Below are 115,343 nucleotides of genomic sequence, written 5' to 3'. Positions count from 1 at the left end.
CGGGTTGGTGACCGACACCTGCCCGACGAGCGCCTCGGGAGACTGCTTCAGTGCCAGTTCTTCGATCACGCGGTTGGCGACGGCTCGTGACGAGCCGAGTTCGACGTAAGTCTTCACCCGCTGGTTCGCGATGTTGTTGCCGAGGGAGACCATGCCGAGGTCCTCGGTGCCCGCCGCACGGACGATCGCGGTGGCGTCGGCGGTGTACACCTTGGGCTGGATGAGGGTCCATCCGAAGGCTGCGACCACGGCGCCCACGATGATGAGCGCCATGCCCAGCCAGTGCGCACGGAAGATGCGCAGGTAATCCCTCAACTCCATGTGCGTGTGTACCCCTCGTCTTGACAACGCAACAGTGCCTCTGAATCTAGCAGTCGGACGCTGCTCGGCCGCGCGCAGACGCGATGCCGGTGCTGAACGTGCGACAGGGCCCCCTCCGAGGAAGGGGCCCTGTCTTCGGCTCGCGCCGAACTCAGCAGCTGGTGGAGATGAGCTCCCAGTTGATCGCGTCGGAGTCCTTGACCACCGGCGGGTTACCGGTCGGGCTCGTGATGACCGCGGTGTGGGTGATTCCCGCGAGGCCGACCAGGTCCAGGACGCCGAGCACGCCGCTGATCGCGTCGAGTGCGATTCCCCAGCTGCGCTGACCGCCGGCGGCCAGGGGTCCGGCGATGGTCACCGTGCGCGAGCGGGTCGTGGAGAGGATGTTGCCACTCCAGGATCCCCTGGTCACGCCGCTGGTCGACCCGCCGAGGATGCCCTGCACCGCGAGGATCGGCCACAGCGCGACGGCCGCCACCGCCGCGAGGCCCGAAAGCCGTATCGTCTCGGTGACGGTGATGTTCCCGTCATAGGCGACGGTGCCCTGATTTTCTACGAAGAAGCCGCGGCCGATGTTGACGCCCGCCACGCTCAGCAGGCAGTCGGCGTAGATGCGGATCTGAGCGGTGCTCTGCGACGCGGTCGCCATGGGCATGGCCACGGCGGCGGCGATCGCCGGCACCGACCATGCGGCTCCCTTGACGACGGTGCGGCGGTCGATGTGTCGCGGTGCTCGCGCGTTCTCGTTCTCGTTCATGTTCATGCCCCTCGGCTGCGTTCCCAGTGGTGTCGCACTCAATGTGCTGTGCAGCGTCGCCGCCGCACCGGTCCGATACTCCGGGGACGCTCACGAACCGCTCAACGCAGATGTCGCGTTTTTCACCGAACCTGTCGCGAAACAGCCTTCAGCTGGTCGACACCCGGTTCCGGCGCGCACGATCGGGCAATGACAGGTCGCGGCTCGCGAACGCTCTTCTCAGCGCTGCCGGCGTCTTGAATCCGGCGTGCAGTGCAAGCTCTGCGACAGTCAGCGGATCGTAGGCCGGATCACCCAGCAGCTCGTTCGCCAACTCGATGCGCATGCCGCGCAGCTCATCGGCGGGCGAGCTGTTCTCCGCGGCGAAGAGCCGCTGCACATGCCGCGTCGAGATGTGCAGCTCACCGGCCAGCTCGGCCACGCCGAAGTCCGGGTCGGATCGCCTCAGCAGCATCAGCGAACGTGCGCGGTCGATGGAGCGAGAGTCGCGGGCGCCGCTGACGTTCTTCGGCACGGATTCGAGCAGCACGCCGAACGCCATCTCGACGACGACGCGCTCGACGAGATAGTCGGTGTACAGCGTGGGTGTCTCCTGCTGAGTGAGCAGGGAGGTGAGAAAGGCTTTCAGCCCTGCGGTCAGTGGCGTCGGTGACATGACATGGCCGGGCGTCTGCACGCCGTTCTCGACCTCCTGAAGGGAATCCCACGGCAGCCAGACGGACATACCCGTCCCCGGCGCGACGGTCTCAATGGTCGCGGCACGGTGCGGATGCAGGAATGACGCTTCCCCGACGGCGATCTCCACGACGTCCGCGCCCCGGCGCACTCTCAGCGGAGCATCCGCGAAGGCCAGCCCTGCGATCGCGTCACCCCCTTCCGGCTGCGCATTCCACATCCAATCGGCTCGGCCGTCGAAGGTGTGGCTGGTCACGAGGATGCTGCGGTGACGTCGCGCAGCCGTGGGCCTGCCCCCATCGCCGCCGATCAGGCGCAGCACAGCGCTGACATCGATCACGTTCCCCAAGACGGACCTCCCCAGATCCCCAGTGAGCGCGCGGCCCCGACCGTCAGCGCTTCGAAGACGATCATATCTTCGCCGAAGGCTTCTACGACTTCGGTCGGCGCGCATGCGGCATCCTTGCTGAGGCGATCCGGCGGGCGATGGGGCAGGATTGGGCTGTGACCTCCGACCCCGCCGCCCCCCGTCCGCTGTGGCGGCGCATCACCGGGAGCACCCTGTTCCACCTCGTCGCCGCGTTCGTGCTGGTCGGCCTGATCCTGTCTTTCGTCGCCAAGCCGTACTACGTGCCATCCGGCTCGATGGAGCAGACCCTGCATCCGGGCGATCGTGTGCTCGTGAATCGGCTGGCGTTCGTCGGTTCCGCACCCAGCACCGGAGACGTCATCGTGTTCGACGCCGACGAGACATGGGGACCCGATGGTTCGGCAGACGACGGACCCCTGAAGTCCGTCCTGCGCTGGGCCGGAGAGGTCACCGGCTTCGGCCCCTCGGGTCCGCACACTCTGATCAAAAGGGTGATCGCGGGTCCCGGCCAGACGGTGTCGTGCTGCACGGCAGACGGGCGGCTGATCGTCGACGGCGAACCGCTCGATGAGCCGTACGTCTTCGAGGACCTGCCGTTCACCGAGGGTGAACTCGACTGCACGACCACCCCGGCATCGTCACGGTGCCTGCCAGAGGTCACCGTGCCGGACGACTCCTACCTGGTGCTGGGAGACCACCGCTCGGCTTCCGCGGACGGTGCCGTGGCCTGCCGCTCTCAGGGTGCGGATGCGGATGGATGCTGGCGTTGGGCCCGGAGCGACCAGATCGTGGGCAAGGCCGCGGTGATTCTCTGGCCTGTCAGCCGCTGGAGCGGACTCTGACTCCATACGAACGCGAAGCGGCCCATCCTGATCGAGGACTATCCATCTCGAGCTGATCGGCCTACAATTCGGGTGGGGCTCCCCTGTGGGAGGGGAGGTCGCCGCTGCTGGGGCAGTGGCGAGTGATCTGTGAACGTGGTCGCAACCACGACACAGGTCTCGAACCAATCCTCTGGGGAGGGGTTGTGGTTGTATCCGAACCGTTGGGCGTGCCGCTGGGGAACGCTCGACTGAACCGTCATGGACGACTTCGTGCGTTGCCCGCGCCAACCGCGGCTCCGATCGAGCACGACTGGCACGCGTCCTACCGCCGACGACTCTTCTTCACGGATGTGGCGATCGTCGTCGCCGCCGTATTCGGCGCGCAGCTGCTTCGCTTCGGGCAGGACAGGGCGAGCCTGTTCATCCCGGGATTCAGCGGCGACAGCTTCACGCTCGGATACACCTTCGTCTCGGTGATCTTCGCGATCGCGTGGCTTCTGGCGCTGCACGGCTACGGCACACGCGACGCCAAGACGGTGGGAACGGGTACGCAGGAGTACCGTCGGATCGCCGATGCCAGCATCCGCGTATTCGGGGTCCTCACGATCGCCGCATTCCTCCTGCACATCGAAGTCGCACGGGCATACCTGCTGCTCGCGCTGCCCGCGGGGGTGGTCCTTCTCATCGCCGGCCGGTGGCTGTGGCGCGGCTGGCTCAGGGCGCAACGCGCTCAGGGCCGCTTCCTCACCCGCGTCGTGCTGGTGGGCGAGCACGGGAAATCTCAGCACATCGCCCGTGAGGTGCAGCGCGATCTCACCGTCGGCTACCAGATCGTCGGTGCGGTGACCGAGCGTGGTTCGGGCACGCTGCTTCCCGGCGTTCCCGTGCTCGGGGACCTCGACGCCCTGCTTCCGGCCATCGAGTCGGCCCGTGCCGACGCCGTCGTGTACAGCGGCTCCGATCTGATCTCTCCCCCTCGACTGAGGCAGTTCGGCTGGGAGCTGCAGTCGCGAAGCATCGACCTCATCGTCGCCGCGGCGCTCACCGACATCGCCGGGCCGCGCATCCACGCGCGGCCCGTCGCGGGTCTGTCGCTCATCCATGTGGACTATACCGAGTTCACCGGCATCCGGTACGCGACCAAGCGCGCCTTCGACATCTCAGCATCCGCGATCGCTCTCCTACTTCTCCTGCCGCTGATGGCACTGATCGCGGTGCTCGTGCGTACCGATGGCGGTCCCGCGCTCTTCGTCCAGGAACGCATCGGATTGGACGGACGGCGGTTCCGGCTGGTGAAGTTCCGGTCGATGGTGCCTGGCGCCGAGCACATGCTCGAAGGCCTGCTCGAGTTCTCCGACGGCAACGGGATGCTGTTCAAGATGCGTCGTGACCCGCGGGTCACACGCATCGGCGCTTTCCTGCGCCGCCACAGCCTGGACGAACTGCCTCAGCTGTGGAACGTGCTGCGAGGCGATATGTCGCTGGTGGGCCCGCGCCCGCCGTTGCTCAGCGAGGTCGAGAACTACGAGGACTGGGATCAGCGTCGCCTGCTGGTCAAGCCCGGAATAACCGGTCTCTGGCAGGTCAGCGGCCGCTCCGACCTCTCCTGGGAGGACAGCGTGCGACTCGACCTCTACTACGTCGAGAACTGGTCGCTCACCGGTGACCTGGTCATCCTCTGGCGCACCCTCCGCACTCTGGTCTGCGGCCGCGGCGCGTACTGACGTCCCGCCGCTCGGTCCTCGACGACGACTGCAGTTCCCGCGCCACCAAGCAACCCGCGCCCCACCAAGCAACCGGCGTGGTTTCGATGGTGGCGCGCCGGTTCGATGGTGGCACGCGCGCTTTCTTCGCTCAGCGCAGCCGACGACGGTCGAGCTGCAGGTCCGACGTGAGAGGCACGCCGAACGCGGCGAGCCGCGCGGCGAACGAATGGACCGTCGCGATGTGCTCGCTCTCCCAGCGCAGCATCCGTCTTCCGGTCGTGCCGTGCACCCAGTCTGCCCGGCGCTTTTCGCTCAGCACCGTCTCCTCGATGTGCTTGTCGCCGCGGAGCACGGGATCGACATACTTCCCCATTCCATCGAACTCACCGTAGGCGTCGATCTCGTCGAGTCCGAAGTCGATGAAGAACTCGTTCCCGCCCGGGCCCGTCACCGGGACTTGCAGCTGCACTTCGCGGAACCCCAGCCTCCTCAGCCGCAATCGGCTCACGCTCTCGCCGGGCAGCTGCGCCCGGCCGTCGGCGAAATCCACGACATCGCGCGCCCGGCGTACGCCCGGACGTCCACGCAGACGCTCAAGGCGATAGTGCAGATCTTCACGCCACACGCCGGCGGCGTCGGCATCCTGTCGGTGCCCCGTGACCGCCACCCGCCGAAGCGCCGCATCCGCGATCGATTGCGCAGCCTCCAGCCGCAGGGTACGCGCCACGTCGATCGCGGTGCGGTTCAAGCCGGTCAGACGAAACGGGCCGATCTCCACGACATCGGTGTCGTCGAGAGGAAGTTCGTGACGCAGAACATCCGGGACGCTCGCCGCATGCGACGGTGACGGGACGGTCACATGAACGCGAGTCGGAGCCAGCCGATACAGCGGAAACCCATGCACCACGGCGGCGGAGACGTGAGAGAGCACTGGCGCAGTCGCCGCGTCTCGGCAGACCGCGAGTACCCGCATCAGGTGGCGTCCCTCCGGCCAGAGGCGCCGCCAGTCCTCGGCCGTCGCATAGTGCCCGCGACGTATCCGCACCAGAACGCCTTCAGCCACGCGTTGACGGATGCGGCGCTCCGTCGCCCCTGCTGCAAGCAGATCGCCCGCCGAGCGCAGCATCCGTTCGGCGTCCGCCAGCGTGATCGCGCGCTTCGGCGGCTGTGGATTCGACCCCATCCGTCCACGTTGCCCCTACCGGAGCGCCCATGACGCGTTGTCCACAGTCTCGGATGGATCCCGCCGCGAATCCCTAAGCCTGTGGAAGGGAACGCGCGCCACCAAGCAACCCGCACCCCACCAAGCAACCGACGTCGGTTCGATGGTGGCGCGCCGGTTCGATGGTGGTACGACGGTCGCGACCCGCCCTCGATCCGGTGGCGGTCAGACGGGCGGCCGGACGCCGTGCAAGGACTCGTAGATGTCGGCGACGAACTCCTGGATGTCAGGGTGGCCGCTGACGGGCCCCCCGGCAAGAAGCCCGTCGGCACCCAGCAGCACGGCTGTGGGTGTGGGCCACTCGGCGATCGAGTCACGCACGTACCCTTGCGGATCATGCAGGGTCTGCGGCTCCACGCTGCTCGTCAGTGTGCTCTGCTCAGGCGTCGCACGCAGCAGGAGCCGCACGGAGACCTCCGGAAGCAGGGTCCGCCAATGCTCGGCACTCTCGATCACGGGCGTGCACGAACCGCACGTCTCCGAGACCGCGAGGATCAGGATCGGCGCACGCGCAGAGAGGGTGCGCAGGTTGACGGTGGTGCCGTCGCCGAGCTGAACCGGCACGGCCGGCGTGCGAGTGCGGATGTAGTCGTCGAGATCATCCGCGGCCGTCGGTGCGGGCACTGACGTGTCGTCCGGCGAGGATGCCGACGGAGCGGGCTGATGCACCAGCACGAACGTCACTGCGACGGCGGCGAGCGCGAGCAGCCAGCTCCAATTCGGCAGGGCGAGAGCGACAACACCGCCCAAGAGCGGGCTCACGCCGATCGTGGCCGCTGCCAGACCCGACAGCAGCACCAGCCATCCGTTGCGCAGCAGCGTGCGCACCGTGATGGGCTTGCGCTCGCCGAAGCATGCGCAGGAGGCATCGGGTGTTTGCTTCCTGGCGCGCCAGATCATCACGAGGTACACCGCGAAGAGCAGGGTTGCGGCGACGGCGGCGAGGACGCCGAGGACGCCGCCGAGCAGTGCAAGCGCCAGGGCGAGCGCGATCTCGGCGAACGGATGCAGCCGCATCAGCCAGCCACGCCTCAGCGCTGCCGGAACTCCCAGTTCGGTCCACCCCGCCTCGTCGTCGGGTGTGCGCAGCTTGGCCACTCCGCTGACGAGCAGGACGGCCGCGACGATCAGTGCGGGGGTGATGGTCAGTGCCATGGGCATCAGGTGTCCTCCTCGAGTGTGAGCAGCCCGGCCTGCACGAGGGCCGCGACGTTCTCGTCGGCTGCCGGGATGTCGCCGTCGCGCCGCTCGACGGCCCGCCAGACCTCGGCCGCATCGTCGGCCAGCACGAAGATCGGCCCGTCCGGCAGGACAGCGGCGTATATGCGGGACCCGTCGTCGACGGCGCCGACGTCCGCCGCCCGCACGAGGCGGCTCATCCCCTGCTCCTTCGCGGCAGCAGTTCCCCGACCGCGACGCGCGCCCGCGTCATCGCGGCGCGGAACACGTCGAGGCGAGTAGGAGCATGTCCGAGCTGGTGCGCGAGCCTGCTGCGGTTCACCCGCGGAGCCCGCATCATGATGTGCAGCGCCTCACGCCACGAGCGCGCGGCGCGCACCCTCCCCCACCATTCCTGGGTGCGGGTCCCTCCCTCGGAGACCGTCTTCCAGAGCAGATACTCAGCGCGCCGCCGGTGCCGCTGCAACTCCCCTGAGACGACGGCAGCGGCCACCACTGCGTCCAGACGGTCGATCAGCAGGTCCAGTCTGAGGCGCTCATCGACGGCCAGCGCGCGATGGAAACGATGCGCCTCTGCCCGGTCGTTCGTGCTGCCGCGTGCCGCGTTGAGCACGTACAGCGCCGCTTGTGCGGTGACGGAGGGCACGGCGATCTCGCGCCCTGCCGCGACCACGGTCGAGTGCTGATCCCACAGCAATTCGAAGGCGCTGTCGTCGGCGAGCCCGATGCCGGGGAACCGGCGGTGCAGGTCGATGTAGCCCCAGTCGCTGTTCCAGTACGTCTGGGCGTGGCCGAACGGCGAGCCGTCTTCGAAGGAGCTGTACACCTGCCAGTCGTGCGCCAGCAGTGCTTCGTGCAGAATGCCCACCGCTGCCGGATCCACGATGATGTCGACGTCGCTGCCGTTGCGTGTCTTGGGGCGGATCGATCGGTCGACGGTGGTGCCCTTGATGTGCAGCATCCGGATGCCGAGCCGGTCGGCGATCACCTGCACGCCCGCGCGGCACAGCTCGATCCGCACCGCCAGCGGGATCGGCGTCTCCTTGATGGCTCCCACGGCGTCAGCTTAGGGCTTTCGCGCTCTGTCTCCGGCGGGTGAGCACCTCTCCGTATGCCTCGCCGTGCGCTCGTGCGACGGCGTCGTCGTCCATCAGTCCCGGCGTACGCAGGGCTAGAGCCGACAGCCGTGAGCGCAGGTCAGGGTCGGCGTCCAGCCGCCGCAGTGCCTCGGCGAGCTGCGGGATGCTGCGTGGGGGCACCCGCAGGCCGTTCCGTCCGTCGTCGACCCATTCGGTCGGCCCGCCCTCGTCCGCGACCACCGTCGCCGCGCCACCCGCGAGATACTGCAGCACGTTCTGCCCGAGCGGCTCCGGCCGCGTGGAGTACTGCACGGCGATGTCCCACGTCGCGATGCGCGCGGCGGTGTCGTCGACGTGGCCGGGCAGGTGCACGCGCGCGGCGACGCCCAGTTCCGTCGCACGGCGTCGCAGTGCGCCTGCGAAGTCCTCATGCTCGAACGGAGCACCGCCGACGAGCTCGAGCTGCGCGTCACCATCGGGGAAGGCGAGCGCGAAGGCTTCGAGGAGCTCGCGCTGACCCTTCCAGGGGTCGATGCGGGCGAGCATCCCGATGCGAAGCGGACCGTCGACTCGCTTCGCTGCGACGCCGGTGCGGATGCCGGCGGCACTGGGGATGCTGACCGCGACCGCATCCTCGCGAACGAACGGGCGGGCGCTCTCGAGCGTGATGCGCGAGTTGGCCACGACACCATCGGCTCTGGGCAGGATGAGCCTGGTCATCAGCCGGTACCCGAAGGCGCCGAGGCTCTGAAGGTCGACCATGTCGCGGATGTGCACGACGAACGGGCGGGCCGACGCCCGCACGGCGAGGGCTCCGTATGCGGCTGCACGGGTGCTGTTCGCCACGACGAGGTCGCTGCGGAGCACAGCACGGTGCCACCGGGTGGCGGCGGCCTGCGCGGTCAGTCTCGCACCGAGGCCGAGGAGCCGCACGGGCGACGTTCCGCTCCCACCGGCCAGCTGGCGCACGCCGGCGAAGAGCCGGGGGACGTCTGCGGGCAGCAGTGCGAAGACGTCGTCCGGATCGGATGCGGGCAGCAGCACCTCCGCACGCCAGTCGGTGCGCGCTGAAAGCAGGCGCACGAGTGCCAGTTCCGCGCCGCCCCTGACCGTCGTGTGGTCGAGGTGCACGATGCGCGGCCGTGGGTCCCCAGTGAATACGCTTCCCATCCCCCATCGATCCCCAGAATCGTTCCCCGCGGAGCACTCCCCAGTGACTTCCGCGGCGGATATGGTTGCTGCAGACAGCATAACCCTGGGGAGGCCTTGTGCGCGTGCTGCGTATCTCGCACAGCGCCGCGATCGCCGCGTGGCGCGGCCGCGAACGCGCGCTGCGCGCCGCGGGCGATGACGTCACGCTGATCACGGCGCCGCGCTGGCACGCAGGCGGTGCCTGGGCGGAGCTCGACGCCGCTCCCGAGGAGCAGGTTCGACCGGCCCGCGCCTTCGGGCGGCATCCGGCCCTGTTCGTCTACGCACCTCGGCCACTGTGGAGGGCGCTCGGCGAGCGATGGGACGTCATCGACGTGCATGAGGAGCCGTTCGCGCTGAGCACTGCGCAGGTGCTGCTGATGCGCGCGCTGCGGCGCAACCCCGCACCCGTCGTGCTGTACACCGCGCAGAACCTCGACAAGCGCTACCCCGTGCCGTTCCGCTGGCTGGAGCGCTGGGCGCTGCGCAGCGCGGCGGGGATCTCTGCGTGCAACAGCGAGGCCGCGCGCATCGCGACCGAGAAGGGCTTCCCGGGGAAGGCGCGGGTGATCCCGCTCGGCGTCGATCCGATCTCCCATGCCGGCGCCGCGACCTCGCCGCCCGTAGAGGACGGATCCCGCGCGGATGCCGCCGTCGTGGGGCTGCTCGGACGGCTCGTTCCGGAGAAGGGCGTGCTCACGCTGCTCGACGCCCTGCGGGCGAGCCCGCACCTGCGTGCCCGGATCGCAGGTGCTGGCCCACTGGCCGCCGAGCTGCCGACCCTGATCGGATCGCGCGGGCTCACGGGGCGAGTCGACCTGCTCGGGGCGATCCCGCCCGACGACGTCGCCGGCTACTACCGGACGATCGATGTGCTCGCCGTGCCCTCGATCCCCACGAACCGATGGACAGAGCAGTTCGGCCGCGTGGCGGTCGAGGCCATGGCGGCCGGCATTCCTGTGGTCTCGAGCGATGCCGGGGCCCTCCCCGACGTGGTCGGGGGTGCGGGCATCGTCGTGCCCGCCGGCGACGCTCAGGCGCTCGCGGATGCGGTGCAGCAGGCCGCCGGACCCCGCCGAGCGGAGCTGGTGGCCGCCGGCCTGGCTCGGGCGCGGCAGTGTTCCTGGGAGGCGGTCGCCGACGCCTACCGCTCGCTCTACGCCTCGGTCGCGCGTGCGCCCGGATCGCCCCGCACAGGGATCGAGGTCATCGTCGTGGCGTACGGAGCGGTCGGGATGCTGCGACGCGCCCTGGCGCCGGTTGCAGACCTGCCCGTCACAGTCATAGACAACTCCTCCCTGCCCGAGATCGCAGCCCTGTGCGCGGAGCTCGGAGTGCGCTACCGCGACGCCGGCGCGAACCTCGGTTTCGGCGCCGCGGTGAACCTGGCGCTCAGCGACCGCCTGGTACCGGGCGGCGACGTGCTGCTGCTGAACCCCGACGCCGAGATCTCTCCTGCGGGCATCGATCACCTGCACAGTGCGCTGCGGGCCGAACCGGATCTCGCGAGCGTCGGCCCCGCCCAGGTCGACGACACCGGCCATGCGGCGCGGGTCTCCTGGCCGTTCCCGGCGCCGCACCGCAGCTGGCTGGAGGCGGTCGGTCTGGGACGGCTGACCGGCGGTCCGCAGTTCGTGATCGGGTCGGTGCTGCTGCTGCGTGCCGAGGCCCTTGAGCAGGTGGGCGGATTCGACGAGCGCTTCTTCCTGTACGCGGAGGAGACCGACTGGGCATACCGCGCGCACCTGCTGGGCTGGCGGCATCGGGCCGTTCCCGAGGTGCACGCCGTGCATCTGGCGGGCGGCACGAGCACCGATCCGCGCCGGCGCGAGGCGCATTTCCACGCGTCGCAGGAGCGTTACATGCGCAAGCACTTCGGTGCGGTGGGTTGGCAGAGCGCCCGGCTGGCGGCAGCGCTCGGCGCGACGGCGCGCTCCCTGATGCTGCCCGGCGAACGGGGCACGGCGGCCCGTCGCCGCGCTGCTCTCTACCGGCTGGGCCCGGTGCGAGTGGAGAAGCGCTTCCGAGGGGCCGGCTGATGCACATCGTGCAGATCGTGCCGACGATGGGGCGCGGGGGCGGTATCTCGGGGGTGGCCTGGCACCTGCACCGACAGTTCGTCGAGATGGGCCACACCGCCGAGACGCTCACCGAGGGCGATCTGGGGCGCCGCCATCCGGTGCCGCGCTCGCTGACGGCCCAGCGTCTCAGACGGCTGGTCACTGCGGTCTCCTTCAGCCTGCGGGGCGGGATGCGCGCGCGCCGCCATCTCGCGCAGCATCCGTCTGCCGTGTCGATCTGCCACAACGCCGCGCTAGCCGGCGACGTGTACGTGAACCATGGCGTCGTCTCAGAGACCATGCGGGCGCGCGGTCACATGCTGTGGCGGATGCTGCGCAACCCGCTGCACGTCTTCACGTATCTTCGTGACCGGTACCGCTATCGCGGCCGCACGCACCGCGCTGTGGTCGCGTTGTGTGACAGCGAAGTCGAAGTACTGCGCCGTACCTACGGCCGGGTGCGCCCGCCCGTGCACGTGATCGGGCACGGGGTGGACCTCGAGGAGCACCGTCCGCCCACTCCGGTGGAGCGGGAGGCCGCTCGCGCCAGGCTCGCCTTGGACGAGGAGCATCGGGTCGCGTTGTTCATCGGTCACGAGCTCGATCGCAAGGGAGTGGCGCTGCTGATCGACGCCCTCGTCGACGCCCCCACCGTGATGCTGCTGGTCGTCGGCGGCTATCGCTCCGCCGTCAATCGCATGACGGCGCGCGCAATCGACCGCGGCGTGGCAGAGCGGGTGCTGTTCGCGGGTCCGCAGGTCGACCTGGCGCCCTGGTTCGCAGCCGCCGACATGTTCGCCTTCCCCAGCGCCTATGAGTCGTACGGTCTCGTCATCACCGAGGCGTTGGCCTCCGGCATACCGGTGATCGCGACTCGGGTGGGGGTTGCGCCAGAGGTGATCGTCGACGGCCACAACGGCTACCTGGTCGATCCTGAGCCGCGCCAGATAGCCGATCGCCTCGAGTCGGTCGCCGCCACCGAGGTGGCGCAGTGGCGGCAGGCGTGCCGGGATTCGGTCATCCACCTCACCTGGCGCGCCACGGCTGAGCGATACCTGCAGCTGCTGGGGGAACTCGCGACGCAGCGCGGTGGGGCGCGATCATGAAGATCATGCACCTGGTCTGCTCCGACCGATTCGCAGGGGTCGAGCAGTTCGTGCTGCGTCTCGCCGTCGCACAGGCCGCCGGCGGTCATGTGGTGCACGTCGCCGGCGGAGCGGCGACACGGATGCCGGAGCAGCTCCGCGCCGCCGGAGCGACGTGGGAGCCTGCCGAGGGCGTGCGCGCCGGGGTCGCCGCCCTGCGCCGCCGTCGCCACCGACTCGACGTGATCAACTCGCACATGACCGATGCCGACGCGGCGGCCGCTCTCGTGCGCGGTCGCCGCGGTGCGGCGCTGGTCTCGACGCGCCATTTCGCTCTGCGTCGCGGCCGGGTCATCGGCATCCCCGTCGATCTGCTGCTGCGGCGCACGGTGGACGCCGAGATCGCAATCAGTTCGGCCGTGGCCGCCGCAACGGGCCTTCCCTCTACGGTCGTGCACTCCGGGGTACCGCACGCCGAGGCCGCGGCACATCCCGGGAAGATCGTGCTGATGGCGCAGCGCCTGCAGCCCGAGAAACGCACCGAAGTCGGCATCCGTGCTTTCGTGGCATCCGGCCTCGCGCACGACGGCTGGCGATTGGACATCGCCGGCGACGGGACCCAGCGCGATGCGCTGCAGCGACTGGTGGACGATCTCGGCGTCGGCTCCTCCGTACGGCTGCTCGGGTTCCGGGCAGATCTGCCGGCACTGCTCGACGGCGCATCGCTGTTCCTGGCGCCGTGCGATGTCGAAGGACTCGGACTCGCGGTGCTCGAGGCGATGGCGGCGGGCGTCGCTCCGGTCGCGGCGGCATCGGCGGGACATCTCGATGTGCTGGCAGGACTCGACGAACGCAGCGGCTTCCGTCCCGGCGACATCGAGGACGCGGCCGATGCGCTGCGGACGCTGGCGACCGATGGCGCACGACGTTCCCGCCTCGCCGCAGAGGCACGCGAGCGCGCGCGCGCCGAGTTCTCGCTCGCCGGGCAGGTCGCGCGCACCGAGAAGGTCTACGAGCGGGCGATCGAGCTGGCCACGGAACGCGGGTGGCGCGCATGAGCGACCTGGTTGTGCTCTCACTCGAGCCGTGGGATGGCGTGTGGCGCCGCAATCAGTACCTGGTGGCGGGGCTTCTGGCCGCCGACCCCGAACTCCGCGTGCTGTTCGTGGAGCCGCCCGACGACCCGCTGCACGACGTCCGCAACGGCAGGCGACCGGCGATGGGCAGCGGCCTGCGCCGCATCGACGAGCGGCTCTGGGGGCTGCGCCCGGTGAAGTGGCTGCCGCGGAGGGTGGATCGCACCGCGGACGACCGCCTGGCTCGCGTGACCGAGCGGGCGGCGCTGCGACTCGGCATGCGGCACCCGGTGCTGTGGATCAACGACCCCGCATCCGTTCACCTCGCACGGCGCTCGGGATGGCCGGTGCTCTACGACATGACCGACGACTGGCTGTCCGCCGACCGTCCTGAAGGCGAGCGGCAACGCATCGCCGAGGGCGAGGCGTGGCTGCTGCGGGAGGCGGCCGCGGTGGTCGCCTGCTCTCCCGAGCTGGTGCGTCGCAAGACGGAGCAGCGCCCCGGGATCACGCTGGTGCGCAACGGGGTCGACACTGCACGCTATCTGCGGCCGGCCCCTCGACCGGCGGATGCTCCCGCAGAGCCGTATGCGCTGTACCTGGGCACACTGCATCGCGATCGCATCGATGTCCAGTTGTGCGTGGCGACGGCGCAGGCGCTACGCGGCCGGGGCACGCTGGTGTTCGTCGGACCCGAGGCCTGGACAGCGCGGGATTCCGCGCGCGTGCGCCAGGCCGGCGCCGTGGTGCTGGGGCCGCGGGCGCGCGACGAGGTGCCCGGGTACCTGCAGCATGCAGACGTGCTCGTGGTGCCGCACGTCGTGACGTCGTTCACCGACAGCCTCGATCCGCTCAAGCTGTACGAGTATCAGGCGGTGGGGCGCCCCGTCGTGTCGACCCCGGTGGCCGGCTTCCGTGACGCTCAGGGCGTGCTGGTCGCGCCGAGCGCGGCGTTCGCGGATGCTGTCGCATCCCAGGTGCCCAGCACGACCTCGTTCCCGGAGGGCGCGGACGCCCACGCCGTGGACTGGTCGACGCGCGTGCAGGAGTTCCGCGCGGTCCTCCCGCGGCCCTGAGGCGCGCGCCCGCACCGAGGACGCGGTCGTCCGGTAGAACCGCCGGACGACCGCCGGTTCCGGCGTCGAGCGGGGCTCAGCCGTTCGGCGGGCAGTTGGTGCCGAACGTCTGCACGCAGGGAGCGGTGCTGTTGAACGAGAACGGGATGTCGAAGATCGTGCCGTTCTCGCTCGGGTCGTCGACGTTCTCCCAGTAGGCGTCGACCGTGCCGCTGCCCGACGTCTGCTCGCTGGTGCCGTTGTTGTCGAGGCCGATGCCGACGGTTTCCGTGCCGGAGGCATCGACGATGACCACGTTGTTGAACAGGTACCAGCCTTCGCTGCCGATGCCCGAGGTGATCTCCAAGCCGGAGAACGTCACACGAATCGCGTGCGTGTGGGTGTTGGTGACGTCGAAGCCAAGGACGTAACCCTTGTTCCAAGCGGCACAGTTGTTGCCCTGGCCGGGCGACTTACACGCGCCAGCGCTCTGAATGGTGACAGTTCCGGAACTGGCGAACGCCGGTATCGGAGCTGCCACCGCGATCGCGGGAACAGCCCACGCCATCGCCTTGGTAACGGTGCGGCGGCTGATGCCGTCGCTCGAGCTCTGCAAGTTCTCGCCCATGAGCGTATTCCCCAATTGTCTGCCTCGGCACGACTCCCCCATAGAGTCGAGAACACCGCAGGCACTCCAGGGCCAGAGTAGCGCATCGCCAGCGTATGCAACAGGTATCGGGAATATCGGTTCAGCGTGCGCGTGTGCGCGCCTCTGGGCTCGCGCGTTGCGCGGGCAGAGCGTACGCGACTCGAAGCGAGGGCAATCCCCTCAGATCACGGATGATCGCCCGTGTAGACGGCACGGGCCCGGTCGTTCGGGCGGAGGGCCGCGAGCAGGCCCGACGCGGTGCCGACGAGGTCGGTCGCCGCGCGTGTGAGGCCGCCGGCGACGCCGCGCAGGCGGGCACGGACGCCTTGCTTGGATCGCCAGCCGGTGACGCCGGAGACCGCTTCGGCGGCGATACGGGCGCCGTTCGAGAGCAGGTAGCGCGAGAGGTGGGGGTCGGTCCAACCCAGCGTGGTGCGCAGCAGCATGACATGATTGCGTGCCCCATAGAAGCGGTAGCGCAGATCGAACCGTCGGCCCTTGGCGTAGTCCCCGGCCACGTGCAGCACCACGGCATCCGGCGCGTACACGATGCGGTATCCGGCTCTACGCACGCGCAATGCGAGGTCGCTGTCCTCGCGCAGGCAGGTGCCGGGGTAGTAGTCGTGGATGCCGCCGATCTCGTGCAGCGCCCGCGTGCGCACCGACATGTTGGCGCCGAGCATATGGTCGACATCGACCGTGCGTCCGGGATCGGCCGCGAAGTTGCCGGTCAGCCTCCCATCGGGCAGGAAGCGCCCGATGCGATCCACTCCGTCGTGCTCCTCGCCCTCCCTGCCGTTGCGGGCACGTCCACCCACCGCGCCCACGTCGGAGGGCTCGTAGGCGGCGAGCAGCCGCTCGAGCCACTGGGGTTCGGCATACGCGTCGTCGTCGATGAACGCCACGACCTCCTCGGTCGCGTCCACCGCTCCTATCGCGCGCGAGGCCGCGAGCGTTCCCGCCCCGAGGTCGTTGCGCCGGTATTCCACGCCGGGGAAATCCGCCACCACGTCGGCTGTGAGCGTGTCGGGCGAAGCATCCACCACGACGATGCGCTTCGCAGGCACGGTCTGCGCCGCCAGATGCTGCAGGCATGCGCGCACGTGTTCCGGCCTGCGGAACGTTGCCACGACCACCACGGCGTCACGCACCTCGTGCTCCACTCCCCAGGCGATCCCCCCACGGAACCGACGTTGACTCGACTATAGCGACGCGGTGGCCGAGTGATTCGTCGGGGCGCTAGATTCGGGGCACCGGTCCCGCAACGAGAGACGCGTATGCCTCAGCTATCCATCAGCACGATCGTGACGAGCACGCCGATGGGGGCGCAGGCCTATCAGGCACAGGTGATCGCCCGCGCACCGGAGGCACTGCTCGACTCACCAGTGCCGTGGCGCGTGCGCACGCTGGAGGTGCGCTCGATGCGCTCGGCACTGCCGGGGAACCGCCGCCTGCCGCTCGGCCGCATCGCGCGCGCCTCGCCGACCGTTCGACGTGCCGTCGGCCGGATGCTGCACGCCGGCGACACGGTGTCGCACCGCATGGCGCTCGAGCTGCCCCCGTCACCGCACGCCGACGTCGTGACGTTGCACGACGTCGTGGCCTGGCGTTTCGCGGACGAGTCCGCTCCGGTGCCTTCTGCCATAGATGAGCTGCGTCGCTCCGCCGCGGTGGTCTGCGTTTCGGCGTTCACCGCCGCCGAAGCCGTCCACTTCCTCGGCATCAGTGATCCGCACGTGGTGCCCAACGGCGTCGACCCGCGCTATTTCGACGCGCCCCTTCCGACTGCGGTGCAGCGGCGTGCGTGGGGCGCAGACGGTCCGTACGTGCTGCACGCGGGTGGTGCGGCCGAACGGAAGAACCTCGCCGCCCTGGCAGAGGCCTGGCCCGCGGTCCGGCGCGCCCGCCCCGACCTGACGCTGCTGCTCGCGGGCCCGCCGCATCCGCGTCGCTCCGCACTCTTCCACAACATGGCGGGTGTACGACTGCTGGGCCGCCTGCCCGACGGTGATATGCCTCAGCTCGTCGCCGGGGCGGCAGCCGTGGTGGTCCCCTCGCTGTACGAGGGCTTCGGCCTTCCCGTGCTCGAGGCGATGGCGGCGAACGTGCCTGTGGTCGCCGCGAACACCAGCAGCCTGCCCGAGGTCGCCGCCGGTCACGCGATCCTCGTCGAACCCGATGCCGCCTCGATCGCTCAGGGGCTCACCGACGCGACCTCCGGCGACCCCGCCCTCTCGTCTCTGGTGCGGGGAGGTCGCATGCACGCGGCGGAGTTCACCTGGGAACGCAGCGCCGCGGGGCACGCGGCTGTGTGGCGAGCGGTCGCGGACCAATTCTGAAGTCGTCCGCGCCGTTCACCCGCGCAGGCCCTTCCACACCCCTCGCGGAAACGGATGCTGGCCGAGATCCAGATCGGCTGCCGCGCGGATCGCGGCTTCGAGACCGTCACGGAGCCGGTCGACGACGACCGTATCGGCCGCCCACGCGTCATCGACGAGCTCTGCCAGCGAAGCGGCCTGCTCGAAGGGACGGAACCTGGTGCGCCCGGGCGTGACCGCAGCCTCGTAATCGCGGAACTTGAAGTCGCCGCCGCCCAGCGGCGGATCCAGGGTCGTCCAGACCGCCGGGATGCCGTAGGCGTCGGCTGTGACGAGCCCGTGCAGCGAGGTGGTGACCACCGCGCGTCCGGTGGCTATCTCACGCACGGCGGATGCCGCACGCCGGTGCACGTTGACCGTCCGCGCGAAATCTCCCGCCCGACGGGTGAGCGCCGCGAGCGCTTCGTGGGCGCGATGGTGGCCGTGTGGCACGACCACGATCCGCCCGTCCTCCGCTGGTCGCGCGATGTGGCGCGAGACCAGCAGCCCGGGGTCACCATATGCGGGCTCCTCCTCGACACCGATGCGTTCAGCGGTGAGGGGTCCGCGCACGGCGAGCACGGCAGCGTCGGCCAGCGGATGCGGCGCGTCGTTCATCAGCCCCGTCCCCCAGACCGCGCCCGAGTAGTCGCGCGGCAAGAACTCGAGCAGACTGCCGACGCCGACCAGGCGCGCCGCCCGGGGCTCGCGGTACAGGGGCACCAGTCCGTAGCGCGGCAGCAGCATGGGTGTCAGGTCATCGCCGAAGTTGGGGTGACCGTCCCACCAGAACGTGGGGACGACAGCGCCCGACGTGCGCGACCGAGTCTCCGTGAACGCAGTGGCGAAGCGTCGCAGCTGGCGTGCGCGGCGGCGCAGCGTGCCCTCGTACCTCAGAACGGCCACGTCACGCGCCGTTCCGAGGGCGACGGAGGATCGCGTCGAGCATCATCTCGTACAGCAGGGCGACGCGCGGCCAGCTGAACGCACGTACGCGCTCGGCTCCAGCGGTGGCCAGCCTGCTGCGCAATCCGGCATCGGCGATCAGCCTCCGGATGGTCGTGGCGAGCGCTTCGATGTCGAGCGGGTCGACCAGCAGGCCGTCTTCGCCGTCGCGCACGAACTCGGCCGCGCCCCCTCGAGTGGTCATCAGCAGCGGGGCGCCGCCGCGCCACGCCTCCAGAGCGACGATGCCGAACGACTCCGAACGACTGGGCACCACCACCGCGGTCGCCGCGGCGATGCGCTCGGCCACGCCTGAAGCATCCCGCTCGCCGAGCAGGCGCACGCGCGAGTTGAGACCGGCGGATTCGATCCGCTGCTGCAGGGCGTCTCGCTCAGGGCCGTCGCCGACGATCTCGAGTCTCACGTCGTCGATGCGCGAGACCGCATCGATGAGAAGGTCGAATCCCTTCATTCTTCCGAGCCTGCCCACGGCGACGAGCAGATCATCCTGCCGGGCGACATCCCCGATCGACGGCAGCGCCGCGACGCCGTTCGGGATGACCGTGCCCACACGCGCGCCGAATCTTGCTGTCAGATCGTCCAGCACGTAGCGGCTGGGGGCGGCGTGAGCGGCCGATGCCGTGAGCGCATCCCGCAACGTGGAACGCAAGAGCCTGGATCGAGCGAAAACGGCGTTGTCGTCTCCGAGGGTCTCGCCGTGCGACACGACCACGAGCGGAATGCCTGTCCGACGATGCAGCCGCAGCGCGTACACGCCGTTCGGGCCGAAGCACTGCACGACCAGCACGTCTGGTTGCAGCGCGCCAGCGGCGGCCTTCCATCTTCGTCGAGCCGCCGGAGCGGTGTACGCATACTTCAGCAGTGCACCGAGTCGGCGGGCGGGTAGGGGCGTGGGCAGATATCGCACTGGCACTTTTCCGGTATCGGTCGGCGCGGCACGCGCCCCGCGGTCGACGGTCCACACCTCGACCTGGTGACCTCGGACGTGCAGGGCGTCCGCGATCTGCGCGACGTGCTCCTCCACCCCGCCGACGTGCGGTGCGTACGACGACGAGATCAGCGCGATGCGGTGGCGCCGCCCCGCATCACTTCCCGCCATCAGGGATGCGGCCCACCACCGCCGTGTCCGGCGGGGAATCGTCGAACAGTTCGTCGAGAAGATCACTGTCTGCCGGTCGCGGTGCGGACGCCTGGCGTCGCCCGCGCGATCCGGCACGCGCAGTCGACGCGGAGTCCGCCGTCACCGGCACTCCCCTCGTCGAGGCGGTCTTCTTCTTACGCGGATGCGCCTCGGCCTGCGGCCGCTCATGGCGGTCGTCGGCTTCGGCCCCGGCGGCCTCGTAGGCGTACACGCCGCCATAGGTGCCGCCGGTGACCGGGACACGGTTGAGCACGACGCCGAGCACGTGTCCGTGGATCTTCTCGAGCACGTCGATCGCCTTGTCCACGACGTCGTACCCGGTGCGTCCTGCCGACACGACGACGAGTGCCCCGTCCGCGTGCCTGGTCAATACGGCGCCGTCGGTCACGGCGAGCAGAGGAGGGGCATCGACGATCACCATCGCGTGCTTGGCGAGATCCTTGAGCAGGGAGTGCATGCGCTCGGAGCCGAGCAGTTCGCTCGGGTTCGGCGGCAGCGTCCCGGCTGGGAGCACCAGGAGGTTGGGGATGCCGTTCACGCGTCGAAGCGCCTGCGTGATGTCGATCCGTCCCGCGAGCACGTCCGTCAACCCGATGTCGCCGTTGACCCCGGTCGTGTCGGCCACGGTCGGGCGGCGCAGATCCCCGTCGACGAGGATCACGTGCGCCCCGTTCGCGGCCAGTGTTCCAGCCAGGTTCGCCGCCACGGTGGATTTGCCTTCACCGGGCATCGCGCTCGTAACGATGATGGTGCGCGGCGGATGGTCGACGTTCATGAACTGCAGGTTGGTGCGCAGCATCCGCAGTGATTCCCGCACCGCGAAATCGGCGCGCTGCGCCTTCACGCCGGTGACCTCTTCGTCCAGCCGATACAGACGCTTGCCGCCCGACAGCGTCCCGACGTCCGGCAGGGTCCCCGCCACCGGAACGCTGAGCCGCTGCTCGACGTCGTCGGCGCTTCGTAGCCGACGATCGGCGATTGCGCGGACGAGTGCGAAGGCGACGCCACCGCCCAGACCGAGCAGCAGACCGACGATCATCGCCATCACGGTGTCGGGGAAGATGGGCGCGCCGGGCAACGACGCCGACTCCCCCAGCTGAATCGTCATGTCGGCGCTGCCGGGCTCGCCGCTGCCCTCAACACGATCGATCTCCGACGCGAGCGCGGTCACCCAGGCTGAGGCGAGATCACGTGCAGACGTCGGCGATTCGGAACTGGCCGTGATCTTCAGAATCGCCGTGCCCTCAGGGTTCTCGACCACGATTCGCTGCACCAGCGCTTCGGGCGACGCCGATAGTCCGAGTTCATCGGCGGCGTGCTGTGCGACGGAGCGCCAGGTCGCCATGTCGAGATAGGTGGGCACTTTGCTCTTGGCGAGGCTGTCCGCCTGCCCCGGTGAGAACAGCGACTCGTCAGTCTGGTCGCTGATGGTGATGTAACCGCTGGCGTCGGCTTCATACACTGGGGTCTGCAGCTTCGCCCAGCCGTAGCCCATGCCAACGCCCACCGCCATCATCAGAATGATCGCGAGCCAATACCGTCGGAACGCGCCGGCGTAATCACGAAGCCTCATCCCCAAGCCCCCTCGTTGTGCTTGATCATACGCTCAGCTCCTCCGGCCGCACCCCGGCTCTCGCCAGCCTCCGATCGAGCGTGCCGCGCGCCATCGCGCGGCGACTCCGCTTTCGCCGCGACACCCACAGATCGGTGTCCGGCTGCTGCTCCCTGGCATGGGCCTGCGCGCCGAGGCACAACCCGGCCAGGAAGAATGGCACCGACACCTGCGCCGCCACCCAGAACAGGTCGAACTGCGCCTGCACGATGCGCGAGAGCACCAGACCGAAGGCGAGCATGCCGAACTGGGGATTCACACGCCACAGCACGACGAGCATGACCGCCCACATCGCGACGAACCCGACCAGGCCGAAGATCCCGGCTGATGCCACGACCTCGACCTCTGCCTGTGGAGGCTGGAAATCGGCCGTCGGGTGCACGTACCAGTAGCGCAGCCCGTGCCCGAAGAGCGGCGAGTGCTTCCAGAGGGCGTACACCTCGCGAAGCCAGTCGACCCGCTGGTAAAAGGAGTTGAACTTGTTCTGCGAGTCGATCTGCTCGATCACGCTCTGCACCACCAGGATCGCCCCGGGAATCGCCAGTACGAGCACGAGCACGATGTGGTCGGCCGCCCCGCGACGGAGGGTGTGCACGAGCAGTGCGATCGCGAGGCCGATGGCTGCCTGCCGCGATTGGGTGAGCACGAGCCCGATCAGGAAGATCACGAACGCCGCCCTCGCCCATCGCGAGTCGATGCGCGCCCAAGGCGGGTTGACGTAGGCGACGAGGGCCCCGAACGCCAGCATGCCGCCCGCGAAGTTCTTGTGCATCGGCCAGGGCCAGGCCGGGTAGACGGCTTGGAAGGGCTCCCCCGCCACAGTCTGCGCAATCGCCGTGCCGAACGTGCCGATCGCGATCAGAGCAGTCGCCGCCAGGAACAGGGTGAACACCAGGCGGGCGCGCCCGGCTCGGCCTACCACCCAGCCGGCGACCAGCGCGCCGGAGACCAGCAGCCAGGCATGCACCCATTCGATCGTGTTCTGCAAGTAGGGATTCACGATGACCGTGAAGACCGTCGAGAACTGGTAGCCCAGATTGGCCCACAGCAGGGTTCTCATCGGCGGGCTGTAGTCGTGACGCCCCAGCAGCACCGCCGCCCCCAACGCGGCTGCGAGCGCCGCATCCGAGACGGTGAGATCGACGCTGCCGACCCCGAGCCGCTCGGTGACCAGTAGGGCAGGTGTCGCCATCAGGACGATCGCCAGCGGTTCGGCGGTGGTGAGCACGACTCCGATCGCCAGGCAAGCGATGACGGATGCCGTGACGGCGCCGTTCGGGACGCCGCGGTCGAGCAGCAGATACACCGCGAAGACGACGCCGCACGCGAAAAGACACCACCTCCAGACATCCGCCCAGAGGTCGCCGACCCGCGAGCGCTTCCCCTGCCGCCCCCGGATGCGCGAAGCATCCATCCCCATCGCCCCAGTATCCCCCGATGCGAGGCGCTTCTCGAAGGCCCGATTCGATCGTTTTCCGCCGCTCTTCGATCATCTGGCGACAAGCGAGCATGCGATTCGCGACTTCTCCGACACTCTCGGAGATGTCATCCGACATCCGCCGCTCCCCGAGTGGCGCCCCTCTTCTTCGCCAGGCGAAAGCCACGAACTCCCCAGGAGAACCATGACCATCGAGAAGACTGAAGTTTCGCGCCGCACGCTCGTCAAGGGCGCGGCCTGGTCGCTGCCCGTCATCGCCGTCGCGGCTGCGACCCCGTTGGCTGCTGCGTCGGCCGCTACCTCTGACCTGGTGCCGGTGCTGAGCGGTCCCGTCACGCTTAACCTCTCGCTCGGCCCAGTAACGCTCGCGTCCATCAACGTCGTGAACACGCTGACGATCACGAACAACGGAACCGTAGCGTCTCCTGCTGGTGCGACGGCTACCGTCACGTACAACTCGGCGCTGCTGACGCTCAACATTAGCGGCGTCGGAGTTGATGTCCTCCCCGGCGACGGCTCGGACACCCTGACGCTCCCCGCTATTGCACCGGGCGAATCCCTCGTGATCAACCTCGGGACGACGCTCGACAGCCTGCTTGACCTGTCGCTCCTTCAGAGCCTGCTGGGCGGGGACCCCGAACTTCTGGAGGTCGCACTGGCGGGAGACGGCGTCACCAGCAACAACAACACCTCGTCGGAGATCGGGATCTCGATTCTCTGATCCGCAATACAGCAAGGGCGCGTCTCCATTCTTGGGGGCGCGCCCTTTTTGCGAGTTGGAACTTGCGCGCAATCGAGCGGGCGATCGGGCCATCCATGCCGTACGCCGCTGCCTATTCACGAGGATCCACATCTCGTTCACCTGGCTGAGCGCATGGCTTGGGAGCGCCTACTTGAGCAACGGCACGACGCGATGCCGATTGCATAGGGAATGATAGAGGCAGTGCCGTTCGGGGAGGGGAAGCGATGCGTCTGTCAGTCATCGGCTGCGGCTATTTGGGTGCTGTGCACGCCGCAGCCATGGCGTCGATCGGTCACGACGTCATCGGCATCGATGTCGACCCACGCAGAATCGAGTCACTCACACGGGGTGAGGCTCCCTTCTTCGAACCGGGCTTACAAGACCTGCTCACCGAGGGGCTCCAGTACGGCCGGCTGAGGTTCAGCACGGACGTCGCTAATGCCGCTGGCGCCGCCGTCCATTTCATCGGCGTTGGCACTCCGCAGCAGCCAGGCGGCGACGCAGCCGATCTGACGTTTGTGAACGCCGCGGTCGACTCGCTCCTTCCTCATCTGTCGGAAGGCGACGTGGTGGCGGGCAAGTCCACCGTTCCTGTTGGTACAGCTGCTGAACTCGCGCCACGCGTCTCCGCGGCCGGTGCCACTCTCGTCTGGAACCCGGAGTTCCTCCGTGAGGGCTGGGCGGTGCAGGACACGATCGATCCCGATCGTCTCGTCGCGGGTGTGCCCTCCGGCCGAGACGGCGAGCGCGCCGCCGAGCTGCTGAAGGACGTGTACCGCCCCGCGGTCGACAAAGGTACGCCGTTCATCGTCACGGACTATGCCACCGCCGAGTTGGTGAAGGTTGCCGCGAATGCTTTCCTCGCCACCAAGATCTCGTTCATCAATGCGATGGCCGAGATCGCCGAGGTCACAGGTGCGGATGTCACTCAGCTCGCCGACGCGATCGGGCACGACGTCCGGATCGGCCGGCGCTTCCTGGGCGCCGGCATCGGTTTCGGCGGCGGTTGCCTGCCCAAAGACATCCGCGCTTTCGCTGCACGTGCCGAAGAGCTGGGCCGTGGTGAATCGGTGAACTTCCTCCGCGAAGTCGATGCGATCAACCTGCGACGTCGCGACCGGGCTGTCGAACTGGTGGTCGAGGGCCTTGGCGGCAGTGTCTACGGCAAGAAGGTCGCGGTGCTCGGTGCCGCCTTCAAGCCGCACAGCGACGACGTTCGCGACTCCCCCGCGCTTGACGTCGCCGTGCGACTCAACGGCTTGGGCGCGAACGTGGTCGTCACAGACCCGCAAGCAATCGAAAACGCGCGACGCCTCCATCCGCAGCTGACCTACGAAGCGGACCGCGACGAGACCATCCGCGACGCCGATGCTGTCGTGCTCGTCACCGAGTGGGACGAGTACCGCCGCGAGCTCACCCCCGACCACGCGTCGACGCTCACCGACGGCCGCGTTGTCGTCGACGGTCGGAACGGGTTGGAGGCGTCCGCGTGGCGTGCAGCTGGTTGGCAGTACTACGGGATGGGGCGCCCCTGATGCCCGGCCTGCTCGTCCACGAATGGATCGAGTCGTCAGGCGGTGCCGAGAACGTCCTCGAAGCAATGGCGCGAACGTTCCCGGATGCCGACATCCAGTGCTTGTGGGATGATGCTCCCGACCGCTTCGCCGACCGTTCGGTACGCGAGACCTGGCTTGCTCGCACACCGCTACGCAGGCACAAGGCGCTCGCGCTCCCTTTCACGGTCAGCGCTTGGCGACAGCTTCCTTCACCGCGGGACTACGACTGGATGCTGGTCAGTTCGCACCTCTTCGCTCATCACGCAACGCTCGCGGGTCGAGATATTCCGAAGTACGTGTACGCCCACACACCAGCCCGATACATCTGGAATCCTGAACTCGATGAGCGCGGCAACAGCGCCGCTGTTCGGGCAGTGTCACCGTTGTTCCGTCGCATTGATCGAAAGCGCGCGCAAGAGGCAACCGCGGTCGCAGCGAACAGCGCCTTCGTGCGGGACCGAATCGCGCAAGCCTGGGAGCGCGAGGCGACCGTCATCCACCCGCCTGTCGCCGTGGAACGGATCCTCTCGCACGATGACTGGCGAGCCGAGGTGCAGGAGGAGTCGGAGCGCCGGCTGCTCGAAGAGCTGCCGTTGAAATTCATCCTCGGAGCCTCGCGGTTCATCCCGTACAAGCGCCTCGACCTCGTCATCGCCGCGGGCGAGCGGGTCGGACTGCCTGTGGTGCTGGCCGGGCGGGGGCCGGAGGAACAGCGCCTGCGTGCGATCGCGGCCGACGCCGGCGTGCCGGTGACGATCCTGCTGTCGCCGTCCGACCAGCTGCTCTACGCCCTGATGCAGCAAGCGACGGTGTTCGTGTTCCCCGCCGTCGAGGATTTCGGAATCGCGCCCGTCGAGGCTCAGGCCGCTGGAACACCCGTGGTCACTGGGCCGATCGGCGGTCAGCTAGAGACGTTCGAGAACGGTATCAGCGGAGTCATCGCAGACTCGACGGCTGACGTCGATCTGGCTCGAGCCATCGAACGCGCAGCCTCTCTTCCGGCTCCGGACCGATCCAGCGCTCGACGGTTCAGCGAGGAGCAGTTCGCACGACGATTGCGCGACTTCATGTTCGCCTCACCCAAGGAGCAGCGATGAGCCGATCGGACGCCGCCGCAGTGCTTATGATCTTCGACCCGAAGCTCGAGCGCGGCGGCGGCCAGGTCGTGTTGGAACACCTTCTCCGTCATCTTGAGACGCAGCCCGCCGTTCACCTAGTGATGCCAGCAACCGGGCAGGGAAAGATCAGCATTCCCGACGGCGTGACCCGCCATACCGACCTTGACGCGTTCAGCCACGCGCTGTCGCCGGGTAACGCCGTCGTCATGGTCTCTAACGCAAACTCGGGAATGCCCGCAGTGTTGCGAGCTGCGCGCCGGCTGCGGTCACGCGGCGCGCGCGTTCACACGATCGCGATAGTGCACAACTATCCGTCAGACCCTCTTCGAGCGTTCGCCACGAAGCGACTGTTAGGTGAGTTCGATGAGGCCGTAGTCGTGGAGCCTGGACTAACCTCCTTGCGCGCTGATGCTCGAACTCCCAGCTGGTTGAGCCTCGAGGAACCGCTCACGCGCGCCGCTGACTATCCTGCCGGCGGGATCACGCGTACTGGGAAAGTGAAATCTTATGGGCGTCCGGATCACGAGAAGGGGCTCGATCTGCTCCCCGCGATCTTCGGGCCGTTGGAGCAGCTCGGGTATGAATGCCGGGTCGCGCTCGGGAGTGGGTTCAGTGAAGACGACCGATACGCGAGACGCCTGCGACGGGATCTCGCACCGTGGCTCGTCGATGGTCGTCGCGACTCATCCTGGATCGAACCGGGCGATATCTTCATTGTTCCGTCCAGGAGCGAGGCTGCCTGCCTCCTGGCACAGGAGGTGCTATCGCGTGGCGCATTCGGTGTGGCGAGCCGCGTCGGCCTGATGCCCTACCTCACGCCAGACAATCTCGGAATGCGCACATTTCCGTGTGAGGACACCGCAGGTGCAGTTCGGGCGGCCCGGGAAGCGCTGGAGATGGATGCAGATCGATTCTCACTCGAATGCCTTGAGGGTGTTCGACTGATCGAACACCGAGCGGGGCGCTGGTACGCCGACGTCGTGCGCATGCTGCTTGAACGCAGAGCGGCAGTCGTCGCGGCATGACTCGCCAGTTTCGGAGCCTGCATCTAGCCGACACCGACGGTTCGTCTCTGAACGGCGGCGGTGCCGAGATCATCTTCGACGCCACTGTGCGCGCTGCCCGGGACTTGGGTCACGATGTCACCGTGATGACCGCCGATCCGATCCGAACGCCGCTGTCGTACGTGTACTCCCGCCGGCACTATCGCAGCGTGCTCGCCATACTCGAGCGAAGCAGACCCGATCTCGTCCATCTGCAGAACTACTACCATTTCCTCTCGCCTAGTGTCCTCGCCGCGATTCGCGAGTACAAGCGAGCTCATCCCTCAACACGGGTCGTGTTCACAGCGCACGACTTCCATTTGATCTGTCCCAACAGCGGGTTTCAGCATTTCGTGCACTCTCGCCCCGTCTCCTACGACGTGAGCAGGCCGAGATTCCGCTGGTTTCACAAGTTCGATCGGCGATCGTGGGCGCACTCTACGCTGAAGCTCGCACAACATGTGTACGCATACCGAGTACGCCACCTGGAACGCGTGATCGACGCCATCATCTCGCCGAGCGAACTGATCGCCTCGGCCTTGCGCAATGCCGGTGTCACCATTCCCGTTCATGTACTCCGCAACCCCATCTCGGTGGGCCCGGACAAGGCCACAGGTCCACGGAGCGGTCTCGCGTTTCTTGGTCGTCTCACGCCGGCAAAGGGTCTGCTGACATTTGCGGAGATGCTCGAACGGGAAGGTGTCAGCTGCCGTATCGATGTGTACGGCGACGGTCCTCAGCGGAACGAGCTAGTTGATTTTGCAGGCCGGAGCAGCTATGTGGATCTTGCCCTGCACGGGCATGTGCGGCATGACGGCATTGCCGATGTCCTGGGCCGCCACACCGCGCTTGTCTACCCATCGACGTGGATCGAGAACGCTCCCCTCGCTGTCGTAGAAGCCGCCGCTTTAGGTCTGTCGCTGGTTGTGCCGCATCAGGGCGGAGCGAGGGAGATGGCTGAGCTCGCCGAGCAGCACCACTTCTATGACCCGGCGGTTCCGGCATCTGCTGCTCGTGCTGTGCGCGACGCGCTCGCGACTGCCGTTCCCAACCGACTTCGCGACCCGGGAGCGTTTCGTTTCGACACGTATGTCGAGGGGATACGAGCTGTCTACCGGTTAGGGGACGGTTCGACGGCTTTAGGGCAATGCTGACGGGATTGGCGTCGACTTGCGTGACAGTTCAGTCCCTGCCTTTCCGAGCCGCACGGAGGCCTGAGTGGACCTGCGCGTAAATCGACTCAAGCACTCTAGTCTGCTCGCGCACGTCGAACTGAGCCTCAACGCGAGCACGCCCGGCAGCACCCAGCCTCTCTCCTAGGGATCGGTCTTGCAATACGGTCACGAGGTGGTGGGTCAGCTCATCGATGTGCCCCTCGTCAGCCAGCAGGCCCGTGACGCCATCCTCGACCGCTTCTGCAACTCCGCCATGGCGGTAAGCGATCACGGGCAGACCCGCCGCGGCTGCTTCGAGGAAGACCATACCGAATCCTTCTGAGTCGCCGTTGGCCGCTTGGCGGGAGGGGCCCATGAATACTCGGGAGCGGCTCAGGATGTCTCGGATGTCCGCGGGGCTACGCCGCCCCAAAAACTCGATCGACGCACGATTCGATCGTGACCGCACCTCTAGCTCCTCACGCAACGGACCATCACCGACGATTGCCACGCGCACTTCTCGTCCGAGCGCATCAGCCGAGGTGTCGACCGCCGCTAGAAGATCCATGACGCCCTTCTTCGCGACCAACCTGCCCACGAAGACGACATCCCATACCTTCTGCTCCACCGCAGTCAGCGTTTCAACTGGAACTCCGATGTGATGGACGATAGTCCGTTCCGGATCAGCGCCCCAGAGGATCGCTTGTTCACGTATGAAGCCAGAGACCGCAATGACCAGCGCAGCGTCACGGAATACCTTGCGTAGGCGCCGACGATTACGCACCCCGCGGAGTCCCGAGCGGCGAGGCTGAGCGGTCACGTCCGCGCCGTGGACGGTGACGACGAGCGGAACTCCAAGTCTTTTGGCAACGCGGCGGACACGCGATGCATCCCCCCCGAAATGAGCATGCATCACATCTGGATCTACGGTGTGCACCAGCTTCGCCAAGCGAGGGCTCCAGTCGAAGATCTTGAGTAGCTCGCGGCGGGCAGAATCAGCCAGAGCGTCTCCGAATAAGACCCGATCTTCGGGGCGGGAGTTCACTGATTCGACTCGCTCCGCGCCGACTGCAACCCCTTCCCAGAGGCGGTACGAATCGAACTGGTTTCTGATGAACGTCTCCGATGGCGCCAGCCAGCCCCAGCGCCAGACGAGTACCCGCCCAACAACGCCATCTCCGGTTCTCGTCATCGAGGGGTCGCCCGCTCAAACGAGGACGGATTCGGGTGCCGACGCTGGAACGCCGCCACGACCTCGGTCTGGATCGCCTCAGGGTCACGTACCGCCCCATCGTTGAGACAGAATTGAGCGATCCGCTCTGATTCGATCGCGTGGATGACGTCATCGAGCGACGATGTGGCCAGCGAATAGTACCGACCGACCGCCTTCTTAGATCGCGCGAAGTAGTTGCCTGTCGCAAGATGCCACATCGTGGCGTAGTAAATCGGCGCCGTCTCATTTCGCGAGCGGAACACTGCTCTCCGCGCCTGCTCGATCGCAGTCGGTTCAGCCGCGTACGCTTCGGCCACGACAGACTTGATCAACGGAATCCCGACGTGAGTATCCGTCACTGGCGGGATGTTTCCGCAAGCTAGAAACAACGGGAGCCTGAAGAGCATGGCGCCGGACGACAGACGCACCGACCGACGGAACACAGTCCGCAGGTAGTCCTTGCGACTGAACTGTCGGTTGATCAGTCCGGATGCATGGAGCATGGCATGGGCGCGGTAGTCACCGTCCGCAAGAATCGTCGGCGCATTCACACCATAGGGGAGGCCGTGCCGGAAGAAGAACTCTGGCTCGAGAGGCCGACCGATGAAGAAGTCATCGTTGAAATAAACATATCGCTCGCTCAGGCCTTCGATCCGGTGAAGCTGCGACTCAATCGACCGTGAACTGTAAGTGTCGACGTCGTGCCCCTTCAACGCCCGGCCATCGACGATGTTCAGACGCGGATGATCGGTTGACAACCAGTCCGGCAATCTCGTGTCAGTGACGAAATGTATGCGCCGGACCCAGGGGCAGTACGCTTCCACCCTACGGAACCAGTACTTCAGTAGTCCCCAGTCCCGATACCGCGCATCGGACTCGTCGGAGCTCGACGCGCCCGTGCCTGCTCCGCTCGCCGCCGCCTTCCGGCGCCGCCACTCGGGATCCTGGTCGTTCACCCAGGTGACCACGAAATCAACAGGCTCAGACATCACCCTCCCCTGCCCTCCAGACTCTCCAGTAATGCACGATATTCAGCGCGTATCCTCTTCCAACTGAGGCGGTTGATGACGCGGGACGCTGCCTCGCGACGTCTATCGTCTGACGTAACCGCCACACGGAGTACCGCATCGGCAAGGTTCGCACTGTCCGCCTCGCTGTTGGCGGCCGTGTATCCGGCGATTGCCAACACCTCGGGGATACCGCCCCGGGAAGGCGCGACCGGCACAGATCCGCAACTCATCGCCTCTGCCAGCACCATCCCAAATGCTTCCTCGACGCGGCTCGGAGCAATCAATATCGGGTGCCGCCGCATCTCATCAAATACCTTACTCAGGGGCAGCGGTCCGACGAGGCTCACGGTCCCCGAGCCGTGACGTGAATTGAGTTCGCTCACTCGAGCCTCGAGGCATTCGTAGAACGAGGTGCGTTCTGACCTCAAGCCTGGCTCGGTTCCCCCCACGACCGTGAGAGTCGCTGGTACGCCGCGTTCGCGAAGCAGCGACACTACCTCGATCGCAATATCGGGTCCTTTGAGAGGCTGTAGACGCCCTACGAACAATAACTTCGGGCCCATTTGGGACAGCTCCTGTGGGACTTCCCCCTCTACCCCATTGAGGATCACCGAAGTCCGCGACTCTGGCACCCCACATTGCTGCACGGCCCGGTTCCGCGCATACTCGCTGCAGAACACATATCGGTCGGCAACCGCGGCGGGCGGAATCCGCAGCCCCGAAAAATAGCTCACGGGGTCGTTGTGCATGTGGAGGATGATTCGGCCTCGATATCCGAGTCGACGCGCAAACACCGCGTAGCGAGGGCGATTGTGGATGTAGAGAACTTCCGCGCCGCGGATCTCACGCATCAGAAGCAACACGTACCAGAACCCGCGTAGCCAGAGCGCACGTTCCCATCGTCCTTTGTGCCAGGAGGTGAATCGAGAGAGCGCTTCGGCAATGGCGGAGATGGCAATGCTGACAATTCGCAGCACTTTCGTCGATGCGGCGCCCTCGCCATTCACGAGCGCAAGCAACTTCGCTGTTGCCGGGTGGTGAGCTTGCACCTCGCGTACCCAAGTCGCCACTGCACCACCCGTGCCGTCGAGGCGCTCTTCCCTAGCCACGAGCACGATGAGAGGTGACAACCGCCGCACTCCTGCCGGATCAATCTCTCCCACGTGTCCACCTTCCGCGCTTGACGAGCTCCGCAATCTGTCGGGCCGCGGGCAATTTCAGGGCGGATGCGGTGACGGCTGTGACGAGAAGGATCAGTGTGCCCACACCCAGCAGAGTCCAAATGGGCATCCAAACGTTCGCGACCAGGTACATCATTATCGCGCCGAGGGCAGCCGCTGGCGTTACCGCGAGCGCCGGAAGCAAATGAGTGCGCACGATCGCGAGGTAGCCGGCGCCCAATAGATGCCTGAGAAGCACCTGATTCACTGCCAAGGTCATGATCCCGGACGCGACCAGTGCAACCGCCGCCCCAGTTACACCTCCAAAGTGGATTCCTGTCAACATCAACGCAATGGAGACAACGGTCTTCGCTGCGTTGACCGTGAGTCCTAGACGCTGTCGATTCTTTGCCATGAGGACGACGCCCATCGGGTTCGCGAGCGCTCGCAGGAAGCCGGAGAGGGCGAGAATCTGCACGAGCGAAACGGCCCACCCCCACTTCGCGCCGAACACGGTCGGCACGAAGACCGGAGCAGTGATCGCGAGCGCGAGCATCAGCGGGGCGTTGAGCGTCCCGGTCATCGAAATTAGTCTCAGGACCGCCGCTGAGAATCGCTCTGTGTCGTCCTGGAGCCGCGAGAGCGCCGGAAACATGACCCGAGTAATCACTGGATTGATCTTCCCCGGAACGTTCACCGAGGTGTTGTACGCGAGGTTGTAACCCCCCAACGCCGTTGGGCTGAGGCTGCGCCCGATGAGGATCGTCGCGGTGTTGCCGTCGATGAAACCGACTAGCGAGTTCAAAAACTGAAATATACCGAAATCGAGGAATCGTCTGGTTTCACGGAAGGCGAAGCGAGCGCGAAGTCGGAACACTTGTCGTCCCGCGTACAGGAACAGACCCGACCGTATCAGGAAGCCAAAGAGCATCCCGAATGAGACCCCAACGATGCCGCAGAGCGCTGATCCGCCGACAACGGCTAGAACGCTGGTAAGCCCCGCTGCGGTCTCAACGAGTGCGACCGATCGGAAGCTCAGATCTCGCTCAAGGCAAGCCCTAGACACGTGGGACTGTGCATTGACCGGCACAGCGAGCCCGAGAATCGCGATAGGGAGCGCTGCTGCCGGGTTGTTGAAGAAGTCACCAAGGGCTGGCGCGAGGAGGACGACTCCCAGACCGAGCATCAGGCCCACTGCCGCATTGAGCCAGTGAAGAGAGCTCAGCTCGCCCGCCGTCGCGCCCTGGCGCTGGATAATCGCATTGGAGATGCCAGCGATCATGAGCATCTCAACGAATCCCTGCACCATAACCAAGATGGCTACGATGGCGAACTCACTCTGGGGTAGGACGCGTGCCAGAACGATCAGCTGGATGAGCTGGGCAACGGCGAGGATTGCGGTCGAACCCGCCACCCAACCGCCACTGCGCAGAACTCGACTACGGAGGTCAGTCACCGACATCCTTCCCTGCACGCTGGGAGGATTGCGAACGCGCGCTCCAAGCGTCGGCATGAACTCCGCGGTCATCAAGGGCCACGAACAGGAGACAGAACCACACGAGCCACGTGGCCCACGCTGGCCCATCGAATGTCTCCACTCGAAGAGGTACCTCGGCGATTCCCAACCCGAGCATTGCCGTCACCGACCCGGCGAACGCGATTCTGGTAGAGGAGGCGTTCGCCGCGGCCCGCACCGCGGGGAGGACCAGAACGACGAGCGTCACGAGTCCGAGCAACCCCATCATCGCGACATAGTGAAGGAACAGATTGTGAGCGTGCGCCGCGGGCATATGCGTCACCTGATACAGCGGGCCCCCGAATCTGAAGGTCTCGAGGCCATGACCGGTTGCCCAGGATTCGGCGGCGAAACCTCGAGTGTTGATCCAGATCGCTCCCCTGCTGGTGAACGCGCCCCGATCGTCCGTTATCAGAGGCAGGAGTATTACCATCACGATTACGGCGCCCGCGGCCATCCAGATCGTCGCGGTCCTCGCCACCGCTTGCTTCTGGACCCGGAGCACGAGCATCACGAGAACCGAGATACCGGCCGCGATCAGAGACGTTCGGCTGGCGGCCAAGAACAGCGTCAATACCGACGCGACCATAACGGTCCACCGCATCGTGCGGGTTCGCAAGAGCAACGCGAAGGGAAGCAGAACCGCCAACGCGATCCCTAGGACGTTCATTTGTGAGAACGCCCCGGCGAGCACATCCTCGCCGAGGAAGCCCTTCTCGTCGTTCTGCTGCCATGCCGCAGGCCAGAACAGCGCAAGGACAAGACTTCCTACGCTTACAATCCCGGCCACGACCCCGAGAATCCTGAGGTCCGGCGACGCGAGCCCCATCGTCCACACAGTGATCGCGATGAGGATGAGGAGTAACGCCGCGTCATTGAACGAACCGCTGATCAGAACGTCCATGATCACCATGGCCGCGAGTGCGCCGATGACTAGGAGCAGACGTCCCGCCCGTTGATGGGCGCTCTGAGCCGCGTTCTGTAGGACGATGACGATGCAGACGCCGATAAGCACCACGGCCAACGGTGTGCGCATACCCTCCGCGAACGCTGTCAACACCACCGAGCTCGTCGAGTTGGCGAGGTCGTACTGCCGTCCGTTCTGCACCAAACTCACCATCGCCGGCATGGACGTGTACGCAAGGGCGGCCGCGATCAGAAAACTCAGCTGGCGGGTCCTGCGCTCGGCAGTGCGACCAGCTGGCCGGTGGGTTGTCCCCTCGCGCGCCCAGACCGAGGTGCGCGATGGTCCGGTGTTCATCCGTGTAACCCCCTCATGGATGTGTACGCATCTCGGACAACGCGCATTCGATCGGGCCTTGCCCCGCCCCGCTCGCTTTTGACGAGTCATCTCCACCTCTAGCGGTGGGAGTCGATCTGCGAGTCCAGACTAGTTCATGAAGAATGACGGTCTCCCTGCCATACCTGCCCGGCGAAGGCGCACGAGAGATAGCGGCCGATCTGAAGCTGCGTGCAGAGCGTGCGACAATGGTCGAATCGATGGAGGTCCCGATACTTCTGTCGAGCAGTCAACGGTCGGGCCGCGAGGGGCGGCGAGAGTGTGGCGTGCGTGTCGCGTTACCGTTGGCGAGTCATGGGGAGGCGACAACGGGATGGTGTCCGACGTCATCAGCGCAAGGCCGATGCTTGCATCTACAACTTCGAGAGTCGACAGGCAACGACGTCGGTACGCGCGGCGTCTGGCCATAACCGACACGCTCGTCGTGGTGCTCGCCGTCTTCGGAGCACACCTGCTGCGCTTCGGTTTCAGCAACGAGCCGCTCACGATCGGTGACCGCATACTCGATCTCGAGATCGGCTACTTCGTCACGTCGCTGTTGTTCGTCGTCGGCTGGCTGTTCGCGCTCCAGATCTTCGGCACGCGCGACGCGTCGGTACTCGAAGACGGATCCGCTGAGTCCCGCCGCATCCTCGACGCCACGATCCGCGTCTTCGGCGTTCTCGCCATCCTCGCCCTGCTCTTCCAGATTCAGTTCGGTCGCTTCTATCTGCTGATCGCCCTGCCGTCCGGCCTGTTGCTCCTTGTCGCCACGAGGTGGTTGTGGCGCCGCTGGCTGCGTCGCCAGCGTTCTGCAGGTCGCTTCCTGCAGCGCGCGATCGTCATCGGCGATCGCCACAAGGCCGAGCACATCGCAGACACCATCCAGCGCGAGCCGCAGTCCGGCATCCGCATCATCGGCGCGGTGACCACACACGGCAGCCAGGAGCCGATACTCGACGACGTGCCAGTGCTCGGCGACTTCGACGACGTACTCGACATCATCGACTCGCACAACATCGACTCTGTGATCCTCTCGACCTCCGACGCGATCACCCCCAAGCGCACACGCAAGTTCGGCTGGGCTCTGGACCAGAAGCGCATCGGCTTGATCGTGGCCCCCGCCCTCACAGACATCGCGGGCCCCCGCATCCACACCCGCCCGGTCGCCGGCCTGCCGCTCATCCACGTGGAGTACCCGCGGTTCGAGGGGCGACAGCGCATCGCGAAGCGCGCCTTCGACATCGTCGGCTCGCTCGGCCTCATCGTCCTGTTCTCGCCCGTCATGCTCGCCGTGGCCATCGCGGTGAAGGTCACGAGCAGAGGGCCGGTGTTCTACGCGCAAGAGCGCATCGGCCTGCACGGCAAGCCGTTCAAGATGTTCAAGTTCCGTTCCATGGTCGTGGGAGCGGACGACCAGCTGCAGTCGCTGCTCGATCAGCAGGGCACGTCCGACAAGCCGCTGTTCAAGGTCAACGATGACCCGCGCATCACCCCGGTCGGCCGTTTCATCCGTCGCTACTCCCTCGACGAGCTGCCGCAGTTCTTCAACGCTCTGATCGGCACCATGAGCCTGGTCGGGCCCAGACCACAGCGCGAAGCCGAGGTCGCCCTCTACGACGACGACGCGCACCGACGCCTGTTCATGAAACCCGGGATCACCGGCCTCTGGCAGGTCAGCGGCCGATCCGACCTGTCGTGGGACGACGCGATCCGACTCGACCTCTACTACGTCGAGAACTGGTCGATCACCAGCGACATCGTGGTCGTCGCCCGCACTGCGGCCGCGATCGTCAGGCCGTCCGGCGCACACTGATCGGCCTCCCTCTCCGACGGCGAGCGAGAAGATCGCGCGACTTCGCGTAATGATCCGCCCTGGCGAGACTCTCTGAAGCATGAGCATCATCGATGAGCGTGCGAGGCGTACGCAGCAGCCGCCGGTGCATTCGGCCCGTCGCGAGGCGCTCGATGCGAGCATTGAGCGCGAACTGCGTCGAGGAGAGGCGGCCAGAGCGAACGTGCGGCCACGCTACTGGGATGTCCTCAGCACCCTCGTCGAGCGCGAACTGCAGCAGCCGGAACCGACCACCGAGGAGGCGCTTTTCGCCGCCACCCCGATCTTCGGCATGCTTCGCGGTCCGAGATTCAGGCGGCGGCTGGAGTGGCTGATTCACGCGGGTCTCGTGCGTCGCGAACGCAAGTGGATCCGGCCCACGGTGGCGGGCGTCGCAGCGGTGCGACCCTTTTCGGCGCTTCCGAGGTCGCAGCGGCCCTCGCAAGATCTGCTGCGCGCTCTGAGGCGCGCTGAGATCGGCACGATCTGACGCCGCCCCCGTCACGTCGTCGTGCCAAGATAGTGCGATGACTGCACCGAGCGCGCCGCCGAAGACCGCGCCGTCTGCGGTCGGACGCATAGTCGGCATCGACCTCGCGCGTCTCGTCGCCATCGTCGGCATGATGGCCGCGCACCTGATCGCCCCCCTCGGCTCCGATTCCGGCGCTTCGTCCGTCGACCAGGCGCTCGGGAAGGTCATCGGTGCCACCGTCAGCAGCACATCCGCCACCACCTTCGCCGTGCTCGGCGGCGTCAGCCTGGTGCTGCTCACTCGCGGCATGCGTGATGCGTCGACCGGACGGATGCTGCTCAGCATCCTGCTCCGCGGCATCCTGATCGCGTTGATCGGCACCCTGCTGCTGCCTCTCGACGGCCCGATCAGCGTGGTGCTCACCTACTACGGCGCCGCCATGATCATCGCGGCGCCGGCGCTGCTGCTGCCCTCATGGGGCATCGCGATCGTGGTGACAGTGCTCTGGCTGTTCGGCGGCGCGTTCAACGCGCACGTGCGCGCCGCCCTCGCCGCGAGCCTTCAGGCGCCGGGTGCCGACGCGGGCGCCGAGATCGGCGGCGCGGTGCGCGACCTGCTCCTCACAGGCCACTATCCCGCCATCACGTGGGTGGCATACATGCTCACCGGCATTCTGATCGCGCGGATGCTCCTCGCCGCTCGAGCCGGCGGCGGCCTGCGCGCCCTCTGCTCTCGGCTGGCCATCGGCGGCCTCGCCGTCTACCTGCTGATCACGCTCGCGGGTCGGATCGTGCGCATGCGGCCCGCCTGGTTCTCACTGCCCGATCTGGGCGAGATGATGCTGAGCTCCGGCTTCGGCGCCCCGATCGGCACAGACCTGTGGATGCTGCTCATCCCCACCCCGCACAGCGGCAACCCGGCCGACATGCTGCGCACCGTCGCCGGAGCGTGCTTCGTGGTGGGACTATTGGTCGGCATCTTCGACGCCCGCTCACGATCGCGGGGGATCGCTCTTCAGACCGTCCGCGCCGCCGGCGCGGCTCCGCTCACGGTGTACACGGCCCATGTGGTCGCCACCGCCACGCTGTACAACCTCGCCATGGCCGGCACCGACGGCACAGGCACACCGTGGTACGCGCGAGGAACGGCCGTCTTCCTGGTTCAGCTCGCCGGTGTGCTGCTCATCGGCCTGGTGCTCGCCCTACTGCGCCGTCGCGGACCGCTCGAAGCGCTGCTGGGCTGGTTGAGCGGGTCGAGCCGCGCGCGAAGCACCTCTGCCGCGGTGTTACCGTGAATCGAGCGCGGGACACCCATCGGGCACGCCCCGCTCAGGGGAAAGGACGCAGATGGCGCGAAAGGCGTCGCGCAACCCGCTGATCAGGCAGCTGGGGGCGCTGTTGAGAGTCACCGGCGCGCAACCTCGCCGATGGGTGACGACGACCGTCGCGGCATCCGTGATCCTCGCCGGCCTCGACATGCTGGGGGTCGCGGCGACGATCCCGCTCATGCAGTTGATCTCGGCCGGAAGGCCGGAGGGCGATCTGCTGCTCTGGCTGGCGGAAGCCGCAGGCACGACCGCCGTCTCCACGCTCATCCCTCTGCTCGCCGGAATGGTCACACTGGCGTTCGTCGTCAAGAGCCTCGGATCGCTCGCCTTTCGCTGGTGGCTGCTGGGTCGTACGACACGCGTGACGGCGCTCGCGTCGGCAGAGCTGATGAACCGCTACGTGCTGGCGCCGTACTCCGCCCACCGAGTGCGCGCGCTCAGCACCGTGTATCGCAATATCAACGACGCGACCAACCAGGCGGCAAGCGTGCTGCTCGCTATTGTCACCCTGTGCACGGACGTCTTCGTGCTCGTCGCGATCATGGCGGTGCTCGCCGTGGCTGAGCCCTGGGTGACCCTGTTCGCGGTCGCGCTCTTCGGCATGGCGGTCTTCGGCGTGCAGAGACTTCTGCGCGCCCGGCAGCTGCGTCTCGGCGAGGCGGCGGCCGAAGCCGGCCTCGAGGCCTGGCAGTCGCTCATGCCCGCCCTCGACGGCTTCCGCGAGACGAGGCTCACGTCCAGCGCATCGAGCTTCGTCAAAAGGTTCCGTGCCGCTCGTCTGCGCGGAGCACGCGTCAACCGCGAAATGGCCTTCATCGCGGATGTGCCGCGCTACCTGCTCGAGATCGTCTTCATCGCGGCAATCGTCGGCGTTGCGATCATTCTCTCGAGTGCCGGCCTCACCGACCAGATCGTTCCCGTGCTGGGGCTCTTCGCGGCCGCGTCGCTGCGCGCGCTGCCCACGATGAACCGCGTCAGTGCCGGCCTGGCGACCATGCGCGCCGGCCAGGCAGGGTTGCGGATCATGACCGAGACCCTCGACGAGCTCGAAGCGGGGGGCAGGCACCTCGAGAAACGCACAAGCGAGACCGCCTACAGCGGCGACATCGAGCTGAATGATCTGACCTTCGCCTATCCCGATGCCGATCAGCCGGTGCTCAACCGGATCACCCTCACCATCGCCGAGAACACGACCACCGCCTTCACCGGCGGCAGCGGCGCCGGCAAGACAACGCTGGTCGACCTCGTGCTGGGGCTTCTCACTCCGACCGAGGGAAACGTGACCAGCGGCGGCCGCCCGATCGACGACGACCTGGCCGGCTGGTATGCCGGCATCGGTGTCGTGCCGCAAGAGGTGTTTCTGCTGAACGGCAGCATCGCCCAGAACATCGCGTTCGGCGAAGACCCGGCCGGCATCGACGCCGATCGTGTGTGGCTGGCGGCGCGGCAGGCGCAGCTCGCCGACCTGCTGGTCGAGATGCCCGACGGCATCCACACGATGGTCGGCGACCGCGGAGTGCGACTCTCGGGCGGGCAGCGTCAGCGCGTCGGGCTCGCGCGCGCCCTGTATCGCAGGCCGCGCCTGCTGGTCCTCGACGAGGCGACCAGCGCGCTGGACAACGCGACAGAGCATGAGGTCGCCCAGACGCTGCACTCGCTGCGCGGCCAGATGACCATCATCATCGTCGCCCACCGCCTCTCGACGGTGCGCTCGGTCGATCGGCTCGTGCACCTTCGCGAAGGACGCATCGCCGCCTCGGGTACTTTCGACGAGGTGCGCGCACATGACGCCGAGTTCGCCCGGCTGGTCGAACTCGGCCGACTCGACTGAGCGCGTCTTCCGCCGAGGCGCGCGCGCTGCTACCGTGAGTCGCGTCTGGGACGAGGGGACTTCGGCGATGGTGGCGCCCGCTGTTCGAGCATCCGATCGAGACGGGTACGTACCCGCACTCGACGGCATCCGCGCCATCGCCGTGCTCGCCGTGTACCTGCTTCACCTCGCCGGTGCGTACTTTCCAGGCGGAGCCGTCGGCGTCGACCTCTTCTTCGTGCTCTCCGCGTTCCTGATCACCGGCTTGCTGATGGCCGAGTTCGAACGCACCGGACGCGTGAGATTCGGCGATTTCTACCTGCGCCGCGCCTTCCGGCTGCTGCCTGCACTGCTCCTCTGGCTGGTGCTCGCCTCATTCACCGCCGTGATGGCAGGAGAGGGTGAGAAAGTAGCGTGGAGTGCGGCCGGCGCGCTGTTCTACTTCAACGATTTCCAGCAGGCGTGGACCGACCGGGTTGCTGCCGCGTTCAATCAGTCCTGGTCGCTCAGCGTCGAGGAGCAGTTCTACTTCGTCTGGCCTCCCCTGCTCGTACTGGTGCTCCTGCGCCGCTCCCTTCGTGTGCAGCGATGGTTCCTGCACGTGTCGGTCATCGTGGCGGTTGCGGTGGCGTTCACACCTCAGAACTACTTCCTGCCGACCGGCCATCTGCTTCCGCTGGTGATCGGATGCTGGGCCGCCGACCAGCACGCCCATGGCCGCACCTCATGGATCGCAGCGGTCACTCGTCAGCCTTGGATCGGCGCAGTCGCCCTCACCGTCTTCGCCGTGGCCACGCTGGTCGTCTACCGTCCGCTCGGCGACGTCATGTTCGTGACCGTCGCCTTCGCCACGGCCGCACTCATCCTCAACATCACCGGCGACAGGGCCAACCTGGTGAGCAGAGCACTGGGCAGCGCGGTACCACGCTGGGTCGGCGCGAGATCGTACGGAATCTACTTGTACGGCCTGACCCTCATGCACCTCGTGCCCCTGCTCATCGTGGGGATCGAGTTGAGGTTCGCCGCCCCCATCGACATCGCACTCACGATTCTCGTCGTGGCGCTGTCGTACCGATTCGTCGAGTCGCCTGTGCGACGCTGGGGTCGGCAGTGGCTGCGCGACCGGGTTCAGGCGAAGCCGTCGAGCGCTGTCCAGCTCGGATCCAGCTGATAAGCGTCACTTCCGTGTGCCATGCGCGCGTGAAAGCGGGGCATGACGATCCGCGCGTCGTCGTGCAGTGCGTCCGCGATGTACGCCCCCCAGTACGAGAACGTCGAGTTCGCCCCGATCAGCGAATGGGACCCGGCAAGGGCGAGAAGGTTTCGCAGGGGGTCCGGCGCCGCATAGTCGACCTGCTCTGCCCCGTCGCGCAGCATCCGGTCGAGACGCGTGCGGCACCACTCCGCGTCGTCCGACACGACGAGCACATCCCGCCGCTCGGGGAACAGCTTCAGCGCCGCCTGCACATACGGCACGATCTGGAAGCCGTGCTTCGCTTCGAACTGCGTCGCATAGAAGTCGCCGCGCCGCACGTTGACGACGAGCCTGGCGGGCGGCCCATGCGTCACCTGCCCGGCGAACACCTCTCGCACGAACGCGTGCAGCTGATCACGACCGAAGTCGACTCCGAAGCGCTGGTACAGCCATTCGGGGTCCCATTCGCGCCGGTCGGAGAATCGCACCTCTCGTGGCGCGAGCGTGAGTTCGCGCAATGCGGGGAAGCGTTGCAGCCATTGAGCCATCCCGTACGACTCCCGCACCATGACATCCGCGCCCTCTGCCTGGTGAAGGTGCGCATTGAGCCACAGATAGAGGAAGTTGCCGAGTCTCATCCCGGTCGGCGGCGTACACAGTACGACGCGGTCGCCGCGCCGCAGCCGGTCGAGTGCGTTCCCGAGCGCGTGGCTCCCGAAGTCGATCGTGCGATGTGCAGCTCGCTTCGCCTGACTCACGAGGGGGCTCTTCACGACTCGCCGCCCTCAGGCCGTTCGGCATCGTCGATCTGAAGCGGAGCTCCACCCGGCGGTTCGGGCACGCGAGACACGCGGTAGCGCCCGTCATCGCGACGGCGCAGCGGGGTCGTCAAAGCGGTGACGTACGGATGCCGTGTACGCCACACCCACCTGCGGTAGATCTTCGGCGGGCGCAACGAGTCACTGTGTCCCGACCAGCCGAACTTGCGCCGGATCACAGCCGGATCCCGCACCCAGGAGAAGTGCAGCACGGCGTCACGCGGATCGACGACGGCGTGGACCTCTGCGTCCGCCGGTCGCCAGGGATCGGTGTTCCGTCGTCGGAAGTCGACGCGAAACAGCTCTGCCTCTGCTTGTCGCGCGTGTCGCAACCGCGTCCCCGCCCGAACCGCCAAGGGGCCGGGGAATGACGCCGCGCGTGTCCACCATCGGCCTGTCACCTCAAGGTACCGCCCGGAACCGGCCCTCGTGTAGAGCCAGCGGGATGGGAAATCGAGTCCCCCGGCTCCCGACAGCGCCGCCCTGTCGAGCATGTCGAAGAAGACCGGCGGCGATGCTATCACCTCGTCTGTATCGAGTTGCAGCACCCAGTCCGCGCCTTCCGAAGCCTGATCCAGCGCGGTCTGCCGTTGAAAGGTCTCGTTGTCGAAGCCGCTGTGCCTGTGCCGCGCGAAGTCCCCCGGCGCCAGCACCAGCTTTCGGTTCCGATCCATCGCCGAGATGATCCGCAAGCATTGTGCAACCGGCAGCGGTGTTCCGGTCCACGACGTATGGGTGCGGTCGAATGACACCACGATGCGGTCGACATGGTCGTAGTACGCTCCGACGCTCTGAGCAAGATAGCTCGGATCGGCCAGCAGCACATAAGCAGTGAGACGTCGCCGCTGTCTGGTCGCATCTGCAGTCACAGCATCCACGCGCTCTCCCTTCATCCCTGCCTCCGACGCAGCAGCCGCCTGACTCGGCTCAGCGCTGCGACCGGCGCGGCTCCCAACAGGGCCGCGAACGCCTTGGAGCGCTCGATCGGCGGGGCCGCGACGAGAGCCCGCCAATTCTCCTCCACGACGCCCGCCGGTGAGTACTGCGCTGCGGCCGCCGGCAGCGCAGCACGGATCTTCTCTGCGAGATCGGCTCTCTCGCGCAGCGCTCGAAGGGCGCGCAGGTAGCCTTCGCTCCCGTCGTCGTCGGCGACGACCATCGTCTCACCGTCAGTTCCGTTCTCAAGGTAACCGACGAAGGGCCCGCAGACCGGAATCACTCCTCCTGCCCACGCGGCCACGAGCTTCGTGGGTGGCTTGCTGCGGTCGTCGACTCCAGGCGCGTGTGTACAGAGCACTGCATCGAGGTTTGTGAAGTCCGTCCAGCGGCCGTTCGCCTCCGTGTCGATTCGGAGAGTGAGGCCGAGGTCGCCGAGACGCTCTTCGAAGTCATCGTCCACCCACGCGGGGATGTTGTACGAGTACGCCTTGATCGCCACGTTCTCAAGGCGCGTGCCGCGCGCGGCATCCCGTGGGCATAGACCGCGCTGCGGCAGAAGCGGCAGCACCCGCTGTCTCGGCAGCCGGATGCTGGCCCGCGTGGGCATCGCTTCAAGCGTCGTGAACGATGGCGCTCGCACGCTGAGATAGGTGTCGACACGCAGCACGATGACGCTCGGCCGGCGGTGCAGCCCTAGCAAGGAGGCCGCGAAACGAAGCATCATCCTTGCCGGGATCTGCGGCTGATGGGCCACGAGCTCTTCCAAAGAAGCGACGACAGCGGTGCTTCGCGACGGCGGCCGTGGACCGATGGTGACCGCTCGCCCCTCCGAACGCATCCGCTGATACAGCTCGAGGAATGCATGGCCGTACGCCGTCGGATGAGAGTCGGGGTCGGCGTCCGGGTTCCACGGATCGAGCGCCTCACGGTGGCGGGTCCAGAAATGCACGTGCGGCGACAACGCTCACCCCTTCCCCAATTGGAGTGATCGTACCGGCAGTCGGTACTGGCATCATGTAACCATGAAGGGGATCATCCTCGCTGGGGGCTCGGGGACTCGGCTGCACCCGATCACGCTCGGCGTCTCGAAACAGCTGATACCCGTGTTCGACAAGCCGATGATCTACTATCCGCTGTCGACGCTCATGCTCGCCGGCATCCGCGACATCCTGGTGATCACCACGCCCCTCGACGCTCCGTTCTTCGAACGCCTGCTGGGCGACGGCTCGCGTTTCGGTATCTCACTCTCCTACGCGAAACAGCCCTCGCCCGATGGCCTCGCGCAGGCCTTCACCATCGGCGCGGACTTCATCGCGGACGATCGGGTGGCGCTGGTGCTCGGTGACAACCTGCTGTACGGCCCCGGGCTGGGCAGTCAGCTCAAGCGCTTCACAACCGTGCAAGGTGGCGCGATCTTCGCCTACTGGGTCGCCGAGCCGCGAGCCTACGGCGTGATCGAGTTCGATGCGGGCGGTGGCGCGGTCTCCCTGGAGGAGAAGCCGGAAGTACCGAAGAGCAGCTATGCGGTTCCCGGTCTCTACTTCTACGACAACGACGTCGTAGAGATCGCCCGTGGTCTGCGACCTTCAGCACGTGGTGAGTACGAGATCACGGACGTGAACCGCGAGTATCTGGAGCGTGGCGCACTGCACGTGGAAGTGCTTCCGCGCGGCACGGCATGGCTGGACACGGGGACGTTCGACCAGATGACGGATGCCGCCGACTATGTGCGCACGATGGAGCGCCGCACGGGCATGAAGATCGGCGCCCCGGAAGAGGTCGCGTGGCGACAGGGGTATCTGACCGATGATGAGTTGCGCGAGCGCGCGGAGTCGTTGGTCAAGTCGGGCTACGGCACTTACCTGCTGGGGCTGCTGGAGAGGGGCGACCGATGAGGCTGCTGGTCACCGGGGGCGCCGGTTTCATCGGATCGAACTTCGTGCACCACGTCGTCGGACACACCGACCATCACGTGACCGTGATCGACAAGCTCACCTACGCAGGCAACCGTGCGTCCCTTGCGGGGCTTGCCGCCGAGCGGGTGCGGTTCGTGCAGGGCGACATCGCGGATGCCGGCCTGGTGGATGCGCTGCTCGCGGAGGCGGATGCGGTGGTGCACTACGCGGCGGAATCCCACAACGACAACTCGCTGCACGATCCTCGTCCGTTCCTGGACACCAACATCCTCGGCACCTACACGCTGCTTGAGGCGGCGCGCCGGCACGACGTGCGCTTCCATCACATCTCCACCGACGAGGTGTACGGCGATCTCGAACTGGATGACCCGGCGCGGTTCACCGAGTCCACCCCGTACAACCCGTCTTCGCCGTACTCGTCGACCAAGGCCGGATCGGACCTGCTGGTACGCGCCTGGGTGCGCTCGTTCGGGGTGCGGGCGACAATCTCGAACTGTTCGAACAACTACGGCCCGTACCAGCACGTGGAGAAGTTCATCCCCCGCCAGATCACGAACGTGATCCGAGGCATCCGCCCCAAGCTGTACGGCGCCGGGCAGAACGTGCGCGACTGGATCCACGCCGACGACCACTCCTCCGCCGTGCTCACCATCCTCCAGAAGGGCCGCGTCGGCGAGACCTACCTGATCGGCGCCGACGGCGAGAAGGACAACAAGACCGTCGTCGAACTCATCCTCACCCTGATGGGCCAGCCCTCCGACGCCTACGACCACGTCACCGACCGCGCCGGGCACGACCTGCGCTACGCCATCGACTCGACCAAGCTGCGAGACGAGCTCGGCTGGACGCCCCAGTACGGCGACTTCGAGCAAGGTCTCGCCGCGACCATCGACTGGTACCGCGCCAACGAGGACTGGTGGGCGCCATCGAAGGACGCCACCGAAGCCTTCTATGCGGGGAAGGGACAGTGATCGCCGAGACGTCGATCCCCGGCCTTCTGGTCGTCGATCTGGCCCTGCACGGCGACAAGCGCGGCTGGTTCAAGGAGAACTGGCAGCGGGCCAAGATGACGGCAGCGGGCCTGCCCGACCTCGGCCCCGTGCAGAACAACATCGCCTTCAACGGAACTGTGGGAGCCACCCGCGGCATCCACGCCGAGCCATGGGACAAGTACGTCTCCGTCGCCACCGGCCGCATCTTCGGCGCCTGGGTCGACCTGCGCCAGGGTCCGACCTTCGGCACCGTCTTCACCACCGAAATAGACCCCTCCAGAGCAGTCTTCGTGCCCCGCGGCGTCGGCAACGCCTACCAGACCCTCGAACCAGACACCGCCTACGTCTACCTCGTCAACGACCACTGGTCCCCCGAATCGAGCTACACCTTCCTCAACCTCGCCGACGAGACTGTCGCCATCCCCTGGCCCATCCCCCTCCACGACGCCGAGCTCTCCGACAGGGACAAGGCCCACCCCCGACTCGCCGACGTCACCCCAGTGCCACCGAAGAAGACCCTCATCCTCGGGGCAGACGGACAGCTCGGCCGAGCACTGCGCACGGAGTACGGCGAGCAGCCGCACATCGAATACGCCACCCGCGCCGACCTCGACATCACGGCCACCGACCTCGACACCGCCCGCCGCTGGCAGGACTACGAGGTCATCATCAACGCCGCCGCATACACCGCCGTCGACACCGCCGAATCCGCACAGGGCCGCGCTGCCGCCTGGTCCGTCAACGCCAACGCGGTCAGCCGCCTTGCCGCGATCGCCGAACGGCACCGCATCACTCTCGTGCACGTCTCGAGCGACTATGTCTTCGACGGTGCCTCCGAACGCCCCTATCTCGAGACCGACCCGCTCACCCCGCTCGGCGTCTACGGGCAGTCGAAGGCCGCCGGCGATCTCGCCGCCGCCACCGCCACCAGGCACTACATCGTCCGCACGTCGTGGGTCATCGGCGACGGCCCCAACTTCGTGCGCACCATGGCCTCACTGGCCGCCCGCGGCGTCGATCCGCGCGTGATCGACGACCAGTCCGGCCGCCTCACCTTCGCCGAAGACATCGCCGCCGGCATCCGCCACCTGCTCGACACGCACGCCCCCTACGGCACATACAACCTCACGGGCGCAGGCGAGGTGCGCACGTGGGCGCAGATCGCCGGCGAGATTTTCCGCCTGACGGGCCACGCCCCCGGCCGCGTGATGCCGGTGCGCGCCGCTGACTATCACGCGGATGCGGAGGAGCCGGTCGCCCCGCGGCCCAAGAACAGCGTGCTCGATCTCACGAAGATCCAGTCGACGGGATTCTCACCGCGCGACGCCACCTCTTCGCTGGCGACCTACCTGGCGCGGTGACCTCTCGATCCCGGCGAAGGCCCGTCAGCGCGTACGAGCGCGGAGCGCCTCCGCGCTCACGACCACGACGAGCCCGAAGCATGCGCCCGATACGTTCGCGACGATGTCGAGCACGCTGGGCGTGCGCTCGGCGATGAGCACGGCCTGCACGCTCTCGATGGTCAGCGAAGAAAGCAGCGCCAAAGGCATGATCAGGTAACGCAGCTCGCGCATCAGCAGCGCGAGGCCGATCCCGAACGGCGCGAACAGCACGATGTTCGAGCCGAACTCCAGCCGTTCGTAGGTCAGCAGCGGAACGGTGTCGAACAGCCAGCGCAGGAACCGCCCCGCACCGGCGTCGACCGGCTGAGGCCAGAAGGCGATGAGCGCGAGCACGATGCTGTACACCGCGACCCACGTCGACGTCCGCCGCCACATGGGCACTGTCGCCTTCACCTTTCCGGCGATCTGCACCACGTTCACCACGTGAGCAGGCGGCGGCGGAGGTGGCGGCGCGGCCGGACCGTCATACGGCATCCGTTCACCTCCCCCTACCCCGGATCGAGACGCGGGTCATGCTCGTGCGACGAACCGCCGCACGAGCCACGACTCTACAGCGCCAGACGCTGCCTGACGACCTCGGCGAGCTGCTCGGCGCACTCCTGAGCCGTCGCCTTGTCGGCCGCCTCAACCATCACGCGAACCAGTGACTCGGTGCCCGAGGCGCGCAGCAGTACGCGACCGGTGCCGCCCAGCTGCTCCTCGCAGGCGCGCACGGCTGCCACGACGCCCTCATCGTCTGTGCGCGTCTTGTCGACGTCCTTCACATTGATGAGCACCTGCGGGTAGACGGTCATCACCGACGCCAGCTCAGCGAGCGACTTCTTCTGGCGCGCCATCTCGGCCACCAGATGCAGGCCCGTGAGCAGCCCGTCACCGGTGGTGGCGAAATCGCTCATGATCACATGGCCGGACTGCTCGCCGCCGAGCGAATAACCGCCCGCGTTCATGTCCTCGAGCACGTACCGGTCGCCCACCGCCGTCTGACGGACGGTGATGCCCTGCTCGCGCATGGCGACGTGAAGGCCGAGATTGCTCATCACGGTGGCGACCAGCGTGTCGCCGTGGAGCTTGCCACGGCTCTTCATCGCCACGGCCAGGATCGCCATGATCTGGTCGCCGTCCACCACGTTGCCCTCGGCATCCACCGCCAGGCAGCGGTCGGCGTCGCCGTCATGCGCAATGCCCACATCGGCTCCGACACGCACGACCTCGGCGGCCAGCTTGTCGAGGTGCGTCGACCCGACGCCGTCGTTGATGTTCAACCCGTCGGGCGCGGCGCCGATGACGGTCACCTTGGCACCTGCGTTGCTGAACGCCTCGGGCGATGCCCCGGAGGCCGCGCCGTGGGCGCAGTCGAGCACCACGTGGATGCCATCGAGACGATGCGGAAGCGACGCCAGCAGGTGCAGCACATAGCGGTCCTCGGCGTCCGAGAAGCGCTGCACGCGACCCACGTCGCCGCCGGTCGGCTGCAGCTTGGTGCCGGCGTCCATGGTCGCTTCGATGCGCTGCTCGACGATGTCGGGCAGCTTCCGTCCGCCACGGGCGAAGATCTTGATGCCGTTGTCGGGAGCCGGGTTGTGCGATGCCGAGATCATCACGCCGAAGTCGGCGTCGATGTCGGAGATCAGGAAGGCCGTCGCAGGGGTCGGCAGTGTGCCTGCATCCAGCACGTCGACGCCCGAAGAGGCGAGACCCGCCTCGACGGCGGCGCTGAGGAACTGACCCGAGATGCGCGGGTCGCGAGCGACCACCGCGGTGAGCCGCTTGCCCGCGGCGCGACGCGCCTCAGCAATACGGCCCTGGCCCAGGACGACGGCAGTCGCCTGGGCCAGGGAGAGCGCGAGTTCGGCGGTGAGGGGGCCGTTGGCCAGCCCCCGCACGCCGTCCGTACCGAACAGTGCCATAGAGGGAACTGCGCGGATCAGCGCTTCGAGTACTGAGGAGCCTTGCGGGCCTTCTTGAGACCGGCCTTCTTGCGCTCGATGACGCGGGCGTCACGCGAGAGGAAGCCGGCCTTCTTCAGCACCGGACGGTTGTTCTCGGCGTCGATGTTGTTCAGTGCACGGGCGATGCCGAGACGCAGCGCGCCGGCCTGGCCCGAGTCGCCGCCACCCGAGATACGGGCGATGACGTCGTACGCACCCTGCAGGTTGAGAACCGTGAACGGGTCGTTGATCAGCTGCTGGTGCAGCTTGTTCGGGAAGTAGTCCTCGAGCGTGCGGCCGTTGACCGTGATGGTGCCCGAACCGGGAACCAGACGCACGCGGGCGATGGCCTGCTTGCGACGGCCCACGGCAGCGCCGGGAACGGAGAGCACGGGGCGCGGAGCCGACTCCACGACCTCGGTCTCAGGGCTCGAGGTGGAGAAGTTCTGCGGGAATTCGGTGGTGTCCTGGATTTCAGCCACGAGTATGTCCTTTGAAATCTGAGGGGCGCTTACTGGGCGACCTGGTCGAGGGTGTACGGCGTGGGCTGCTGAGCGGCGTGCGGGTGCTCGGCACCGGCGTAGACCTTCAGCTTCGACAGCTGCTGGCGACCCAGGGTGTTCTTCGGGAGCATGCCGCGGACGGCCTTCTCCACGGCGCGAACCGGGTTCTTCTCGAGAAGCTCGGCGTACGAGACGGACTTCAGGCCGCCCGGGTAACCCGAGTGGCGGTAGGCCATCTTCTTCTGGAGCTTCTGACCCGTGAGGGCGACCTTGTCGGCGTTGACGATGACGACGAAGTCGCCGGTGTCGACGTGGGGAGCGAAGGTCGGCTTGTGCTTGCCGCGCAGGATTGCGGCGGCGTGCGATGCCAGGCGGCCGAGAACGACGTCGGTGGCGTCGATGACGATCCAGTCTCGCTGGACCTGCCCGGCCTTCGGGGTGTAAGTGCGCGTCACGATAGTGCTGCTTTCTTGATTCGAACGGAGAAGTTCGTGAATCCCACTCCGGGGTGGTTCTCGGCCTGATCGGTCCGGGAACACGCCAGTGGAGGGCTCACGTTCGTCGTGCTCGCCATCCGGACAGGCCGAAGGGCAGGCACCAAAGGGTTAGCCTACCGCATCCGGCCTGCTGAACCCAACTCGTCGGTTACTCCGCAGCCGGGAACATGTCGAGGCAGGACTTGTCGACGCTGACCGGCGTCTTCGTCACAGTCGGCGTGTACCGCACCTCCAGCGGGGCGGTGGCTCCCTCGGGAATCGTGGACGTGAACGACACCTTCTTGGTCTCGTCCTTCGCGAGGGTGATGAACAGGCTCTCGGCCTGGCGCCCCTTGTATGCGGCGCTGCGATCCCAACCGTCGCGATCGCCGGAGCCCGGAGACGATCCCGTCAGCTTGCCGCCAGGAAGCGAGAGCCCGATCACGTCGAGGAACATCGTGGTGCGCGGGTACCCCCAGCTGCGGTTGCGGAAGCCGAGCGTGTAGTGGCTCAGGTCGGAGCCCGGAACGGCGTTGTGCATGGTCACCGTCGTGGTCATGGTGCGCTTCTCAGCCGAGCAGGTGACCGCCATCTCGGTCTTCAGGTAGTACTCCAGCTTCGAGTGCGACGAGTCGTTGAGATAGATCCCTGTCTGCGTGACGGTCTCGTTGTCGGTGGTCACCATGCCGTCGATGCCGAGCTCGACCGCCATCGCCTGCTGCTTCTCATCGGCGAACCATGCGTACACCCGCTGCTCGTCGGCCGCCTTCTGCAGCTGCTCGACCATCTTCAGCGGATCCCAGCCGCCGCTCATCACCTTCGCGAACACCGCCGATGAGACCTTGGCGAAATAGAGGTCGGCCAGGTCTCCCCTGCTGCCGAACCGCTCGTACGTGTCGCTGAGCAGGAGTTTCACCGCGTTGTCGGCCGTCACCGGCACGGTCTCACCCGGGACCAAGACGGGACCCGTGACGCTGAGCATGTAGGACAGCACGACAGGGTCGATGGAGATCACCCCGTTCGGCGCGCCGCCGACGGTCGCGCCCCACAGGCCGCTCATCATGTGCGCGGTGTCGGTGAAGTCGGGGGGACGCGTGTAATTCTGCGAGCGCTCCCAGGTGTCGGGCTCGAACAGCGCCATGGCGTTCCTGTCGGTCAGCGACTGAGGGTGCAGAGCCTTGGGGCCTTCGGCGATGAAGCGGAGAGCATCGGCGTCCTCGCGCATGGTCACCTTGCCGTTGTCGACGACCAGCACCGCGCCGGCCGCCGGGTTGCCGCCTGTGGCGCGCGTCTCGGCGAGGTTCTGGAACAGCATCGCGTACGAGCGCGGACCGTCGCCGCCGAGCACCGAAAGCACGAGGGGCAGGTTCTCCTCGGCGAAAGCGATCATGGGCGTCGAATCGTCGACGACGTCGACCAGCTGCTGGATGTTCTCACGCACGTAGGGGTGCACCGCGTCCAGGTCGATGCGGTCGACGTGCGACTTCGCCTCGTCGAACACGTCCCGCAGCGCGGGAAGCTTGGGCTGGGCGGCGCGGAACGGCTCGAGGTTGATGCCGCCGCCGTCGACCTTGAAGTTCTCGACGTCGGCGAGGGGCAGCAGCTCGACCGCGAGCGGCATCGCGTCGCGCACGAGAATGTGCGTCGCCTGGGTCGTCTCGCTGATCGCCGTGACGTTGGCACCCACCCATGGCACCCGGCTCGCGAGCCTCCACAGGTCGCTGCTGACGGTCTTGTTCGCGGATGCCGTGTAGGCGAGCACCTCCTCCGACGTACGCTTCGCACCGTCGAGGTCGCCGCTCTTGACGAGAGGGACGACCTGCGAGATGCGGCCCTTCGCGTCCTGCAGGTCGTCCTTCACCTGCATCGCCTGCATGAAGAAGACGCCTGCGATCGCGGCGAGCGCGATGATGATCAGCAGCAGCGACAGCAGCACGATCCATGGCCAGTGCCGACGTCGCTTTCCCCCGCCGGTGCCGTCGGGGTCGCCGGGCAGGCCGTCGTCCCCCTCCCCCGAGCCGAGGTCGAGCTCGAGAGTGGGGTCGAGATCCGCGAGGGTTCCCAGGTTCCGCGCCTCACGGCGCGTGCGCGGTGCGTTCGAAGCGGTGATGGCCTGCCCCTTGTCGGTCGCCGAGACGTATGGATTCAGGATAACCGCGGGCTCGCGGTCCGCCTCATGCACGCACGCGCATGATGGCGATTCACAGCGACGCCAGCAGCGTGCAGCTCCGTCAGCCGCCGCAGTGCCGAGGGTCGCCGGTGGTCGTGTGGATCCCCCTCAGCGTCACGCCGCCTCCGCCGTGACGAGGATCGGGCGGTGGTCGCTCGTGCGCTGCGGGAGTGTGCGGATGCTGTCGATCGAGAAGCCCACGGATGTCGCGAAGTCGTAATGCCCGCGGAGCACCCGGTAACGCGTATAGGTGTGGTCGTCGCTGAGGGTCAGCGAATAGCCGTGCTCGCGCACGCTCTGACCGAGGTTCTCTTTGAAGACGGGGTAGTTGTAGTCTCCGACCATCAGCACCGGCAGACCGGGCCCCATCGACTCCAGCTCGGTGAGGGCGGCGCGGATCTGGTTGCGGCGCAGAGCGTTCAGAGCGGTGAGCGGGGCGGCGTGGAACGAGGCGACGATGAGGCCGCGCCCCGAGTCGATCTCGTGCATGCGCACCCCGAGCACGCGCTCGTGCGCGGGTTTGAGCATGCGGTCGTGCAGCGACTTCTTGAGCCCGATCGTGCGCACCGCGTCTATGCGGAAGGTGTTGTGTCGGGCGTACACGGCGAGCCCCAGCCTGTTGCCCTTGGTGGAGTCGACCAGTTCGAGCCCACCGACCATCCTCGGCAGATCGGTGGTGTCGCATTCCTGCAGGCACAGGATGTCGGGGTCGTGCTCGTCGACCAGCCCCTCCAGCTCGGACGCCGCCCGATGCTTGCGCAGGTTGTACGAGATGACTCTCATGCGCCCACGTTATCGCCCGGTTTCCCGATGCCCGCCCTGCCTTGCGCGACGATTCGAGTCATGCAAGGGCGGATCACCGGGCAGCGTGCGGTCGCGCACCAGGGTGCGCAGCGCGACCTGCCGGCGCCAGGCCACCAGGCCCGCGAGCACCGCCGCGAAGAGCATCGCCTGGCCGACGGTGAGACCGATCGACGGGTCTAGCCCTTCCCACTCGGCGATGGCGACACCGCCGGCGACCATCAGCAGGCTCGTCCCGAACGCGGCCAGCGTGGTCGCGCCGAGGCGGGCGGCCGATGGCGTGGAAAGGAACTCGCCCAGCTTCTCGTCGGCGACTCGCACGCCGGATCGAGCGCGCAGCCAGCGCCGCAGCACCTCCTCGGTGACGAAGAGTCGCACAACCGAGAACAGCCACACTCCGATCGAGGCGATACCGAGCGCGGTGAGGATGCCGCCACCCGCTGTCGACAGCGAATCGATGAGGCCCTCCCCAGTCGGCCCCCACTCGTTCTGTTCACAGCCGCGGCACGGCTGGCGCAGCACGATCGCCAGCATGAACATCACTCCGCCCGCGCCGAGCAGCCAAGGCCCGACCGTCGCCAGGATCCCTTCGCGCCGGCGCCGCCGCAGCGCGGGTGGAAGCTCCGCAGGCGGCAGCTCCCGCCGCATCCGCCGCTCGGCCTTCTCAGCGGCCGCGCTGCGCGACCTCCACGTCGACAGCACGGCGTCGACGCGCTGACCCTGCGACGCCGAGATGCGCGCGCCCAGCACCATCAGCCCGTAGCCGGCGGCGGCGATCACGGCGCACCCTCCGGTCAGAACCCAGCCGATGCCGTCGTCGTTCTCGCCCTGCACCTGCATCACGAGCGTGACGAGCAGGAAGAGCGCCGTGATGGCGGCCCCGATCCACAACAAGACCAGACCCGTGCCGCGCACCGTCTCGCCGGGCGCGGTCCGCAGTCCCTCGCGCACCCCGCGCGGGGGCGAGTCGTGCGGATGCCGTGCGGCGAACGCCTCGGCGGCCCCGAACGTGGCGAACTTCCCTGCGACCAGCACAGCGGGCCAGGCCAGAGCCATCACGCCCCAGCTGATCAGCACGGAGCCCATGGACGCACGGAACAGCGCGTCCAGGTCGAGCGAGACGCCCATGCCGTCGAACAGCGACGTCTCCTCTTCGATGATCCCCAGCACGACCAGCAGCAGGAACGTGCCGACGCTGCCGACGGTGAGACCTACGACGACGTCGCGAAGCGCACTCACCAGCATCAGGGCGGGCGAATCGATCTCTCTGATCCGCGGAGAGCCCTCAGAGGTCTCAGCCACCGGCATCCGCGTTCCCCGGGGCTTCCCGTTCACGGCGAGCGCGAGTCTGCTCTGCGCGCGCCGCGAGCAACTCGTCGGCCGGGTAGCCGACCTCCGCGAGGGTGAGCCCCCTGGCAGGCAGCACTTTGAACGCGCTGGTGCGGCTCAGCTCGTCACGCAGGCGCGCCACGTCGCCGATCGTGAGCCTGCCCTCCCCCACCGCCGCGCACGCCCCGACCAGAGCGCGCACCATGCTGTGGCAGAAGGCATCGGCCTTCACCTCGGCGATCAGCACGCCCTCGGCGTCGCGACGCCACCGGTAGTCGAGCAGCGTCCGGATGGTCGTCGCCTCCTCGCGAGGCTTGCAGTACGCGGCGAAGTCGTGCAACCCGATGAGGGTCTGTGCCGCGGCATCCATCGCATCCGCGTCGAGCGCGACCTTGAGCGTCGTGGTGTCGTGGCGGCGCATCGGATCGTAGCCCGTGCCGGCGTCGGCCAGGCGGTAACGGTAGCGCCGCCATATCGCCGAGAATCTCGCGTCGAACCCGTCAGGGGCGATGCTCGTGCGCGTGACGGTCACGTCGGGGTACGCGCCCAGCACTCCCCGTATGCGGTGCGCCAGCGAACCCGCGGGATCGGAGGCGGCCCTGCCGTGGCGCGACTGCACTCGCGACCACTGCGCTTCGTCGAGGTCGACATGCGCGACCTGGTCGGCGGCGTGCACCCCGGCATCCGTGCGCCCGGCGACGACCAGCTGCATCTCGGAGCCGACGATGCGACCCAGTGCCGCCTCGAGCGTGCCCTGCACGGTACGCAGCCCCGGTTGTCTGGCCCACCCGCGGAAGTGGGTGCCGTCATAGGCGATGTCCAGGCGAATGCGCACGAAGCCAGCCTAAACTGGAGGGTCACATCGCCTCCGACACGATACTCACGCACGCTCAGATGACCTTCCCCTCCTCTCGCATCCCGCGCTACGCGGGACTCGACGGACTTCGGGCGATCGCGGTGGCGCTGGTGCTGATCTACCACTTGTTCCCCGGCACTCCGCTGCGCTCCGGCTTCGTCGGCGTCGACGTCTTCTTCGTGGTCAGCGGGTTCCTGATCACCTCCCTGCTGCTTCGCCCGACGCGCCTCGGAGTACGCCGCCGGCTGGTGGACTTCTGGCGCCGTCGCGCTCGTCGGCTGCTGCCGGCGCTCATCGTCGTGCTGACGGTGTGCTCGACCGCCGCATGGGCGATCGGCGGCGACGTGCTCGTGGGCATCGCGCGCCAGCTGCTGGGCGCCTTCACCTTCAGCTACAACTGGGCGGCCATCGCCGCAGGCTCGGACTACTTCGCCACGACCGCTCCCGAGCTGTTCCGCAACGTGTGGTCGCTGGCGGTCGAAGAGCAGTTCTACCTGCTCTGGCCGCTGCTGCTGCCGCTCGTGCTGCTGCTACCGGGTCGCTGGCCGCGCGTCGCCGTCGCGATGGGCGCCGCCGCAGGGTCGGCGTGGTGGATGTCGGTGCTCGCAGCGGAGGACGCGACCCGTGCGTACTTCGGCACCGACTCGCACGCCTTCGGGCTGCTGGCGGGGATCGCACTCGCCTTCGCGACCGAACGCATGCCGGATGCGGCATGGATGCGGACCCGTCTCGGTCAGGGCGGTGTCGCACTGCTCGGCATGATCGGACTGGGGACGATCGTGTTCGCCGCGCTGCTGCCCGACACGCAGGACGCCGCCTCGTTCCCCGGCACGCTGCTGCTGGCGTCGGCCGGGTCGCTGATGACGATCGCGGCGGGTGTCATGCCCGGCTCGCGGTTCGGCCGGATGCTCGACGTCGCGCCGCTGCGCTGGCTCGGCGACCGCTCGTACGGCGTCTACCTCTGGCACTGGCCCGTCCTCGTGCTCGCAACGGCCGCCGTCGCCGCCTGGGAGGTTCCGGGCTGGGCGGTCGGAGCGCTCGCGCTGCTGGTCACCCTGGTCTCGGCGTCCGCCTCGTATCGTTGGATCGAACAGCCCGTGCGCCGACTAGGGTTCCGCCGTTCGCTGCGTGCCGTGCGCGCTCGCCCGCGCAGCACACCCGCGGGCAGGTTCGCGATGCTCAGTGGTCTGGTCGGCTGCGTGATCGCCATCGGCGGCACCACCGCCGCCGTCGCGAGCGCCCCCGCCATGACCGCCTCGGAGCAGTCGATTCGCGATGGTCAGCAGGCGCTCAGGGAGGCCGAGGCCAGGAGGGCCGAGCAGACTCCCGCTCCTGCACCTTCGCCCGTGCAGATCACAGGCGAGCAGGTCACGGCCGTCGGCGACTCGGTGATGCTGGCGTCGGCACCCGCCCTCTATGAGCGGCTGCCTGGCATCGTCGTCGATGCCGAGGTTTCGCGCTCCATCTGGGCGGGAGCCGAGATCGTCGACCGGTTGGCGGTCTCGGGCGAGCTGCGCGATCACGTCGTCGTGGCGCTCGGCACCAACGGCCCTGTCGATAGGAGCGTGCTCAAGCACATCGCCGACACAGTGGGCCACGACCGCGACCTGATCCTGGTGAACGCCTATGCACCCCGCGAATGGATCGCGGGGGTCAACCGCGATCTCGACGCGTTCGCTCGCGGCCGCGCCGGGGTGGTCGTGGCCGACTGGTCGGGAGCGATCTCGAAGCACCCCGATCTGCTCGCCGGTGACCGGATCCACCCCGGCTCCGCCGGCGGCGAGATCTTCGCCGCCGTGGTGCAGCGAGGCATGGACGACGCCCGCAAGGAGCGCTCCACCCGCGCAGCGCTGCTCAGCTGGAAGCTGTGGGAGTGACGCCGGCCTAGCCGGGAGCACCTCCGCTCGTCAAGACGGTGCGGTCGCCGCTCGGTTCACGGCAGGATGCTGTCATGAAGACCCCGAGGACGAGCCCCTTCACGGTCCGCCCTTCCCGCCGCCTCATCTCCGCCGCCGCGCTCGTGTCGCTCGCGGGTGCGCTGGCCGGCTGCGGACTGACCGTGCCCTCCGACCCCGACGGCACGCTCGACACCGTCACGGGCGGTGAGCTGCGCATCGGTGCGAGCCCCGACCCCGGACTCGTCGATGTGACCGGCCCCGATCCGAGTGGCCCGCTGCCCGACCTCGCCACAGAGTTCGGCGACATGCTCGACGCCGAAGCGGTGTGGACGGTCGGCAGCGAGGAGGCGCTTGTCGGCATGCTGGAAGCAGGTGAGCTCGACCTGGTGATCGGCGGCATCACCGATCAGACGCCATGGATCGAGAACGCCGGCACCACTCGCGGATACTCCGGAATCCCCGGCGCTGACGGCCGCAGCCTGGTGCTGCTGGTGCCGCCGGGCGAGAACGCCTTCCTCTCGGAGCTCGAACGGTTCCTCGACGAGGAGGTCGGGTCGTGAGCGTCGTCCATCAGTTCGGGCGCACGGACCTGCCCCGCACCCAGCACAGGGCCCTGCGCAGCGCCGCACGCTGGGAGGTCTTCACCATCTGCTACACGGCCGTGACCATCACGGTCGTCGCGTTCGTCGTCGGCAACTCGCAGGCCATGCGCACAGCGTGGATCGAGGACATGCTCTCGCTGCTGCCGCAGTTCGCCTTTCTCATCGCCCTCATCTTCGTTCGCCGTTCCCCGACCAAGCGGCACCCGTACGGCATGCACCGCGCCATGGGAGTCGGCCACCTGGTCGCAGGAGTGGCGCTGCTCGCCGTCGGTGCGAACCTGGCGGTCGAGGCGGTGTCAGGCCTCATCGCGGGCGATCATCCGACGATCGGCACGGTGCAGATCTTCGGGCACACCATCTGGCTGGGCTGGCTGATGGTGTCGGTGATGGCCGTGATCGTGATCGGTCCGGTGTTCATCTACGGCCCTGCCAAATCGAAGATCGCTCCCGTGCTGCACAACAAGCTGCTCTACGCCGACGCCGACATGGCCAAGGCCGACTGGCAGACCAACGCCGCCTCGATCGTCGGCGTGCTCGGCATCGGTCTCGGGGTGTGGTGGCTCGACGGCGTGGCGGCGCTGTTCATCTCGCTCGGCATCATCTGGGACGGCTTCCGCAACACGAAGGGCGCCGTGCTCGACCTCATGGATCAGCGTGCGAAGACCTACGACGACAAGGCGCCGCACCCCCTCGCCCAGGAAGTGCTCGAGCTGACGCGCTCCCGGCCCTGGGTGCAGGACGCCGGAGTGCGGATGCGGGATCAGGGACAGGTTTTCCACATCGAGGCGTTCGTCATCCCCCGCAGGGCGAAGGTGGCTGTCTCCGAGCTCAACGAGCTCTCCCGGGCGATCACGGCGCTGGACTGGAAGGTGCAGGACATCGTCGTCGCCCCGGTGAGCAGGCTGCCGGAAGAGGTCGACACCGGCGAGGCCGACGGATGAGGGGTCGCCTCCGCGCCCGCGGTCAGCTCGCGTCGCCGTGGCGCTCCGGGAGATGCAACCGCGTCAGGTAGCGGTCGGCGCGGATCGGGGCTCCGCGCTTGTCGAGCCGCGAGACGACCACGACCACGGCGATCACCAGCGGGATCGCCCAGGCGGCGGGCTGCACGAGAAGGGGCGCCACGGTCGCGGCGTCGGCGCCGAGCATGGCCGAGGCACTGATCGACGCGCCGACTGTGAGCCCGCCTACGAGCATCCCGGCCATCGACCCCCGTGCTGTCAGTCCGCGCCACCACACGCCGAGCAGGATGACGGGTGTGAGGCTGGTCGCTGCGACGAGGAACACCGTCCCGACGCTGGAGACCAGTGCTTCAGGACCGGTGAGCAGCGCAACGCACAGCGGCGCGACGACGCACAGCACCGCCGAGAGGCGGAAGGAGCGCACGGAGCCGTCGAAGACGTCCTGGCTGATCACACCGGCGAGTGAGACGACCAGACCCGAGGAGGTGGCGAGGAAGGCCGCGAACGCGCCCGCCACGACGATCGCGGTGACCACCGCACCGATGGGTTCAGGCAGCACCCGCATCGGTAGCGCCAGTACGACGGTGTCGGCGAGTCCCGCCCTGGCCATATCGGGCGCCGCCACGCGTGCGATCAGTCCCAGCGTGCCTGCCACCGCATAGAAGAGACCGATCATCGCGACGACCAGCACCGTCGTGCGGCGGGCCGACCCGCCGTCGGGACTCGTGTAGAAGCGAACGAGCACATGTGGCAACCCGATCGTGCCGAGCAGCAGGGCGAGCATCAGCGAGGCTGTCGAGTAGGGATCGGTGGCGGCCGGACCGAGTTCGAAGGGGAACGCCTCCAGCGGCGCCAGCGTCGGCTCACGATCGGACAGCACCATCAGCGTCAGGACGGCGGGTATCGTCAGGGCACTGAGCTTCAGCCAGTACTGCATGGCCTGCACGACCGTGATCGCGCGCATGCCTCCGGCGGCGACGATGCCCGAGACGACGGCGGCGACGACCACCGCGCCGACCCACGGCGGCAGATTCGCCACGACCTGCAGTGTGAGGGAGGCTCCGTGCAGCTGCGGAACGATGTACAGCCAGCCGATCACGATGACCAGCAGGCTCGTGACCCGGCGCACGGCGCGCGACTCGAGACGCGCCTCGATGAAGTCGGGGATCGTGTATGCCCCGCTGCGGCGCAGGGGCGCCGCGACGAACAGCAGCAGAAGCAGATAGCCGGCCGCGTACCCGATCGGGAACCAGAAGCCGTCGGCGCCGACGAGCAGCACCAAGCCCGCGAGGCCGAGAAAAGTTCCGGCCGAGAGGTACTCGCCGCTGATGGCGGAGGCGTTCCACACGGGCCGCACGCTTCGAGACGCGACGAAGAAGTCGCCGGTGGTGCGGCTCAGCCGGACCCCCATGCCTCCCAGCACGACGGTGGCGATGAGCACGATCGTCACCGCCGCGAGGCCGAGCGCGACGTTCATCGCATCGTCCTGTCGTTCTCGTCCTCGGCGAGCGCACGGAACCGCCGCTCGTTGCGGGCCGCGCTGCGGGCGAACACCACCGAGAACACCAGGATGATCGGGTAGTAGGCGTACGCCTGCAGAAGCCACGACAGTGGCACACCGAAGACAGCGGGATCGGTGGTGTTCGCGATGATCATGATCGCGGCGGTGAGCACCAGCGACATCAGCACGAAGCCGATCAGACAGGCGCCTGCCAGCCGCAGCTGGGCGCGCATCAGGTCGTTGAGGAAGACCGTGTCGGCCTCACGCACGGGCGCCCCGGGCAGCGCGATGCCCAGCGTGCGCGCGGCGTCCGCCGCCGGGCTGGAGGGTTCGAACGACACCCGCACCCGGCGAGCCCTCTCGTCGCCTGGACGACTCACCGGCGGTCCGTCTTGACGAGCCGGCTGCGCACAGCGGGGATGAGCCGGCGGCTCACCGGCAGCTCGATCTCGGGCAGTCCTACGACCGGAGGCGAAGCGGAAAGGCGCACCTCGGTCACCGCGTCGGCGTGCACGAGGTACGAGCGGTGGATGCGCACGAATCCCGCCGCCGCCCACCGCTCTTCAAGCTCTGAGATCGGGATGCGGATCAGGTGGCTGTCGCCCGAGCCCGTCCACAGCCGCGAATAGTCGCCCTCAGCCTTCACCCACCGCACATCGTCACGGCGCACCAGCCTCACCGACTGCCCGACCGGCACGGGTACGGTCTCCGTATCGGCTGCGGCTCCCGGCTCGCTCGCCTGCCGGGCTACCACCACGCGGTCGATCGCCCTGCGCAGGCGCTCCGGACGCACGGGCTTGAGCACGTAGTCGAGGGCATGCACGTCGAACGCCTCGACAGCGCCGGCCTCATCCGCCGTGACGAAGACAACCTCGGGCCGGATCGCGAAGCGGTCGAGGGCGCGTGCGAGGTCGAATCCTCCGATGCCAGGCATGTGGATATCGAGGAACACGGCGTCGACGGCCTCTACCGAGAGCATCCGCAGTGCGTCCGCGCCGCTGGGCGCTGCGTGGATCGCACCGATCCTGGGGTCCGACTGCAGGAACGCGACCAGTTCGGCCAGCGCTGGCGGCTCGTCATCGGCGACGAGCACATCGACGATCATGGGGCATCCGTCTCGTACATCGGCTGCGACTTGGGAATGCGCATTCGCACCATGGTACCCGCGCCGATATTCGTCTCGATGACCAGACCGCCCTCCGCCCCGTAGAGGCGTCGAAGGCGTGTGTCGACGTTGCGCAGCCCCACGTGCGATGCGTCGGCTGAGCCGATGAGAGCCTGCTGCACCAGCTCGGGGTCCATGCCGGCGCCGTCGTCCTCCACCGAGATCTCGGTGTGGGTGGCCTCGTCCTCTGCCGCGATGACGATGCGACCGCCCGAGGCCATCGGCTCTAGGCCGTGTCGGACGGCGTTCTCGACCAGGGGCTGCACCGAGAGGAACGGGATGACCGTCGACAGCGTCTCGGGTGCGATGCGCAGCCGCACGTCGAGCCGGTCTCCGAAGCGGGCGCGTTCGAGCTCGAGATAGTTGCGGATGCTGCCCAGTTCCTGCGCGAGCGTGGTGAACTCGCCCTTCTGCCGGAAGGAGTACCGCGTGAAGTCGGCGAAGTCGAGCACGAGCGTGCGTGCCCGCTCGGGGTCGGTCGTGATGAACGAGGCGATCGCCGCGAGCGAGTTGTAGATGAAGTGCGGGCTGATCTGGGCACGCAGCGCACGCAGCTCGGCCTCGGCCAGGCTCGCGCGTGACGCCTCCAGCTCGGTCAGCGCGATCTGGTCGGCGCACCACTCGGCGACCTCGCCGGTCGCGCGCACGAGTGGGCTGCGTACCGAATCGGCGAAGGCGATGAGCACTCCCTGGATCACTCCGTCGACGATCATGGGCGCCCCGACCGCCTCGTGGGAGGAGTCGTCGCGAGCACGGCGGCGTAGGAACACCTGGCGCCGCCCAGCCTCGCGCACGCGTGCGGCGATGCGCTCGGCCGAGGTGTCCAGCCCGTCGATGGAGCCGTCCGAGGCCACGGCTCCATCTGCGGTGACGAACGCGACCGCCTGCACCCCGAGCAGGTTGCGCAGGTGCCGTGCAGCGCGCACGAGGTCAGGACCCTGTTCCGAGCGCAGCTCGGCCGCGGCGAGACCGGCGAGGTGAAGGGTGCGGCTGGTGGCGCGCTCGGCCTCGCCCCCGAGTGCTCGAGAGCCCCGGCCAAGCCGCAGCGCAGCCAGCAGCACCAGGGTCAGCAGCACACCGGCGACGACCCCGAGAGCACCTGCGACAAGGGCCTGGTCGGTCATACCGCCCAGCCTAGGGTCGCCTCACGTCGGGCTCAGCAGCACCGCGCACCGGGGTTGCGGTCCTGCTCCGCCATGCGGTCGCACCAGAACTGCCGCTCGGTCGGGATGGGGGCGTCCGGATGCTGCGACCGCACGTGCGCGACGTACACGTCGTACGCGCGGTCGCCCATCAGCGTCGTGACGTACCAGCGGATCTTCGCGGCGGCGCTCCGCACCCGCCGCCATGCGGCAGCGGGTGCGGAGCGAGCATTCAGCTCTGAGACGGTCATCAGTGCCCCGACTGCTTACGGGGCACGCCGTGCTCTGCGTCGTGCGCCTCCCACTGCGCCTCGACCTCGCGCTCGGCGCGGCTCGCGATGAACCCGGCCGGCGCGAACCTGCGCGACGGCACGGGAGCATCTTCACCGTCGTCGGTGGCACCTGCGCGGATCGAGCGGATCGCCGAGCCGACGGCGATGACGATGACGACGATCGTCAGCACGACGAAGACGATCGACAGGGTGCCCTGCACGGCGGTGTTGCGGATCACCGCCTCGACCACCTCTGGTGCACCGAGGCTGCCGTCTGCCGCCGCCTGCGCCGCACGGTACTTGGCGTTATTGGCCCAGTACCCGATGCTCGGTTCTGGCGAGAAGATCTTGTACATCGAGGCCGTGATCGTGACGACGGCGGCGAAGGCGAGCGGAACTCCGATGATCCACAGCCACTTGACGTAGCTCGGGCCCCGCTTGGCCACGATGGCGAACACGACGGCCAGCGCGATGGCGGCCAGGAGCTGGTTGGCGATGCCGAACAGCGGGAAGAACGTGTTGATGCCGCCGAGCGGGTCCGTCACGCCGAGGATCAGGATGTAGCCCCAGCCGGCGACCATGATCGCGGTGCAGATCCACACGCCGGGGCGCCAGCTGATGTCACGGAACTTCGGCACCCACGCGCCGATGGAGTCCTGCAGCATGAAGCGGGCGACGCGGGTGCCCGCGTCGACGGCCGTGAGGATGAACAGAGCCTCGAACATGATCGCGAAGTGGTACCAGAAGCCCATCATCGCGACGCCGCCGCCGATCTGCTGCATGATATGCGCGAGGCCCAGCGCCAGGGTCGGCGCACCACCCGTGCGGGAGATGATGCTCTCCTCCCCCACCTGCTGCGCAGTCGTGGTGAGCAGCTCCGGAGTGATGTTCACCCCGGTGAGGCCCAGCGAGTTGACGAACGCCACCGCCGCCTCGGGCGTTCCGCCGGTGAGAGCGGCGGGAGCGTTCATGGCGAAGTAGATGCCCTGGTCGATCGAGATCGCGGCGACCAGCGCCATGATCGCGACGAACGACTCCATCAGCATCCCGCCGTATCCGATGAAGCGGGTCTGGCGCTCCTTCTCAACCAGCTTCGGCGTGGTGCCGGAGGAGATCAGCGCATGGAAGCCCGACAGGGCGCCGCATGCGATGGTCACGAACAAGAACGGGAACAGCGGCCCGGAGAACACCGGTCCCAGGCCGGTGAAGGCGAACTCCGTGAACGCCGGCACCTCGATCTCGGGGCGCACCAGCACGATCGCGCCGGCGAGCATCACGATCACGCCGATCTTCATGAAGGTCGACAGGTAGTCGCGCGGCGCGAGCAGCAGCCAGACCGGGAGCACCGCGGCGATGAAGCCGTAGATGATGATGCCCCACGCGATGACCGATCGGTCGAGGTGGAAGACGGCCTGGCCCCACTCCGTGTTCGCGACCGCCCCGCCGCCGACGATCGCGGCGATGAGCAGCACGAAGCCGATCAGCGAGACCTCTGTGATCTTGCCAGGACGCAGGAACCGAAGGTAGAGGCCCATGAAGATCGCGATGGGCAGCGTCATCGAGACGCTGAAGACACCCCAGGGGCTCTCCCCGAGCGCGTTGACGACGACGAGCGCGAGGATCGCGATGATGATGATCATGATGAGCAGCGAGGCGATGATCGCCGCGGTGCCTCCGACCTTGCCCAGCACGTCGCGTGCCATCTGGCCGATCGAGCGGCCGCCGCGACGCATGGAGAAGAACAGCACGGTGTAGTCCTGCACAGCTCCGGCGAGAACGACGCCGACGATGATCCAGATCGTGCCGGGGAGGAAGCCCATCTGCGCCGCGAGCACCGGGCCCACGAGCGGGCCCGCGCCCGCGATCGCCGCGAAGTGATGCCCGTACAGCACCCGGCGGTCGGTGGGCACGTAGTCCTTGCCGTCCTCGCGGAGCTCGGCAGGCGTCGCTCGACGATCGTCGGGCCGCGTGATGTAGCGCTCGATGACCTTGGAGTAGAAGCGGTAGCCGATCAGGTAGGTGCAGACCGCGGCGAACACGAACCAGATCGCGTTGACGGTCTCGCCCCGTACGATCGCGAGCATCGTCCAGGCCACGGCACCGAGCAGCGCGATCGCCGCCCAGATGACGATTTTGGGCAGGGTCCAGCGGGACTCGCGCTTGAGGTCGGCTTCGGGAACGGCGACGGGCGGCAGGGAGGGATCCTGCATCAGTGCGCCGTCGCCCCTTCGGGTTTCAGGGGTTGCTGTCATGGTCTTCTCCTTTACGCGGCGTTGCGTGCGTGCGGGGCCGCGCGATGGTGGGCTGCGGGCGCACAGGGCTCGGGACATCGTGCGCGGATAGGCGCTGGGCAAGGCTATGAGCGTTCGGCACGTGGCTTCGGGCTGTCTCACGGCACGGCCGGTCGGTGCGACGAGCGGTGCGAGGTGCGCGACGAACGGGGGCTCTGGCATGGACGACCGCCGGCGCCGTCGCACCGGCGGTCGCTTCGGTTCAGGCCATGAGCTTCGAGAGCTTCCACGCCGCATCGACGAACCGCTCGACGTCCGTGCGCTGGTGGAAGAGGTGGGTCGACACCCGGATCGGGCTGTGCGCGGCGGCATCGCCGATCACCCGGAGCGACGTGTTGCGGACCTCGATGCCGTACTCGTCGAGCAGCCGCGACACGAAGGCCGACGACTTCTCGGCGTTCTTCACGTCTCCCGGCGACTGGAACGGGTTGAACGACGTCAGTGCGCACGTCAGGCGGTCATCCGACTTCGCCGAGTACAGCGACGCGACACCCCAGCGTTCGGCGACGAGCTCCTTGCAGAGGTCGGCCAACCCGACGATGTGGTCCTGGATGCGCTGCCGACCGATCTCGTCCCAGATCTCACCCGCCTTCTTCACCCCCGCGTTCAGCGCCTTGGCGCCGTTGCCGACGGTCTGCGTGTAGCGCCCGATGTCCTGCGACTCGTTGCGCGCCCTGAGATCGACCGACTCGTCGCGCGGATACCCGGACGACACCATCGGCCAGAACTCCGGAAGCGGAGTGGCGTTGGAGGCCGATACACGGTTGCGGATGTACAGGATGCCGGTGCCGCCTGGCGCGCACTGCCACTTCGCCGCCGACCCGGCGAGGAAGTCGACCCCCAGATCTCGGAAGTCGTAGGCCATCATCCCTGGGATGTGCGCCCCGTCGACGACCGTGGTGATCCCGTGGTCCTGGGCGAGCTTCGCGATGAGCTTGATCGGAAGCATCGTGCCCGTGAGGTAGGTGGGCGCCGAGAACATGATGACCTTGGTACGGGCGGTGATCCCCGCACGGAACAGCTCGACATAGTCCTCGGCCGTCTGATCGTCGCCGACCGGCAACTCGACCCTCTTGATGATCACGCCGTAGCGATCTCGGACCAGCGCCAGCGGTGTGTCGCCGCCCGAATGCTCGTGATTGGTCGTCAGGATCTCGTCCCCTTCGCGGAGGTTGAGACCGAGCAGCACCTTGGCCATGCCGTCGGAGGTGTTGTGCGTGATCGCGATCTCGTCGGTGTCGACGCCATGCGCCTTCGCGATCACCTCACGCACGTCGTCGAACGCGCTGTACGCCGCTTCCGCATCGCGCGCCACCTGGCGGTGGACGGCATCCACGACATCGAGCACCTGACGCGGGGGCGATCCGACCGTTCCGACGTTCATGAAGAGAACCCGCTTGTCGAGCGTGAACATCCGCTCGACCTTCGACCAGTACGCCGCATCGTTCGCCGCGGGAACGACGGCGGGCGTCGCGGATGCGGCGGCCGGGGACGCGATGCCGAGCGCACCCAACCCCAGGGCGCCGGCCCCGGCGCCGAAGAGCTGGAGGGCGGAGCGGCGGGAGACTCCTATGACCTGCGTGTTGTCCATGTTCATCTCTCTCATCTCCTCATCGCACCGCGATGGCGCTGATCTCGACCTTGGCGCCCAGCGGCAGCTCCGCGACCTCCACGGTCGCCCGCGCCGGCGCGGCATCGGTGCCGAAGTACTCGGCGTACACCTTGTTGAACTCCGCGAAGTCGTCCATGTCGGCCAGATACACGGTGGCGCTCACGACGTCATCGAGGGCGAGCTTGGCCTCTCGCAGCACCGCCTCGACGTTCTGGACCGACAACGCGGTCTGCTCCGCGATCGTGTGACCGTGGTCGATCTTGCCGACCTCCGCATCGATGGGCAGCTGCCCGGATACGTACACGGTGCTGCCCGCGGCGATGCCCTGCGAATAGGGGCCGATCGCGGCCGGGGCGTCCGGGCTCTCCAGCACCTTCTTGCCGGAGTGCCCGGAGTCGGGGGCAGCCGCGGGGGCGGGCGTTCCGATCAGAGTCGCGGCCGCCAGGCCGGTGATCACGGCTGCGCCTGCGGCCGAGAGGATCGTCGCTCGAGGTCGTGAAGCGAAGTGAAACAAGAGGATCTCCTTCGATTGCGGTTCGTACGCGGCAGTGCGTACTGCAACGCGACAGTGCGTTGCCGGTCACGCTAGAGCGCCGCGGCCCGGCCGCACAGGTCACCACCTCACACGGCCCGTTCATGCGATGAGCGGCGCGTTCTGCGCGATGAGCGGCGCGGGATGCGGTGAACGCGTGCCGAAGCGGTGCGCGAGGCCGCTCTTCTTCCGATGTGCAAGCGCCTTGCGCCCTGACCGGGCGAGGTCTAGCGTTGCGCGCACCTCTACCAGGGGGTCCAGCACAGAGGAGGAAGGTCATGACCACTCATTCACGAGCGGGAGGCTTCGCAGAGACGGCCGTGCAGAAGACAGCACTGGTCGTCGGCATCGTCTTCCTGCTGGTCGGCATTCTCGGGTTCATACCCGGGATCACGACGAACTACGAGCAGCTGCAGTTCGCCAGTCACGGGTCGGGTGCGCTCCTGATGGGCGTCTTCCAGGTGTCGATCCTGCACAACATCGTGCACCTGCTCTTCGGCGTCCTCGGGGTGACTCTGGCGCGCAGCTTCAACGGCGCGCGCAACTATCTCATCTGGGGTGGTGTCGTCTACCTCGCGCTGTGGCTGTACGGCCTGCTCGTTCCGCATGACTCGATGGCCAACTTCGTGCCCGTCAATCACGCCGACAACTGGCTGCACCTCGTGCTCGGAGTCGGCATGCTCGCGTTGGGGATCATCCTTGGCAGGCGGAACGACACCCGGGCGGCGGTCGCAGACTGATCAGCACGCGCACACCGAGATGAGCGGGCGGATGCCGTCGGCATCCGCCGCCGTCCGCGCTGGAACGACGAAACCCCCGGCGAACCGAGGGTTTTCATTCTGTAGCGGAGGCGGGACTCGAACCCGCGACCTCACGATTATGAGTTAGATGTAACGGGTCAGCGAGCGCTCGTTGGTCGCCGTTCGCCGCGCGGTTCCGGGATATTGTGCTCGTTAGTCATGGCTGGTCGAGGGTGGTTTCAGCCGGACCACCGGCACAAGACCGGCACGCTTACTCGCGCTACTCCGCAATCCCCCGGCTTTGCCACTCGCCAAAGTTCATTCCAGTAGACGCGTCTATCCACGAAATGCGTCCATTCGCAGATCGCCCAGCAACGACCGCAGCTGCCGCAGAAGGCGATGAGAACACTACGTCCTGAGTGAAGCGCGCGAGCCCGTTTTCCTCTCGGCGTAGCGTGTCGTCGCTGAGAAGCGCAGCGTGTTGCTGCTGGTAGCCGGGGTGGCGATGCGTTCCTACCCAATCAGCGCGAGCGACCGATCCCTCAAGCACAGTGAACTCAGCGTCGATTTCCTGAGCCAGAGCTGCGATGCCGTACCGCGGAACTTCAAATCGAAACGTCGGCGAGGCGCGTTCCATTGCGTGCCCGGCTGCGGAAGGATTATCGGGAGCCATTTGTCCCCGGGTCGGCCGAAACTCGGTGATTCCGAGCACGGGAAGCACAATCTGAACCTGGCTGAGGTAGTACTCCATATCGGAGACGTCGGCCTCGGGGAGGTGGATGGGAGCCGGCGCCGTTCCGTTCATAAGCGTCGCCCGCTTCGCTGACGTCGCTGCGTTTATGAGTCGGGCCTCAAGATAGCGAGCGTGTGCCTTGGTCACGTTCGCGTCTTTCGACGTGAGAATCACAACCCGATCCCAAAAGTCCTTCCCGCCTGCTTCTTCGGCTCGTGAATGCTGACGGAGACGCACTGCTATGTCGTCTCCCTCGCCAACGTACACTGCTTTGCCGGATGGCGATTGTGATTCTGGATCGTCGCCAAGAAGGACGTAAACGCCGGTCCTGCGAACCTCTTCACGGGCGAGCAGATCCGCGATGTCGGACCTGGGCGCCGCCACGACGTGCCCCGTCCAGTTCATGATCTCAGCTGTCAGGAGACCTCCCGGCGTTCCGTCCACCAGGTACACGCGGATCTGTTTACCGCTTACCATCATTCCTCCGGTGACGCCGGTTCGCTTGGTGCAACCACATACGTCTTGCCCAGGGTGCGGAATAGGTCGACGGCTTCCGCATCCTGTCGGTGGACCGCTTCTCGGACCTTAGGATCAAGCAAGTCGAGTCGGCGCATCTGCCCCTGGTCATTAATGACCGACCAGATTCGTGTGTAGTGCTCGCCGCTAGCTTCAGCGTAGTCAGCCAAGCCCCGGAGTTTAGGCACTGTGTCGCCGAAAGTGAGATGTGGATCGACGATAGCGGCCCTAAGCGCTTCACCGCTTCGCACAAAGAAGATGAAGTCAGGGTGCATCGGCTTCCATCCGCCCCCGATGCGATAGGGGACAGTTAGAGCCAACTGGCCCTGCTTAGGGTTGCGGTACCAGGCAACTACGTTGTCGCGAGCGAGTTCTGTCCGGAGCACGTCTTCCTCCCAGGAAGTCACTGGCGCTGGGAACAGAAAATCGGCGTTCGAGATGATGTGCTTGCGCCAAGACGGAATCTTCTTGCGCTTCACCGTCGAGGTCCCGCTGGGATCCATTGTCACCGTGACCCGCGCCGTCGGAACCGGCTTAAACCGCGTCGGGAACTGGCCCAAGGGTGCAACGACCGGCTCGCGAGCGCCCTCACGTAGGCGCTCAAACTCGGCAATCGCCTGCGGAGAGGCCGCGTCGTGCATCTGAGCGTCATACGTCTCGAAGAGCGAGTTGGTGTACTTCTCCGCGAACTCGATGTACTCGGCCATCCACTCGGCGTCTTGAGCTATGGCGGCTATGACAGCCTTAGCTCTTCTCAAGTTGGCGATGCCAGCGTCCGCGACGACCGAGGCGAGTTCCTTGGTCGCATACAGAACGGCGTCGCGTCCATCGCTGCCGCCGAATGATGCCATCGCGGCCCTGTACGCGTCGTCGACAGTCTTGTTGTCGGCTACGACAGACGAGGTAGTTGTCACTCCCGCGTCGGCGCGATCTAGCATCCTGACGGTAAAGACCGCCAGATCTGCGCGCTCGACATCGTCTGCGACAGCATCGACCGATGCTCGGTTCGCGATGTAGTGATCGATGACCCGTTTGGCCAGCGCCTTCCAGGCATCAGTGACTGGAGAAGCGGTGATCTCGTGCTTCGCCAGTGCTGCCACTGTCTTCACTAGGCGGGACATCGGGTTGCCTACCCGTTCCGACACGGTGCGACGCGGAAGTGAGCGCAGAATCTCGACCGCTTCGGTGGTTGGAACGGTCGGAGAAGGATTCCAGCCGACCTCGGTCGTTTCGATGCTGACATCGACCCCTCCAATACCACCCCCAGTGGGGTCCGAGATAGAGTCAACAACTTTCTCGACAGTCTTCTGGTTGAAGCGCGGAAGGAAGCAGGTCACGGAGTTGAGCTGGTCATCATCCTCGACCCGGCTCGCGAGAGGAGTGCGAACCATCCGCCCAATGAGCTGGGCGATTACTGTCTCCTCGCTGCTACCGCGGTACGAGAATAGAACCTCGGCGCGCGGGCAGTCCCAACCCGTAGTCACTCCGGTCTTCGCAAACAACACCTGGCACGTCGTGTCGTCTTGAACATCCTGAGGGTCGATGTGGGTGATGATCCTGTCTCCCACGACCCAGTTCCGGGATCCGTCAAGCGCCATTACATGTCGCATCGCGCCAGCTGTGAGCTCTGGCCATTCTTCAAGGATCGTGCCAACGGCCTCGGCCGACTCGGCCGCTGACGGGGTGTTGCCCATCTGCACTAGAAGCAGCGGCTTTACGACTTTCTCGTCAGGGTTTCGATCGGCAAACTCGCGCCACCAGCCTTCCATCTGACGCACGGTTCTAACCGCTTCTCTCAACAGCTGCGTCGTGGAGATCTTCTTCTCGTTGGGGAGCTTGACTACGATCTGGTCCTTGAGCAGCCCCGACGCCCGCACTTCGGAGGCGGTCACCGAGAGCGCTTCCTTCGAGAGCCGGGGAAGCAGCTCCCCGACCTTCTTGTCGAAACGATCAGGCGTAGCCGTGATACCAAGAACGATCGGCATCGGAGGTCGGCCCGTCGAGGGATCTCCTTGAAGCAGCTGCTGAAGGTAGGTACTCGTACCGGGCGAATCGCTGTCCCGCGATTCGCCCATGCCTTCGTGCGCTTCGTCGACGATGAACAACACGTTGGCGTTCGGGTCACTCAGCGTGTTTGAGATCATCTCCCACAAGGTGTGTGCACGCACACCCTCGCGTCTCCGCATTAGGTTCGAGGCGAACTTTTGATGATTCAAGTAGTAGATCGAGCCACCCGACAGTTGTGGCTCGTCGAAAGAGTTGTCGATGTCGACATGTTTTGCGAGGTCGATAAGATCCGCTGCAGCCTCGATCTTGCGCCTCGACTGCCGATTAAGGGTGGGGGACGACGAAAACCAGATCACGATGGTGTTAGGGTCGGCCGCAGCGATGCTGTCTCCCCGTAGCAGGCGCTCGATGATCGAGGCAGCTATAACCGTCTTACCCGAGCCGGTCGGAGCGCTAAGGGTGATCACGAGGGGCCGCGCGTTCGGCCTATGCGCATCAGCAAAGCCCTCCCGGATGAGGCTCGTGGCCTCATCTGAGACTCGAGACTGGTACGTGGTTAGTTCAAACTGCATCAGACGGCCCCGCTGGTATTGATCGCAAAAGTTGTGAGGTAGCTCTCATACAGACGAGTACAGGGGACAGAGCCGGGCAGTTGAGACCGCAGGCTTGCGAAGAATGAATCGTCTTCAGTTACGGCGAACGCGTGTCGGATCTCCGGCCTTTTAGCCACTTCTGCAACAAAGCGGGCGACCGCATCTGGGGAAAAGAGCACGCCGTAGGAGTCCGCGAACATGAAAGGCTCATCACCGGGTTGGCCGATCCGACTGCCCGTTGAACCGGCTTTGAGCCAAAGCAGAGGGTCAACCGATGCATAAGCGTCACCAAACGCAACTTGATCGGCCGATTCATAGGTCAACTCGAAGAATTCGACCGACTGATCGATTCCCTGGTGCTTACTAGGCCTTCCATCCGGCCGTACCCCGGAAACAACCGACTCGATACGGGGACGAGTCACTGCACGAAAGACTCCTAGAGCTTCGTACTCCTCGTCACCTGGATACTTACCCCGCTCGCGCATCGCTTCGTCGTTCACAGCATTCAGCTCGTTATTTGTCACCAGAATACTTTGTCGCGACCCGCCATCTGCAGCATTGAGTTGCATTACGGCGTGCGTGGTGGTGCCGGAGCCACCGAAGAAGTCGAGAATTACTGCGTCCCGTGAATTATTCGCCCACTGAATTAGTTGCCTGATCAGACGCAACGGCTTTTTTCCGTTGTTGAACGCAACATTGCCTTCCGACGTTACATGTCCCATGTCGGAATGAAATCCTCGCCAGAGGTCACCCCTAATCACTGTGCGCCCGAATCGGGGAACATAATCATCTGACACGCGATAATTGCGGTCCAGCGTGTAAATCTGCCACAGCTTACCGCTGGAGGACCTGGTGATCATGTACTCCCGCTCAGGGGTAGCGTGGGTCACCCATCTACCAACCTCCACGTCCACAGTCTTCGCGGATGATGGTGCCGTATCGGTCCTGCCAATCCGGGCCAAGTTGCGAGTGATGAACTCCTTCGCCGGCTTAGAACCCGCAATCAATAGATCCATCCCCCGGGCGCCCACGAACTGCCCCTTCTTGGGCCCGGCGCTGTGTGTTAGCAGCAGACGTTCAATGTCTTCTCGGATTTCTGGCTGCGAATCTAGATGCGAGTAGAGGCTCTCAGTAGTGCCATCGTCATTTATCCAGAGCGGGTAGTTAGTGTCCCACTTATCGATCCCGTCGTAGAGCGGAGTGTGTCGCACGTGAGTGTCAAAGGCAGCTGATCGACGGTAGATGAGGACGTACTCAACGTTCTTAACAATAGTGCCCTGCTGCGCATTGGTCGTCTTCGGTCCCGAGGTCGTCGACATCTCAACGGCGAGTTGTGCTACATGGTTCTCAGTCTGGAACACCTTGTCCATCAGCATTCGCAAACGGTGTTGCTCGCCGTCACCGATGGACACCATTATCGCTCCGGTGGGTTTCAACAACTCGCGCGCGAGGCGGAGGCGCCTCTCCATGAACGACAACCAGAGGGAAGGGCGATATCCGGAAGTGTCGTCGACATACTTGTCGTTGTACTTCCACTTGTTCTCCGCCTTGTTGCCGGTGTTATAGGGCGGATCGATGTAGATGAGATCTACAGACGCTGCGTGCGTATAGCGAAGCGTCTGAAGAGCGTGGAAATTCTCACCTTGAATCACGACGTGGCTGGGGGTCCCGATCGACGGTGACCCGGCTGATCCCAGGGAGCGCATCCCGGGGTAGATAGGATCCCCGAATTCAGCGATTGGAACGACGTCTTTCAGTTTCGCGGTGAGCCGGGACCCGGATTTCGCGATCAACTGAACGGTTCGGGCGCCTATCGAGGTCACCCGATAAATCTCTGGAAATCGCTCCACGTCGGTTTGCAAGACGACCTTATCTTGCACAGCCACGCGACGTCGAGGTAGTCGCACAATTTCGGGACTATGCGTTGCAAAGTGAATGCCGAACTCAACGGCCGTGGTGCGCTTCTCAAGCTCCTTCTCAAGGGCATCCGCCAGACTGCTGTCGAGCGACGCAACACGTGCGAGAAGATGCTCAAGTTGCGTTGCCATAGCAGGCGGTTCCTTTCGAAGGGTACGGGACGGCATACCGCAGCGTCGTGACTGGCTCAGTGTGCGCTTGAGTTCGGGCACGGAGGGGTGTGGCGATCGCGAGGAGCGCCCGGACCGCAGCGAAGCGAGGACCGGACGCACCGCAGCGGGCGTCGCGCCCCTTTGTGCGGCGACGGCCGAAGGCCGGCCTTGAATGAGTAAAGAAACTTCTCACAGTTCGTCGGTCTCTCGAAGGATCGCTCGGCTCGTTGCGCGGGACTTCTCGTCCGCGGGCAGCCAACGATGAAACTTCGGGTCAGCCTCAGCTTCGGCGATCGCCCTATCGAGCGGGTCCGAGATGCCGCGAAGATCGTCGAATCCCAGTGCGCGGATCCCCGCCTGGATCGCTGTAAGGTCAGGCTTCGGTGCCAGGAGCGCCTCGATTGCAGCGATGGTTTTCGGCGTGTAGCGCTTTGCGAATGACTGTGTGATCGCTCCCTGCATCGCCGCCAGTTCACCGATCGGAGGCTTCGGTTGGTGGAACTTGTGAGTGTATGCATTGAACACGCTGCGGTAGTCGCGCGTCGCCCGGTCAGCTACTTCGGAAGCCGCAGACATCTGCAGGAACGCCTCGTCGTGGTTCTGAGGCGCCGCTCCCCCGATCTTGGCCGTGTCCATCGCCTCGACCGCCTCAGCCGCGCGCTCTTGAAGTCGCTGCAGGACACCGCGCACAGGCTCAGGAACGACGCCCCATACCGGGAGCATCGGCTGTTCGCTCATGGTTCGCCGTCCATGCCATCAGCTTAGTTGCCGTGCGCATCACTTCTCGACTGAGAGTAAGGATCAGCGGCTGAGAAAAAGGTTGACATTGAAGGTGGCTCGCGTCAGTCTTAGTGCGTGAGAAAAAACCTCACTAACTGAGAGGAACTAGTCATGGCACTACAGTCAGGAATCCCGGTCAGCTTCGAGGCCTACTTCCCCCGCGGGGCGTTCATGGTCGGCGAGGTCGAGGCGGTCGTGAAGTGGTCGGACGACGGCCAGCGTCAGGGGCAGGATCTGGACAAGAACTCGGGCCACCCGTTGTGGCAGGTGCGCGTCATCGACGCGGATCCCGAGGCACGGAAGGGCCAGAACGAGGTCACCGTCAAGATCGCGAGCATCTCGGAACCGGCGGCACCGCCGGAGGCTAACGGGCTGCCGTTCCGCCCGGTCTTCTTCGACGGCCTCACTGTCACTCCGTACGTCAAGGAGACCGGTGGCCGTCCACGCGTCGCGTTCTCACTCCGCGCGCGCGACATGAAGCCGGCGGGCAAGCCGCGCGGAGGCGAATGATGACCTGGTCGTGGCGCCTCGAGCGCGAGTACTGGGCCGACGAATGGCCGCGGCTGCTTCGTCGAGGATGGTGGCTGCTCGTGCTGCTCTTCGTCCTAGCCTGCTTCAGCGCCGTGCCGTACGTCGGCGAGCTGATCAACTGGCTGACCATCGGAGCGCTCGTGCTGCTGGCCGTGCGCCGAGTAGCTGCGGCCCGTCGGTTCGACACGCTGCCGCTTCGGCGGTGGCAGAGACGTGTTGGCACCTGGGCGCTGGCTTCCTGGCCCGCGCTTGCCCGCAACCTTCGCCTCGAGGTGAAGGACCTCGCGGGCAACCCGATCATCGCCGGCGTCGGACGTCCGTCCTGGGAGGGGCATACCTGCGTGCTGCCGGTGTCGCTCCCTCCCGGACTGGCTCGTGAGGACCTCGTCGCAGCGACCCCTCGGATCGCTCAGGCGTTCAACGCCGTGCGCGTGACCGTCGTCGGCCATCAACTCGGCGCGCTCGCGCTCCGCGTCGAGTACGTCGATTCACTGGCGCAGCCATTCAGCTTGCCTATCGGCATCCCCTGGGACGGCGCGACCGTGCTGATGGGCATCGCCGACGGCGGCGCGGAGTGGCGACTGCCACTCGGTCCGCACACCCTCGTCGCAGGCTCCTCCGGCAGCGGCAAAGCATCCCTCGTGTGGGGGCTCCTGCTGGGTCTCTCTCAGCCGATCCATTCGGGTCTGGTCGAGGTATGGGGTATCGATCGCAAGGGTGGCATGGAGCTGGCGATGGGGCGCGATCTGCTCACGCGGTTCGCAAACGACGCGCCGCATTCCGTGCAGCTGCTTGAGGAGGCTGTCACGGCGATGCAGGAGCGCGCGCAAAGCCTCGCTGGCCTCACCCGGCAGCACCGCGCAAGTGTCGATAGTCCGACCGTGATTGTACTCATCGACGAGCTGGCCGCGCTCACCGCGTACGAGACGAATCGCGAGCTTCTGCGGCGCGCGAACGCGGCGATCGCCACTCTCGCGTCGCAAGGACGGGCTGTCGGCTTCATCGTGTTCGCGTGCCTGCAGGACCCCCGCAAGGAGACGCTGCCCGCCCGAGGCCTTTTCACACAGACGGTCGGGCTGCGCCTGCGGGACCGGATCGAGACGTCGATGGTACTCGGAGACGGCGCGGTCGCGGCTGGCGCCGCGTGTCACGAGATCTCGTCGTCGATGCCGGGCACGGCCTACGTCCTACCAGAAGACGGCTCGGCACCCCAGCGCGTGCGCGCTGCCTTCGCATCCGACGAGCAGATCCGGGAGGCCGCGCTCGCCTACTCCGCCCCCCGTCCGCGCCGGGTCGTTCTGCCGGTCGGGGCGGACGAGGAGCCCAAGCCTCGGAGGCCGCGCGGTCGCCGAGCCAAGACAAACGACACTCAGGAGGAATCATGATCAGCGTCTCGAAGCTGGCGGCCACCGCCATCGCGGTCGTAGGAGGAGCAGCACTCCTCATCGGAGGCGCGGCCGTCGGCCACGCGGTCGCCCTGCACGAGCAGCGGGCCACCGAGGTCACTGCCGCCGAGCCTGCCCCGTGCAACCTGCGGATCACGTGGGATCGCGGCTCGCAGGAGTACCTCGCGGTGTACGAAGACTCAACCTGGGTCTCGAAGACTGGGGACTACGGCCGCACCGCAAACCTCTCGTGCACCGACGACGAGATCCTCGCTTGGCAACATCAGCGCCGCGAGAACAACCTCGACCCCGAGGTGTGCCGGCCGGTTCTGCGCGCCGAGGTTACCGGCATCGTCCGCTCGATCGGCTGCGCCGTTCCGACCCTGGTGGCGACCGATGAGCCTCGGTGAGTCCGTCGTAGCCCGGCTGCGGAGCCCGGAGTTCGATCAGTGGATGGCAGGTGCGGCACGGACGGGGTTCTGCTCCAAGCCCGTGCGGCTGTCTGGCTCGTCGACCGCGCTCAACCCTGACACGGGCGAGGTGATCCGAGAGTTCAGCGGCTCGGGTCAGCCGGACGGCCTGACCTACACGCGCTGCGGCAACCGCCGGTCTCGGCGCTGCCAGTCGTGCAGCCACGAGTACAAGGGCGACACCTGGCACATGATCATGGCCGGCGCAGCCGGCGGGATGAAGGGCGTGCCGGAGACGGTCAGTGAACACCCGATGGTGTTTGTGACGCTCACAGCCCCCTCGTTCGGTTCGGTGCACTCGATGTCTCGATCGCGTCTGCGCGGGGTATGCGCCCATGGACGGCCGCGCGGGTGCACCTGCGCGCACGAGTCCGACGACGCCGAGCTCGGCGACCCGGTCTGCAGCGACTGCTACGACTACGTCGGGCAGGTCGTCTGGCAGTTCCACGCGCCCGAGCTGTGGCGACGCTTCACGATCCAGCTGCGCCGGAGTCTCGCACGAGAGCTCGGAGTGACGCAGCGGGAGGCGGCGCAGATTGTGCGTGTGCAGTTCGCGAAGGTCGCGGAGTTCCAGCGGCGCGGTGCGGTGCACTTCCACGCGATCATCCGCCTCGACGGCGTGATCGAATCCGAGCAGTTTCCGCCGACGCCCGCCGGAGTGACCGAGACACATCTCGCGAACGCCGTGCGCGCTGCCGCGCGAGGCGTCTCGTTCGAAGCACCGCTCGTCGACCGCGAGCAGACCACGCGGATCCTTCGCTGGGGCGCCCAGCTCGACGTGCAGCCGATCGTGCGGCGAGAAGGTCTCGACGGTGCGCTGTCCGACCGCGCCGTCGCCGCATACATCGCGAAGTACGCGACCAAAGCCACCGAAGATCTCAACGACGCCGGCGGGCATCGGATCCACATCCACCGGATCAAGGCGACGGCGGAGCTGATCGGAAGCGATGCGGGCGCGGACGGACCGTATGCCCTGCTGACGAAGTGGGCGCACATGCTCGGGTTCCGCGGGCACTTCTCCTCGAAATCGCGCCGCTACTCCGTGACACTCGGCTCGCTGCGCGGCGCCCGACGACGCTGGCGACTCGAACGGGTTATCGAGCGCGCCCGGGCTGAGGGGCACGACCTTGACGAGGTGCTCGTCATCGGGTCGTGGAGCTTCGCGGGCATGGGCTGGCGCACCGATGGAGACCGGGCGCTGGCGGCAGAGGCGGCAAGAGCCGTCCGGGAATGGCGGGACGCGCGTCGTGTGCGTTTCGAAGCAACGGAAGGAGAAGAGGATGCGTGATGGTGTGGAGTTCGTCGGTGAACGAGCTGATTTCGCCGCCACGGACGTCGACGAGTATCTGACCCGACGGGAGGTGGCGGCCAGGTGCCGCGTGCCGCTGTCGACGTTCGACTCGCTGCGCAGGCAGGCTCGGGTGCCGTTCCCCGACGCACAGATGGGCAAGCACATGCTCTGGAAGGCCTCGACGATCGAAGCCTTCCTCGACTCGGGAGGCACCCGTGGCCTCCGGTAGCGCAAGAATCGATCCCAAGACACGAAAGGTGCTGCCCGAGGGCATCCGCTACCGCGCGGATCGCAACAAGTATCAGGTGCGGGTCTGGGCGACCGGACTCAACGGCCAAGATCGCGAACGTAGCTTCCTTGTCGACACGCTCAGCGAGGCGAAGAAGCTCCGAAGCGAGGCGCGGCTCACCGCCCGTCCTGAGGGCGGGATGACACTCAATGCGTGGCACGCGCGACACTGGTCGATCCTGATCGGCGGAGTACGGCCAGCGACTGAGGCCGCGTACGAGCGTGGCTGGCGCCTTCGGGTTCAGCCGTGGCTTGGGCATCGAAAGCTCGAGACGATCGGTGTCGCTGACGTCGACGACGCGATCGCAGGTTGGAGCGGTTCCGCGTCGACCCGCAACGATGCTCTCGCTGTCCTCAGTCGGCTGCTTGAGGGAGCTGCGCGCGCCGGGATCATTGCGGCGAATCCCGTGCGGCTGGCTCGACGCCCGCGGCAGGAGGGCGCTGGCGAAGTTCGGTCACGCGCGCTCACTGCGGCCGAAGTGAAAGTCATGCTCAATTTCGTTCCCGAGGGGCCGCACCGCGATTACCTCGCGGCGCTCGTTTACACGGGCATGCGAGCAGGTGAGGCAAGCGCGCTTCGTGTCAGTGACGTCGACCTCGATCACGGCGTCATCCACGTTCGACGCAGCTTCTCCCCTGCTGGCGGCGGGAAGGTTCGAGAGCAAACGCCGAAGAGCCACAAGGAGCGCTCGGTCCCGCTGCCGTCGTCTCTGCGGTCCGTAATCATCCGTCGGATCGCGGGCCTGGGACGGAATGACCTCGTATTTACGGGGCCGAACGGCGGGCGCCTCAACACCTCGAACGTGCGCCGTGCCGTCGACTGGGAAGGCCTACGGACGCAGCTGGATCGCCCTGATTTCCGTATTCATGACCTGCGTCACACGCTCGCGACGCTGCTTTTCGACGCCGGCGCGGCCGCGAACGATGTGCAAGCGATCCTCGGCCACTCATCGATGCAGGTGACCGAGCGCTACAGCCGAGCTCGTTCGGATGCCGCGCTGCGAGCCAACGGCGCGCTCGATCGGCTTCTCGACTTCCCAGCCCACCGGGACTGACGAAAGGAAACAGCACGATGTCTAGGACGTACCGCTACACGAATCTCACGCGGGCGATGGCCGATCCCAATTCACCCCTACGGCAGCTATTCGACAAGCTCTTTCCGAACACCCGCGACGTACAAGCGTCCTACCGACAGGGGCAGCCCCGCCTCCTTGTGGAGGGCGGCACTGCGAACCCAGGCACGCTGGGCGCTGCCTTCGACTACGCCACACGATTCGCGTTGGACATTCTGTACGACGCACCACTCGCGCGCGCACCATTTCTCGACGAGCCCGACGCGCTGTCGAACATCGACGCCGTAATTATGGCCGCGCAGATCGCCCAGCTCATCGGTGATCGCACCACGGTGTTCCGCGCATCGTGGGCGCTCGGATTGTTGACCGAGGTGTACCGAGTCGGCTTGCTTCCCGGGTCACCCCTGCGGGGGCTCATCGACGCAGGGCGCATGCACGCGCAGGATCTCCTCGAGTCCGCTCCGCCCGATGCGCTCGACCAGTTGACCAAGATGGACGCGATCGCTCGGGAGCGTCTGCTCCCCCATCTTCGCCATCCGCTTGAGCTCGGTCCGACGTTCGACGGTTCGGCGCTGTGCTCCGCAGATGCTGACGTTATTGCCGACGGGCTGCTGCTTGACCTGAAGACAGCCCTTGGGGGGAAGGTCAGAGGCCCCGGAGGACGGGCAGATTATCTGAAGGCCAGTCACTTGCGTCAGCTCATCGGATACCTGCTGCTCGACCGCTCGGATGCCTATGGCATCGATCGCGTCGGTATCTACTCGGCCCGCTTCGGGCACCTCGTGATCTGGCCCGTCGCCGATGTGCTCGAGATGCTTGCGGGACGGCCGGTAGATCTCGACGACGTCCGTGAGCAGACGTGGCGCGTCCTAGGCGGCGATTCGAACTCGAAGTGACCGAAGGGCGTTCGCCGATGGACGCGAGGACGTTTGCAGAGCTACTCGCTGACGACGAGATGCTCGCGGTCGTTGTCGAGGGGCTCGAGACGTATCGGTCGCTGGTGAGGCGAACGAGGACATCGCTGTTTCCGCCGCCCGAATCCGAGTACTTCAGTCAGGTCATTACGAGCATCGGGCGCGCTCTTGCGCACGCTCGAAGCGGAGTGATCCACCGCATGCAGCCGGCCTCAATCCCGGAGCCGAGCCCGCCAGGATGCGTCCGCTCCGGCGTCGAGCAGAAGCCTGTCGGCAAATGTCACACCGGACTCCATCTGATTGCGCCGCGCGAGAGGCTCGAGTAGCTCAGCAAGTCGTCGAGGCCATAGCAGCACACCGCGGTGCATCGCCTGCTCAAGGGCGTCGGCTACGAGCGATAGATCTTCCCAAGACTCGACGAGGTCGGCGATTGCGCGCTCGACCGTCATCGAGGGAAGCCCGTCGACGTAGACCACGTCGTCCTCGTCAAGCCGCCGCATGCGTAGTTTCACGTCCGAAAGTCGCGTCGTTCGACGGGTAGGCGTGACGAACTCGCTGTCCGCCGGGAACCAATCACCGATCCGATGCAGCGTCGCCGCCGTCTTTCCCGCCGCGACGACCGGCCGCTCTATCCCATCCAGAGCGAGCCAGTGAATGCGGGCTAAGTCGACTTCGTGCGCGGCCGGAGGCGCACCGGCCATGCGGTACACGCCCTGTGTGAGCCGCTCGATGGCACCGGATGCCACGAGACCCGAAAGCACCTTCCGCGATACACCGACCTCGGCCGCCTGCGCCGTCGTGAACATGCCCCAACGCTCGGCTGCGACCGCGCCCAGGCGTGAGATGGTCGCACCAGCCATACAGCATTTGTACCCTAAATGCGGTACGCGTGCTGCGCCCACGGAACGGCGGATCCCGCTTCATCGGCTGCCCGATCTTCGTGATTACACGATCGGAATTCCGATCTTCAGCTTGCGCCGCGCTAGGACGTCCAGCGCCGTCGTGAACTGGAGCACGAGAGCATCCACCGTGTACTGAAGAGTCTGCGTGTCGTTCGTGATCTCCACGTTGACCATCCCGCCCTCACGATCGGCGAGTTCCGTTCGTGGCATGAAGCGAACGGTGCGGAGCATCGATGGATGACTCAGGCCGCTAATCATCCGCCAGACCATCTCCCCGTACCCGCCGGGCAGGCCGGTTGCGACCGTGGCCTCCCGAGTAATCTCGGCGAAGCCGACGGCATACCCTCCCAGAGTGGGATCAGCCACCCCTGCTCGCGACGCCACCGCCCGGATCTGGTCCACGTACTTCCGCTTCCACGCCTTCTGTCCCTTGCGCTGCTGATCCACGAGATGCAGCAATTCGTCGGGAGCCAGGCGCTCCGAAGCCGCCGTTAACGAAGCCTCATCGCTGACCTCACGCCAGAGGTTTCGCAGATGGCGTTCGATCCGCTGTCGCGGATCATCTGGATGCAAGATCCATAGCGCGGTCGAGGCGGCCTCGAGTCCTGAGCGCGCCACCGGGAAGTGCGCGACATAGGGAATAGTGAGCTCTCCCTTGGGCGGGATCAGAACGCCGAGCGCGCGCAGGCAGTCAACTGCATGGTGCAGATTGTGGACGACGTGGGAACTTACGCGTGTCCAATGTGTCACGGCGTCGTCGAGGGCCAACTCGCTTCGCGGGCCTGCGTTCCCGCGTGCGATTCGATTCCACCGTTCAGCAAGCTGCGGCACCAGCGCCAACCTATCCCGGATGCGCTGCACCGCGGCAAGTTCACTGGGATCCTCAATCGGAATCGCGCGGCTCCCGTAGTATCCGTCGGTCATATGACGAGTCTGCGGGCGACCCCCGACATCTAGCTCTGATTGCACCGCGACCGGCACAAAACCGGCACATCGCCGATCCAGCTCGATGCTCAACTCCCGAAAGATACGACAAAACCCCCGGATATCCGGGGGTCTGTATCTGTAGCGGAGGCGGGACTCGAACCCGCGACCTCACGATTATGAGTCGTGCGCTCTCACCATCTGAGCTACTCCGCCGCACGGCTTCCGCTCTGTCGAGTGAAAGCTACGAGCCCCGAGTCAGGATTGAACTGACGACCCCTTCCTTACCATGGAAGTGCTCTGCCACTGAGCTATCGGGGCGTGCTGCCCGCTAGCGGGCAACCAGATGAGATTATCACCTCTCCGGCCAACTCACGAAATCGGCGAAGCCGTTCGGGAGCGTCTCAACGACGATCGTTCACGGCAGCGTGACACCGTCGTATCGGCCGGCGTTCTTACGCAACCACGGCAGCGGATCGATCGTCGAACCGTTGACGATGATCTCGAAGTGCAAGTGCGCGCCGTACGACCGGCCGGTGTTTCCGGTCTTTCCGACGACGGTGCCGACGGTGACCTTCTCGCCCGGCTGCACGCGCAACGAGCCGTACTGCATGTGCGCGTAGTGGCTGGTGATGACCTGTCCGTCGATGACGTGATCGATGTAGACCGTCACGCCGTAGGCGCCCCCCTGCTCGGTCGCGATACGGACGGTGCCATCGGCGATGGCCTGCACCGGTGCGCCGTTGCCTGGCACGAAGTCGATGCCCTCGTGCAGTCGGCCGCTGCGCATGCCGTAGCCGTAGCTCATGCCGACGCCGACCATGAACGGCCACTGGATCGCGGCGCCGGGGTCGTTCGTGAAGACCTCGCTGGAGTAGTCGATGCCCTCTTCGGCGGCGACGTCGGCGAGCGAGACGGTGGAGAACGAGTCGGAGCGGGCGAGGTCTTCGTCCTGAACACCGGACGACGCGACGAACGCCTGAATGTCGTCCTTCTCGACCTTGGGTGTGGAGACGCTTTCCTTCGCCGTCACCAGGGAGGCGACGGGGGCACCTGCGCCGCCCTGGACGGCAGCGACCGCGTTCGCGGGGAGGGTCATCGAAACGGCGATCATGCCCGCGACTCCCATCACGCCGAGGCTCGCTCCTGCGGCGAGGACCTTGCGGAGCGGACGCGGGCGGTGCGGCACGACGTGGTCGGTCGCGCCGTCGGTGATCGCCTCATCCTCGCGCTGGGTCTCGGACTCGACCGCGGTGAGCACCTCGTCGACATCGCTCTCGTCGGCGACGGGTGCGAACCCGAAGGCCTGGGATGCGACGACGAAAGCGTCGACCTCCGACTCCCCGACGACCGGCGACACGTTCTCGTGAACGCTGGGCGCCTGGTTCTCGTCGGCCGGCTGCTCGGTCCTGCGGGTGGATGCGGACGCCTGCGCGACGGCGACGTTCAGGACGTCTTCGACCACGGCCTGCGGGGCGGGCTCGGTGACGGGCTGCGCGGCGGGGGCACCGGCGTTCGCCAGGCGACGGGCGCGACGGCTGGTCGCAGCCGATTCGACCTGTGCGGCAGTGGGCGGTGCCATGACACCGGAGGTTGCCGAGCTGCCGTCGACCGCGTGAGCGGTGCGAAGTCGGTTGGATCGACGCGTGGGCGCAGAGGCAACCTGGGGGCTTTCAGCGGGCAAAAGTCAGATCTCTCGGGTTCGTTTTCAAGCTCGGGGGCGCTTGGTCACTCTCGCAGCTGCAAGCAGCTCAGGGGAACGAAAGTAACGATCGGGTAAACACTACAGGCTCGCGGCTGAGAAAGCCATGAACCCGTTCCATCTTCTCAGAGCGATTCCTCCCCCTCGACGATGGCGCGCAGGCGCTCGTGCACGACGGGCCCTCCGGCGATCAGCAGCGGGCGCGGAGCATCCACGTCGAGGCGGGACACGACGCCTCCTGCCTCCTCGACCAGCAGGGCGCCGGCCGCGAAATCCCAGGGGTTGAGGCCGCGCTCGAAGAACCCGTCGAGGCGACCGGCGGCCACGTACGACAGATCGATCGCCGCGGAACCCATCCGTCGCAGGTCTCGCGCCATGGACATCACCCTTCGCACCAGCGCGAGATCACCGTCGTGGGTGGCGGGGTCGTAGCCGAATCCAGTGCCGAGGAGTGCACCGGCCGGGCTGCCGGCGCTGACAGAGAGACGGATGCCGTCGAGCCACGCGCCCTCTCCGCGCACGCCGGTGAACAGCTCGCCCAGCCCGGGTGCGCAGACGGCCGCCGCGACCCCGTTCCAGCTGCGCGGGTCGGGCTCCCCCTCGACCACTGCGATGCTCACGGAGTACGCAGCGATGCCGTACGCGTAGTTGACGGTGCCGTCGATCGGATCGACGACCCAGGTCAGACCGCTGCTACCGCGCGATGCACCCGACTCCTCACCGAAGAATCCGTCGTCCGGACGTTCATCGTGCAGCCGGTCGCGGATGAGCTGCTCGACCTCGCGATCGGCCTCCGTCACGATGTCGGCCAACGTCGATTTCGTGGCGGCGAGCGACACTCCTTCCCCGCGGCGTCGGCGAGCGAGATCGCCGGCCTCACGGGCGATGTCGGCGGCGAGTTCGCCGAGCCCGGTGGCGGAAGCGGCGGATGTCTGGTCGCCAGAGCTCATCGAGGCGCCTCCGGTGCCGCCGGAGGCGGCTGCGGGAAGTCGACGGTGACCGGCGACGGCGGAACGCCCGGCGCCGATGCGGGCGGCTGCGGCGCGGCGGGAGGCCGCGGGGCCTGCGGCTGCTCGAGCACGGGCGGCCGCGGCGGCTCCGGCTGGCGCGGAGGCTCCGGCTGCTGCAGTGCGGGCTGCCCCTGCTGCGGCTGCGCGTAAGTCGGATACCCGGTGTAGTACGCGTTCCAATCCGGCGACCCGTCGGGCAGCACCGGCAGCGGGGTCCGGCCGTCAGCATAGGTCGGCCAGGCCTGCTGCGCAGATCCCTGCGGCAGCCCCTGGTATCCAGCAGGCGCCGTGCCGTGCGTCTGCGACGCAGCACCCGCCGCCCCGGCGCGGGGAGCGAACAGGGCGTTCAACAGCGGAATGAGCATCGTGCCGACCGCCGCGAGGATGCCGACCGCGATGGTGATGCGCCAGTACAGGTCGTCGTACCGGAACAGGTCCGGGAAGGTCAGATAGAACACAAGCAGCGCGACGAGAGCCCCGAGCATCACGAACGTGACGATCACGATGACGCGCGTGAAGGTCGTGACGTACCTCTGCGCCGCTCGGACGAACAGGCGCGGGTGCACCAGCGCGAGCTGGAGGATGCCGATCACCAGCAGCAGCTGGAAGAATCGCTCCGAGGGCCATCCGAAGTACTCGTCGTCCTGCGGGAGCCAGATCTTCACCGCGCCCACCAGCAGCGCGATGATCCACGTCACCATGCTCGCCAGCGCCAGCCACTCCGGCCGGCGGGAGGAGAGATGCGATTCGGCGATCGCGATGCCCGCGAATGCCGCCAGCAGCAGGATGGTCAGGAAGGCCCGCCCGATCAGTCCGGCCTGATCGCCGACCAGCACCCAGACGACGCAGACGAGCGCCGCAGCGATGAGCGCTCCGATGGCGATCCAGATCGCACCGCGCAGCAGCTTCGACATCCCCGGACGCTCTTCGGCGCGAGATGGCACGTCAGACATGGTTCCTCCCTCAGCCAATGACTTCATCCTCCCACGCCCTCCGGCGCGGCATTCGCGCTCTGTGGACAACGTCGGGCGCGCCGAACGTCAGCTCGACGATCGGGAGGAGGCGGCGGCGAAGGCGGCGATCCGCTGCTGAGCCTCGGGAGTGTCGAACGCGGCACCGATGGAGCGCGCCTCCTCTCCCAGCTGCTCGGCGAACGAGCGCGACGGCTGCGAGCGCACCAGGCGCTTGGCGTGACCGTAGGCGCCGGCGGCGCCGTCGAGCCAGAATCGGGCGATCTGCTCGGCGCGCTCACGCACCGCATCCGCCTCGCTCTCGGCATCCGCCCCGTCGACGACCTCGGCGACCAGGCCCCACTCCCTGGCCTCCTGCGCCGTCAGCAGACGATCCTGCAGCACCAGCTGAAGGGCGCGTCGCTCACCGATCGCTCGCGCCAGCTGTGCCGACACCGAAAGGTCGGGTGTGAGGCCGATGTTGGCGTACAGGCTGCCGATCTTCGACCGCCCGCCGACGACCGCGTAGTCGCTGCACATCAGGATGCCGAGGCCTCCCCCGGCCGTCGTGCCATGCGCAGCCGCCACGACGGGCACCGCCGACGATGTCAGCGAGAGGATGCCGTCGTTGATCACCTGGGCGAAGGCTGTGATGTCCTCGCCGCCGTTCATGCCCTTCGACATCGCGAGCACGTCGCCGCCCGCGCAGAACGACCGGCCGGCCGCGTCGATCAGGATCGCGCGCACGTCGTCGCGCGCCACAGCCTCAGCGGTGCGCTCACGCCACGCATGAGCGAGGTCGCCGTCGAACGCGTTCAGGCTCGCGGGGCGATTCAACGTCAGGCGTGCGAGACCCGCTTCGACGGTGAACAGGACGGGGTCACTCATGGCGTCTCCTTCGATGCGCTTGCGACCGCAGAGGTCTCCGGCGGCGCCTCTCAGACTAACCGCGCGGAGCATCCGATCCCGCGCCCCCTCCCTCCTCGCTGAGCACCCGGGTGACGAACGACTCCATGCGCAGGCGGGTGCCGTCGAGGCGCATGTCGGCCTGCCCTGGCGAGCGCACCTCGTTCGGCGCGAGGGGATGCGCGAGGCGGACGTTCTCGTGACATGAGAGGTCTGCGCAGATGTACGTCCCCGCGCTGTCTCCGCGCGCACCCTTCGCGCCGCCGCGACGCGCCGTGAACAACGAGACCTGGTTGCCGGGCTGCAGCGTGCGGCAGATGTTGCACATGCCCGAGCGGGTGCGGCCGGGGTCGGTGGATCGCAGCAGGATGCCGGTCGCACGCCCCCCGTGCTCGATGACCACGACCCCGCGTCTGCTCGACACCGGGTCGCGCCAGGCGAGGAAATCGAGGTAGTCCCAGTCGGTGATGACGAAGTCGTGCGGCATCCCGATCTGGGCGATCTCGTCGGCATCCGCGTTCATAATCGCCTCGCGAACCTGTGCCTCGGTGAGTGGTCGCATCGATTCAGTCTATGAACGATGGGCGTCAGACCGATCGGTCGATGAGAAATGCCCGCCGAAGCGCGTTCTGCACCTGCGTGGCGTCGCCGGCCTCCAGAGCCGGCTGCAGCGCGCGATAGGCGTCGGCCACCGCGTCGAGATCGTCGTCGAGTGCACTGTGCGCGGTGAACACCTGATAGCCGAGCGAGGTGCCGACTTTGCGCACGATGCCGACCAGCACATCGTTCGGGCAGCGCTCTATCAATTCGAGGAAGAGCTCGCCTGCGAGGCTCGACGCCTGCGGGATCTCCCGCGCGGCGAGCAGGTCCGCGACGCCGGCCGCCTTCGCCGCGAGCGGTGCACGGACGTCACGAGCGAGCTCGGGAAGTGCGAGCGTCGCGGTGCCGATCATCAGCACGCCGACAGTCTGCATGTTGGCGATCACGCGATCGGGCCGCGGCGCCGCCACGATGGTGTGGGACTGCGGAGCGGACTCGACCAGGCCCTCCAAGACCAGGGCGTGCAGCGCCTGCCTGATCGGCGTCGCAGACACACCGAGCCACGCGCGAAGCGACGCCTCGTCGAGCCGCTCACCCGGCAGCAGGACTCCGCGGAGAATGGCGTCGCGGATCTGCTCGAGAACCCTCTCGCGCGCAAGCTGGCGCGGCGTGCGATCCTGCGGCTCGGCCTTCGGTATCGGCATGCGGCCCCAATCCCCGTGCACTGATTATCGAGCATGCCGCCGCCGGCATCGCCTCCGGTTGAAATCTGAAATTTGAGTTTCAGCAGGATCAAGCGTAACCTCCGAGAGGCCGAGACGAATCCCCTCATTCGGCCAAGCCCCGACTCGGGTAATCCGCAGCTGATCTGTCCCCACTTCTCACTGCGGGCGCGTGATGTCAACGCAGGGTCGGGGTTCAGGGCCCCACGTTCCGGAGCGTGGGGCCCTTTCTCGTCTCCGTGCACGGTGGCCGTCACAGGAGCGGCCCGTGCGCTCTCCTCCGCACGGCCGGACCCCCGCGGGACTGCGGTCCCGCGGGTTCGAATCCCGCAACGCTCGAGAGACGCCGAAAGGCCCCCGCTTCGCGAGGGCCTTTCGATGTCTGGTGGCAAGTGAGGGATTCGAACCCCCGAAGCTTACGCGGCTGATTTACAGTCAGCTCCCTTTGGCCGCTCGGGCAACTTGCCAGTGCACACCCGTCCGGCTTACTCAGCCAACCGGGGGCGCGAAGATCAAGCATACCCGCCCGGAGCGAGCAGGTGAAATCGGGCGCTCAGCTGCCCTGGACACCCCGCTCGGCCGCATCCAGCGACTCCGGCGTGCGCAGCAGACCGCCCTCCGCGCGGCATGTCGCGGCGGCCACGGCCATGGCGCGCTGGAGCATCCTGCGCCAGCCCTCCTCCGACGACGGTTCGCCGCCAGCGAGCCCCGCGACGACAGCCGCGAGCGTGGCATCCCCCGCTCCGACGGTGTCGACGACCGGGCCGGGCAGGGATGTGATGGGCTCCTCGAACACACCCGCATCCGAGTCCAGCACCGCCCCGTCCGATCCCGCCGTCGCAAGCACCGACGCCACGCCCAGCGCGCGCAGCCTGCGGCGCAGGGCGCGGAGGTCGCCGTCGTACAGCAGGGCGGCGTCGTCGGCCCCCACCTTGATCAGCGCCGAGCGCTGCGCGAGCCGCTCGAATCCGCGCACGAACTCCTCGCGGTCGGCGAGCATGCCCGAGCGCGGGTTCGGATCGACCACGAGCCGCGAGTCGCCGAGCGCTTCTGCCAACGCGTCGACCTCGGCGGGGACGTCGAAGGGAAAGCAGCTGACGGCCACGACGTCGGCCACCGCGATCGCCTGCCGCGCATCGTCGCCGTAACGGATGCTGCGCCGCTGCGCAGCCTCGTTGAACACGTACGAGGGCTCTCCGCCCGGCGACCGCGTGACCACCGCCCGGGAGGAACCGAGCGGCGCTGGGCTGGAGATCAGGGCGACACCGTGATCGTCGAGGTACTCGCGGATGTGCTCACCGGGTATGTCGTCGCCGATCATGGCGATCAGGGTGGTCGGGACGCCCAGTCTGCGCAGCCCGACGGCGACGTTCAGCGCCGCTCCCCCGACGAGCTCGCGCACGCCGTTCTCGTCGCGGATCTCATCGATCAGCGCGTCTCCGATGACGACGGCGCGCGGGCTCTCAGTGCTCATCTCGAGAGACTATCGCCCTGCCGGCCGCGAGAATTTCTTTGCGGCGTGAGACAGGTGCTGGCACGTGCCGTCTCATGTCGCAGAGCAATTCTCGCCGCGCAGCACGGCCGCCCCGCGCGGTGTCGCAACCGCAGCGACGACGAAGGCCCCGGCCCTCCGAGGAGGGCCGGGGCCTGAATCACATCAGCGCGTCAGTTGTGGTCGCGACTTCGTCGCGTCACAACTTCGATCGGCTCGGCCGGGCGAGCAAGCTCGCCGGCACTCGCCTCAATCAGTTGTACGTGCCGGGGGTGATGTCGTCGGTCGAGAACGCGTCGAAGTCGACGTACCCGAAGTCGCCGTCGGCGTACGCCCCGTCGGACGCGAAGATCCGGTTCGGGTAGCGCTCGCTCTTGGCCTCCTCGGTCGCCTCCACCGTGATGTTGCGGTACTTGGACAGACCGGTTCCGGCCGGGATGAGCTTACCGATGATGACGTTCTCCTTGAGACCGACCAGCGGGTCGCGCTTGCCCTCCATGGCGGCCTGCGTGAGCACGCGGGTCGTCTCCTGGAAGGATGCCGCCGACAGCCACGACTCGGTCGCGAGCGACGCCTTCGTGATACCCATCAGCTCCGGACGACCCGACGCGGGGCGCTTGCCCTCGGACACGGCCTCGCGGTTGATCATCTGGTAGCGCTTGAGGTCCACCATCTCACCGGGCAGCAGCGTCGTGTCGCCGTGGTCGACGACCGTGACCTTGCGCAGCATCTGGCGCACGATGACCTCGATGTGCTTGTCGTGGATCGGCACACCCTGCGAGCGGTACACGCCCTGCACGCCGCCGACGAGGTACCTCTGCACCTCGCGGGCGCCCATGACGCGCATGACCTCCTTGGGGTCGAGCGTTCCCACCTGCAGCGGCTGACCGACCGTGACGTGCTGGCCGTCCTCGACGAGGAGCGTCGCACGCTTCAGCACCGGGTAGACCACCTCTTCGTCGCCGCTGTCGGGCGTCAGGATGATCTTCTTCGCCTTCTCGGTCTCCTCGATCGTGATGCGGCCATCGGCCTCGGCGATCGGGGACGCACCCTTGGGGGTACGGGCCTCGAAGAGCTCCTGCACACGAGGCAGACCCTGCGTGATGTCGTCGGCGGATGCCGAACCACCGGTGTGGAAGGTACGCATCGTCAGCTGGGTACCGGGCTCACCGATCGACTGGGCCGCGATGATGCCGACGGCCTCGCCGATGTCCACGGTCTTGCCGGTCGCTAGCGAGCGGCCGTAGCACTGCGCGCAGACACCGACGGCCGAGTCACAGGTCAGCACGGAGCGGACCTTGATGTTCTCGACGCCCAGCGCCACCAGCTTGTCGATGAGCACGTCGCCCACGTCGTCACCGGCGGATGCCAGGACCTCGCCGGCTTCGTTCACGACGTCGGCGGCCAGCGTACGGGCGAACACGGAGTTCTCCACGTTCGCGTCGCGCACCAGCTCGCCCTGCGAGTTCGGCGCCGCGATCGGCAGCTCGAGGCCCTTGGTCGTGCCGCAGTCCTCCTCGCGGATGATGACGTCCTGCGACACGTCCACCAGACGACGGGTCAGGTAACCCGAGTCGGCGGTACGCAGGGCGGTGTCGGCCAGACCCTTACGGGTACCGTGCGTGGCGATGAAGTACTCCGCCACCGACAGCCCCTCGCGGTACGAGGAGATGATCGGACGCGGGATGATCTCACCCTTGGGGTTGTTCACCAGACCGCGCATACCCGCGATGTTGCGGATCTGCAGCCAGTTACCACGTGCACCCGAAGACACCATGCGGTTGATGGTGTTGTCCGCCGGGAAGTGGGCCTTCATCGCGGCCTGGACCTCGTCGGTCGCCTCGGTCCAGATCTTGATGAGCTCCTGACGACGCTCGGCGTCGGTGGTCAGACCCTTGTCATACTGCGACTGGACCTTGGCGGCCTGCTTCTCGTAGCCCGCGACGATCTCGGCCTTGTTCGGCGGGGTGAGGATGTCGCTCAGCGCGACCGTCACACCGGAGCGGGTCGCCCAGTGGAAACCGGCGTCCTTGATGCGGTCCAGCGTGGCGGCCGTCTCGACCTTGGGGTACTCCTCGGCCAGCTTGTTCACGATCTGCGACAGCTTGCCCTTGTCTGCGACCTCGCGAACGAACGGGTAGCCCTTCGGCAGCGCGTCGTTGAAGATCGCCTGACCCAGCGAAGCGTCGACGAGGCCGTGCTTCTCGTAGCCCTCGGGAGCCTCGCCCTCGAGGAAGGTGAGCCCAGGGATGCGGATGCGGACCTTCGCCTGCAGGTCGAGGGTGCCCTCGTCCTTGGCCAGGATCGCCTCGGAGACCGAGCCGAACGCACGACCCTCACCGGCAGCGCCCTCCTTGACCGTGGTCAGGTGGTGCAGGCCGATGATCATGTCCTGCGAGGGCAGGGTGACCGGCCGTCCGTCCGACGGCTTGAGGATGTTGTTAGACGCGAGCATCAGCACACGGGCCTCGGCCTGAGCCTCGACCGACAGCGGCAGGTGCACAGCCATCTGGTCACCGTCGAAGTCGGCGTTGAAGGCGGCGCAGACGAGCGGGTGCAGCTGGATCGCCTTGCCCTCGACGAGCTGCGGCTCGAAGGCCTGGATGCCGAGGCGGTGCAGGGTGGGTGCACGGTTCAGCAGAACAGGACGCTCGCGGATGATCTCCTCGAGCACATCCCACACCTCGGGGCGCGTGCGCTCGACGGCGCGCTTGGCCGCCTTGATGTTCTGCGAGTGACCGAGGTCGATCAGGCGCTTGATCACGAACGGCTTGAAGAGCTCCAGGGCCATCTGCTTGGGCAGACCGCACTGGTGCAGCTTCAGCTGCGGACCGACGACGATGACCGAACGGCCCGAGTAGTCCACGCGCTTTCCGAGCAGGTTCTGGCGGAAGCGACCCTGCTTTCCCTTCAGCATGTCGCTGAGGGACTTCAGGGCGCGGTTGCCGGTACCGGTGACGGGGCGTCCGCGGCGACCGTTGTCGAACAGCGCGTCGACGGCCTCCTGCAGCATCCGCTTCTCGTTGTTGACGATGATCTCGGGCGCGCCGAGGTCGATCAGACGACGAAGACGGTTGTTGCGGTTGATCACGCGACGGTACAGGTCGTTCAGGTCGGAGGTCGCGAAGCGGCCACCGTCCAGCTGCACCATCGGGCGCAGCTCCGGCGGGATCACCGGCACGACGTCGAGCACCATGGCGGCCGGGCTCATGCCGGTCTCCAGGAACGAGCTGACGACCTTCAGGCGCTTGATCGCACGGATCTTGCGCTGGCCCTTGCCCTCCGAGATCTGCAGACGCAGGCTCTCGGCCTCGCCGGCCAGGTCGAAGGTCTCCAGGCGGCGCTTGATCGACTCCGCACCCATGTGGGCCTCGAAGTACTGACCGAACCGGTCCTGCAGCTCGTGGAAGACGTCGTCCTCCGGGCGCAGCGCGCCGACCTCGAGCGTGCGGAAGTCCTCCCAGACGCGCTCGAGCTTGGCGATCGCGTCGTCGGCGCCCTTGCGGATCTGGGACATCTCCTTCTCGGCGGCGTCCTTGACCTTCTTCTTGGCGTCGGCCTTGGCACCCTCCGCCTCGAGAGCGGCGAGCTCCTCCTCCAGCTTGGCCAGGCGCTCCGCGATCTTGGCGTCGCGGCGGTCGCCGAGCGTCTTCAGCTCGAGGCGGATGTTATTCTCCTGCGTGGCGAGGTCACGGTGACGAGCTTCCTCGTCGACCGAGATCACCATGTAGGCGGCGAAGTAGATGACCTTCTCGAGGTCCTTCGGCGCCATGTCGAGCAGGTACCCGAGGCGCGAGGGCACGCCCTTGAAGTACCAGATGTGCGTCACGGGCGCGGCGAGCTCGATGTGACCCATCCGCTCGCGGCGGACGGAGCTCTTGGTGACCTCCACGCCGCAGCGCTCGCAGACGATGCCCTTGAAGCGGACCCGCTTGTACTTGCCACAGGCGCACTCCCAGTCGCGGGAGGGGCCGAAGATCTGCTCGCCGAAGAGCCCGTCCTTCTCGGGCTTCAGCGTGCGGTAGTTGATCGTCTCAGGCTTCTTGACCTCACCGTAGGACCATCCGCGGATGTCGTCAGCGGTCGCGAGGCCGATTCGAAGCTCATCGAAAGTAGTTGCGTCGAGCACTAGTTCTCCTGTTTAGAAAATCTGTCGCTAGTCGAATGGCGCCGGATCAGATCTCGTCGATCGATGCGGCTTCGAAACGGCTGGAGATGTTGATGCCGAGCTCCTCCGCAGCGCGGAAGGCCTCGTCATCGGTGTCGCGGAGGTTGACCGCGGTACCGTCGGCCGAGAGGACCTCGACGTTCAGGCAGAGCGACTGCATCTCCTTCATGAGCACCTTGAACGACTCGGGGATGCCGGGCTCCTGGATGTTCTCGCCCTTGACGATCGCCTCGTACACCTTGACGCGTCCGAGGATGTCGTCGGACTTGATGGTGAGGAGCTCCTGGAGCGCGTATGCGGCGCCGTAGGCCTCAAGGGCCCACACCTCCATCTCACCGAAGCGCTGACCACCGAACTGCGCCTTACCACCGAGCGGCTGCTGGGTGATCATCGAGTACGGACCGGTCGAACGCGCGTGGATCTTGTCGTCGACGAGGTGGTGCAGCTTCAGGATGTACATGTAGCCGACCGAGATCGGAGCCGGGAACGGCTCACCCGAGCGGCCGTCGAACAGCTGCGTCTTGCCCGACGAGTCGATCAGGCGCACGCCGTCACGCGTCGGAAGGGTGGAGTCGAGGAGACCGGAGATCTCCTGCTCGCTGGCGCCGTCGAACACCGGGGTCGCGACCTTGGTGTTCGGTGCCACGTCGCGGGCCTCCTCGGGGAGCTTCATGGCCCACTCCGGGTTGCCCTCGATCTTCCAGCCCTGCTTGGCGATCCATCCGAGGTGGGTCTCGAGCACCTGGCCGAAGTTCATTCGACCCGGGATGCCGAGCGGGTTGAGTACCACGTCGACCGGGGTGCCGTCCGCGAGGAACGGCATGTCCTCGACCGGCAGGATCTTCGCGATGACGCCCTTGTTGCCGTGACGGCCGGCGAGCTTGTCACCCTCGGTGATCTTGCGCTTCTGGGCGATGTAGACCACGACGCGGCGGTTGACGCCCGAGCCCAGCTCGTCGTCGCCCTCCTCGGCGTTGAACTCCTTGACGGCGATGATCGTGCCCTGCTCACCGTGCGGAACCTTCAGCGAGGTGTCGCGGACCTCGCGGCTCTTCTCGTTGAAGATCGCACGAAGCAGACGCTCCTCGGCGCTCAGCTCGGTCTCGCCCTTCGGCGTCACCTTGCCGACGAGGATGTCGCCCGGACGCACCTCGGCGCCGATGCGGATGATGCCGCGCTCGTCGAGGTCCTTCAGCAGCTCGGGGCTGACGTTGGGGAGGTCACGGGTGATCTCCTCCTTGCCCAGCTTGGTGTCGCGGGCGTCGACCTCGTACTCCTCGATGTGGATCGACGAGAGGGTGTCGTCCTTCACCAGCTCCTGGCTGAGGATGATCGCGTCCTCGAAGTTGTGACCCTCCCACGGCATGAACGCGACGAGCAGGTTCTTTCCGAGGGCGAGCTCACCGTTGTCGGTGGCGGGACCGTCGGCGATGACCTCGCCGACCTCCACGCGCTCACCGGCGCCGACGATCACGCGCTGGTTGTACGACGTTCCCTGGTTCGACCGGTCGAACTTGCGCAGGTGGTACTCCTGCGTGCCGCCCTCGTCGAGCATGACGACGACCTTGTCGGCCGAGACCTCGGTGACCACACCGGCCTTCTCGGCGGTGACCACGTCGCCCGCGTCGATGGCGGTGTAGCCCTCCATACCGGTGCCCACCAGCGGCGAGTCCGACCGCAGAAGCGGAACGGCCTGACGCTGCATGTTGGCGCCCATGAGGGCGCGCTGCGCGTCGTCGTGCTCGAGGAACGGCACGAGCGAGGTCGCAACCGACACCATCTGGCGCGGCGAGACGTCGATGTAGCCGATCTCCTCGGGCAGGAACAGGTCGACCTCACCGCTGCCGCCGCGGGGGCGTGCCAGCACGTGGCTCTCGGTGAAGCGGCCGTCCTTGTCGAGCGGTGCGTTCGCCTGGGCGATGTTGAAGTCGACCTCCTCGGCTGCCGTGAGGTAGTCGATCTGGTCGGTGACCTTGCCGCCCTCGACCTTGCGGTACGGGGTCTCGATGAAGCCGAACGAGTTGATGCGCGCGAACGTCGCGAGCGCACCGATCAGGCCGATGTTCGGGCCTTCAGGAGTCTCGATCGGGCACATGCGGCCGTAGTGCGACGGGTGCACGTCTCGCACCTCGACGCCCGCGCGGTCACGCGAGAGACCACCGGGGCCGAGCGCCGACAGACGGCGCTTGTTGGTCAGGCCCGCGAGCGGGTTGTTCTGATCCATGAACTGCGACAGCTGCGAGGTGCCGAAGAACTCCTTGATCGCGGCCACGACGGGACGCACGTTGATCAGGGTCTGCGGGGTGATCGCCTCGATGTCCTGCGTCGTCATGCGCTCGCGGACGACGCGCTCCATACGGGACAGACCGGTGCGGACCTGGTTCTGGATCAGCTCGCCGACGGCGCGGATGCGGCGGTTGCCGAAGTTGTCGATGTCGTCGGCCGCGATGCGGATCTCGGCCTTCTTACCCGAGCGGACGCCCTCGAACGACTCGTCGCCGCGGTGCAGGCGCACGAGGTACTTGATGGTCGCGACGATGTCGTCGCGCGTCAGCACCGAGTCGGTCAGCGCGGCGGCGAGACCGAGCTTGTGGTTGATCTTGTAGCGACCCACCTTGGCCAGGTCGTAGCGCTTCGGGTTGAAGTAGAAGTTGTCGAGCAGCGAGCGCGCGGCCTCGGCGGCCACCTGCTCGCCCGGACGCAGCTTGCGATAGATGTCGCGCAGCGCGTCTTCCTGAGTGAGGATGGTGTCCTTCGACAGCGTCTCCTCGATGGAGGGGAACCCGGCGAACTCGGCGAGGATCTCCTCGCTCGTCATGCCCAGCGCCTTCAGGAAGACGGTGACCGACTGCTTGCGCTTGCGGTCGATGCGCACGCCGACCTGGTCGCGCTTGTCGACCTCGAACTCGAGCCAGGCGCCGCGGCTGGGGATGACGCGAGCGGTGACGATGTCCTTGTCACTCGTCTTGTCGGGCGTCTTGTCGAAGTACACACCGGGCGAGCGGACCAGCTGCGAGACGACGACGCGCTCGGAGCCGTTGATGATGAACGTGCCCTTGTCGGTCTGCAGCGGGAAGTCGCCCATGAAGACGGTCTGGGTCTTGATCTCACCGGTCTGGTGGTTCATGAACTCGGCCTCGACGTACAGCGGGGCGGCGTAGGTCTTGCCGCGCTCCTTGCACTCCTCGATCGAGTACTTCTCGGGCTCGAGGTACGGGTTCGTGAACGAGAGCTGCATGGTCTCGCCGAGGTCCTCGATCGGGGAGATCTCCTCGAAGATCTCACCCAGACCCGAGATCTCGGCGACATCGGTGCGTCCGGCCTTCTTGGCCTCGGCGACGCGCGCCTTCCACGCGTCGTTGCCGACGAGCCAGCCGAAGGACTCGGTCTGCAGCGCGAGCAGGTCGGGGACCGTGAGCGTGTCGGAGATCTTGGCGAACGAGAGGCGGGATGCTCCGCGTCCGTTCTTGTTGGTGGTGGTGGGAGTGGATGCGTTGCGAGCAGCAGCCAAGGGAATAACCTCCGTGAGCCCGGGCAGGGCTAGTCGATTCCTTGTCGTCGGTGGAGTGCGCGCGCGAGAGCTCGACGATGCCGACCACCATATGAGGGCACGGAGAAGCGAGCGCAACTACCAACTATACGCACGATTTCGCGACATGGCAAGCGGAGTCCTTGACCATTTCCGGAAGCTGAGGTATTGAGCACCCACCGTCCCCGGTCGCCGAGCGCACCGCCCGCCGACCGGGGGCGGTCATGCTCATTCCTCGTGCATCACGTTGCCGCGACAGGCCACACCGGGTCCGCCTTCGAGGCCCTTGACCCCGGCTCGGACGTACTGGCCGTAGTTCTGCACGTGACCGTCCGTGTACTCGTCATCGTCGAGGAACGGGAATGGGTTCCCCTCGACATCGTCGGGAAGGTCCCGGCCCGAGAAGTGACACGCCGAGTGCGCCTTGTCGCCGCCGCGGATGTCACCCCCCTGTCCGTTGTACTCCCCCGCCGTCGCCGCCCCTGCGCCGCCCAGCACGAGCATGAGCCCGAGCGCGGCGCCGATCGCTGTCTTCTTCATCTGCATTCCTAACCCCAGAGGAAACCCGAGCGCCCACCGGCGACCGGATGCGGCGTCGTCGCCGCACAGCACCGTTCTAGACCTCCACCCACCGCGGCACAAGCCCAACTCGCGCCGGGCGCCCTCACACGAGGTCTTGTCGCCTGTGCGGCGGCGATCGTAAAGTGGCGGCATCCACGCGACGCCGGCGTCCGGCGCGGCCGACGGAGGGAGCGCCCCGCGTGCCGATCGAAAGCATCCACCGCTCCTCCGACTCCCCCTACGTCTCGCGCGTCTGGCGGGGACTGGCGACCGGACCCGATGCGATGACCTCGGTCGCGACGTCGACCTGGGAGCTGGTCTTCTGGGACGACCGCGACGGCGTGCACGCGGCAGTGCGCGGGCCCGAGGCCGGCCCGACCGAAGTGGCGATCGCCGAGGACTCCGAGACGTTCGGCATCACCTTCGCCCACGGAGCCGTGATGCCGCTCCTCTCCCCGTCTCAGCTGGTCGATGCGCACCGGGAGAGCCCGCGCACCACCGCGCGCACGTTCCGGCTCGGCGGCGAGGATTGGGAGATCCCCGCCATCGACGATGCGGAGCTGCTCGTGCAGCGCCTGGTGCGAGCGGGGCTGCTGCAGCGGGACCCCCTGGTCGAGGACGTGGTCTGCGGCGGCGTCGCCAGGGTGGGCGCGCGATCCGTGCAGCGCCGCGTGCTGTCGGCGACGGGCCTCACCCACGGCACCATCCGCCAGGTCGAACGCGCCAGGGAGGCCGCGCTGCTGCTCATGGACGGGCTGCCCGCGGCTCAGGTCGCGCACCTCGCCGGGTACTACGACCAGCCTCACCTCGCCCGGTCGCTGCGCCGGTTCATCGGCCGCAGCGCCACGCAGCTGCAGAGCCAGGGCGGGCACGCGATGTCGCTTCTGTACAAGACCGAGCACTCGGCCGGTTCCTAACCTGAACGCAACGCGGCACAGGGCCGCTTCACGAAGGGAACGCTCATGGAACACGGCACGGTCACCTCGGCCGACGGCACGCGGATCGCCTACACGGCCTGGGGCGGCGGAGAACCGATCATCATCGTCGACGGCGCCACCGCGCACCGCGCGACGACGCCCGAGAACGCGGCGACGGCTGAGCTGCTCGCGGATCGTCATCTCGTCATCAACTACGACCGCAGGGGCCGCGGTGAGAGCGGCGACACCGCACCGTACGCCCGCGAGCGGGAGTTCGAGGACCTCGCGGCCGTGATCGAACAGGCCGCAGGCGGCGCGCCGTCCACAGTGTTCGCGTGGTCGTCGGGCGGGAACATGGCACTCAACGCCGTCCAGGCCGGTGCGCCGGTCGCACGGCTGGCGCTGTTCGAGCCCAACGCCCTCGTCGACGACGCACGTCCGCCGATCCCGTCCGACTACGTCGAGCGCCTCGAAGCGGCGATCGCCGACGGGCGTCCTGGCGACGCCGTCGCCCTGTTCATGACGACCGCGGTCGGAATGCCGGAGGAGTTCGTCACCGGGATGCGGCAGAACGACGAGGTGTGGGCGGGCCTGGAGCGGATCGCGCCGACCATCGCACACGACGGCCGCCAGATCGGCGACATCATGTCCGGCCGACCGCTCGATCCGGCGCGGTGGGACGGCATCCGCATCCCCGTACTGGTGATGCACGGAACCGGCACGTGGCCGTTCCTCGCCGCCGGTGCACGCGCGATCGCGGGCATTCTGCCGACGGCGACCCTCAAGCCGGTGCCCGGCGAGAATCATGGCACCACTGCCGACGTGCTGGCAGCCGAGCTTCGCACCTTCATCGAGGAGAACTGACATGGGACGCATCGTCGTGACTGAGTTCATCTCCCTCGACGGCGTGGTGGAGGCACCGGGCGGCGAGGACTTCCGCTACCCGAACTGGAGCTTCGAGGTCGACCGGGGGTCCGAGGGCGAGCGGTACAAGGAGACCGAGGCCCTCGGCGCCGATGCGCTTCTGCTCGGCCGCCGCACCTACGAAGGCTTCGCGTCGGCATGGCCGCAGTACACCGGAGAGCTGGCCGACAAGTACAACGGCATGCCGAAGTACGTCGTCTCGCAGACGCTCACCGACGCCGCCTGGACCAACACCACGGTGTTGCGCGGCGAGCTGCCCGACGAGGTGCGCCGACTGCGCGACTCGGTCGACGGTGAGATCTCCGTCCCCGGCAGCATCCGTCTCGTCCAGGCCCTGCTGGCACAAGACCTCGTCGACGAGATCCACCTGATGGCCTCGCCGGTGCTGCTCGGTCATGGCCGCCGACTCTGGGCCGACACGCCGGACAAGACGGCGTGGCAGCTCAGCGAGGCGACCGTGTACGGCGACGGGGTGCTGCTGACCGTGCACCGACGCGTGCGGTGAGCTTCTCCCGGGCGGCGATCAGGATGCGATGCCCAGTTCGTTGCCCGGGATCGACGCCAGCAGACGTCGAGTGTAGGGGTCGCGCGGGTTCGTGAAGATCTCCTCCGAGCTGGCGGCCTCGACCAGCGCGCCGTCCTTCATCACGCACACGTAGTCGCTGATCAGGCGGACCACGGCGAGGTCGTGCGAGATGAACAGGTAACTCAGGCCGTACTCCTGCTGCAGATCGCGGAGCAGAGTCAGCACCTGATCCTGCACGAGCACGTCGAGCGCCGACACCGGCTCATCACACACCACCAGGTCGGGCGACAGCGCGAGAGCACGGGCGATGGCGACACGCTGGCGCTGCCCGCCGGACAGCTCCGACGGGTAGCGCTGCAGCATCGAGTGCGGCAGGGCGACGTCGTCGAGCAGCTTCCTCACCCGTGCGCGCCGTTCGGCCCGGCTGCCGCGCTTGTAGAACTCCAGCGGCTCGGCGATCAGGCGCTCGATCGTGAACATCGGATTCAGGCTCGAGTACGGGTCCTGGAAGACCGGCTGCACGCGCTGGCGGAACTCCCGCGCCTGCGCCCGGTCGAGAGTCGACACGTCACGGCCCTCGAAGCGGATGGTTCCCGCCGTCGGCTCGATCAGCTTCAGCAGCATCCGCGCTGTCGTGGTCTTACCCGAACCGGACTCCCCCACGATCGCGACCGTCTCACCGCGCGGGATCACCAGCGAGACGTCGTCCACGGCCACGAAGTCCTCACCGCGGCCGCGCACCGGGTACACCTTGCGCAGGCCCTCGATCTCCACGATGTTGTCGGATGCCGCGTCCCCCGCATCCGTCTCTGCGCCTCGGCGCTCCTCGGCATGGAAGACCTCGGGCCGCAGCCGGGCGGCGGCGATCGAGGGCGCAGCCTTCACCAGGCTCTGCGTGTACGGATGCTGCGGGGCCTCGAGGATCTGCCGCGCCGCCCCTTGCTCGACGACTCGTCCGCGATGCATCACCACGACGCGCTGCGCGCGCTCGGCGGCCAGACCGAGATCGTGGGTGATCAGCAGCACCGCGGTGCCGAGCTCGCGGGTCATGTCATCGAGCTGATCGAGGATCGTTCTCTGCACGGTGACGTCCAGTGCGCTGGTCGGCTCGTCGGCGATCAGCAGCCTCGGCCTGCACGCCAGCCCGATCGCGATCAGCGCCCGCTGGCGCAACCCTCCGGAGAGCTCGTGCGGATACTGCTTGGCCCGGCGCTCGGGGTCGGGAAGACCGGCGGCCGAGAGTGCGGCGATGACCTTGGCGTCGACGTCCCTGCGGGTTGCGATGCCGTGCGCGAGCAGCGTCTCCGCCACCTGCGTGCCGATCTTCGCGACCGGATTGAGGTTCGACATCGGATCCTGCGGGACCATGCCGATGTCACGGCCGCGGATGTCGCGCAGCTCGCTCTCGGAGATCCCCACCAGCTCCCGCCCGTCGAGCCGGATGCTGCCGCGGGCGACGTGCCCGCCCGAGGCGAGCAGGCCGATCACCGCCATCGCGGTGGTCGACTTGCCCGAACCGGACTCGCCGACGATCGCGACCGTCTCACCGGGTGCGATCTCGAGGTCGACGCCCTCGACGGCGTGCACGACGCCGTCCATGGTCGTGAAGTCGACGGCCAGGCCAGAAACCTGCAGCAGCGGCTGGCTCACCGCGCTGTCGCGGACGCGGCCGGAATCGGCGCGGACGTTGTCGTCGTTCATCGCTTCGTCTCTCATCGTGCCCTCGTCCTCGGATCCATCGCCTCTCGCAGGGCCTCGCCGAACAGCGTGAACCCGAGTGCGGTGACGGCGATGCAGATGCCGGGCAAGAAGGCCAGCCACGGCGCGATCGCCAGTTCGTTCTGGGCGTAGGTCAGCATCCGCCCCCACTCCGCCGTCTCGGGGCGGCCGCCGCCGAGTCCCAGGAACGACAGCGCAGCGGCGTCGATCACCGCAGTGGCCAGCGTGAGCGTTCCCTGCACGATCACGGGCCCGATGGCGTTCGGCAGCACATGAGACATGGTGATGCGCCCGCGACCGAGGCCCAGAGTCTGCGCGGACAGCACGTATTCGCTGGAGCGCTGCTGCAGCATCGACGCGCGCAGCAGGCGGGCGAAGATCGGCACCTGCGATGCACCGATGGCGATCATCACGGCCGAGGGCGTCTGACCGAGGATCGCAGCGATCGACACGGCGAGCAGCAGGTTCGGCACCGAGAGGATGATGTCGACGATGCGCATGATCACGGTGTCGACCCAGCCGCCGAACGTGCCTGCGAGCAGGCCGAGCAGCATTCCTCCGACGAGGCCGAGCGCCGTCGACACGACCCCGACCAGGAGCGACGCCTGGGCGCCCCAGATCAGCTTCGACAGCACATCGCCGCCGAACCTGTCGAGCCCGAGCGGGAACTCGGCGAGTTCGCCAGGCCCTGGGATGTGCGTCGGCGTGATGTTGCGAGAGCCGGGCAGCGCCGTCTCGGCGTAGGGCGCGAGGATCGGCGCGAGGGCGGCGACGAGGAGGAACAGCACGACGATGACGGCACCGATCCATGCGGTGGGGTTCCGGCGGAGGCGACGGAACACGTCGTGCCAGAAGCCACCGCCGCCGCCCTTCATCTCGGCCTGAGCCACGGCGACGGTGTCGAGCACCTCGCCTGGCCCCTGTGCGGGTGGGAGCGTCGCGCTCATCACTGGACCCTCACTCTCGGATCGATCAGGCTGTACGACACGTCGACGGCCAGGTTGATCAACGCGTAGGCGATCGCGATGAAGATGATGAACCCCTGCAGAACCGGGAAGTCGCGCGCGAAGATCGATCGCGCGAGGAACGAGCCGATGCCGGGGAAGGCGAACACCGTCTCGGTGAGCACCGCCCCCGAGATCAGCAGGCCGGTCTGCAGGCCGATGGTCGTTATGACGGGCAGCATCGCGTTGCGCAGGATGAACCTGCTGCGCAGCGTGCTCTGGGTGACGCCCTTGGCCTTGCCCGTGCGCACGTAGTCGGCGTTCTGCACCTCGAGCACGCTGGCCCTGGTGATGCGCACGATGATCGCCAGCGGGATGGTGCCCAGCGCCAGCGCAGGGAGGATGAGGTGCAGGATGGCGTCCCACGCGGCGTCGAACTCACCGGTGATGATGCCGTCCCACACATAGAAGCCCGTCACGTGGGTCGCGTCGATGCGGGGGTCCTGCCTGCCGGCGGACGGCAGCCATCCGAGCTGCACGGCGAAGACGTACTTCAGGATGAAGGCGAGGAAGAACACCGGGATGGTGATGCCGATCAGGCTGAACACCACCGCGGAGTGGTCGCTCAGCCGGCCGTGCCGACGGGCTGCCCAGTAGCCGAGCGGGATGCCGACGCCGACCGCGAAGATCAGGGCGAGCACACTGAGCTCGATCGTTGCGGGGAAGCGGCGGAAGAACTCCTCGACGACCGGGCGCGAGGTGACGATCGACGAGCCGAAATCGCCCTGCAGGAGCCGGCCGATCCAGGTGAAGTACTGCTCGTACAGCGGCCGGTCGAAGCCGTAGAGCCCGTTGACACGTTCGATCGCCTCCGGCGTCGCCTTCTCACCGAGGAGGGCGATGGCGGGTCCGCCCGGAAGGGCGCGGACCCAGGCGAAGAGCAGCAGGCTCAGACCGAACAGGGTGGGGATGAGGAAAAGCAGTCGCCTGCCGATGGTGCGCAGCACAGAAGATCTCCGGAGGTCGCGGCGCCCGCGCATCCGGGTCCGTCATCGGACCCGGATGCGCGGTCGCGAGCGGGCGGCTTACTCGGTCAGTTCGATCTCGGTGAACACCTCGTCGTTGACCGGGCTGGCCGGGTAGCTCTTCACGCGCGGGTCGAAAGCGAGCGTCGGCGCGGGGTGAGCCAGCGGCACACCGGGGATGAACTCCGCTACATCCGCGTTGATCTCCTCGTACAGCGGCGTCTGCTCGTCGAGGCTCGAGACGCCGCGCGCCTCGGTGAGCTTCTGGAACAGCTCGGGGTTGTCGAAGCCCCACTCCGCGCTCTTCTGGCCGAAGAACACGCCGACGAAGTTGTCGGTGTCGTTGTAGTCGCCGGTCCAGCCGAGCAGGTGGATGCCGTGGTCGGCTCCCGCCGTGATGCGCTCGAGGTAGTCCGGGTTCCAGGGGTCGGTCTTCGGGGTGATCTGCACACCCGCCTCCTCGAGCTGCTTCGACAGCACCGTGAAGATCTGCTCGGGGTTGGGCATGTACGGACGCGACACGTTGACCGGGTAGTTGAACGTCAGTGCCAGCGGGTTGTCGGCGGTGTAGCCGGCCTCCTCGAGCAGCGACTTCGCCTTCTCGGGGTCGTAGTCGTACGTCGTGACCTCGTCGTTGTAGCCGTTGACGACCGGGGGCACGAACTGGGTGGCCTTCTCGGTCCCTTCCGGAAGCACCTGCGAGATCAGCGCATCCTTGTCGATGGCGTACGACAGCGCCTGACGCACCTTGATGTCCTGCAGCTCAGGCACGGCCTGGTTGAAGGCGAGGTACAGGATGGTGAACGGCGGACGCGAGGTCATGAACATGCCCTTGTCCTCGAGCGCCTGGGTGTCGGCCGGGCCGACCAGGTCGTAGCCGTCGATCGTTCCGGCCTCGAGCGCCTGGCGGCGGGCGGTCGCGTCGCCGATGATCTGGAAGATGACCTCCTCGATCTGACCCTGCTCACCCCAGTAGTCCTCGTAGGCGGTCAGGGTGACGTTCTCACCCGGCGACCACGATTCGAACTTGAACGGACCGGTGCCGACGGGGTGCGCCTTCGCGTACTCCGAGAGCACGGGGGCCTCGGCTGTGCCGCCGACCTCGTCGGCCTTGAACTCCTCGAGCGCCGATGGGCTCTGCATGCCGAATGCGGGCAGCGAGAGCGAGGCGATGAAGCCGGCGAACGGCTTGTTCAGCTCGACCGTGACCTTGTCCTCGCCGTCGGGGGTGCACGACTTGTACACGGCGTCGGCGGGGTTCGACGCGTAGCCCTTGAACAGCTTGTTGTAGTAGTAGCCGAGCGCCTCCGATGCCATCGAGCCCGTCCAGTTGTACCAGCGGTCGAAGTTGAAGCAGACCGCCTCGGCGTTGAACGGCGTGCCGTCGTGGAACGTGACGTCCTGCTTCAGGGTGAAGGTGTGGCTCATGCCGTCGTCGGAGGAGTCCCACTCCTCGGCGAGCAGCGGAGCGGGGTCGGCGGTGCCTGGCTCAGTGCCGACCAGGCCCTCGAAGATCTGGCGCGAGATGCGGAACGTCTCGCCGTCCTGGGCGATCGCCGGGTCGAGGCTGGCGGGGTCGGACGACGCGGCGAAGATGAAGGTGCTGTCGACCTCACCGGCGCCCTGGTCGGGCGTGTCGTCGTCGCGCTGGCTGGCGACGCAGCCGGCGAGGAGCATGGCCGCCACTGCGGCGCCTGCGACTGCGGCGATCGGCCGTCTGCGCATGGGGTTGTTGAGCATGGTCTGCCTCTCTGTGGACGCTTCATTGCGCGTACGGATGCTTCGGCGCATCCGCTCACGTGATGATCCGACGCTACTCATCGAGAGCCGCGATGCCAACTCGCGTGGATTGCGATCCGGTATCGGCTCGGTCGCGATCAGGTATCGGTCTGCGTGATGCCGGCGGGTAGGGTCAGGCTATGAAGCGACAGCCGGTGGCGAAGCACGCCCCGCACCGCACACCCACTGCAGTGGGCTCCCTGCTGCGCATGCTCGGTGTCGCCCTCGCCGTGCTCACCGTCGCCGCGCTCGGCGTGACCGGGTTCCTCGTCGCCGACCTGGCGTCGCGCGTCGGCGAAGACGCCGTCACGCTCGAGGGCGCACCTTCGGTCGCTCCGCCGCAGCTCGGCGAATACCCCGGCGAGTTCGCCGTCCTGCTGATCGGCACCGACGAGTGCGGCGAGGTCTCGAAGGAGCTGCTCGGTGAGCGCTGCCTCCGCGAGGAGGGCACCCTCAACGACGTCAATCTGCTCGTTCACGTCTCAGCCGCGCCACGAAAGGTGACCGCGGTCTCGTTCCCGCGCGACCTCATGGTCGAGGTGCCTCAGTGCGTCAGAGAGGACGGATCGACGGCATCCGCGATGGGCAAGGCGCAGATCAACGGAGTGTTCGAGCACGCCGGTCTCTCCTGCGTCGCGAAGACGGTGACGCAGCTGAGCGATGTGCCCATCGGCTTCGCGGCCAAGCTGAGCTTCGACGGCGTGATGGAGATCACCGAGGCCGTCGGCGGCGTGGAGGTGTGCATCGGGGAAGGCGGACTGCGCGACCCGAAGACCGGCATCGACTGGGAGCCGGGACCGCGAACGGTCGAGGGCTATTGGGCGCTGCAGTTCCTGCGCACGCGCAACGGGGTGGGCGACGGCAGCGATCTCGCACGGATCTCGAACCAGCAGCAGTACATGTCGCGGCTGGCGCGCAAGGTGCTCAGCAGCGAGACGCTCAGCGACGTGCCGACGGTACTGAGACTCGCCGACACGATCGCGCGCAACGTGCAGCCCAGCAAAGAGCTCGCCGACCCGCTGCGCATGGCCCAGCTCGCACTGGCGCTGAACGACGTGCCCTTCGACGAATTCGTCTTCGTGCAGTATCCGACCCTGGAGGATCCGGCGGACGCGGACCGGGTCGTGCCGAACCGCCGCGCGGCCGAGCCGCTTTGGGAGGCGCTGAAGGCCGGCCGGTCGCTCGAGATCACGGGCGAGGCCAGCAACCACGGCGGCGCGGTGGGCGGGACACCCGCGCCCTCTGCCTCCTCGTCACCTTCGGGTTCCCCCTCGAGCTCACCGGAGCCGTCGCCGAGCGACCGCGAGACCCTCTCCCCCGAGATCAGCGGGATCGACCTGAACCAGCAGACCTGCACCGGTCGCCGCCGCTGAAGCACCGGCACCGGCGCGCGGATGCGGTGGGGCGGGATGCTTCGCGCGACAGACGTCGGAAGGTGGACGGCCTGTGCGGGGCCGGGAACGGGCCTGGTGAGCGCGGCAGTACGCTCGATGCCATGGGACGAGCACGTGGGCGCGACGCCGAGAATCCGCAGGCGCGGCTCGACCACGGCGGAACCGCGCAGATCGCGCCGTCCGAGTTCGCGAACGGCTTCGAGCTGATCGTGGACGGCACCCCGCAGTCTCACGTAGACCTCGACGATCCGACGCACCTGCACTTCGAGTACATCGTGCGCATGGGCGCCATCATCGATCAGCTGGCGAAGCCGGGCGCCCCGCTCAGCGTCGTGCACCTCGGCGCCGGTGCCCTCACGATCCCGAGGTACATCGAGGCCACCAGGCCCGGCTCGCGTCAGCAGGTCATCGAGCTCGAGGCACCGCTCGTGCAGCTCGTGCGCGAGCACCTGCCGCTGCCGCGCGGAGCTGCGATCCGCGTGCGGATCGGCGATGCGCGTGAGGGCGTGCGCCGGCTGCCGCCCGCGCTCGTCGGTCGATGCGATGCGGTGGTGTCGGATGTGTTCTCAGGGGCGCAGACCCCCGCGCATCTGACGAGCCTCGAGTTCTACCGCGAGCTGTCGGCGCTGCTCGCGCCCTCGGGGGTGCTGCTCGTCAACGTCGCCGACGGACCTGGGCTCGCGTTCGCCCGCCGACAGGTCGCGACGGTGCAGGCGGTGTTCCCGGAGGTCGCCGTGCTGGCCGACGCGCAGGTGCTGAAGGGCCGCCGGTTCGGCAACCTCGTGCTGGCCGCATCCGCCACCGCCCTGCCCACCGATTGGCTTCCGCGTGTGCTCGCCGCAGGACCGCATCCGGCGAAGATCGCCCAGGGCGACGAGGTCGACGCCTTCGCCCGCGGCGCCGCCGTCGTCACCGACGCGGATGCCGTGGCCTCGCCCCGCCCCGACGCCTCGATCTTCCTCCGCTGACGGCGCGCGCCCGCCTCGCCGTCAGCGGGTAGCGGATGGCGAACGCCGTCCAGACACCACCACACCAACGAAAAGCATCCGCCCGCACGGGCAGCAGATGGAGAACGCAGGCCCAGACACCACCCCAGCGACGAAAAGCATCCGTCGCGGGGGCGCGACGCGGCGGGGCCACAACCGGATGCGGACGTGCAGGGCGTGCCTCGGTCCTTTCCCGGATCGGGCAGGCAGACTGGAACGGTCACGGAGAGGAGTTCTACGTCGTGAATTTGATCCAGGGATACGACCCCGACACCCTTCGTGAAGTGGTGGACCAGCGTGAGTGCGCTGAGCGCCTCAGCGAGATCGAACAGCAGCGCAGCCTTCCGGTGCTGCTCGAGCGGGTGTGGCTGCTGAAAGTGCTCGATCGTCTGGACGAGGCGCTCGAACTCGCCGAAGAGACCGTGCGGCAGGCGCGCATGGCTGGCACCCGCAAGGACCTGCTGCGCGCTCGAGTACTGCACGCGACGGTGCTGCAGCGCCGCGGCGCCCGCGCTGCAGCCGCCCAGGAACTGGCCACGTGCGCCAGCGAGGCGGAGGGCCAGGGCTGGGCAGGGATCGCCGCGTTCGCACACCAGCATCACGGCAAGAACGCCTACGAGGGCGGCGACTACGAGCAGGCGCGCGAGAGCTTCAAGCGCTCGCTGTTCCTGCGTCGCGAGGCCGGTGCGGGCGATGACGACCTCGAAGTGTCTCTGCTGGCGATCGAAGCGGCCGAACGGCGCACCACCCAGCAGCCCGCGCTGCTGATCTGACCGCCCACGTACCGGATGTCGGCCGTCGGATCTACGCTGATCTCATGGCGGATCTGAACCGGGTGCGCGTCTGGGGCGAGGCGCTTATCAGACTGCACCTCGACGAGTCGTGGAGTTTCGACTTCGACAACGCCAAGCGCCGGGCCGGGCTCTGCGACTACCGGCGCAAGCGCATCACCGTCTCGCGGTACCTCGCCGCCCGCTTCGAAGACGACGAGATCCACCAGACGCTGCTGCACGAGGTGGCCCACGCCATCGTCGGCCACGCCGCCGCGCACGGCCCGGAGTGGAAGCGCGCGGCACGCGAACTGGGCTACGTCGGAGGCACGACGCACACGGGTGAGACGGCCACGGAACTGGCGCCGTGGATCGGTCGGTGCCCGGCCGGACACGTCGCCTACCGCCATCGCAAACCGGCGAGGGCCACGTCGTGTGCGAAGTGCTCGCCGCGCTTCGATCAGCGCTACCTCTTCGAGTGGACGCGTCGCGAGATCACGGCCGCAGACCGGATCGCCGCGCTCGCCGAGCGCTGAGCGATCGGCTCGCCTCCGGTGACCGCTACGTCGCGCGCGGCGAGCGGTAGCGGCGCACGAGGAGGGCGATCAGCCGCCAGCCGATCAGGAACGCCGCCAGCACGATGGCCGCGACGATGATGAACGGCGTCTCGGCGGTGCCGCCGCTCACGACACGCAGCAGCATCCCCCCGGCCACCGCGACCACCCACGCCACCACGCCCCAGCCGAGCGACCACGGCCGGCGCGGCCGCATCGGAACGAGCGCCGCGAGCAGATGACCGGCGACCAGGGCCACCAGGAACGGCCATGCCGTGATCAGGAAGCCCGATGGATCCTCCTGATGCGAAGCGCGGCCGATGACCGCGAAGATCAGCACGAGGACGGCGTCGACGAGAAAGGCGGGCAGGTACCTCATAGCCCGACCCTACGGGCTCGCCCTGCCGCACCGCGGCGGCGCGCGGCGCGGATCAGGCGAACGCCGTGAAAGTCCCGTCGTGCAGCACCGGCACGGCATCCACCGCATCGGGCTCAGCGGCCTCGGCCACCGACGCGGGCCGGATGCCGGACGCCTCCATCCGCGCGGTCGACGCCACCCCGTCCGCCAGCTCGCGCCCGGAGCCGCTCGCCGAGAGCAGGTGCCGCAGCGCCCGGCGAAGCGCACGATACGACTCGGCGGCCGCCGCAGCCTCGGGCGACGAGTGATCGATGCCGAGGTCGGTCAGCGCAGCGATCACCGCGCCCGCACCGAGCTGATCCTCGACCGCGAAGCGGAGCGAGCCGTCGACCGCGAGCTCGCCCGCTGCCAGCACGGTCACCGACGTGCGCGCCGCGCGCCGCTCCTGGATCGTCATCACCGCACGGGCCACGGCGGCTGCGTTCCTGATGCCTCCCAGCAGCACCACTGCCGCGGTGTCGGCGGCGGCGGCGCCTGCCACGACGGCGCCGTTCGTCGACCAGGCGCGGGCCTCGTCGAGCGCGACCGTGCGACCGTCGGCGACGAGATCCGCCAACGTGGACGAGAAGCGCAGGGTGTCGACGACGACCACGATGTCGGCCGGGGCGAGCCGGGCGAGCCCCTCAACGCCCCACTCGTGGCGGACCTGATACGACGACTGATCGAACGGAGACGGCATCCATCCAGCCTATTGCCGGCGCGTGCCACCACCCGAGCCGCGCGCCACCACGCAACCTGCGCGGCTTGGATGGTGGCGCGCGGGTTCGATGGTGGCACGCGGGATGACTCAGTCCGCGGCGAGCGCCTCCACCGGCGCCACCCGGGTGGCGAGGCGCGTCGGGGTGACGGCGGCGATGACGGTCAGCAGTGCCGTCGCGACCACGATGATCGCGACTGGGGCCCACGGCACTGCGGGGTACACCAGGCCCGCCGGCTCGAAGTCGGGCAGCACCGGCACCGATCCGAGCAGCGACTGCGCCGCAGCCCAGCCGTAGGCGACGCCGAGCACGAGTCCCGTCAGGGTGGCGGCGACCGTGATGTGCACGGCCTCGAGCAGCACCATGCGACGCACCTGCGGACCGGTGAGGCCGATCGCGCGCAGCAGCCCCAGCTCGCGGGTACGCTGCACGACGCCGATGGTGAGCAGATTGACCAGCCCGACTGCGGCGATCACCGCCGACACGGCGACGAGCACCATCATCACCGAGGCGAAGGCATCGAGCACGGCGAAGGAGTCCTGCAGCACCTCCTCATCGGCCTGTCGCCCCATCAGCGCCTTGGTGGACTCGAGGGCGACGGCGAACATCGTCACCAGCGTCACGCCCATCACCACGCCGATCGCCATGCGACTCGAGCGCTCCGGATAGCGCAGGGCGTTCTCGGCCGCCAGCCGGGCGGTCGCCCCGCGTCCGAACATGCGTCCGACCAGCCGAAGGACCGGCGGCATGACGAGCGCCGCTCCGGTCGTGAGGCCGGTGAACGACAGCACACCGCCGAAGAACGCGACGACGACGCCGAGCGGCGTGATGAGGCCGACGACGATGCCTCCGGCGAGCAGCGCGAGTCCTGCGATGAGCAGCACCAGTGCCCCGATGTGACGGCCGCCCCGTGCGGCGACCTCCTCGCGACTGCGCTCGACAGAGCCGCCGAGCGCCTGCAGCGGCGTCACCGAGAGCACTCTGCGCGAGCCGATCCAGGCCGCCAGCCATGTGGTCAGCGCCACACCGGCGACCGGCAGTACGACCGCGGGCTGCACCAGCGTGAAGGTCCCCGGCGTCGGGCCGAGCAGACGTTCACCCGCGAGCATCCCGCCCGCTGACAGGGCGAGGCCGACCAGCAGTCCGATGAGCGCGCCGATCAGGCCGACGACGAAGCCCTGTCCCGTGACCTCCGCCCGCTGCGAGCGGGCCGATGCTCCGATCAGGCGCAACAGTGCGATGCGCCTGGTGCGCCCGGCGATGATCGTCGAGAAGGTGTTGGCGGTGACAATGGCAGCGACGTACATGGCGACGCCTGTGAGCAGCACCGACAGGATCGCGACGACGATCGCCAGCGTCTCGCTGTCGCCGATGAACGGGTCGGCCTTGAGCAGCGCCCCGATGTAGACCGTCACCTCGACGAGCACGACCCCGAACGCTGCGGCGAGCGCCGACACCAGGATGCTGGCTCCCATGCCCCTCTCGCGCAGCCATCCGAGCCGCGGGGTACTCGGTCCGTCGAGTGCTGCCGTCGCGACCGCGGCCGGCGCGGACGTCGCGGCGCTCACGCCGCCACCTCCGCGGCCAGCATGTACGACGAGATCTGCTCGGCGGTCTGCTGGGGGTGGTCGGCGGTGATGCGTCCATCGCCGAGGAACAGCACCCGGTCGGCGTGGCTCGCGGCGATCGCGTCGTGCGTGACCATCGCGATCGACTGACCGTGCTCGCGACTGGCCGTCGCGAGCAGCTGCAGCACCTCTCGGCCGGTGGCCGAGTCGAGGTTGCCGGTGGGCTCGTCGGCGAACACGAGATCGGGCGCGGTGGCCAGTGCGCGGGCGATCGCCACCCGCTGCTGCTGCCCGCCTGACAGCTGATGCGGACGGTGGCGGAGGCGTGCGCCGAGGCCGAGCGTCTCGATGAGCCCGTCGATGCGGGCCCGCTCGATCGCCGAGGGGCGACGGCCGTCGAGTTCGAAGGGCAGCAGGATGTTGCCGACCACATCGAGTGTGGGTACGAGGTTGAACGCCTGGAAGATGAAGCCGACGCGTCGGCGACGCAGCACAGTCATCTCGACGTCGCCGAGACCGGTGATCTCGGTGTCTCCGATCCACACCCGCCCTTCGGTGGGCGCGTCAAGGCCTGCCATGATGTGCATGAGCGTCGACTTGCCCGATCCGGAGGGGCCCATGATCGCGGTGAACTGGCCGCGGCGGATGCCGACGCTGACGTCGTCGAGGGCGCGAACGCCCGCGTCGCCGGCGCCGTAGCTCCTGGTGAGGTGCTGGACGCGGGCTGCGAGCCCGAGGTCCGAAGTCGTGATCTCCATGCCTTCGACGCTATTTCCGGCGCCCATGCCCGCACATCGACCGGGCGATGCATCCTCGTACACCCAGAGGATGATCCGCTCAGGCGAGTCCGTGCTCGAAGGCGAACACCACCAGCTGCACCCGGTCGCGCAGCGCGAGCTTGGTGAGGATGCGGCTGATGTGCGTCTTCACGGTCGCCTCACTGAGGTACTCACGCGCCGCGATCTCGGAGTTCGACAGCCCACGGGCGGCCAGGGCGAAAATCTCCCGCTCGCGGTCGGTGAGGTCGGAGTACTGCGGGGGCACGGGCTTCGTCTCGGACGTGAAGTGCGCGAACAGCTCCCGCGTGGCGGAAGCCGCGATCACGCTCGACCCCGCGTGCACCGTGCGGATCGCGGCGAGCAGGAACTCGGGGTCGGCGTCCTTGAGCAGGAACCCGCTTGCGCCCTGCTGAATCGCCCTGGCCGCCGACTCGTCGAGGTCGAAGGTGGTGAGCATCACGATGCGGGGAGCGTCCGGTCGCGCCAGGATCTGAGCGGTCGCGGTGAGGCCGTCCATCACCGGCATGCGGATGTCCATCAGCACGACATCAGGGCGGGTCTGCGCGACGACGTCGATCGCCTCGCGCCCGTCGCCCGCCTCGCCCACGACATCCATGTCCTGCTGCGACGCCACGAGCATCCGCACGCCCGCGCGGAACAGCGCCTGATCGTCGACGAGCACGACGCGGATCATCCTGCATCTCCGGTTCCTGAGCGAGCGCCGGCGGAGCCGGATTGCGACGGTGTGCCGATCGGGAGGGTCGCACTGACGACGAACCAGCCGTCGTCCTGTCCCGTTCCGCGCACGGCTTCGAGCGTACCGCCCGCGAGCTGTGCTCTCTCGCGCATTCCGACCAGCCCGTGTCCGCCGCCCGGTCCGGTGGCCTGTGGGCGGCGGATGCGGTTGCGCACCCCGATGTCGACGCGCTCCGGCCACCAGGAGAGCCTGACGTCCACACCGCCCTCGCCGTGTCGAAGGGCGTTGGTGAGCGCCTCCTGCAGGATGCGGTAGACGGCCAGCTGGATCGCCCCCGGCGGCTCGCCCGGCGGCATCGGGTCGACGGTGACGCGCAGCTCGATCCCGGCCTGGCGCACCTGCGCGAACAGGGTCTCCAGGTCGGCGAGGGTCGGCTGGGGGCCGTCGCCCTGCCTGTGACGCAGCTGGGTGAGCAGCATCCGCACATCCGACAGCGCGGCGCGCGCAGTCTGCGCGATCGTGCCGAGCGCCTCCTGCGCGAGCTCGGGCTTCGCGGCGGCGGCGTAGCGGGCGCCGTCCGACTGGGCGATCACGACCGCCAGCGAGTGCGCGACGATGTCGTGCATGTCGCGGGCGATGCGCACCCGCTCCTGCTCTTCGGCGGCGATCGCCTCTGCGCGCAGCTGCGCTTCACGGGTCTGCCTGCCGTGCCGCACCACGCGCCACAGCAGCCCGGCGCCCCAGGCGATGACGAGGGCGAACACGATGCTCGTGCCCATGGCCACCGCGAGCAGCACGAGCCGCATCCCGTCAGCGGCCGGGGCGGGGGTGGTCACGGATTCGTCGAACTGCAGCAGCGCGATGTACAGCCCCGCGATCACGCCGCCGAGCACTGCGGATGCGCCGCCCAGCCAGAGCAGGCGGCGCGAACCCCACGCGGCCGTGCCGAAGAGCACCGAGAACACCGCGATGTCGAACGGCACGGGTGGGAACCCGCACGCCATCTGCAGGATCGCTGCCACCCACGCGACGACGAGGGCGAGGCCTGGCGCCAGCCGGCTGATCGCGGCGGCTGCCCACATCGCGGCGCCGATGAGCACGTGCAGCGCGTAGGTGGTCGGCGCCGACGGCAGCCAGACACTGAGCGGCCCGGCGACGAAGGCGAACGACAGCGGCAGCGTGATCAGCAGGCCGATGACGCTGCCGACGATGTCGAACGCCAGCCAGGTTCGGGAGACGGTGCGGATCACACCTTCACGCTACGGGACGCGACGCGGCGCCCGCGTCCCTCGGAAGATGTATCCGCGCAGGCAGAGCCTTCTTCAGGCGCGGCAGAGGATCTCACCGTGCGGGATCAGATACCAGCCGTCGCCGTCGTCGGCCCACGCACGCCACGCGTCGCTGATGCGCTGCAGCTGTTCACGAGTCGCGAACCCGTCTCGCACGAGCTGACCGGCGAGCGCCGATTCGAGGATGCGGTCGGCCCACATCCCGCCCCACCACTCCCGCTCCTCCGGCGCCGCGTAGCACCAGGAGGATGCGGTGGCGGTGA

Annotated in this window: 103 protein-coding genes and 3 tRNA genes (2 of these 106 running past the window's edge); 38 read left to right on the top strand and 68 right to left on the bottom strand. The window is 67.3% G+C overall.

Translation table 11 applies throughout. The features are described 5' to 3' along the window. From RIN43_RS04465 to RIN43_RS04455, 3 genes are all read right to left on the bottom strand, one after another. On the bottom strand, positions 1–321 hold the beginning of the coding sequence (locus RIN43_RS04465) for a polysaccharide biosynthesis tyrosine autokinase (RefSeq protein ID WP_309127677.1). 1,206 nt of this gene lie to the left of the window's left edge; only the first 321 of its 1,527 coding nucleotides appear in the window; the start codon lies at positions 319–321; its stop codon lies off the left edge, out of view. A 151-nt stretch (positions 322–472) separates the two neighbouring features. Beyond that, positions 473–1,078, bottom strand: a complete 606-nt coding sequence (locus RIN43_RS04460; RefSeq protein WP_309127676.1) for a hypothetical protein — start codon at positions 1,076–1,078, stop codon at positions 473–475. Positions 1,079–1,226: 148 nt separating this feature from the next. Next, positions 1,227–2,093, bottom strand: coding sequence for an AraC family transcriptional regulator (locus tag RIN43_RS04455; RefSeq protein WP_309127804.1), 867 nt, complete (start codon positions 2,091–2,093; stop codon positions 1,227–1,229). Positions 2,094–2,257: 164 nt separating this feature from the next. On the opposite strand from RIN43_RS04455, the gene lepB reads away from it, so the two are divergent. Both lepB and RIN43_RS04445 read left to right on the top strand, forming a co-directional pair. Then, positions 2,258–2,965, top strand: a complete 708-nt coding sequence (gene lepB, locus RIN43_RS04450; protein ID WP_309127675.1) for a signal peptidase I — start codon at positions 2,258–2,260, stop codon at positions 2,963–2,965. Positions 2,966–3,222: 257 nt separating this feature from the next. Then, on the top strand, positions 3,223–4,671 hold the full coding sequence (locus tag RIN43_RS04445; RefSeq protein WP_309127674.1) for a sugar transferase: 1,449 nt from the start codon (positions 3,223–3,225) through the stop codon (positions 4,669–4,671). Between the two features lie 130 nt (positions 4,672–4,801). Here RIN43_RS04445 and RIN43_RS04440 read toward each other — a convergent pair whose 3' ends face one another. The 5 genes from RIN43_RS04440 to RIN43_RS04420 all read right to left on the bottom strand — a co-directional run bounded on the left by RIN43_RS04440 (position 4,802) and on the right by RIN43_RS04420 (position 9,303). Beyond that, on the bottom strand, positions 4,802–5,836 hold the full coding sequence (locus RIN43_RS04440) for a type IV toxin-antitoxin system AbiEi family antitoxin domain-containing protein (protein ID WP_309127673.1): 1,035 nt from the start codon (positions 5,834–5,836) through the stop codon (positions 4,802–4,804). A 204-nt stretch (positions 5,837–6,040) separates the two neighbouring features. Next, entirely contained in the window at positions 6,041–7,036 is a 996-nt protein-coding gene (locus RIN43_RS04435) for a MauE/DoxX family redox-associated membrane protein (protein ID WP_309127672.1), read from the bottom strand. Next, on the bottom strand, positions 7,036–7,254 hold the full coding sequence (locus RIN43_RS04430) for a hypothetical protein (protein WP_309127671.1): 219 nt from the start codon (positions 7,252–7,254) through the stop codon (positions 7,036–7,038). The genes RIN43_RS04435 and RIN43_RS04430 overlap by 1 nt, the downstream gene beginning before the upstream one ends. Continuing rightward, positions 7,251–8,111 (bottom strand): nucleotidyltransferase family protein, encoded by an 861-nt coding sequence (locus RIN43_RS04425; protein ID WP_309127670.1) that lies wholly within the window; start codon positions 8,109–8,111, stop codon positions 7,251–7,253. Before RIN43_RS04425 ends, RIN43_RS04430 begins: the two co-directional genes overlap by 4 nt. A gap of 4 nt (positions 8,112–8,115) precedes the next feature. Continuing rightward, positions 8,116–9,303, bottom strand: coding sequence for a glycosyltransferase (locus RIN43_RS04420; protein WP_309127669.1), 1,188 nt, complete (start codon positions 9,301–9,303; stop codon positions 8,116–8,118). 98 nt (positions 9,304–9,401) lie between these two features. On the opposite strand from RIN43_RS04420, the gene RIN43_RS04415 reads away from it, so the two are divergent. From RIN43_RS04415 to RIN43_RS04400, 4 genes are read left to right on the top strand one after another with little or no spacing between them, the layout of a single operon-like run. After that, entirely contained in the window at positions 9,402–11,363 is a 1,962-nt protein-coding gene (locus tag RIN43_RS04415; RefSeq protein ID WP_309127668.1) for a glycosyltransferase, read from the top strand. Beyond that, positions 11,363–12,490: a glycosyltransferase gene (locus RIN43_RS04410; RefSeq protein WP_309127667.1), complete on the top strand. Its 1,128-nt coding sequence runs from the start codon at positions 11,363–11,365 to the stop codon at positions 12,488–12,490. Before RIN43_RS04415 ends, RIN43_RS04410 begins: the two co-directional genes overlap by 1 nt. Continuing rightward, positions 12,487–13,527: a glycosyltransferase gene (locus tag RIN43_RS04405; RefSeq protein WP_309127666.1), complete on the top strand. Its 1,041-nt coding sequence runs from the start codon at positions 12,487–12,489 to the stop codon at positions 13,525–13,527. The genes RIN43_RS04410 and RIN43_RS04405 overlap by 4 nt, the downstream gene beginning before the upstream one ends. Beyond that, complete coding sequence (locus RIN43_RS04400) at positions 13,524–14,621, top strand: glycosyltransferase (protein ID WP_309127665.1); 1,098 nt, start codon at positions 13,524–13,526, stop codon at positions 14,619–14,621. Before RIN43_RS04405 ends, RIN43_RS04400 begins: the two co-directional genes overlap by 4 nt. A gap of 76 nt (positions 14,622–14,697) precedes the next feature. Here RIN43_RS04400 and RIN43_RS04395 read toward each other — a convergent pair whose 3' ends face one another. Continuing rightward, positions 14,698–15,228, bottom strand: coding sequence for a hypothetical protein (locus tag RIN43_RS04395; RefSeq protein ID WP_309127664.1), 531 nt, complete (start codon positions 15,226–15,228; stop codon positions 14,698–14,700). 206 nt (positions 15,229–15,434) lie between these two features. Continuing rightward, a complete protein-coding gene (locus RIN43_RS04390; protein WP_309127663.1) occupies positions 15,435–16,400 on the bottom strand; it encodes a glycosyltransferase family 2 protein in 966 nt (321 codons plus the stop codon). A 126-nt stretch (positions 16,401–16,526) separates the two neighbouring features. Here RIN43_RS04390 and RIN43_RS04385 point away from each other — a divergent pair, with 126 nt between their 5' ends. Continuing rightward, positions 16,527–17,588: a glycosyltransferase family 1 protein gene (locus RIN43_RS04385; protein ID WP_309127662.1), complete on the top strand. Its 1,062-nt coding sequence runs from the start codon at positions 16,527–16,529 to the stop codon at positions 17,586–17,588. Between the two features lie 15 nt (positions 17,589–17,603). On the opposite strand, the gene RIN43_RS04380 is transcribed toward RIN43_RS04385, so the two are convergent. From RIN43_RS04380 to RIN43_RS04365, 4 genes are read right to left on the bottom strand one after another with little or no spacing between them, the layout of a single operon-like run. Further along, entirely contained in the window at positions 17,604–18,512 is a 909-nt protein-coding gene (locus RIN43_RS04380) for a polysaccharide pyruvyl transferase family protein (protein ID WP_309127661.1), read from the bottom strand. Position 18,513: 1 nt separating this feature from the next. Then, positions 18,514–19,671, bottom strand: a complete 1,158-nt coding sequence (locus RIN43_RS04375) for a glycosyltransferase family 4 protein (protein WP_309127660.1) — start codon at positions 19,669–19,671, stop codon at positions 18,514–18,516. After that, positions 19,658–21,286, bottom strand: a complete 1,629-nt coding sequence (locus RIN43_RS04370; RefSeq protein WP_309127659.1) for a polysaccharide biosynthesis tyrosine autokinase — start codon at positions 21,284–21,286, stop codon at positions 19,658–19,660. The genes RIN43_RS04375 and RIN43_RS04370 overlap by 14 nt, the downstream gene beginning before the upstream one ends. A gap of 25 nt (positions 21,287–21,311) precedes the next feature. Continuing rightward, on the bottom strand, positions 21,312–22,745 hold the full coding sequence (locus tag RIN43_RS04365; RefSeq protein ID WP_309127658.1) for an O-antigen ligase family protein: 1,434 nt from the start codon (positions 22,743–22,745) through the stop codon (positions 21,312–21,314). Between the two features lie 202 nt (positions 22,746–22,947). Between RIN43_RS04365 and RIN43_RS04360 the strand changes: the two genes are divergently transcribed. The 5 genes from RIN43_RS04360 to RIN43_RS04340 all read left to right on the top strand — a co-directional run bounded on the left by RIN43_RS04360 (position 22,948) and on the right by RIN43_RS04340 (position 28,376). Next, on the top strand, positions 22,948–23,484 hold the full coding sequence (locus RIN43_RS04360) for a hypothetical protein (RefSeq protein ID WP_309127657.1): 537 nt from the start codon (positions 22,948–22,950) through the stop codon (positions 23,482–23,484). A gap of 245 nt (positions 23,485–23,729) precedes the next feature. After that, positions 23,730–25,040: a UDP-glucose/GDP-mannose dehydrogenase family protein gene (locus RIN43_RS04355; protein WP_309127656.1), complete on the top strand. Its 1,311-nt coding sequence runs from the start codon at positions 23,730–23,732 to the stop codon at positions 25,038–25,040. Next, positions 25,040–26,158: a glycosyltransferase gene (locus RIN43_RS04350; RefSeq protein WP_309127655.1), complete on the top strand. Its 1,119-nt coding sequence runs from the start codon at positions 25,040–25,042 to the stop codon at positions 26,156–26,158. Before RIN43_RS04355 ends, RIN43_RS04350 begins: the two co-directional genes overlap by 1 nt. After that, positions 26,155–27,204: a hypothetical protein gene (locus tag RIN43_RS04345; protein ID WP_309127654.1), complete on the top strand. Its 1,050-nt coding sequence runs from the start codon at positions 26,155–26,157 to the stop codon at positions 27,202–27,204. Before RIN43_RS04350 ends, RIN43_RS04345 begins: the two co-directional genes overlap by 4 nt. Next, positions 27,201–28,376: a glycosyltransferase gene (locus RIN43_RS04340; protein WP_309127653.1), complete on the top strand. Its 1,176-nt coding sequence runs from the start codon at positions 27,201–27,203 to the stop codon at positions 28,374–28,376. Before RIN43_RS04345 ends, RIN43_RS04340 begins: the two co-directional genes overlap by 4 nt. A gap of 28 nt (positions 28,377–28,404) precedes the next feature. Here the strand turns inward: RIN43_RS04340 and RIN43_RS04335 are convergent, their stop codons facing one another. Genes RIN43_RS04335 through RIN43_RS04315 form a run of 5 tightly spaced genes read right to left on the bottom strand, consistent with a single transcriptional unit; the run spans position 28,405 to position 34,536 of the window. Next, a complete protein-coding gene (locus RIN43_RS04335) occupies positions 28,405–29,568 on the bottom strand; it encodes a glycosyltransferase (protein ID WP_309127652.1) in 1,164 nt (387 codons plus the stop codon). Then, positions 29,565–30,578, bottom strand: coding sequence for a Stealth CR1 domain-containing protein (locus RIN43_RS04330; protein WP_309127651.1), 1,014 nt, complete (start codon positions 30,576–30,578; stop codon positions 29,565–29,567). Before RIN43_RS04330 ends, RIN43_RS04335 begins: the two co-directional genes overlap by 4 nt. Further along, positions 30,578–31,762 carry a glycosyltransferase family 4 protein gene (locus RIN43_RS04325; RefSeq protein ID WP_309127650.1) on the bottom strand — a complete coding sequence of 395 codons (1,185 nt, stop codon included), beginning with the start codon at positions 31,760–31,762 and terminating at the stop codon, positions 30,578–30,580. The genes RIN43_RS04330 and RIN43_RS04325 overlap by 1 nt, the downstream gene beginning before the upstream one ends. Continuing rightward, a complete protein-coding gene (locus RIN43_RS04320) occupies positions 31,749–33,215 on the bottom strand; it encodes an MOP flippase family protein (RefSeq protein ID WP_309127649.1) in 1,467 nt (488 codons plus the stop codon). The genes RIN43_RS04325 and RIN43_RS04320 overlap by 14 nt, the downstream gene beginning before the upstream one ends. Continuing rightward, the gene (locus RIN43_RS04315; protein WP_309127648.1) at positions 33,208–34,536 is read right to left on the bottom strand and encodes an O-antigen ligase family protein; all 1,329 of its coding nucleotides are present in this window, start codon (positions 34,534–34,536) and stop codon (positions 33,208–33,210) included. Before RIN43_RS04315 ends, RIN43_RS04320 begins: the two co-directional genes overlap by 8 nt. Before the next feature lie 352 nt (positions 34,537–34,888). On the opposite strand from RIN43_RS04315, the gene RIN43_RS04310 reads away from it, so the two are divergent. From RIN43_RS04310 to RIN43_RS04290, 5 genes are all read left to right on the top strand, one after another. After that, positions 34,889–36,370: a sugar transferase gene (locus RIN43_RS04310; RefSeq protein WP_309127647.1), complete on the top strand. Its 1,482-nt coding sequence runs from the start codon at positions 34,889–34,891 to the stop codon at positions 36,368–36,370. A 79-nt stretch (positions 36,371–36,449) separates the two neighbouring features. Then, positions 36,450–36,878, top strand: coding sequence for a hypothetical protein (locus tag RIN43_RS04305; protein ID WP_309127646.1), 429 nt, complete (start codon positions 36,450–36,452; stop codon positions 36,876–36,878). Between the two features lie 37 nt (positions 36,879–36,915). Further along, positions 36,916–38,154 carry a heparan-alpha-glucosaminide N-acetyltransferase domain-containing protein gene (locus RIN43_RS04300; RefSeq protein WP_309127645.1) on the top strand — a complete coding sequence of 413 codons (1,239 nt, stop codon included), beginning with the start codon at positions 36,916–36,918 and terminating at the stop codon, positions 38,152–38,154. 52 nt (positions 38,155–38,206) lie between these two features. After that, positions 38,207–40,018, top strand: a complete 1,812-nt coding sequence (locus tag RIN43_RS04295; RefSeq protein WP_309127644.1) for an ABC transporter ATP-binding protein — start codon at positions 38,207–38,209, stop codon at positions 40,016–40,018. A gap of 34 nt (positions 40,019–40,052) precedes the next feature. Further along, positions 40,053–41,168 carry an acyltransferase gene (locus tag RIN43_RS04290; protein ID WP_309127643.1) on the top strand — a complete coding sequence of 372 codons (1,116 nt, stop codon included), beginning with the start codon at positions 40,053–40,055 and terminating at the stop codon, positions 41,166–41,168. Here RIN43_RS04290 and RIN43_RS04285 read toward each other — a convergent pair. Genes RIN43_RS04285 through RIN43_RS04275 form a run of 3 tightly spaced genes read right to left on the bottom strand, consistent with a single transcriptional unit; the run spans position 41,126 to position 43,910 of the window. Continuing rightward, positions 41,126–41,950 (bottom strand): alpha-1,2-fucosyltransferase, encoded by an 825-nt coding sequence (locus tag RIN43_RS04285; RefSeq protein WP_309127642.1) that lies wholly within the window; start codon positions 41,948–41,950, stop codon positions 41,126–41,128. The genes RIN43_RS04290 and RIN43_RS04285 overlap by 43 nt on opposite strands. Before the next feature lie 11 nt (positions 41,951–41,961). After that, complete coding sequence (locus RIN43_RS04280) at positions 41,962–42,903, bottom strand: hypothetical protein (RefSeq protein ID WP_309127641.1); 942 nt, start codon at positions 42,901–42,903, stop codon at positions 41,962–41,964. Then, the gene (locus RIN43_RS04275) at positions 42,900–43,910 is read right to left on the bottom strand and encodes a hypothetical protein (RefSeq protein WP_309127640.1); all 1,011 of its coding nucleotides are present in this window, start codon (positions 43,908–43,910) and stop codon (positions 42,900–42,902) included. The genes RIN43_RS04280 and RIN43_RS04275 overlap by 4 nt, the downstream gene beginning before the upstream one ends. A 61-nt stretch (positions 43,911–43,971) precedes the next feature. Between RIN43_RS04275 and rfbA the strand changes: the two genes are divergently transcribed. Genes rfbA through RIN43_RS04260 form a run of 3 tightly spaced genes read left to right on the top strand, consistent with a single transcriptional unit; the run spans position 43,972 to position 47,218 of the window. Beyond that, positions 43,972–44,844, top strand: a complete 873-nt coding sequence (gene rfbA / locus RIN43_RS04270; protein ID WP_309127639.1) for a glucose-1-phosphate thymidylyltransferase RfbA — start codon at positions 43,972–43,974, stop codon at positions 44,842–44,844. Beyond that, a complete protein-coding gene (gene rfbB, locus RIN43_RS04265; RefSeq protein ID WP_309127638.1) occupies positions 44,841–45,836 on the top strand; it encodes a dTDP-glucose 4,6-dehydratase in 996 nt (331 codons plus the stop codon). Before rfbA ends, rfbB begins: the two co-directional genes overlap by 4 nt. Beyond that, positions 45,833–47,218, top strand: a complete 1,386-nt coding sequence (locus RIN43_RS04260) for a bifunctional dTDP-4-dehydrorhamnose 3,5-epimerase family protein/NAD(P)-dependent oxidoreductase (protein ID WP_309127637.1) — start codon at positions 45,833–45,835, stop codon at positions 47,216–47,218. The genes rfbB and RIN43_RS04260 overlap by 4 nt, the downstream gene beginning before the upstream one ends. A gap of 24 nt (positions 47,219–47,242) precedes the next feature. On the opposite strand, the gene RIN43_RS04255 is transcribed toward RIN43_RS04260, so the two are convergent. From RIN43_RS04255 to truA, 8 genes are all read right to left on the bottom strand, one after another. Then, complete coding sequence (locus tag RIN43_RS04255) at positions 47,243–47,683, bottom strand: VanZ family protein (protein WP_309127636.1); 441 nt, start codon at positions 47,681–47,683, stop codon at positions 47,243–47,245. A 125-nt stretch (positions 47,684–47,808) separates the two neighbouring features. Then, entirely contained in the window at positions 47,809–49,167 is a 1,359-nt protein-coding gene (gene glmM, locus RIN43_RS04250) for a phosphoglucosamine mutase (protein ID WP_309127635.1), read from the bottom strand. Positions 49,168–49,184: 17 nt separating this feature from the next. After that, on the bottom strand, positions 49,185–49,670 hold the full coding sequence (rpsI, locus tag RIN43_RS04245; protein WP_309127634.1) for a 30S ribosomal protein S9: 486 nt from the start codon (positions 49,668–49,670) through the stop codon (positions 49,185–49,187). A gap of 29 nt (positions 49,671–49,699) precedes the next feature. After that, positions 49,700–50,146, bottom strand: a complete 447-nt coding sequence (rplM, locus tag RIN43_RS04240; RefSeq protein WP_309127633.1) for a 50S ribosomal protein L13 — start codon at positions 50,144–50,146, stop codon at positions 49,700–49,702. A gap of 190 nt (positions 50,147–50,336) precedes the next feature. Beyond that, the gene (locus tag RIN43_RS04235) at positions 50,337–52,349 is read right to left on the bottom strand and encodes a DUF4012 domain-containing protein (RefSeq protein WP_309127632.1); all 2,013 of its coding nucleotides are present in this window, start codon (positions 52,347–52,349) and stop codon (positions 50,337–50,339) included. A 102-nt stretch (positions 52,350–52,451) separates the two neighbouring features. Next, positions 52,452–53,120: an endonuclease/exonuclease/phosphatase family protein gene (locus RIN43_RS04230; protein WP_309127631.1), complete on the bottom strand. Its 669-nt coding sequence runs from the start codon at positions 53,118–53,120 to the stop codon at positions 52,452–52,454. Positions 53,121–53,129: 9 nt separating this feature from the next. Next, the gene (locus tag RIN43_RS04225; protein WP_309127630.1) at positions 53,130–54,440 is read right to left on the bottom strand and encodes a hypothetical protein; all 1,311 of its coding nucleotides are present in this window, start codon (positions 54,438–54,440) and stop codon (positions 53,130–53,132) included. Further along, complete coding sequence (truA, locus tag RIN43_RS04220) at positions 54,433–55,302, bottom strand: tRNA pseudouridine(38-40) synthase TruA (protein WP_309127629.1); 870 nt, start codon at positions 55,300–55,302, stop codon at positions 54,433–54,435. The genes RIN43_RS04225 and truA overlap by 8 nt, the downstream gene beginning before the upstream one ends. Positions 55,303–55,361: 59 nt before the next feature. Between truA and RIN43_RS04215 the strand changes: the two genes are divergently transcribed. The 3 genes from RIN43_RS04215 to RIN43_RS04205 all read left to right on the top strand — a co-directional run bounded on the left by RIN43_RS04215 (position 55,362) and on the right by RIN43_RS04205 (position 58,764). Then, positions 55,362–57,200, top strand: coding sequence for an acyltransferase family protein (locus RIN43_RS04215; protein WP_309127628.1), 1,839 nt, complete (start codon positions 55,362–55,364; stop codon positions 57,198–57,200). Between the two features lie 74 nt (positions 57,201–57,274). Next, the gene (locus tag RIN43_RS04210) at positions 57,275–57,781 is read left to right on the top strand and encodes a hypothetical protein (RefSeq protein WP_309127627.1); all 507 of its coding nucleotides are present in this window, start codon (positions 57,275–57,277) and stop codon (positions 57,779–57,781) included. After that, a complete protein-coding gene (locus RIN43_RS04205) occupies positions 57,778–58,764 on the top strand; it encodes a cation transporter (protein WP_309127626.1) in 987 nt (328 codons plus the stop codon). The genes RIN43_RS04210 and RIN43_RS04205 overlap by 4 nt, the downstream gene beginning before the upstream one ends. A gap of 22 nt (positions 58,765–58,786) precedes the next feature. Here RIN43_RS04205 and RIN43_RS04200 read toward each other — a convergent pair whose 3' ends face one another. From RIN43_RS04200 to RIN43_RS04165, 8 genes are all read right to left on the bottom strand, one after another. After that, positions 58,787–60,259 (bottom strand): cation acetate symporter, encoded by a 1,473-nt coding sequence (locus tag RIN43_RS04200; RefSeq protein ID WP_309127625.1) that lies wholly within the window; start codon positions 60,257–60,259, stop codon positions 58,787–58,789. After that, positions 60,256–60,663: a heavy metal transporter gene (locus RIN43_RS04195; RefSeq protein ID WP_309127624.1), complete on the bottom strand. Its 408-nt coding sequence runs from the start codon at positions 60,661–60,663 to the stop codon at positions 60,256–60,258. The genes RIN43_RS04200 and RIN43_RS04195 overlap by 4 nt, the downstream gene beginning before the upstream one ends. Next, positions 60,660–61,388 (bottom strand): LytTR family DNA-binding domain-containing protein, encoded by a 729-nt coding sequence (locus RIN43_RS04190; protein ID WP_309127623.1) that lies wholly within the window; start codon positions 61,386–61,388, stop codon positions 60,660–60,662. The genes RIN43_RS04195 and RIN43_RS04190 overlap by 4 nt, the downstream gene beginning before the upstream one ends. Beyond that, the gene (locus RIN43_RS04185; RefSeq protein ID WP_309127622.1) at positions 61,385–62,572 is read right to left on the bottom strand and encodes a histidine kinase; all 1,188 of its coding nucleotides are present in this window, start codon (positions 62,570–62,572) and stop codon (positions 61,385–61,387) included. The genes RIN43_RS04190 and RIN43_RS04185 overlap by 4 nt, the downstream gene beginning before the upstream one ends. A gap of 32 nt (positions 62,573–62,604) precedes the next feature. Further along, positions 62,605–62,841: a YbdD/YjiX family protein gene (locus tag RIN43_RS04180; protein ID WP_309127621.1), complete on the bottom strand. Its 237-nt coding sequence runs from the start codon at positions 62,839–62,841 to the stop codon at positions 62,605–62,607. Continuing rightward, positions 62,841–65,114 (bottom strand): carbon starvation CstA family protein, encoded by a 2,274-nt coding sequence (locus RIN43_RS04175; RefSeq protein ID WP_309127620.1) that lies wholly within the window; start codon positions 65,112–65,114, stop codon positions 62,841–62,843. Before RIN43_RS04175 ends, RIN43_RS04180 begins: the two co-directional genes overlap by 1 nt. A 241-nt stretch (positions 65,115–65,355) precedes the next feature. Beyond that, entirely contained in the window at positions 65,356–66,750 is a 1,395-nt protein-coding gene (locus RIN43_RS04170) for an aminotransferase class V-fold PLP-dependent enzyme (RefSeq protein WP_309127619.1), read from the bottom strand. A gap of 13 nt (positions 66,751–66,763) precedes the next feature. Then, entirely contained in the window at positions 66,764–67,279 is a 516-nt protein-coding gene (locus RIN43_RS04165) for a Rid family detoxifying hydrolase (protein WP_309127618.1), read from the bottom strand. A 296-nt stretch (positions 67,280–67,575) separates the two neighbouring features. On the opposite strand from RIN43_RS04165, the gene RIN43_RS04160 reads away from it, so the two are divergent. Continuing rightward, entirely contained in the window at positions 67,576–68,037 is a 462-nt protein-coding gene (locus RIN43_RS04160) for a DUF4383 domain-containing protein (protein ID WP_309127617.1), read from the top strand. A 280-nt stretch (positions 68,038–68,317) separates the two neighbouring features. Here RIN43_RS04160 and RIN43_RS04155 read toward each other — a convergent pair whose 3' ends face one another. The 4 genes from RIN43_RS04155 to RIN43_RS04140 form a co-directional block, all read right to left on the bottom strand. After that, positions 68,318–69,223 carry a GIY-YIG nuclease family protein gene (locus tag RIN43_RS04155; RefSeq protein ID WP_309127616.1) on the bottom strand — a complete coding sequence of 302 codons (906 nt, stop codon included), beginning with the start codon at positions 69,221–69,223 and terminating at the stop codon, positions 68,318–68,320. A 23-nt stretch (positions 69,224–69,246) separates the two neighbouring features. Beyond that, a complete protein-coding gene (locus tag RIN43_RS04150; RefSeq protein ID WP_309127615.1) occupies positions 69,247–71,865 on the bottom strand; it encodes a DEAD/DEAH box helicase family protein in 2,619 nt (872 codons plus the stop codon). Next, a complete protein-coding gene (locus RIN43_RS04145) occupies positions 71,865–73,934 on the bottom strand; it encodes a site-specific DNA-methyltransferase (protein WP_309127614.1) in 2,070 nt (689 codons plus the stop codon). The genes RIN43_RS04150 and RIN43_RS04145 overlap by 1 nt, the downstream gene beginning before the upstream one ends. Positions 73,935–74,144: 210 nt before the next feature. Beyond that, on the bottom strand, positions 74,145–74,693 hold the full coding sequence (locus tag RIN43_RS04140) for a hypothetical protein (RefSeq protein ID WP_309127613.1): 549 nt from the start codon (positions 74,691–74,693) through the stop codon (positions 74,145–74,147). A 153-nt stretch (positions 74,694–74,846) separates the two neighbouring features. Between RIN43_RS04140 and RIN43_RS04135 the strand changes: the two genes are divergently transcribed. Genes RIN43_RS04135 through RIN43_RS04105 form a run of 7 tightly spaced genes read left to right on the top strand, consistent with a single transcriptional unit; the run spans position 74,847 to position 80,669 of the window. Beyond that, positions 74,847–75,245 (top strand): plasmid replication, integration and excision activator, encoded by a 399-nt coding sequence (locus tag RIN43_RS04135; RefSeq protein WP_309127612.1) that lies wholly within the window; start codon positions 74,847–74,849, stop codon positions 75,243–75,245. Further along, positions 75,245–76,651 (top strand): FtsK/SpoIIIE domain-containing protein, encoded by a 1,407-nt coding sequence (locus RIN43_RS04130; RefSeq protein WP_309127611.1) that lies wholly within the window; start codon positions 75,245–75,247, stop codon positions 76,649–76,651. The genes RIN43_RS04135 and RIN43_RS04130 overlap by 1 nt, the downstream gene beginning before the upstream one ends. Further along, positions 76,648–77,061 carry a hypothetical protein gene (locus RIN43_RS04125; protein ID WP_309127610.1) on the top strand — a complete coding sequence of 138 codons (414 nt, stop codon included), beginning with the start codon at positions 76,648–76,650 and terminating at the stop codon, positions 77,059–77,061. Before RIN43_RS04130 ends, RIN43_RS04125 begins: the two co-directional genes overlap by 4 nt. Continuing rightward, positions 77,048–78,409 (top strand): replication initiator, encoded by a 1,362-nt coding sequence (locus tag RIN43_RS04120; RefSeq protein WP_309127609.1) that lies wholly within the window; start codon positions 77,048–77,050, stop codon positions 78,407–78,409. Before RIN43_RS04125 ends, RIN43_RS04120 begins: the two co-directional genes overlap by 14 nt. Then, entirely contained in the window at positions 78,402–78,641 is a 240-nt protein-coding gene (locus RIN43_RS04115; protein WP_309127608.1) for a hypothetical protein, read from the top strand. The genes RIN43_RS04120 and RIN43_RS04115 overlap by 8 nt, the downstream gene beginning before the upstream one ends. After that, positions 78,628–79,755, top strand: coding sequence for a site-specific integrase (locus tag RIN43_RS04110; RefSeq protein WP_309127607.1), 1,128 nt, complete (start codon positions 78,628–78,630; stop codon positions 79,753–79,755). The genes RIN43_RS04115 and RIN43_RS04110 overlap by 14 nt, the downstream gene beginning before the upstream one ends. 56 nt (positions 79,756–79,811) lie before the next feature. After that, the gene (locus RIN43_RS04105; protein ID WP_309127606.1) at positions 79,812–80,669 is read left to right on the top strand and encodes a hypothetical protein; all 858 of its coding nucleotides are present in this window, start codon (positions 79,812–79,814) and stop codon (positions 80,667–80,669) included. Between the two features lie 230 nt (positions 80,670–80,899). Here the strand turns inward: RIN43_RS04105 and RIN43_RS04100 are convergent, their stop codons facing one another. From RIN43_RS04100 to RIN43_RS04030, 15 genes are all read right to left on the bottom strand, one after another. After that, positions 80,900–81,547, bottom strand: coding sequence for a type IV toxin-antitoxin system AbiEi family antitoxin domain-containing protein (locus RIN43_RS04100; RefSeq protein WP_309127803.1), 648 nt, complete (start codon positions 81,545–81,547; stop codon positions 80,900–80,902). 84 nt (positions 81,548–81,631) lie between these two features. Next, positions 81,632–82,513: a hypothetical protein gene (locus tag RIN43_RS04095; protein ID WP_309127605.1), complete on the bottom strand. Its 882-nt coding sequence runs from the start codon at positions 82,511–82,513 to the stop codon at positions 81,632–81,634. 142 nt (positions 82,514–82,655) lie between these two features. Continuing rightward, positions 82,656–82,729: transfer RNA gene (locus RIN43_RS04090), tRNA-Met, on the bottom strand. 33 nt (positions 82,730–82,762) lie between these two features. Then, a tRNA-Thr gene (locus RIN43_RS04085) sits at positions 82,763–82,834 on the bottom strand. A 97-nt stretch (positions 82,835–82,931) separates the two neighbouring features. Continuing rightward, on the bottom strand, positions 82,932–84,095 hold the full coding sequence (locus tag RIN43_RS04080) for a peptidoglycan DD-metalloendopeptidase family protein (RefSeq protein WP_309127604.1): 1,164 nt from the start codon (positions 84,093–84,095) through the stop codon (positions 82,932–82,934). A 245-nt stretch (positions 84,096–84,340) separates the two neighbouring features. Continuing rightward, positions 84,341–85,165 (bottom strand): inositol monophosphatase family protein, encoded by an 825-nt coding sequence (locus RIN43_RS04075; protein WP_309127603.1) that lies wholly within the window; start codon positions 85,163–85,165, stop codon positions 84,341–84,343. Next, positions 85,162–86,178: a hypothetical protein gene (locus RIN43_RS04070; RefSeq protein ID WP_309127602.1), complete on the bottom strand. Its 1,017-nt coding sequence runs from the start codon at positions 86,176–86,178 to the stop codon at positions 85,162–85,164. The genes RIN43_RS04075 and RIN43_RS04070 overlap by 4 nt, the downstream gene beginning before the upstream one ends. Before the next feature lie 87 nt (positions 86,179–86,265). Beyond that, on the bottom strand, positions 86,266–87,063 hold the full coding sequence (locus tag RIN43_RS04065; protein WP_309127601.1) for an enoyl-CoA hydratase/isomerase family protein: 798 nt from the start codon (positions 87,061–87,063) through the stop codon (positions 86,266–86,268). Between the two features lie 55 nt (positions 87,064–87,118). Continuing rightward, complete coding sequence (locus RIN43_RS04060) at positions 87,119–87,643, bottom strand: FBP domain-containing protein (RefSeq protein ID WP_309127600.1); 525 nt, start codon at positions 87,641–87,643, stop codon at positions 87,119–87,121. Between the two features lie 25 nt (positions 87,644–87,668). Continuing rightward, positions 87,669–88,325 (bottom strand): GntR family transcriptional regulator, encoded by a 657-nt coding sequence (locus tag RIN43_RS04055; protein WP_309127599.1) that lies wholly within the window; start codon positions 88,323–88,325, stop codon positions 87,669–87,671. A gap of 401 nt (positions 88,326–88,726) precedes the next feature. After that, positions 88,727–88,810 (bottom strand) — tRNA-Tyr (locus RIN43_RS04050). Between the two features lie 86 nt (positions 88,811–88,896). Further along, positions 88,897–89,817: a PfkB family carbohydrate kinase gene (locus RIN43_RS04045; RefSeq protein ID WP_309127598.1), complete on the bottom strand. Its 921-nt coding sequence runs from the start codon at positions 89,815–89,817 to the stop codon at positions 88,897–88,899. A gap of 271 nt (positions 89,818–90,088) precedes the next feature. Next, entirely contained in the window at positions 90,089–93,964 is a 3,876-nt protein-coding gene (gene rpoC, locus RIN43_RS04040) for a DNA-directed RNA polymerase subunit beta' (protein WP_309127597.1), read from the bottom strand. Positions 93,965–94,010: 46 nt separating this feature from the next. Next, entirely contained in the window at positions 94,011–97,514 is a 3,504-nt protein-coding gene (locus RIN43_RS04035) for a DNA-directed RNA polymerase subunit beta (RefSeq protein WP_309127596.1), read from the bottom strand. A gap of 246 nt (positions 97,515–97,760) precedes the next feature. Next, positions 97,761–98,072 (bottom strand): hypothetical protein, encoded by a 312-nt coding sequence (locus tag RIN43_RS04030; RefSeq protein ID WP_309127595.1) that lies wholly within the window; start codon positions 98,070–98,072, stop codon positions 97,761–97,763. A 221-nt stretch (positions 98,073–98,293) separates the two neighbouring features. Between RIN43_RS04030 and RIN43_RS04025 the strand changes: the two genes are divergently transcribed. From RIN43_RS04025 to RIN43_RS04015, 3 genes are read left to right on the top strand one after another with little or no spacing between them, the layout of a single operon-like run. Beyond that, positions 98,294–99,010 carry a helix-turn-helix domain-containing protein gene (locus RIN43_RS04025; protein ID WP_309127594.1) on the top strand — a complete coding sequence of 239 codons (717 nt, stop codon included), beginning with the start codon at positions 98,294–98,296 and terminating at the stop codon, positions 99,008–99,010. Positions 99,011–99,055: 45 nt separating this feature from the next. After that, positions 99,056–99,874, top strand: coding sequence for an alpha/beta hydrolase (locus RIN43_RS04020; protein WP_309127593.1), 819 nt, complete (start codon positions 99,056–99,058; stop codon positions 99,872–99,874). 1 nt (position 99,875) lies between these two features. Beyond that, positions 99,876–100,439, top strand: a complete 564-nt coding sequence (locus tag RIN43_RS04015; RefSeq protein WP_309127592.1) for a dihydrofolate reductase family protein — start codon at positions 99,876–99,878, stop codon at positions 100,437–100,439. An 18-nt stretch (positions 100,440–100,457) separates the two neighbouring features. Here RIN43_RS04015 and RIN43_RS04010 read toward each other — a convergent pair whose 3' ends face one another. The 4 genes from RIN43_RS04010 to RIN43_RS03995 form a co-directional block, all read right to left on the bottom strand. Continuing rightward, complete coding sequence (locus RIN43_RS04010; protein ID WP_309127802.1) at positions 100,458–102,161, bottom strand: ABC transporter ATP-binding protein; 1,704 nt, start codon at positions 102,159–102,161, stop codon at positions 100,458–100,460. A gap of 11 nt (positions 102,162–102,172) precedes the next feature. Next, positions 102,173–103,126 (bottom strand): ABC transporter permease, encoded by a 954-nt coding sequence (locus RIN43_RS04005; RefSeq protein WP_309127591.1) that lies wholly within the window; start codon positions 103,124–103,126, stop codon positions 102,173–102,175. After that, the gene (locus tag RIN43_RS04000; protein WP_309127590.1) at positions 103,126–104,130 is read right to left on the bottom strand and encodes an ABC transporter permease; all 1,005 of its coding nucleotides are present in this window, start codon (positions 104,128–104,130) and stop codon (positions 103,126–103,128) included. Before RIN43_RS04000 ends, RIN43_RS04005 begins: the two co-directional genes overlap by 1 nt. A 78-nt stretch (positions 104,131–104,208) precedes the next feature. Further along, positions 104,209–105,888, bottom strand: a complete 1,680-nt coding sequence (locus RIN43_RS03995; RefSeq protein WP_309127589.1) for an ABC transporter substrate-binding protein — start codon at positions 105,886–105,888, stop codon at positions 104,209–104,211. A gap of 179 nt (positions 105,889–106,067) precedes the next feature. Here RIN43_RS03995 and RIN43_RS03990 point away from each other — a divergent pair, with 179 nt between their 5' ends. The 4 genes from RIN43_RS03990 to RIN43_RS03975 all read left to right on the top strand — a co-directional run bounded on the left by RIN43_RS03990 (position 106,068) and on the right by RIN43_RS03975 (position 109,613). Continuing rightward, positions 106,068–107,300 (top strand): LCP family protein, encoded by a 1,233-nt coding sequence (locus RIN43_RS03990; RefSeq protein ID WP_309127588.1) that lies wholly within the window; start codon positions 106,068–106,070, stop codon positions 107,298–107,300. A 122-nt stretch (positions 107,301–107,422) separates the two neighbouring features. Further along, on the top strand, positions 107,423–108,289 hold the full coding sequence (locus tag RIN43_RS03985; RefSeq protein ID WP_309127587.1) for a fused MFS/spermidine synthase: 867 nt from the start codon (positions 107,423–107,425) through the stop codon (positions 108,287–108,289). Positions 108,290–108,549: 260 nt separating this feature from the next. Further along, positions 108,550–109,080, top strand: coding sequence for a hypothetical protein (locus tag RIN43_RS03980; RefSeq protein ID WP_309127586.1), 531 nt, complete (start codon positions 108,550–108,552; stop codon positions 109,078–109,080). A gap of 44 nt (positions 109,081–109,124) precedes the next feature. After that, a complete protein-coding gene (locus tag RIN43_RS03975) occupies positions 109,125–109,613 on the top strand; it encodes a SprT-like domain-containing protein (protein ID WP_309127585.1) in 489 nt (162 codons plus the stop codon). A 25-nt stretch (positions 109,614–109,638) separates the two neighbouring features. On the opposite strand, the gene RIN43_RS03970 is transcribed toward RIN43_RS03975, so the two are convergent. The 7 genes from RIN43_RS03970 to RIN43_RS03940 form a co-directional block, all read right to left on the bottom strand. Then, complete coding sequence (locus tag RIN43_RS03970) at positions 109,639–110,010, bottom strand: DUF3054 domain-containing protein (RefSeq protein WP_309127584.1); 372 nt, start codon at positions 110,008–110,010, stop codon at positions 109,639–109,641. A gap of 52 nt (positions 110,011–110,062) precedes the next feature. Next, positions 110,063–110,728 (bottom strand): 2-phosphosulfolactate phosphatase, encoded by a 666-nt coding sequence (locus RIN43_RS03965; protein ID WP_309127583.1) that lies wholly within the window; start codon positions 110,726–110,728, stop codon positions 110,063–110,065. A gap of 108 nt (positions 110,729–110,836) precedes the next feature. Continuing rightward, complete coding sequence (locus tag RIN43_RS03960; protein ID WP_309127582.1) at positions 110,837–112,315, bottom strand: ABC transporter permease; 1,479 nt, start codon at positions 112,313–112,315, stop codon at positions 110,837–110,839. Next, on the bottom strand, positions 112,312–113,073 hold the full coding sequence (locus tag RIN43_RS03955; protein ID WP_309127581.1) for an ABC transporter ATP-binding protein: 762 nt from the start codon (positions 113,071–113,073) through the stop codon (positions 112,312–112,314). Before RIN43_RS03955 ends, RIN43_RS03960 begins: the two co-directional genes overlap by 4 nt. A gap of 79 nt (positions 113,074–113,152) precedes the next feature. Next, complete coding sequence (locus RIN43_RS03950) at positions 113,153–113,788, bottom strand: response regulator transcription factor (protein ID WP_309127580.1); 636 nt, start codon at positions 113,786–113,788, stop codon at positions 113,153–113,155. Beyond that, positions 113,785–115,041 carry a histidine kinase gene (locus RIN43_RS03945; protein WP_309127579.1) on the bottom strand — a complete coding sequence of 419 codons (1,257 nt, stop codon included), beginning with the start codon at positions 115,039–115,041 and terminating at the stop codon, positions 113,785–113,787. Before RIN43_RS03945 ends, RIN43_RS03950 begins: the two co-directional genes overlap by 4 nt. Before the next feature lie 72 nt (positions 115,042–115,113). Then, a protein-coding gene (locus tag RIN43_RS03940) for a class I SAM-dependent methyltransferase (protein ID WP_309127578.1) crosses the window boundary here: on the bottom strand, positions 115,114–115,343 show its 3' end. Its footprint extends 562 nt past the window's final position; the window shows 230 of its 792 coding nt (coding positions 563–792); its start codon lies off the right edge, out of view — the gene reads right to left on this strand; it ends in the stop codon at positions 115,114–115,116.

The sequence above is a fragment of the Microbacterium sp. genome, from assembly GCF_031178445.1.
In the GTDB taxonomy this organism is placed as follows: Bacteria; Actinomycetota; Actinomycetes; order Actinomycetales; family Microbacteriaceae; genus Microbacterium.
This window is presented reverse-complemented; position numbering and strand designations above follow the sequence as displayed.

Bases quoted from the DNA above. Each gene is read 5' to 3' on its own strand.
- RIN43_RS04045 (WP_309127598.1), bottom strand. From the start codon at position 89,817: ATGAGCACTGAGAGCCCGCGCGCCGTCGTCATCGGAGACGCGCTGATC.
- RIN43_RS04010 (WP_309127802.1), bottom strand. From the start codon at position 102,161: ATGAACGACGACAACGTCCGCGCCGATTCCGGCCGCGTCCGCGACAGC.
- RIN43_RS04210 (WP_309127627.1), top strand. From the start codon at position 57,275: ATGAAGACCCCGAGGACGAGCCCCTTCACGGTCCGCCCTTCCCGCCGC.
- RIN43_RS04375 (WP_309127660.1), bottom strand. From the start codon at position 19,671: ATGGCGGGAAGTGATGCGGGGCGGCGCCACCGCATCGCGCTGATCTCG.
- RIN43_RS04175 (WP_309127620.1), bottom strand. From the start codon at position 65,114: ATGACAGCAACCCCTGAAACCCGAAGGGGCGACGGCGCACTGATGCAG.
- RIN43_RS04370 (WP_309127659.1), bottom strand. From the start codon at position 21,286: ATGAGGCTTCGTGATTACGCCGGCGCGTTCCGACGGTATTGGCTCGCG.
- rfbA (WP_309127639.1), top strand. From the start codon at position 43,972: ATGAAGGGGATCATCCTCGCTGGGGGCTCGGGGACTCGGCTGCACCCG.
- glmM (WP_309127635.1), bottom strand. From the start codon at position 49,167: ATGGCACTGTTCGGTACGGACGGCGTGCGGGGGCTGGCCAACGGCCCC.
- RIN43_RS04215 (WP_309127628.1), top strand. From the start codon at position 55,362: ATGACCTTCCCCTCCTCTCGCATCCCGCGCTACGCGGGACTCGACGGA.
- RIN43_RS04125 (WP_309127610.1), top strand. From the start codon at position 76,648: ATGATCAGCGTCTCGAAGCTGGCGGCCACCGCCATCGCGGTCGTAGGA.
- RIN43_RS04060 (WP_309127600.1), bottom strand. From the start codon at position 87,643: ATGCGACCACTCACCGAGGCACAGGTTCGCGAGGCGATTATGAACGCG.
- RIN43_RS04145 (WP_309127614.1), bottom strand. From the start codon at position 73,934: ATGGCAACGCAACTTGAGCATCTTCTCGCACGTGTTGCGTCGCTCGAC.
- RIN43_RS04005 (WP_309127591.1), bottom strand. From the start codon at position 103,126: ATGAGCGCGACGCTCCCACCCGCACAGGGGCCAGGCGAGGTGCTCGAC.
- RIN43_RS04120 (WP_309127609.1), top strand. From the start codon at position 77,048: ATGAGCCTCGGTGAGTCCGTCGTAGCCCGGCTGCGGAGCCCGGAGTTC.
- RIN43_RS04430 (WP_309127671.1), bottom strand. From the start codon at position 7,254: ATGAGCCGCCTCGTGCGGGCGGCGGACGTCGGCGCCGTCGACGACGGG.
- RIN43_RS03995 (WP_309127589.1), bottom strand. From the start codon at position 105,888: ATGCTCAACAACCCCATGCGCAGACGGCCGATCGCCGCAGTCGCAGGC.
- RIN43_RS04330 (WP_309127651.1), bottom strand. From the start codon at position 30,578: ATGTCTGAGCCTGTTGATTTCGTGGTCACCTGGGTGAACGACCAGGAT.
- RIN43_RS04075 (WP_309127603.1), bottom strand. From the start codon at position 85,165: ATGAGCTCTGGCGACCAGACATCCGCCGCTTCCGCCACCGGGCTCGGC.
- RIN43_RS04140 (WP_309127613.1), bottom strand. From the start codon at position 74,693: ATGAGCGAACAGCCGATGCTCCCGGTATGGGGCGTCGTTCCTGAGCCT.
- RIN43_RS04305 (WP_309127646.1), top strand. From the start codon at position 36,450: ATGAGCATCATCGATGAGCGTGCGAGGCGTACGCAGCAGCCGCCGGTG.
- RIN43_RS04405 (WP_309127666.1), top strand. From the start codon at position 12,487: ATGAAGATCATGCACCTGGTCTGCTCCGACCGATTCGCAGGGGTCGAG.
- RIN43_RS04160 (WP_309127617.1), top strand. From the start codon at position 67,576: ATGACCACTCATTCACGAGCGGGAGGCTTCGCAGAGACGGCCGTGCAG.
- RIN43_RS04070 (WP_309127602.1), bottom strand. From the start codon at position 86,178: ATGTCTGACGTGCCATCTCGCGCCGAAGAGCGTCCGGGGATGTCGAAG.
- RIN43_RS04310 (WP_309127647.1), top strand. From the start codon at position 34,889: ATGGTGTCCGACGTCATCAGCGCAAGGCCGATGCTTGCATCTACAACT.
- RIN43_RS04065 (WP_309127601.1), bottom strand. From the start codon at position 87,063: ATGAGTGACCCCGTCCTGTTCACCGTCGAAGCGGGTCTCGCACGCCTG.
- RIN43_RS04300 (WP_309127645.1), top strand. From the start codon at position 36,916: ATGACTGCACCGAGCGCGCCGCCGAAGACCGCGCCGTCTGCGGTCGGA.
- RIN43_RS03955 (WP_309127581.1), bottom strand. From the start codon at position 113,073: ATGGAGATCACGACTTCGGACCTCGGGCTCGCAGCCCGCGTCCAGCAC.
- RIN43_RS04280 (WP_309127641.1), bottom strand. From the start codon at position 42,903: ATGAAGGGAGAGCGCGTGGATGCTGTGACTGCAGATGCGACCAGACAG.
- RIN43_RS04200 (WP_309127625.1), bottom strand. From the start codon at position 60,259: ATGAACGTCGCGCTCGGCCTCGCGGCGGTGACGATCGTGCTCATCGCC.
- RIN43_RS04410 (WP_309127667.1), top strand. From the start codon at position 11,363: ATGCACATCGTGCAGATCGTGCCGACGATGGGGCGCGGGGGCGGTATC.
- RIN43_RS04020 (WP_309127593.1), top strand. From the start codon at position 99,056: ATGGAACACGGCACGGTCACCTCGGCCGACGGCACGCGGATCGCCTAC.
- RIN43_RS04385 (WP_309127662.1), top strand. From the start codon at position 16,527: ATGCCTCAGCTATCCATCAGCACGATCGTGACGAGCACGCCGATGGGG.
- RIN43_RS04345 (WP_309127654.1), top strand. From the start codon at position 26,155: ATGAGCCGATCGGACGCCGCCGCAGTGCTTATGATCTTCGACCCGAAG.
- RIN43_RS04420 (WP_309127669.1), bottom strand. From the start codon at position 9,303: ATGGGAAGCGTATTCACTGGGGACCCACGGCCGCGCATCGTGCACCTC.
- RIN43_RS04365 (WP_309127658.1), bottom strand. From the start codon at position 22,745: ATGGGGATGGATGCTTCGCGCATCCGGGGGCGGCAGGGGAAGCGCTCG.
- RIN43_RS04460 (WP_309127676.1), bottom strand. From the start codon at position 1,078: ATGAACGAGAACGAGAACGCGCGAGCACCGCGACACATCGACCGCCGC.
- RIN43_RS04335 (WP_309127652.1), bottom strand. From the start codon at position 29,568: ATGACGAGAACCGGAGATGGCGTTGTTGGGCGGGTACTCGTCTGGCGC.
- RIN43_RS04230 (WP_309127631.1), bottom strand. From the start codon at position 53,120: ATGAGAGTCATCTCGTACAACCTGCGCAAGCATCGGGCGGCGTCCGAG.
- RIN43_RS03950 (WP_309127580.1), bottom strand. From the start codon at position 113,788: ATGATCCGCGTCGTGCTCGTCGACGATCAGGCGCTGTTCCGCGCGGGC.
- RIN43_RS04360 (WP_309127657.1), top strand. From the start codon at position 22,948: ATGACCATCGAGAAGACTGAAGTTTCGCGCCGCACGCTCGTCAAGGGC.
- RIN43_RS04180 (WP_309127621.1), bottom strand. From the start codon at position 62,841: ATGACCGTCTCAGAGCTGAATGCTCGCTCCGCACCCGCTGCCGCATGG.
- RIN43_RS04100 (WP_309127803.1), bottom strand. From the start codon at position 81,547: ATGGCTGGTGCGACCATCTCACGCCTGGGCGCGGTCGCAGCCGAGCGT.
- RIN43_RS04440 (WP_309127673.1), bottom strand. From the start codon at position 5,836: ATGGGGTCGAATCCACAGCCGCCGAAGCGCGCGATCACGCTGGCGGAC.
- RIN43_RS04350 (WP_309127655.1), top strand. From the start codon at position 25,040: ATGCCCGGCCTGCTCGTCCACGAATGGATCGAGTCGTCAGGCGGTGCC.
- RIN43_RS03990 (WP_309127588.1), top strand. From the start codon at position 106,068: ATGAAGCGACAGCCGGTGGCGAAGCACGCCCCGCACCGCACACCCACT.
- RIN43_RS04015 (WP_309127592.1), top strand. From the start codon at position 99,876: ATGGGACGCATCGTCGTGACTGAGTTCATCTCCCTCGACGGCGTGGTG.
- RIN43_RS03975 (WP_309127585.1), top strand. From the start codon at position 109,125: ATGGCGGATCTGAACCGGGTGCGCGTCTGGGGCGAGGCGCTTATCAGA.
- rfbB (WP_309127638.1), top strand. From the start codon at position 44,841: ATGAGGCTGCTGGTCACCGGGGGCGCCGGTTTCATCGGATCGAACTTC.
- RIN43_RS04340 (WP_309127653.1), top strand. From the start codon at position 27,201: ATGACTCGCCAGTTTCGGAGCCTGCATCTAGCCGACACCGACGGTTCG.
- RIN43_RS04135 (WP_309127612.1), top strand. From the start codon at position 74,847: ATGGCACTACAGTCAGGAATCCCGGTCAGCTTCGAGGCCTACTTCCCC.
- RIN43_RS04170 (WP_309127619.1), bottom strand. From the start codon at position 66,750: ATGAACATGGACAACACGCAGGTCATAGGAGTCTCCCGCCGCTCCGCC.
- RIN43_RS04130 (WP_309127611.1), top strand. From the start codon at position 75,245: ATGACCTGGTCGTGGCGCCTCGAGCGCGAGTACTGGGCCGACGAATGG.
- RIN43_RS04080 (WP_309127604.1), bottom strand. From the start codon at position 84,095: ATGGCACCGCCCACTGCCGCACAGGTCGAATCGGCTGCGACCAGCCGT.
- RIN43_RS04115 (WP_309127608.1), top strand. From the start codon at position 78,402: ATGCGTGATGGTGTGGAGTTCGTCGGTGAACGAGCTGATTTCGCCGCC.
- RIN43_RS03965 (WP_309127583.1), bottom strand. From the start codon at position 110,728: ATGCCGTCTCCGTTCGATCAGTCGTCGTATCAGGTCCGCCACGAGTGG.
- RIN43_RS04190 (WP_309127623.1), bottom strand. From the start codon at position 61,388: ATGATCGTCGATGTGCTCGTCGCCGATGACGAGCCGCCAGCGCTGGCC.
- RIN43_RS04400 (WP_309127665.1), top strand. From the start codon at position 13,524: ATGAGCGACCTGGTTGTGCTCTCACTCGAGCCGTGGGATGGCGTGTGG.
- RIN43_RS04185 (WP_309127622.1), bottom strand. From the start codon at position 62,572: ATGACCGACCAGGCCCTTGTCGCAGGTGCTCTCGGGGTCGTCGCCGGT.
- RIN43_RS04150 (WP_309127615.1), bottom strand. From the start codon at position 71,865: ATGCAGTTTGAACTAACCACGTACCAGTCTCGAGTCTCAGATGAGGCC.
- RIN43_RS03970 (WP_309127584.1), bottom strand. From the start codon at position 110,010: ATGAGGTACCTGCCCGCCTTTCTCGTCGACGCCGTCCTCGTGCTGATC.
- RIN43_RS04355 (WP_309127656.1), top strand. From the start codon at position 23,730: ATGCGTCTGTCAGTCATCGGCTGCGGCTATTTGGGTGCTGTGCACGCC.
- RIN43_RS04055 (WP_309127599.1), bottom strand. From the start codon at position 88,325: ATGCCGATACCGAAGGCCGAGCCGCAGGATCGCACGCCGCGCCAGCTT.
- RIN43_RS04105 (WP_309127606.1), top strand. From the start codon at position 79,812: ATGGCCGATCCCAATTCACCCCTACGGCAGCTATTCGACAAGCTCTTT.
- RIN43_RS04095 (WP_309127605.1), bottom strand. From the start codon at position 82,513: ATGACCGACGGATACTACGGGAGCCGCGCGATTCCGATTGAGGATCCC.
- RIN43_RS03985 (WP_309127587.1), top strand. From the start codon at position 107,423: ATGGGACGAGCACGTGGGCGCGACGCCGAGAATCCGCAGGCGCGGCTC.
- RIN43_RS04315 (WP_309127648.1), bottom strand. From the start codon at position 34,536: ATGAACACCGGACCATCGCGCACCTCGGTCTGGGCGCGCGAGGGGACA.
- RIN43_RS04395 (WP_309127664.1), bottom strand. From the start codon at position 15,228: ATGGGCGAGAACTTGCAGAGCTCGAGCGACGGCATCAGCCGCCGCACC.
- RIN43_RS04295 (WP_309127644.1), top strand. From the start codon at position 38,207: ATGGCGCGAAAGGCGTCGCGCAACCCGCTGATCAGGCAGCTGGGGGCG.
- RIN43_RS04435 (WP_309127672.1), bottom strand. From the start codon at position 7,036: ATGCCCATGGCACTGACCATCACCCCCGCACTGATCGTCGCGGCCGTC.
- RIN43_RS04030 (WP_309127595.1), bottom strand. From the start codon at position 98,072: ATGAAGAAGACAGCGATCGGCGCCGCGCTCGGGCTCATGCTCGTGCTG.